The sequence below is a fragment of the bacterium genome, assembly GCA_023150945.1.
Classification (GTDB): Bacteria; Zhuqueibacterota; Zhuqueibacteria; order Zhuqueibacterales; family Zhuqueibacteraceae; genus Coneutiohabitans.
Genome location: JAKLJX010000024.1, coordinates 1 through 100,015, shown reverse-complemented (window position 1 = coordinate 100,015; position 100,015 = coordinate 1). Strand labels below are relative to the sequence as shown.

Sequence of the window (100,015 nt, the reverse complement as noted above, 5' to 3'; positions counted from 1 at the left end):
AGCTCCATAAGGTCTCATGCCTCTTAATATAATCAAAAAACTGTCAATTTCCTATTACTTATGCAAAACTCAATAATCTCAACTACCCATCGATTGTCCGTGCGCTTTTCCCACAATTTTGTGCCCCGGACATCAAATAGGAATAAGCGGTTATCACGATACATGCCAGTCATTGTTGCCGAGACAAGGAAAAACTGTCCATCAGCCGACCATTCTCCATTGAGAGTGCGAGACATTCCGCCCGTGATAGGGTGTGCGGCCGCGATGTTACCGTTGTGATCATGAAAAATGATTTTCCCCTCCTCCTTGAGCACATTACAAACGATACCCTGTGATGAGATTGTGTACCGTCGGCCAGGGCCGTCCTCGCTGTCTCCGTAAGGCGCATCGCGCCATAGCAATTCTCCGTCGTCTCGATAAATTTGGAACCCATCTTTATAGAAACCGATATACTTGCCACTTCCTGCGATCGTGGCAAACCGTCCGTTAGGTGTAATGACACGGTTTTTGAGCGACCCCTCGCGCGAGACAAAATCGACACTTTCTTCTCTGATAACGATCTTGGGCCGCAATTCTTGTGTTAGTGAATCGGTATAAAAAACCGCGTCGATGTATTCCCCTTCGATGGGAATATCGACCTTTCGAAACGTGAGTTGTTGAACAGATTGCGACAGGCCTTGCGCGGCAAGCTCGATTGCCAAGCTGCACCACAACAGAGTGCAACTGGCATAAGCTGCAAAAAGATGAGTTTTGATCATTTTTGTTCTCCAATATTGATCAGATTCGAACTGAAACTCAACGATGCGGAAGCCAGGAAGTAGGGAGTAGGGAGACAAATCAGATCGCCAGTCCCCTGCTCGCGTGATTCGAATTTCATCTCCAAGTGCGGATAATGTAGCCGCAACTTCTTGCCCTATCAAAGTGTGTTACAGAAATTTCAAAAGGCAGCAGCAAATTTTCAGAATGAAGAATTTTTGTCCAACTCCGGAGGTTGCTTCAAAGCCCGGGCCAGGAGTTTTTTGTTGGGGCCTTGCCCCCCACTTCTTCAGCAGTCGTGTCATTCCTCCAGGGTCTTTTGGGGCAAGCTGTGAGTCGCAAAGTCCACCATGATCGTGCCGGACGCTCAAAAAGATGCGTCCCGCATGACACACCAGACGGTGTGATGCTTCGCCAGACCTCGTCGAGGCATTTGCGGAGATTGTCATGCCGAGGTTGGGCTTCGCCCTGTCACCCCGGGTGCTGGCCGTGCGGAATTTCAATTTGCATTTCCTGGCTTTTCTGATTATTTTGGCCGCGTCAGAATCGTGAGAATATTTCATGCTTATTTGCCGCGTTGTCGGAGACGTGGTCTCCACCATCAAAAACGAACATCTGCGCGGCCACAAGCTGCTGCTGGTGCAGCCGGTTGAACTTGACGGCAAAACCGAAAAGGGTGAAACTTTGATTGCCGTCGATAAAGTCGATGCCGGGCCACATGATTTGGTGCTGGTGAATCGCGAGGGCGGCGGCGCGCGCATGCTGCTCAACAATCCCAAGATTCCCGTGCAAGCGGTGATCGTGGGGGTCATTGATGCCATCGATGTTCCGAATCGTTGACCATGCGAACTGAGTTCCGCTAGTGCAAGGCGGGAATGACTTCTTCAGGGAGTGACACTCAGGAGTTGAAAGCGCATAATGTCGTGGTCACTGAAGATTCATTGACGGTGGACTTGACAGATGGCCGCACCATTTCCGTTCCATTGGCATGGTATCCTCGGCTTCTACACGGCAAGCCTGAAGAACGCAGCAATTGGCGTTTAATCGGCAAAGGGGAGGGCATTCACTGGCCTGACCTGGATGAAGATTTGAGCATCGAGGGCCTCATTCTTGGGAGGCCATCGGGTGAAAGCTCGCGTTCGTTTCAGCGCTGGCTCGATGAACGCACAAAATAAATTCATTGGAGCAATAACCTGCAAGACGGAGCAATTGAATTCTCCGGCAGCCCGCCTCCCAAGACCTTAATTCATCATCAATCTTGATTTCTTATGAACCTCAACGCCCGCATCGACCGCCTCATCGCTGAAGAGCTGGCTCGGCATCAGCACACGCCGCATTGCAACTGGTGCTGGGTGTGCCCGGATTGCAAGAGTGAGCTGGTCACGCAAATGGTGAATCACGGCGCGTGCCGCGTCGGCGCGGAGCCCGGCATTGCGCCGGTGAAGGAACTCGCAGCGCGCTACATCGATCACACCCTGCTCAAGCCGGAAGCAACGCGGCAGCAAATCGAAAAGCTCTGCCAGGAAGCCGCGGCGTTCGAGTTTGCCAGCGTGTGTGTGAATCCCACCTGGGTATCTTATTGCAGCCATCTCTTGCGCGGCAGCAAAGTGCTGGTGTGCACTGTGGCCGGCTTTCCGCTCGGCGCGAACACCACCGAAGTCAAAGCTTATGAAACGAAGCAATGCGTCGAGCAGGGCGCTTGTGAAATCGATATGGTGATCAACGTTGGCCGCCTGAAATCCGGGGAATATGATTTTATCGCGCATGACATTCACGCCGTTGTCGAAGCCGCGCATCCTGCTCATGTCAAAGTGATTCTGGAGAACTGTTATCTCAGCGACGAAGAAAAGATCAAGGCCTGCCTGCTCTCGCGCGAAGCGGGCGCACATTTTGTGAAAACCTCCACTGGCTTCGGCCCGAGCGGCGCCAAGATCGAAGATGTTGCGCTGATGCGGCGTGTGGTGGGTGAGCAGCTCGGCGTGAAGGCTGCGGGCGGCATTCGGGAATATGACACGGCCAGCAAAATGATCGCGGCCGGTGCTTCGCGTCTGGGCGCCTCGGCCAGCATTGCCATTCTCGAACACCGAAAGGCCGCCTGAGATGAATGCAGCCGAGATCATTGCCAGGAAGCGCGACGGACTGGCCCTCACCGACGAGGAGATTGAATTCGCCCTCGCGGCTTATCTCGAGGACAGAATTCCCGACTATCAAATGTCCGCGCTGCTGATGGCGATCTATTTTCGCGGCATGGATGATCGCGAGACGGTGGCGCTGACGCGGCTGATGCGCGACTCCGGCGTGGTGCTGCGGCATTCCGGCATTGCCCTCCCCAAAGTCGACAAGCACAGCACCGGTGGCGTGGGCGACAAGGTTTCCCTCATTCTCGCGCCGCTGATGGCCGCTGCCGGCATCGCGGTGCCGATGATCTCCGGCCGCAGCCTGGCGCACACCGGCGGCACGCTCGACAAACTCGAGGCCATCCCCGGCTTTCAAACGCAACTTTCCCTGGCAGAATTTCAACGGCTGACGGCGAGCGTGGGCGCGTGTTTGATCGGACAAACCGAGAACATCTGCCCGGCCGATCGGCGTCTGTATGCCTTGCGCGACGTCACCGGCACCGTGCCCTCGATGCCGCTGATCTGCGCCAGCATCTTGAGCAAAAAACTCGCGGAGGGCATCGACGCGCTGGTGTTGGATGTGAAAACCGGCAGCGGCGCGATTTTTTCGGAGGCTTCGGCTGCCGAAGAATTGGCGGCGCGCTTGATTCGCATCGCCCGGCATTTCGATCTGCCCACCATCGCGCTGCTCACCGACATGTCGCAGCCGCTGGGCAACACCATCGGCAATTGGGTGGAGGTGGGTGAGGCGATCGCGGTGTTACAGGGCCGCGGTCCGCGCGATACGCGCCGCGTGACGCTGGCGCTGGGCGCCGCGATGCTGAAAGCGGCAGGGCAAACCCTTGATCTGCGCGCCGGCGCCCGGCAACTCGCAAGCGTGCTGGACAGCGGTGCGGCGTGGCGGAAATTTGTGGAAATCGTCGAAGCCCAGCATGGGCAGGTGGAATACGTGGAGGAGCCCGGCCGCTATCCCAAGCCCCGGCATACCCTGGCAGTGACAGCGAACGCCGCGGGCTATGTTGCGCAGATCGATGCCCGCGCTCTTGGCCAACTCGCAATGGCGCTGGGCGCCGGCCGCGTGAGCGTCAATCAAAAGGTCGATCCGCTGGCCGGCATCACGCTGCACAAGAAAGTCGGCGAGGCCGTGCGCGCCGGCGAAACCCTGGCACTCCTGCAAAGCTCGACCGTCGCAATCGCAGCGGGGATGGCAGCCGGCGCGCAACGCAGTTTTGTCATTGCGGATCACGCTGTGACGCCGCCTCCTCTGCTGATTGCCCGCTTGGATGGCGACGGCCGCCACGCCATTGCGGAGATGTGAGTCCGGCCGCCGGTCTGAAGAATTCCGCGTGGAGCTTTTACCTCTGTTTTTGAGCTGCTGCATGCCCGAGCATTCCTCACAATCCTCCTCTGCTGGCGCTTCGGCCAACGGCCACAGCCATTCCGCCCCTTTTGAGGTCGACTTTTTCACCGCCCTGGCGATCGTTCTGTCACAGCGCCGCATGCTCCTGCGCAATGTCGTGCTGGCTGCGTTTTTTTTCCTCCTGCTCGGATTGATCTGGCCGCCCACCTACAGCGCGCGTGCCACGCTGCTGCCGCCGGACAAGCAGGACCAGCAAGACTGGCTGAGCCTGCTCAACAATTCGCCATTGGTGCGTTTCGCCATGCCGCAAGCGCGTTCGACCTCGGAATTGTTCGTGGAAGTGTTGAGCAGCCGGAGCGTCGGGTCGGGCGTGCTGCATCACCCGATCGTGATTGATTCAACCCGGAAGACATTGGCAGACCTCTGGGAGATCGAAAGTGAAGAGAAGGCACTGCGCAGGCTTTATCGCCGCACGACATTGTCCACCACCGAGCAGGGCATTATCGAAATCATCGTTGAGATGGAATCTCCGGAGCTGGCCGCGGCGATTGCCAACGCCTTTGTGGCGGAGTTGGACCGGGTCAATCAAGAGAAAAGCGTGTCAGCGGCGCGCAACTCCCGCCGCTATATCGAGGCGCAGTTGGAAAACACCTCGCGGCAAATGGCGGTGCTGGCCGACAGTCTGACACGGTTTCAAACGCGCTATGGCGCCATCGGTTTGGATGAGCAAATGCGCGCAGTGATGGAACAGGCCGGCGCGCTCAAGGGCAATGTGATCGCCAAGCAGGTGCAGCTCGATCTCATGCGGCGCAGCATGACGCCGGACAATCCCGCGCTGGCTGCACTGCAAGCCGAAGTGGCCGCACTGGAGAAGCAGTATCAGCGTCTGCAGGCCGGCAAGCCCGCCCCCGCAGCAGCGCAACCGGAATACTTGATTCCGTTTGCAGAAATGCCGGCATTGGGCCGGCGGCTGGCGGAATTGACCCGTGAGTTGAAAGTGCAGGAAACGGTTTGGCAATTGCTTACGCAACAATATCACCAAGCAAAGATTCAAGAAGCGCGAGATACGCCCACGGTGCAAGTGTTGGATCGCGCCGTGCCGCCGGAGTTTCGCACGCAGCCCAAGCGCCTGCTGCTGTTGTTGATCGGCACAGGCGTGGTTTTCATCCTGAGCGTGATGGCGGCATTCCTCGGGCATTATGTTCGCAACCTGCATTGGCACGAAGCAGAGGTGCAGAAATGGCGGAGCCTGTGGCGCTCCGGCAAGCCGCAGGCCTCGCCCGAGGTGACGACGTGATGCCATGCACCGGCCGGCCCCGGCCCAGCCGTGGTTTGATCTCATGATCGAACAACTCTGGCGATGGCTCAAGCCTCGCGCCGGTGGCGACAGCGCGCAGCATTGCGGCGGCCGGCAACTGTGGCTGCTGGTGCTGTTTTGTTTGAGTGCCATGCCGGCGCTGCAGGCGCAGACTATCGAGGTGGCATTGACGCACTGGTCGTATCGCCTGCTGGACCGGTTGCGCACGCGCGGCTTCGCTCAGGTTGGTTTGACCGGCAGCCGGCCGCTGACCCGCGAGGCGATGACGCGCGCATTGCTCACTGCCTACCTGGCGCACGGTGATCGCCTCGATCGCAGTGAACGCGAGGCGCTGGAATTTGCGTTCTTTGAATTCTCCGAAGAAGTTGCGCGTCTCGGCCGCATGGATTCCGTGCGCGCCGGTGTTGACCGGCAACGTGCACTGCAGGAGAAGTGGGTCGATTGGCTGCCCGGCCCGCTGTATGCCAATCGCCGCAATTTGCTCAGCCTGGAAAGCGGCGCATTGCGGTTTTTCTTTGACCCGATTTTCTATCGTGACGGCCGGTTCAACGATACAGATACGCTGGCGCGCTCGGAACGCGTATTCCAAAACACCGGAGGGTTCGTGTTTTGGGGAACGCTCGGCCGGCATCTGGGCTTTTATCTCAACAGCCGCGACACCAAAGAGCACGGCACGCGCACCTATCCCACCTCGTCCCGGCTGGCCTGGCCGCGTTATGGTTTCGCGCGCGGCCACGGCACGCATGTTTATCATGATGAAACGGTGGCGTATCTTTATCTCTCACTGCCGCATTTCAGCGTGATGTTCGGCAAGAACTTCAACCGCTGGGGGCCGGGCTACACCGGCGCGCTGGCGTTGAGTGATTACGCGACTTCCTATGATCAATTCAAACTCAGCGTGCAGGTCTGGCGGGCGCAATTCACTTATGTGCATGCGGCGCTGCGCCAGCATCCGCCGGTGATCGTTTCCTCTTATCTCGCGAACGGGGTGCAGCGGCAGATCTTCGCGCAAAAGTATCTCGCCGGCCATCGCCTGGAAATCGCGCCGGCAGCGTGGTTGAAACTGGGCGTGCATGAGACTGTGATCTACGGCGAGCGCGGCCTGGAACCGGCGTATTTGAATCCCATCATGTTTTACCGCAGCGCCGAGCATTATCTCGGCGATCGCGACAATGCCACGCTGGGCCTCGATTTTGAAATGCGTCCGCGCAACGGCGTGCGGCTTTACGGCGAATGGTTTGTCGACGATTTCTCGGTGGCGCGCGTGGGTGAAAATTGGTATGGCAACAAAGTCGCGTGGCTGGCCGGCGTGCATGCGGCGAATCCGCTGGGTTTGCCGCGCAGCGACTGGCGCGTGGAATACGTTCGCCTCGAGCCGTATGTCTATTCGCACACGTTTCCGATCAACGTTTATAAAAACTATGACACGATTCTGGGCCATTCCGCGGGCCCGAATGCGGATCTGCTGCACGCCGAATGGCTCTTTTGGGGCAACCGGCGGTGGCAGGTGCAGTTGTCGGCCGAGCGGTATCGGCATGGCGCCAATCCGGCCGAGCGCAACGTTGGCGGAGATGTTGATCGGCCGTTTCATGTGAACGACCGGCAGATGGTTTTTTTTCTCGACGGCATCGTGGAACGGCGCACCGCCTTCCGTTTGCAGGCGAGCTATGAGTTGTGGCGCAATCTACGACTGCAAGCGGCGCTGGAGACGATCCGCCACAAGAATGCGCCGGCAACCGGCGGGCGGCGGGAAGTGCAGACGCATTCGCTCTTTTTGGCATTGGGATGGAACGCGGACGAATAAGCCTGCGCTTTCGCAGAAATTGAAGATTATGGGGATTGTCTTGCGACCCGCATATCATATGAATCAGCGTAACCGTGCACCAGATACAGACCGCTGCGCGCATCATCGCATCATCAAATGAGGAGATTCAGCCATGGATGAAGATTTTTTGAACGAATTTCGCCAAACCATCGAGTCAGCGGAAAAGAAGCTGCTGGCCATTTCAGAAGCGCAGAGTGAGATTCGCCTGGCGCCGGAGAAGTGGTCGGCGCGCGAGCTGCTGGGCCATTTGATCGATTCCGCCGGCAACAATCACCATCGTTTCGTGCTGGCCCAGCTTTCGGAAGATCTGGTGTTCCCGAGCTATGATCAGGACAAGTGGGTGGAGGTGCAAAAGTATCAGCAGGCTTCCTGGCCGCTGCTGGTGCAGCTTTGGAAGGCCTACAACCTGCACTTGCTGCATGTGATGACGGTGACGCCCGATGAAACGCTGCGCAAAAGAAGAAGCAAGCACAACTTGTATGAGATTGCCTGGCGGCCGGTGGAAAAGCGCGTGCCCATCAGTTTGAAATACCTCATGCGCGACTATTTGTATCACTTGCAGCATCACCTCAATCAGATCTTCGCGCTCAGCGCCGCGCATTCCTGAGCATGGTGCGTTTGGCGCAAATCGGCGCAGGCTACTGGGGTCGCCATCTGCTGCGCAACTTTTTGGAGGCGGAAGGCGCGCAGGTGACCATGGTGTGCGATCACAACCCGGCATCTCTGGCCGCGCTCGCCAAAAGACATCCCGGGCTGATTTGCTGCCGCGAGGCCCGCGAGGTGTTTGCGGCCGCGGAACTCGAGGCCGTGGCAATTGCCACCCCGCCCGATTCGCATTTTGCGCTCGCCCAGCAGGCGCTGGCGGCCGGATTGCATGTGTTCGTGGAAAAGCCGCTGGCGCCTTCCGTGCGCGAGTGCGAGACCCTCGTGGAACTGGCGCAGTCCCGGCAGCGCGTGTTGATGGTGGGGCATACTTTTCTCTATGATGCGGCGGTGCAGCGCATCAAGGCTTATTTGCAGGAGGGACTGGCCGGCGAGATTTATTACATCACCTCGCGGCGCTTGAACCTCGGCATTGTGCGTCGCGAAGTCGATGCCATGTGGAATCTCGCCCCGCATGACTTGTCGATCATCCTGCACTGGCTGGGAGAATCGCCGGTGGCGATCGCGGTGCACGGCAACGCCTACCTGCAGCCCGGCATCGCCGATGTGGCTTTCCTGCATCTGCGCTTCGCCAGCGGCGTTGCGGCTCACATTCAAGTGAGCTGGCTGGATCCCAACAAAGTCCGGCAGATGACCATTGTCGGCGCGCAGAAGATGATCGTCTATGATGACGTGCATCCCGATCACAAGATTCAACTCTTCGACAAAGGCATCACCCGCCACAATCTCGCCGCGCACTTGGGGGAGTTTGACACCTTCGGCGCCTTTCAGCTCATTCGCCGCGCCGGCGATTTGTTGATTCCCAAAGTCGACCTGCTCGAGCCGCTCAAGGCGCAGTGCCAGCATTTCATCGATTGCATTCGCGCCAACCAACGGCCGCTGAGCGACGGCGAGAACGGCCTGGCCGTGGTCAGAATTCTCGCAGCAGGCAGCCGCTCGTTGCAGCGCGGCGGTGAGTGCGTGCAAATTTGACAGTTTTGTCGCAACGCTTTTTTCCAATCTTGCCTTTCTGCTGCGCCCGGCTTATCTTGCCGCCGGCAATGACGCCAAAGGCAGCGAGGTGAAAGTGGCCACGGAGAGGCAGAGGTTTTTTGCCGCTGACAATTACACCATTCTTCCCCATGTGCAACTGGGCGACGGCACCGTGGTGCAGCCGTACTGCCTCATCGGCCTGCCGCCGGCAGCGGCCGGCGAAGAGGCGGGGGCGACCCTCATCGGCGCCAACAGCCTGCTGCGTTCCCACACGGTGATCTACGCCGGCAACACGATCGGCGCAAATTTCCAAACCGGCCATCACGTGATGATTCGCGAATACAACACCATCGGCGACCAAGTGAGCGTCGGCACCGGCACGGTCATCGAACATCACGTGCGGATCGGCAACCGGGTGCGCATTCACTCCCAGGCTTTTGTGCCGGAATACTCCGTTCTCGAAGACGATTGCTGGATCGGACCGAACGTGGTGTTGACCAACGCCTTGCACCCGCTGTGCCCCGAAGTCAAGCAATGCCTGAAAGGCCCGACCATTGGCCGCGGCGCCAAGATCGGCGCGAATGCCGTGCTGCTGCCGGATATTGTGATCGGCGCCGGCGCGTTGATCGGCGCGGGCAGCGTGGTGGTGGAGAATGTGCCGGACCATGCCGTGGTGGCAGGCAATCCCGGCCGCGTGATCAAGACGATTGCGGACCTGACCTGCCCTTATGATTTGATCGCCAGACCTTATTGAATTCAGCCGCCCGGGATTTGATATGCGATAAAGCCCGGACGGAGACGCAGCCCGCGAAATGAAAGGCCATGTCATTCTGGTTTTGCGGGATTCACACTCAAGCGATGCAGGAGGCATTCATGCAAGCGAGTCAACCGGACGCCGTGCCGGCGGCCGTACCGTTTCTTGATCTGAAGGCACAGTACCGCAGCATCAAAGACGAAATTGCCGCGGCGATCCAGCCGGTTTTGGAAAATTGTGATTTTGTCGGGGGCGCCGCGGTGGAGGCGTTCGAGCGGAACTTCGCGATGTTCTGCCAAACCGCGCACGCGGTCGGCGTCTCCAACGGCGCGGATGCGCTTTATCTCGCGCTGCGCGCTTTGGAGATTGGCCCGGGCGATGAAGTGATCACCGTGCCCAACACTTTCATCGCCACGGCCTCGGCCATCACCCGCACCGGCGCCACGGTTCGCTTTGTCGAGGTCGATCCGGCAACGCTCGAGATGGATGCCGGCAAACTCGAGGCCGCGATCACGCACCGCACGCGCGCGCTCATGCCCGTTCATCTCTACGGCCAAATGCCGGATATGGACGCGATTCTGGCGATGGCGGCACAGCATCAAATTCCGGTGATTGAAGATGCCGCGCAGGCGCATGGCGCCACCTTCCGCGGCCGCGTTGCCGGCAGCATGGGAGTTACCGCCTGCTTCAGTTTCTATCCCGGCAAGAATCTCGGCGCTTATGGCGATGGCGGCGCGGTGGTTACCAACGATGCGGAATTGGCGAATCGCCTGCGCCGGTTGCGCGATCAGGGCCGCGAGACGAAGCATGAGCATTTGATGATCGGCTACAATCATCGTTTGGATACGCTGCAAGCTGCGGTGCTCGAGGTCAAACTGCGCCACTTGCCGCAGTGGAATGCGCGCCGTCGTGAAATTGCCGCGCTCTACCGCCAGTTCTTGCAGGATTGTCCGGCGGTGCGGCCGCTGGCCGTGGCGCCCGGCCAGGAGGCGGTTTATCATCTTTTCATTGTGCAGGTCGAGCAGCGCGAGCGCCTGCAGGAAAAGTTGAAGCAACAGGGCATTGCCACCGGCATTCATTATCCGATTCCCCTGCATTTGCAGCCCGCCTACGCCCATTTGGGATTGCGGCGCGGCACTTTTCCGGTTTCTGAAGCGGCGGCTGAACGCGTGTTGAGCCTGCCGATGTACGCGGAGATGAGTAATGCCATGGTCGAGCACGTTGCCGTTGCCTTGCGCACGGCAGCACTTGCGTGAACGGCACAGCCGCCAGCCAGCTTGCCGGCCTAACCGCGTCTTGGCGCGCCTGGACGCCATGCCCGCCATTTGCGCATGAATGGCGCCGGCCTGCGCGTCTTGATCGTGTCGGAATTCTATCCCCATCCGGCGCAACCGCACGAGGGTGTCTTCGTTCGCGAACAACTTGCGCATTTGCTCGGCTGTCAGACTGCGGGAGTGATCGCGCCCGCGGTCTGGTATCCACCGCTGCCGCGCTATCGGAACCTGCGCAGAGTACAGCCTGCCGGCGGCAGACACGACGAAGCCGGCCGGCTGGTTTTGCGTTTGCGCGTGCCTTATGTGCCGCTGGTCGCGGAGCGCTGCGCCCCGGCAGAATTCCAGCGGCGCGCCGCGGCGGCAATCCGGCAGCATCATCTGCAATTCGATTTGATTCACGCGCACTGGGCCTATCGCAGCGGCTGGGTGGCAAGCAGACTGGCGCGGGAATTCGGCCGGCCGTTGGTGTTGACCACGCAAGGCTCGGACCTCAATGTCTGGCGTCACGCGCCCCGCAAGCGGCCGCAGATTCTCGCCGCGCTGCATGCCGCTGACGCCATCATTGCGCTGAATGATCACATGCGCGCAGACATTCTGGCAGAAGGCCTCGCGCCCGCGAAAGTGTTTGTCATCCCGCAGGGCGTTGATTGCCACGCCTTCCAGCCAACTCCCGATGCGTCGCGCACGCTGCGACCGCCGCAGTTCGCCTCCGCGTTCGTGCTGCTCTGCGTTGCCAACCATCATCACGTGAAAGGCATTGATGTGCTGTTGCGCGCGCTGGCGCAAACGAGCGGAGACCTGATGCTTGTGTTGGTGGGCGCCGGTCCCGAAACCCGAGCCTTGCGATCGCTGGCACACGCGCTGGGTTTGCGTGCGCGGATTTTCTTTGCGGGCGCGCAACCTCCGGAGACGATCCCGCATTGGATCAACGCCGCCGAGGCCGTGGTGATTCCCAGCCGCAGCGAAGGTGGGCCGGCGGTCTTGCTGCAGGCACTGGCGTGCGGCAAGCCGGTGGTGGCAACGGCGACCGGCATGGCGCCTGCTGTCCTCACCGATGAACGAAGCGGTTTGCTGACGCCGGTTGAAGATGAGAAATCTCTGGCGCGGGCATTGGAACGTGCCCGCGAGCAGCAATGGGACTCCGGCCATCTCCGGCAGCAAGCTTTGCCGTACCGTTGGGAGGAAATCGGGCGGCGCATCGTTGCAGTCTACCGTCACGTTTTGCGGAGGGAATAAATGCAGTCCCACGTCACCAATCTGGAGTTGCCGGCGGAGGTGATGCAGGCGATGGGCGAGGCCTGTGTGCGGACCGTGGTGCAACACATTGTTGATCTGCCTCACTCACCGCGCGCCAATCTCGCCAATGCCGCGGCAATCGCGCACTCTCTGCGTGAGCCGCCGCCTGAAACCGGCACGGCTTTCGCGGAGTTGTTACCCTTCTTGATGGAAAAAATCATTCCGGTCTCCATCAATGCGGCGCATCCCACCTACATGGGCTACATTCCCGGCGGCGGCCTTTATCCCTCAGCGTTGGCGGATCTACTGTCAGCGGCCACCAATCGCTTTGTCGGCGCCTGGTTCGGCGCGCCCGCGGCCGCCCGGCTCGAGACCAATGTGCTGGAGTGGTTCGCGCAGTGGATGGGTTATCCTGCCACCGCCCGCGGCATTCTCACCAGCGGCGGTTCGCTGGCAGGCTTCAGCGCCATCGTCACCGCGCGCCATCATTTGCTCGGCGACGAGATCGGTGACGGTGTCATCTATGCTTCGACCCAAACGCATCATTCGCTCGTGAAAAGCGCGATGCTGGCGGGCCTGCGCGAGCGCAATCTGCGGCTGCTCGAGGCGGACCGGCGGTTTCGCGCCGTGCCCGAGCGTTTTGAAGATGCCATCAAAGCCGATCGCGCCGCCGGGCTGAAGCCGTTTCTGCTCATTGGCAACGCCGGCACGACCAACACCGGCGCGGTCGATCCGCTCGCAGATCTCGCCCAACTCTGCCGCAAACACTCCCTGTGGTATCACATCGATGGCGCGTACGGCGGCTTTTTCAATTTGTGTGAAGAGGGCCGGCGCAAGCTTCGGGGCCTCGAGCAGTCGGATTCGCTCGTACTCGATCCGCACAAAGGCCTGTTTGTGCCCTACGGCTGCGGCAGCTTGCTGGTGAAGGAAGGCGAATTGCTGCGGCGCGCTCACATGCTCACCGCGGAATACATGCAGGATCAATTCACGCCGCCGGGAGAAGTCAATTTCACCGATCATTCGCCGGAGCTGTCGCGTTCGTTTCGCGGCTTGAAGGTGTGGCTGCCGCTGAAGCTGTTTGGCGTGCAAGCGTTCCGTGAAAACCTCGCGGAAAAGCTGCGCCTGGCACGCTGGCTCTATCAACGCTTTTTGGAAGCGCCCGGCTTCGAATGCCTAGCCGAGCCTGATCTCTCGGTGGTGGCGTTCCGCTATCGCCCACGGCGCGGTCAGGTCGATGACTTCAACCGCCGGCTGCTGCAATATATCAACAACAGCGGCAGGCTTTTTCTCTCCAGCACGCTGCTCAACGGCGAGTTCGTGATTCGCGCCTGTGTGCTCAGCTTTCGCACGCATCAGGTCGAGGTGGAGGAGGCGTTCGAGGTGATTGCCACGGCGGCAAAGGAATTGGAAAGTGAAACCTCCAGCTAGGAAGACGGGATGATTTCTGCACAACGACGCCAAGTCGCACACCTGTTCCTTTTCATGTCACTCTGCAAGGGTTTTCCCAATACCGGGGCCGTGCCCAGCGCTGGGAAGATTCTTGCGATCATGACATCAAGTGCAGCCGCGCTGTCGCATTTGGCATCCACCCACGTGTCCGCCATGCGGCAAGCCTCTGCGGCCAGCTTGCAGCGCAGGGGGGGCAGTTTTGTGAAGGGTTGAGGCGGTGAAGAATAGAGGAGGTTGGGAGAAGATGGGCTTGGCTGCGAGTGCTGCACAAGACTCAACCAGATGAAACATAACTTGCAGGGCCTTTTATGAATCCTTTCATTGCCAGCCGCGCGCAATTTCCCGCGCTGCAATTGCGGGACGCCGCCGGCCGGCCCGCGATTTACTTCGACGGCCCGGGCGGCACCCAGGTACCGCAGTCCGTCATCACTGCGATGGCCGGGCACATCATTCACAATTACTCCAATACCCACGGCGCGTTCGCCACCAGCCGCGGCACGGACGAGACGATTCACGCGGCGCGCACCGCGCTGGCTGATTTTCTCAACGCGCGCTCGCCCGACAACATTGCCTTCGGCGCGAACATGACTTCGCTCACCTTTCACCTCAGCCGCAGCCTGGGCCGCGCGCTCCAGCCCGGCGACGAAGTCATTCTTACCCGCCTGGATCATGATGCCAACGTTGCGCCCTGGCTGGCGCTGGCAGAACAAGGCGTGACGATCAAGTTTCTCGATTTCCATCCCGAAGACTGCACGCTCGCCGAGGAGCAGCTCGAAGCGCTGCTTTCACCGCGCACCAAACTGGTCGCCGTGGGCTATGCCTCGAACGCAGTGGGCACCATCAATGATGTCGCCCGCATCATCTCCCGGGCGCATGCCGCCGGCGCACTGGTTTATGTCGATGCCGTGCACTTTGCGCCACACGGCCCGATTGACGTGCAGGCTCTTGACTGCGATTTCCTCGTGTGCTCAGCCTACAAATTTTTCGGGCCGCATGTCGGCGTGCTCTATGGGAAACATGAGGTGATGGACCGGCTGCCGGCCTACAAAGTCCGCCCGCAGGAACCAACTCCGCCATACAAATTCGAAACCGGGACACTGAATCACGAAGGCTTGGCGGGAACCGTGGCGGCAATCGACTATCTGGCGCAACTCGGGCGGCAGACCGGCGCCTCAGCGGAGGAGACACGCTGGCAGGGTAGAAGGCGTGATTTGAAAGCGGCGATGAGGGCGGTGCAGGCATACGAACACCGCCTCGCGCAGAAGCTCATTGCCGGCTTGCAGACGATTCCCGGCGTGCGTGTGTTCGGGATCACCGATCCCGGCCGTTATTCCCAACGCACGCCCACGGTCGCACTGCGCATGGAGAAACACACACCGCGAGAAGTTGCCGAACGCCTGGGCGAAGAGAACATCTATGTGTGGGACGGCGATTTCTATGCGGTCGAAGTGATCAAGCGCTTGGGCTATGCAGACAAAGGCGGCGTCGTGCGCATCGGTCTGGTGCACTACAACACCGAAGAGGAGATTGATCGCCTGTTGGCCGTCCTGCAAACGTTGGTGTGAAAAAGATGCTGGTTGCCGGCTTTCTCGCTCCTCTAATTGAGCGCCGGCAACCAGTTTTCAGTGATCAGTAATCAATATCCAGCATCCAGCACCCAGTATCCAGCATCCGTATCCGGCATCAAGCATCCAGTATCAAGCATCCAGCATCCAGCATCCAACATCAAGCATCCAGCTTCCTGTATCCAGCTTCCTGTATCCAGCTTCCTGTATCCAGCATCCAGCATCCAGCATCAGATATCGACCAGCGTGTGTTCCCGGCCGGCATTTTCCTTTTTCAAATAATCCAGCAAGGGCGCAAAGTAACGCAACATGGCTTTCGCGCTCAAGTCCTCGCCGGTCTTTTCCTTCAGCACTTCCCGCCAATCACGGCTGGCGCCGGGCTGCATGATGTCTGCCAGGAATTTGCCCACCTCTTGATTGCCGTAGTAGTTTGTCGCGTGCGGATCCTGCTGCAGAATCTTGGTGGCGATGTGATCGTGCAGTTGATAAAGCAGAATGAAGGACAACGCATAGTCATAGTACTGCGCGGCGTCATCGTTGATATGCGTCTTGGAAGCGGCGTCACAATATTCCTCTCCGCGCGGGCCGGGCGGCACAACGCCCTGGTATTTTTCCGCCAATTCCCACCAGCGCTGGTTGTATTGCTCCTGCGGCAGGTTCTTCGCATACAGCTCATGCTCGAAGCGCGACATGGTGCCCGCCGAGAACGGGATGAAGACGATGTAATTCAGCGCCTCCTTGAGCAGCGTCTGCATTTCATCGCTCTGCGCCTGCGCCGGCAGCAAACCGCGGCTTTGCAGGAAGGGCTTTTGCATCGAGGCCAGTCCCAGCATGCTGCCGATGGCCTCATGATAAGCGCGATTGGCGCCCTCACGCAGCAGCGGCGGCACCTGGTCGTTGGTGTAGCTCATGTAATAGTAAATGTGGCCCAGCTCATGGTGCGTGGTTTCGTACCACTCCGCGTTGGGTTCGATGCTCATCAGCGAGCGAATGTCCTGCTCCAGATCGAGATGCCACGCCGAAGCATGATTGTTCTTCTTGTAGGGCGCGTCCGCCGGCAGGGGATAGAGGGACGACTTCTCCCAAAAGCTCGCGGGCATTCTAGCGAAGCCCAGGCTGACGTAGAACTCTTCCGCCTGCTGCACAATCCATTCGGCGGACTTGTCCTTGAGCGCCGCATCGAGATCGAAGCCGGCGACGTTGATCATCGGACTCCAATCTTGCGCCCAACGGTTGGGCAGCCAGTGGGCGGGCAGCAACGCGGGCACGGGCACGCCATATTTTTTCGCCAGCTCATAGCGCGCATAGGTGTGCAGCTCGCGATAGAGCGGCCGCAGCTCACGCACGAGATCGTCCATCAGCGCCATCATCTCGTCGACCGTCATGCCGTAATCCGACACCTGATAGCTGAAATAATCCGCATAGCCCAAAGCCTGCACTGTTTGGTTGCGCAAGCGCTGCAGGTTTGCCAGGCCGTCCTTGAGCTGTTTGCCGACTTCCTTGGAAGCCTCCCAAGCTTGCAGCCGTTGGTTCAAATCCGTCGAGGTTTTCAGCAGATTGTCGATCTCATTCGTGGTCACCGGTTTGCCGGCAATCTGAAACGTGAAGCCGAAGAGTTGCTCGGTTTGCGCGGCCTCCGCGGCAATGCGCGCCTTCACGACCTCGGCCACGGTCTGCGGCTTGTCGGCCGCTTTGTAGAGAATCATCTGCAGTTGCTTGACCTGCAGCGGCGTCAGCTTGTCGCGCTCTTTCAAAAAGTGACGCGCCTTTTCGATGTTTGCCACGCTGCCGGTGAAGGCGGCCAGGGCTTCGTTGGCCACGCGCGTGTTGTGCGCATTGGTGGTGTCACCTTCGACGATTTTGGTATTCGAAGCCCACTCCGCCTGCGCGGAGGCATATGACAGTTCTTTGAATCTTGCCGTGTAGTCGTCAAGAAATTCCTGCGCCTGCGATTGCAGGGCTTGCGGCGAGGGCGCGCACGCCGCCAGCAGCATCATTCCGGCCAGCAAGAGAAAAGTCTTCATCATCGTTTCCCTTCGATTAGTCACTAAAGAGTAAACTCGTTGCAAAAAGCAAAGATCTGTTCGGTGGTTGCTTTCTCGACCTGTATTGATGCGGGTTTTGTGTCAATTCTGAAAATCTCGGACTTTTTCCACTTTGAGCGAAAGAATTCACGCCGAGAAGCAAAGCCGCAAAGATTTCCCAATCATTTTCTACCGGCGGTTCTGAAAGACAAAACTCGAGTCTTTTCTATGCGTGGCTTTGCGGTCGCTTCTGCCTTCTTTGGCTCCGGTTCGTTCGGGCTGGGTGAATACTTCTCATGAACTCGGTGCAAGATTGGGAATCGCTGCTCAAATGTCAAGGACAACGGCCTGAGCCGCGGTGCCGCGCGCGCCTCAACAATTCCCTTGCTTTTGAAAGCTTCCGTGTTAGCTTGCTTGTCGATCTTGATATCAAATCCAGCGTGAGGAAGGGAACCGGGATGACTATCCAACCACGAACCTGGCGGTTGCAGTTCTCATTTCTTACCCTCGTTTGGCTTTTCTGCTTTGCCTCTGCCGCAGCCTCCGGCAGGCTTGCCCCTCGTCCTGATTATCTCAGCATTGCCACTGAACTCGAGCGCGTCATCCAGCACGAAATGGACGGCAAAAACCTGCCCGCGCTCGCGATTGCCCTGGTCGATGACCAGGCGATCGTGTGGGCGCGCGGCTTCGGCTGGGCCGATCCCGACCGCAAGATTCCGGCGAGTACCGAGACGGTTTTTCGCGTCGGTTCGGTGTCGAAATTGTTCACCGACATTGCGATCATGCAACTGGTCGAAGCCGGTCGCCTTGATCTCGATGCCCCGGTGACCGCCTACCTGCCGGAGTTTCAGCCCCGCAACCCATTCAAACAACCCATCACTTTGCGGCAACTCATGTCACACCGCGCGGGATTGGTGCGCGAGCCGCCGGTGGGCAGTTACTTCGATCCCTCCGAGCCTGCGCTGGCGGCCACCGTGCAGAGTCTGCATGCCACTACGCTGGTTTATGAGCCGGGAACGCGCACCAAGTATTCGAATGCCGGCATCTCGCTTGTTGGTTATGTGCTCGAGCGCGTGCAGGGCGAACCGTTTGCGGCCTACATGCAGCGGGCGGTGTTGCAGCCGATGGGATTGCAGCACAGCTCCTTTGCGCCCGATGCCAGCGTGATCAAGTCACTCGCGCGAGCCTACATGTGGGGTTATGACGAGCGCGAATTTCCCGCGCCGACGTTTGAGTTGGGCCTGGTTCCGGCTGCCAATCTGTATGCCAGCGTTGCTGATCTCGCGCAATTTCTGCAAGTGTTGTTCAATGGCGGCCGCGCCGGCAAGGTGCAGATTCTCAAGCCCGAAACCCTCGAGCTGATGTACACGCCGCAGTTCGTGCCCGCCGGTCGCACGTATGGCTTTGGTCTCGGTTTTTTTGTGAGCGACTTCGCCGGCCATCGCCGCCTCGGCCATGACGGCGTGCTCTACGGCTTCGCGACGCAATTGAGCGCCCTGCCCGACGACAAACTCGGTGTCATTGCGGTGACCACCAGAGATTGCGCGAATACCGTCATTGACCGCATCGTCAGTCACGCCCATCGCCTCATGCTGGCGCAACGCGCCCACCAGCCGCTACCGTCATTTGTCTTCACGCAGCCGGTGGACTCGCTGCGCGGGCAGCAGCTTGCCGGCAGTTATGCCACCGGTGATGAACGCATCGAGTTGCTGGCGCGCAGTGGCAAATTGCTGATGTGGCGCGGCACGGTGTGCGCGCCGTTGCGCGCCCTGGGCGACACGCTGATCACCGACGGCAGCCTGGCTTTCGGCACGCGCCTGCTGGCCGTGGGCCACGACTCTCTGCTCATGGACGGCAAGGTGTTCCGCCGTGTGCCGGATCTTGCGCCGCCACCCGCGTCGGAGAAATGGCAGGGTCTGATCGGCGAATACGGCTGGGATCACAACACCCTCTACATTCTCGAACGAAACGGCCGCTTGCATGCACTGATCGAGTGGTTCTTCTCCTACCCGCTCACGGAAATTTCGGCCGAGGTGTTTGCCTTTCCCGATTACGGCCTGTATCACGGCGAGCAGCTCATTTTTGCGCGCGACGGTGAGGGGCTGGCCACCGAGGTGGAAGCCGCCGGCATTGTGTTCAAACGCCGCAAGCTCGGCGTGGAGCGAGGTGAGACCTTTCGCCTGACCCCGCTCAAACCGGCGGCAGAATTGCGCGCCGCGGCGTTGGCTGCGCAGCCGCCCGCCGAAGCCGGCAATGATTTTCTCACGCCTGATCTGGTTGATCTCGCCGGCCTCGATTCCACCCTCCAGTTCGACATTCGTTATGCTTCCACCAACAATTTCATGGGCGCGGTTTTTTACGATCACGCCAAAGCGTTGCTGCAGCGGCCGGCAGCGCAGGCGTTGCTGGCCGCGCATCGCAGCTTGAAAGCCAAGGGCTACGGTCTGTTGATTCACGACGCCTACCGTCCCTGGTTTGTCACCAAAATGTTTTGGGAAGCCACGCCCGCGGACAAGAAGATCTATGTCGCGGATCCTTCCCGCGGCTCGCGTCACAATCGCGGCTGCGCGGTTGATCTCACGCTGTATGAGCTGGCCACCGGCAAACCGGTGCCAATGGTGAGCGGCTATGATGAATTCTCGGTGCGCGCCCATCCTGATTATCCCGGCGGCACCAGTGCGCAGCGCTGGCACCGGGAATTGCTGCGCCGGACGATGGAGGCGCACGGCTTCACCGTTTATGAATTCGAATGGTGGCATTTCGATTACAAAGACTGGCGCAGATATCCGATCCAAAACACGCCGTTGGTCGTAGCGCCTGCAGGCGGAATCAAAGCCGAAATGATGCCACAATAACAATGTGAAGGAGGTTCGCCATGCTGAAAACGATACTGTCGTATCTCGGCGCTGCGATTATCGGGGCGGCGCTGGCGATTTGGCTGTGGCCGCGCGACAAAGTCACTGTCACCCTGCCGCCGGCGGAATCGTATGTAGACTCGCTTGCCACCGCGAAGTTCGAGACACGGCTGGCGGGCCTCACGCGCGTCTTTGCCGACGCGGGAGAGTATCAAGCCTTCATTGACTCGCTGAAAGCGAGCAATCGCGTGTATGTGCGCGTGCCCGTGCGCGTGCCGGGTGAATCTCGTATCGACACTGTCCAAGTCGCGGTGGATTGCCCGTGCGTGCCGGAAGCGCCCGGGCAGGAATTCAGCGCCCATCTCAAGCATACGTTCGCATATCCGGCCGGCGATACTTCGCTGGTGCGCGTGTCGGCGCGTTATGCCCAATTTGACTGGCCGCTCCATCCCTCGGGCGCGTTCAAGGATGTCAGCGTCTACATTCCCCCGGTTACCCGAACCGTCGAAGTCCCCAAGCCGCCTTCGGCATTTTTCCCGCGCTTCCTGGGAAAGGTGGTGTATTTCGGTCTGGGCGCGGGCGCCGGCTATCTAGTCTGCAAACTCTAAACCCTCGTTCTTGGGAACGAGACAACCCTGAGGAATTGAAATCATATGCAACCCATTTCCGCGGAAATAGTCGAAGCCACCTGGCAGAAAATGGCGACCATTCCTCCCAGCCAGGCACAAAAGCTGATTGAGCAAATGAGCCGGCAACAGCCGCTCATTCTTGCCTACTTGATGGCCACCGGCGAAGATCTGCTCAACCATGCCGAACGCGAGCTGCTGCTTTACATGGGTGTGGTCATTTGGCAAATGATGCAGCAAGGCGACAAGCGTCCGGCTTCGGTCACGGAAGCCATGCTGGAGGAAGTCGACCGGCGCAATCTCAGCATGCTCGAATACCTCGAAGGCGATTCCGAAGAAGAATTCCTCGGCACGGTGCAGGCGCTGATGGATTCTTACAACCAGCGGGAAGTGTTGCGCTATGCCGTCGAGACGCTCATGGAAGGTGATGAAGAAGACTTCGATGAAGAGTTCGAACTCGAGCAAGAAGATGAGCTCGAAGAGGAACATGAGCACGAACATGACGACGATATGGATGAGATTGAAGAAGATGAAGACGAAGACGATGAAGACGATGAACTTGACGACCAGCCTGACGGCATCGTGCGTGACGAGATGAAGGGGATGATGATGCTGTATCTGAAGACTGTGATCGATTGCCTGGATCAATAGGAGCGAGTGATGATCGCTTTCTTCAAAGCCCTGTGTTTGATTTGGAAGAATCGCCACCAGTTGGCCCGCCTGCTCGAGTTGTTGCCGCCCGCGCTGGCGGCGGCGGGAGAAAGCATGCAGCAGGCCGGGCAGGGCGCGATCAGCGCCGGCAACTTCATCAAGGGCGGGGACGGCGCGCCGGTGAATGCTCGCCAGGTGGTCGAGCAGGCCGCGGAAGCCCTCGCAGCCGGCAAGCAAAAAGTGGATGACACCGCCGATTTTCTCGAAGATGCCGGCAGCGAGATCGGCAAAGTGAAGGTCCCCACCGTGTCCTTTACCACCACTTCCATTCCCGTCGGTATCGGCTCGGTAGAAGTCGTGAACGGGATTACCCTGGCGCAAGCGAGCCTGTTCGGACCGGTGAACGATGCTCTTACCGACAGCGCTGAAAAGCTGCGCGCGGTGAGCACGCACCTGCAGGCCACGGCAGCCAACCTGCACAGCGCTGCCGCGGCGCTCAACGACGCCGGCAATGGTTTCAAGAGCGTGGGCAATTTTCTGATCAGCAGTGGCGGCGCTTTGAAACAAATAACGGAATGAGGCGGCGCGGCAGGCAAAGCATTGTCGGAATTTCTGAACGTGCGGTGTTCTGCGCAGCTTGTTTCCAGCGTGCTGCTGGCGGGTAATGCCGGACAGCGCCGGGGGAACGGTCGCAGACCTGGAGGACAGATGAAAACGCGTTTCTGGTGGTTTTTTGTCTTTGGGAGTTGTTGCATGCTGGCCTGCCAATCTCCGCAAAAAAAAGCCGAAGTCATCTATACCAACGCTTCCATCTGGACCGGCGTGCCGAATGCGCCGCGCGCACAGGCGATGGCGATCGGCAACGGAGAGATTCTGGCGGTGGGTTCTGCCGAGGAAATCACGGCGTGGCGCGGCGCGACCACCCGTGTTGTCGATCTCGCTGGCAAATTCGTGGTGCCCGGTTTCGTTGACAATCACACTCATTTCATGAGCGGCGGTTTTCAGCTTGCCAGCGTGGATTTGCGCGGCGCCCAGTCCCCGGAGGAATTCGCGCAGCGCCTGGCCGCGTTTGCGCAGAAGCTGCCCGCCGGCCGCTGGATCACCGGCGGCGATTGGGATCACGAAACCTGGGGCGGTGAGTTGCCGCGGCGTGACTGGATCGACAAGTTTACGCCGGATCATCCTGTGTTCGTCAATCGTCTCGACGGCCACATGGCGCTCGCCAATTCCAAGGCCCTGGCCCTGGCCGGCATCGATCGTCACACGCCTGATCCGGAGGGCGGCACGATCGTGCGCGAGGCCAAGACCGGCGAGCCAACCGGCATTCTCAAAGACGAGGCCATGTCACCGGTGTACCGCGTCATTCCCGCGCCCACGGCCGCAGAGCATGATGAAGCACTGGCGCGCGCCATGGCGCATGCGGCTGCGCTGGGTGTCACGCAAGTGCATGACATGGGCAGTTACGGCTGGACGGATCTCGAAACCTACCGTCGCGCACACGCCAACGGCGCGCTCTCGCTGCGCATCTACTCCTTCGTGCCGCTCGCCACCTGGCCGCGCCTGGCGGAGTTTGTGCAAGCGAATGGCCGCGGTGAGGCCTGGTTGCGTTGGGGGGGACTCAAGGGTTTTGTCGATGGTTCGTTAGGCTCGACCACGGCCTGGTTCTACCAACCCTATAACGACGCGCCCGCAACTTCCGGATTGTTGACCACCGACACGACGGCGCTGCGGCGCTGGATTCTCGCGGCTGATTCCGCCGGCCTACAGGTGGCCGTGCATGCCATCGGCGATCAGGCGAATGATTGGCTGCTCGATGTCTATGCGCAAGCCCTGGCGCAAAACGGCAGCCGCGACCGGCGCTTTCGCATCGAGCATGCGCAACATTTGACGCGCGCCGCGATTCCCCGCTTTGCCGAGTTGGGCGTCATCCCCTCGATGCAACCCTATCACGCGATTGATGACGGCCGCTGGGCGGAAAAACGTATCGGCCCGGAGCGCATCAAAACGACTTATGCGTTTCGTTCTCTACTCGATTCGAATGCGCCGCTTACCTTTGGATCGGACTGGACGGTCGCGCCGATTTCGCCGTTGTGGGGCATCTATGCCGCGGTGACGCGCCGCACGCTCGACGGCGCGCATCCCGACGGCTGGGTGCCCGAGGAAGAAATTTCAGTGGAAGAGGCGCTGCGCTGCTACACCGCTGGAAATGCCTATGCCGGCTTTCAAGAGAATGCCGCGGGTATTCTGGCGGCCAAGCGCCTGGCGGATTTTGTCGTGCTCTCCGAAGACCTGCTGGCCCTCGATCCGGTGCGCATTCCCGAAGTGGAAGTCTTGCGCACGGTCGTGGGCGGCCGCGAGAGTTTTGTGAAGCAGTGAGCGCGGCCACGGCTGCGATTGCGAATGCGAATGCTCAAATGAATGCCATGACGCTCATTCTGGGAATAGCTCTCCTTGGCGTGGCCGGTATCTTCGCGCTGCGCGTTGCGTGGTTGAAACGCAAGTTCGGTTTGATCCGCCGCACCGAGACGTCCGCCATTGCCGAGCTGCAATCCTGGGCTGAGGCCGGGCTGGCCGGCCGCAAGCTCGTCGAGGTGAAGGGCACGGTGGTGTGTGACCGGCCGCTGTTGGCGCTGCTCTCGGAAACACCCTGCGTCTTTTATGACCAACTGGTGGAATGGGAATTCGAAGAAGTGTTCTACGCGGATGATGAAAGGCAGAAGGTGAGCCACACCCGCATTGATTCTGAAGTGTTGGCGCAGCAACAGGAGCGTATTCCGTTTGAGGTGGACGATCATACCGGCCGCGTGCTGGTCGATCCCGAAGGCGCCGAAATCATCGCCGAGCAAACCGTTTCTGAAGTTGACTCAGACGCAGGCCTGCCGGATTCGGTCATCTCGCGTGGGGCGTTTTCTCTGGAGGCGCCGTGGCTCACGAGCTTGGAAGAACGGCAGCCGCGTGAATATCGTTTTCAAGAGCGCGCCCTGCCGGTGGGCGCGGCCGTGTACGTGCTGGCCGAGGCCGTTTTGCGCGACGGCGAACTGTGGCTGCAGAAACCCTCCGCGGGCGGCCGGTTTGTGATCAGCATCAAGTCCGAAGAAGAGCTGTTGGCAAGCGGCCAGCGCGGCATTATACTGGCGCGGGTGGCGGCGTGGTTGTGCGGCCTGCTGGGGTTGGCGGCCGTCATTTACAGTCTGGGCTGAGGCGCGAGCTTCGCTTTGCATCTCCGGCCGTGGGTGCGCAGCATGAATACACTCGAAAGCATGATACTTTAGGGGAGTGAGGAGCTTCAGCCACGGATCGACACGGATTCTCACGGATGAAGCCCAAACACGAAATCCGTGAGAATCCGTGTTCATCCGTGGCCCAGTCCTTCGGTTATTGTGGGGCCGTTTGCTGTGCTGGTCGCAATACTCGAGGGCCGCGCGTTGGAGGTTTTGCGGTTGCTTGCTCGGGGAGAAAACTCCAGAACCATCGCCCCGCGCCGCAACATCATGCGGCAAGCTCAAGCTCTATGGCGTGGCAGAGTTGGCGAAGTATCGTAATTCTCCGGAGAAGCGATCATGACCGCAAAGAGGTTTTAGCACACATTTCCAGCATGCCTTCGTTTGCCGGCTGGAAGCCTGCGTCATGTTCATGGGCAAGGAGCCGGTTTTGACTTTCTACAATGTGATCTACGGCTGGCGCCGCGTCGGCATGACTGCCATGGTCAAACGCTTCTTGCAGTGGAAGCGCCCTCACTATTTCCTCGCAGACAATTTTTCCTTTCATGCCAAAGAAAGGCAGTTCAAATAGGACCAGAACCACGCTCGAACCATCACCTCACCAGCTCGCTTTTCCCTTGTCGAGGGCGCGTGACTTTCGCCCGGAAGTCGCACCTCAAATCCACCTCACCAACAACCCACGGCCAAAAGGCTCAACAAGAAGTGACCGCACCAACGTGGACGGCTATGATTGGAACACTCTCTCTGGTTGGTCAGCTTCCAGTTCCCCCGCGCGCTGGGTGTCGGGGATCTTTGCTGCTGTGGCCCGGAGTGGGTTTACAAGAATTCATTGCCAAACGGCACCGAAACAATCGAGGAGGAAGGCCATGATCCTGCGTTGCCTGCTTTGTTGCCTGCTGCTGCTCATGGCGTTCTCGCCGCCGACCAAGTATGATGTCGTCATCCGCAACGGCATGATTTACGATGGCAGCGGCGCAGAGCCGTATGCCGGTGACGTGGCCATCAATGCCGATACCATTGCCGTACTCGGCCGGATCGAGAACGCGGCCGCCGCGCGGGAAATCGACGCCCGCGGCCTGGCGGTGGCGCCCGGCTTCATCAACATGTTGAGTTGGGCCACGGTCAGCCTGCTCGAAGACGGCCGCTCGCAGAGCGACCTCCGCCAGGGCGTGACGCTGGAGATTTTCGGCGAAGGATGGTCGGAAGGTCCGCTCAACGAGAAGATGAAGCAGGAGGTACTCGAACAACAGGGCGACATTCGCTATGAGGTAAGCTGGACTACACTCGGCGAATACTTGAACTACCTCGAGCAACGCGGCATTTCCACGAATGTGGCCTCTTTCGTGGGCGCCACCACGGTACGCATCCACGAACTCGGCTATGAGAACCGGCCGCCTACCGCGGCTGAGCTCGAGCGCATGAAGGCGCTCGTGCGGCAGGCGATGGCGGAGGGCGCATTGGGCGTGTCCTCTTCGTTGATCTACGCGCCCGCATTCTACGCGCAGACCGAGGAGTTGATCGAGTTGTGCAAAGTCGCATCGGAATATGACGGTCTCTACATCTCGCACTTGCGCAGCGAAGGCAACCGCTTGCTCGAGGCGGTGGAGGAGTTGCTGCACATCGCACGCAGCGCCGGTTTGCCTGCGGAGATTTATCATTTGAAAGCCGCCGGCCAGAGCAACTGGCACAAGCTCGATGAAGTAATCGCCAAGATTGAAGCTGCCCGCGCCCAGGGTTTGCGCATTACAGCGGACATGTACAACTACACCGCCGGCGCCACCGGCCTGGATGCCGCGATGCCGCCGTGGGTGCAGGAGGGCGGCTACCACGCCTGGGCGCAACGCTTGCGAGATCCTGCGCTGCGCCGTCGCGTGTTGGCAGAGATGACCACGCCCAGCGATGAATGGGAAAATCTCATGCTGCATGCCGGCCCGGAGAATGTTCTGCTGGTGGGATTCAAGGCGGATTCGTTGAAATATCTCACTGGGCAATCGCTGGCAGAAGTAGCGCAGCGACGCGGCAAAGCGCCGGCGGAAACCGCCATGGACCTTGTTATCCAAGATGGCAGCCGCGTCGAGGCGGTCTATTTTCTCATGTCCGAGGAGAATCTCAAGAAGCAGATGCGGCTGCCGTGGATGAGCTTTTGCTCGGATGCCGCCTCGCAGGCGCCGGAGGGGAATTTCCTGAAATCGAGTGTGCATCCACGCGCGTACGGCAGCTTCGCGCGGTTGCTGGGGAAGTATGTGCGGCAGGAGGGCGTGATCACTTTGCCGGAGGCGATCCGGCGGTTGACCGCGCTGCCGGCGGCCAATCTCGGATTGCCGCGCCGGGGCCTGCTGGCGCGCGGCAATTTTGCCGACGTGGTGATATTCGATCCGGCAGTCATTCAAGATCATGCCACCTACGCTCAGCCGCAGCAATACGCCACCGGCGTGGTGCATGTTTTCGTCAACGGCACGCAGGTGTTGCGTGATGGCGAGCACACCGGCGCGCGACCGGGGCGTGTGGTGCGCGGGCGGGGCGCGCAGGGAAGGTGAAGCAAGGGCGTTGTTTTTGGTGTTGAGTTTTTCTATATAGCGCAAGACGGAAAGACTCAATTCAACAGGTGGTGATCATGGTGCGGCCATATTTGAAACGAATCCAGATCCGCAATTACAAGAACATTGCGGCAACCGTCGTCGATCTTCAACCCGGGTTGACTGTTTTGGTTGGGCCGAATGGCGCTGGCAAAAGCAACTTTGTTGACGCGCTGTCGTTTGTGGCCGACTGCCTCAACTACTCCATTCATTTGGCTTTCAGAAACCGCGGCGGAGCTGCAGCCGTGCGGCGCAAGTCCGAACGGCGGCCGGGCAACCTCGGCTTGCGCTTCATCATCGTTCTTGGCGATGACGGTTGGGCAGACTATGCTTTTGAGGTCACATTTCGCACTGGAGGCGCGTTCGAGGTGGCAACCGAGCGCTGCGTCGTCGTGCCTGTGTTCGGACAGCGCCACGAATTCGAAGCAAAGAATGGCGTGTTTACCAAGCAGGTGCCTGATATTCGACCGCGCCTCGAACCGGACCGCCTGGCGTTGACCATCCTCTCAGCCACAGAAGAATTCCGGCCGGTATTCGATTTTCTGAGCAGTATTCGCCGTTATAATTTGCGCCCCGAAAGCATTCGGGAATTGCAGGATCCCGATCAGGGCGAAGGGACGAATCTGCTGCCTGATGGAAGAAACGCTGCCGCCGTCTTGCGGCGGATCATGGAGAGCGGCGGCAAGAACGGCCAGAACTATGAACGCATCTGTCATCTCCTGAGCAGGGTTGTACCCGGCGTTGTGAAAGTTGAGCCACAACCGCTCGGCCAGAAAGAGACGCTGCGATTCGCCCAGCAAGCGACAGAAAACAGGAAGTGGGATTTTGAAGCCTTGAACATGTCAGATGGAACGCTGCGGGCCTTGGGAATTCTGCTCGCCGTTTATCAGCCGCAAGCAGCGGCCCTTCTTGCCATTGAAGAACCGGAGTCCACGATTCATCCCGGTGCTGCCGAAATTCTGACGGATATTCTCCTGGATGGCACAAATCGTTCCCAAGTCGTCATAACGACGCACAGTCCCGAGGTCTTGGACAACAAGAAGATCACAGAAGACCAGGTTCTTGTCGCGGAGGCAGCGGAGGGAATCGCACAAATTACTCCTCTGCCCTTCGGTGCAAAAGAGGCGATCCGGCAAAAGCTGTACTCTGTCGGAGAATTGCTGCGCAGTGGAGAAGTGCGGGTGGATCGTGACCTTGCCAAACAACGCGCCCAACAGGTCGATCTGTTCGCTGAATTGGAGGGAATCTGAACGTGCCCACGATTGTCCCCATTGTCGAGGGGCATTCTGAAGTGGAATCCGTCCCAGTGCTGTTACGCAGGCTCCTGGCGGAACTGCGCCGCCTCGATGTCACCATCGCGCATCCCGTTCGAATTGGACGCCTCAAGATTTTGCGTCCCGGCGAGCTCGAACGCGCTCTACGCTATGCGCGCTTTCGTACAGAAGGATGCGACGCGATCCTGGTTGTGCTCGACGCCGATGATGATGCTCCCTGCAAGTTGGGGCCACAGTTGGTGACGCTTGCCGGCCAAACATTGGCAGAACTGCCGTGCAAAGTTGTTTTGGCGAAAAGAGAGCTTGAAAGCTGGTTTCTTGGCAGCATCGAATCGTTGCGCGGCAAACGCGGCATTGCCGACGATGCTGAGCCTGTCGAAGACCCCGAGGCGCCGCGCGACGCCAAGGGCCGCTTGGTGCAACTCATGACGGTCGGCCGAACCTATGTCGAAGTGGACGACCAACCCGCCCTCGCCGCAATCTTTGATATGCAAATGGCTCGGCGAAGATGCCCTTCCTTCGACAAGTTGGTGCGGGACGTGCAGGCTTTGCTCGAGCAACTTCAGCGCTTGGACTTTGTTTGACACCTGAGGGATTCGCAAGGGATTGGGTGAAGCAGCAAAAACGGCAATTTGCGCAGCACTCTATGTTCCTCACTCCATCACCCTCTCACGGCTGTTTGCCGTCCGCTTCCACGACAACTTCTGCGGCCGCTGTAAGCGTCACCGCCGCACTCCGGTAAGTCGCGGTCACGCGATAAGAGCCCGGAGCCGCGGCGACCATCATGCCGCCGGCTGAAATCGTGCTGCCTTCAGGTTGCAGTTCCCAACGCAGCCGCTGGCCCGCCAGCGGCAGGCGCCTGCCGCTGGTGGTTCTGATGTGGGCCAGGAGCAGTCGCGCCTGCCCCGGCTTCAAGCTGGCCTGGGTTGGATCAAGCTCAAGCTCAAGCCCTGCCGGCTGATGCACCACGACCCACGCTGAGTCGCTGATCACGCCATTCTTCACCACCACAAAGCCGGAGTCCACTTTTGTTCCCGCCCAAAATTGCCCCGGCGCATTGCTTTTTTCCAGCGCGGCCGGCACGCGCCAGATGATTTCATTCGGCGCAATTGCAATCGGATTGAAGAAGCTGTCCGTCAGTGAGATTTTGAAGCGCACGGAATCGCTGGTCAACGCTTCGACGCGCGGCGGCGATATTCTCAGATAAGCTGGTGAGCTGCCAACCGCAGAACAAAGCAGCAGCAGCGCATTGGCCACCGGCCGCTCACCGGCGAGATCACTGGGACGGTTGACCACTTCACCGCGCACCACCAGCGTGCTCGAACCGCCACCATCGAGATTGATGGCCTGGGTGCAGCCCAGCTCGCGGAGAAAGGCCGCCAATTCCGGCAGCGTCATCCCGATGCTGTAGCCCGGTTGCCGGCCATCCACCACGACAAAATACATGCGCTGGTTTGCTTCATCGAAGCCCACCGCCGTGCGGGGATGACGTTCGCTGGCAAACCCCTCGCGGTTGAATTCCCTCTCGTTTTCGATCGAGATAGCGCCATCGCGGATCAACCGCGGAGTGCCGCCGATCGCGGCAGCCGGTGGAAAAGGCAGATTCGAAGCCTGCCAGATGAGCCTCACCGTGTCGCCGGCGGCCAGCGCGCGCGCCATCCATGCCGCTGCCGTGCCGTGCGCCGAGAGAACATACAGGCTGTCGCTGATTATGCTGTTGCCCTGCGGCGTGGGCAACGAAGCCACCACGGCCGGCACTGTGTCATTGAGCGCGAATGTCACGAGCAGGCGCAAGGTCAACTCCTGGCCGTGCCGATTGGTGTTGGTCCGGTTTCCGAAGAACCGGTTATACATGATCAATTCATTTGCGCGGCGTTCGCGATTGACACCGGCCAGGCGATGGCTGCCGTTGCGCCGCGTCACCACCTGCCCACTGAGCTCCGTCACCGTGATCACCGGCTCCTGCGCCCGGCTGACCGCCAACACCGAGCGCGGATACGCGCCGTGCACGATCTCGCCGTTGCGAATCTGCAAATTGAGAGGGCGACCTTGCGCGGTGAAGAAGTCACCGTTGAGGGCCGCCACCACGCGGCTGCCGCTGCGGTCTTCGCGGCTCGCCATGCGGCTGGTCAATTCCAAGCCTTGGTCTGCCGCGCGAACGGTTTCGAGCCGGAGCGCGGGATGGCGATAATTGAAGTCCACCACTGCGATGGCCCAGGGCCCGGCCTCACGATAGATGCGGTAATGTTTCACGCCGGGGCCCACCTCGCGCGAGGACATCAGGCCTTCTGGAGGTTGTGCCAGCAGGGAGGGGGGAAGGAGGAGGAAAAGCCAGTGAGCAGGTCTGATGGAAAGCATGTCGGTGATCGTCCTCATCAGTGATACTTGTCCTCATCGGAACGCACCGGAAAATAGGCAAGCAGCAGCGGAAAGTCAATTCCAAAGTCACAAGCCGGCAGAAATTGGGCTTGACAGAGAGGCAGATTTTCATAGATTACGGCAGGTTTGCAGCCGCACCCAAAACCTCACGGCGTGACCTCTCACGCCGTTTCTGTTCGCGCGAATGCGCCTCCGACCATCCGATACCTTGGAAAGGAACCTCATGCTAGCCGAGTTTCGCATCGTTCCCCTGGGCAGCGGGGAAGAGACTAAAGAGTTGATTGCCAAGACCCTGGCCATTGTCGAGAAGAGTGAATTGGATTATCAATTGACGGCCATGGGCACGCTGCTCGAGGGTGAGTGGGATGAGATTCTGTTTGTCATCCAGAAGTGCCATGAAGAGATCAAGAAGTCGGCCCAACGGGTTGTCACGGAAATCACCATTGATGATCGCAAAGACCTGACCGGCCGGTTGAAAGGCAATGTATTGGAGGTGGAATACGTGCTGGGCAAGTCGCTGCAAACCGGCGGATTGACCTGAGCCGATTCTTCGGGCGGCACGTCCGCAGTTGCCGTGCGCCCGCGACGCCGAAGCTGCCGCGGCTGCAAGCCACCCTCTCCGCCAAATGCCTTCACCATGCCCGGCGATGACACCCTATCGATTCAGACAGGAGTTGCACGATGATTTTCGACTTCGACATGATTCAGCGCGTGTACACGGCACTGCCGGCAAAAGTGGAAGCCGGCCGCAAGTTGTTTGGCCGGCCTCTGACCTTGACCGAAAAGATTCTGTGCGGCCATTTTGCCGAACTGCCCACGGAAGCGCCCGTCCGCAAAAAATCCTACGTCAATCTCTCCCCTGATCGCGTCGCCATGCAGGACGCCACTGCGCAAATGGCGCTGCTGCAATTCATGAGCGCCGGTTTGCCCAAGACCGTAGTGCCCAGCACCGTGCATTGCGACCATCTCATTCAAGCCCGGCTGGGCGCGCGCGCGGATTTGGCACGGGCACAGGACGAGAACCGCGAGGTGTATGATTTTCTGGCGAGCGTTTCCAACAAGTATGGTATCGGCTTTTGGAAGCCGGGCGCCGGCATCATTCACCAAGTCGTGCTGGAGAATTACGCCTTTCCCGGCGGCATGATGATCGGCACGGATTCGCACACACCCAACGCCGGCGGCCTGGGCATGATCGCCATTGGCGTGGGCGGCGCGGATGCCGTGGACGTGATGGCCGGCATTCCGTGGGAATTGAAATGGCCCGGCATCATCGGCGTGCATCTCAAAGGCAAAATGAACGGTTGGACGGCCGCCAAGGATGTCATCCTGCGCGTGGCCGGCATTCTCACCGTGAAAGGCGGCACCAATCACATCATCGAATATTTCGGCGAAGGCGCCCGCGCCATCAGCGCCACCGGCAAGGCGACCATCACCAACATGGGCGCGGAGATCGGCGCCACCACTTCGCTATTTCCCTGCGATGATCGCATGGCCACGTACTTGCGCGCCACCAGTCGCGCCGAAGTGGCGGAAGCGGCGCTGCGCGTCGCCGAACACCTCATGCCTGATCCCGAAGTGCTGCAGGCGCCGGAGAAGTACTACGATCGCGTCATCGAGATCGATCTTGCCACGCTCGAGCCGCATGTGAACGGCCCGCTCACGCCGGATTTGGCGCGGCCGGTTTCGCAGATGGCTGCGGCCGTCAAGGAAAACGGCTACCCGGATGAGATCAAAGTGGCGTTGATCGGCAGTTGCACGAATTCTTCGTATGAAGACATCGAGCGCGCCGCCAGCGTGGCTCGCCAAGCCCTGGACAAGGGCCTCAAGGTCAAATCCAAGTTCACCATCACGCCCGGCTCCGAGCAGATTCGCGCCACCATTGCGCGCGACGGGCAGTTGCAGTTGCTCACGGCGATCGGTGGCAAGGTGCTGGCCAACGCCTGCGGCCCCTGCATCGGCATGTGGAGCCGTGATGACATCACGCCCGGCGAACGTAACACCATCATCAACTCCTACAACCGCAATTTCGCCAAGCGCAATGACGACAATCCCAACACGCTGGCGTTCGTCGCCAGCCCGGAGATTGTGACCGCCTATGCCTTGGCCGGCCGGCTTAGCTTCAATCCGCTCACCGAGGCGCTGGTGAATGAGCGGGGCGAAGAAGTAAAACTCGAACCGCCCACCGGCGTGGAGCTGCCCGCCAAGGGCTTTGATCCGGGGGACTCCGGCTACGTTGCGCCCGCGGCTGATGGCGCGCAGGTGCAAGTGATCATTGCGCCCAACAGTGACCGCTTGCAGGCGCTCGCGCCCTTTCCGGCATGGGAAGGCACGGATCTGCTGGAGATGCCGGTGCTGGTGAAGGCAAAAGGCAAATGCACCACCGATCACATCTCGCCCGCCGGCAAATGGCTGAAGTATCGCGGCCATCTCGACAATATTTCGAACAATCTCTTCAGCGGCGCGATCAACGCGTTTTCCGGCGAGCCGGGCAGGGGCCGCAATGTTTTCAGCGGCGAGGTGAAAACCTTTGCCGAGATTGCGCGTGAATACAAGGAAATGATGGCCAAAGGGAAGATTGCCGGCTGGGTCGCCATCGGCGATGAGAATTACGGCGAAGGCTCGTCGCGCGAGCATGCCGCCATGGAACCACGCTGGCTCGGCGGCCGCGCGGTGATCACGCGCAGCTTCGCGCGCATTCATGAAACCAATCTCAAGAAGCAGGGCCTCCTGGCGCTCACCTTCAGCAACCCGGCGGATTATGATTTGATTCGCGAAGACGACCGCCTCGCGATCGTGGGACTGAAGGCATTCGCGCCCGGCAAACCGCTCAAGCTGATCATTCATCATGCAGACGGCACCCGGCAGGAATGTGAGCTGCAGCACTCCTACAATGAGACGGCCATTGGTTGGTTCCGTGCCGGCGGCGCATTGAATCTGATCGGCAAAGCCGCGGCGTGACCGGCAGCCGTGCCGACGCCCGGGATATTGTCCGTCCGAAGATGCTGCAACATCGGCTGAGTCGAGGTTGCCAAAGCATCGAGCAAGGTGGAATCGCCGACGTTATTGAGGCCGCGGCCAGGCCGCTGCAGAAAAACTTCCATTGCACGGCTGCGATTCCGTTCGGAGGCAGGTACACTGTCACCTCGAGAAGTCTATCCACCTCGCTTGACATTGCGAGAGACGGCTGCTGCGAATTGAGGCAACAGACCAACATCTGCACGGTCAGTTCGTGGCGCAGTCTGCCAGACTGTAAACGAACCAGGAACCAAGCTGGAAAAAACTTCGCGGTCTCGCTGGTTTTTCCAGAGTGACACAATAGGAGAACTCGCGCGAGGATGATTCCGAAGAAGAGGCTGGTGATGCAAATGGCAATGATGGCGCGTCTGCTGGGCACGTGAAAGTTCTGCATGCGATCCTCGCAGGAGGTTCCAACACATCCGGGCAATCCATTTTCAAATCGAGGAGACATTGCTTATGGACACGGTTGGCAATCTCGTGGCAGGCCGTGAGGTGTACACCGTGCAGGTCGGGCAAAGCGTTTACGAAGTCGTCCGCTACATGGTGGAGAAAAACATCGGAGCGGTGGCGGTGCTGGAGGGCGATCGCGTGGCGGGCATTTTTTCCGAGCGGGATTTGATGACGCGCGTGATCAGCCCGGAGCTGAACCCGCGCCAGGTGACGGTGAAAGAGGTGATGACCCGCAATCTCATCACGGCCGCGCCGCAGGAAAGCTATGAAACCTGTTTGGCGCGCATGCAAAAGCACGGCATTCGCCACCTGGTGGTCGCTGACGGCGATCGCGTCGTCGGCGTCATTTCGCTGCGCGACCTGATGTCAATCGACATCCAGCAGAAGTCCGCTGAGATTCAAATGATGCATGCCTATTTGCATTACGTGCCGCCGGCGGCGGCTTGAATTCCTGTACCAAACTGAAACCCCTGGCGCTCGCAAGGATTGCCAGGGGTTTTTATTTTGTGAATATCGAGAATCCGGTTACGCCCCACTCAGAAAAACAGCGCCTTCTTTGGAAACAGCGCGAAGATGCCGCCGGTGTGCCAGAACAGGATTTTTTCGTCCGGCTTGAAACGTCCCTGCCGAATCTGATCCACCAACCCAAACATCGCCTTGCCGGTGTAGACCGGATCGAGAATCACGCCTTCGCGCTGCGCCACGTGTTTCATCAATTCGATTTCCTCCTGGCGATTGAGGCCGTAACCCTTCCCCACGTAGCCGTCGATGATGCTGATGTCATGGCTTTGCAGGTTCAGCTCGAAGCCGAACTTGCGGCGCGCGCTGCGCAGAATGCTCGACACCCGGTTTTGAAAGTGGGGCGCATCATCGCACACGTTGACGCCGTGAATCTGTGCGGTGAGGCCGCACAGGCTCTCGCCGAGCAGCATGCCCGCCAGCGTGCCGCCGGAACCCACCGGACAGATGAGGTGATCGAACTGCAGGCTCTGCGCCGCGGCCTGCTCCGCCAGCTCCTGCATGGCGACGACATACCCGAGCGTGCCCAGCGCGTTGGAGCCACCCTCTGGAATGACATAGGGCTTGCTGCCTTGCGTAACGTATTGCTCCGCCAGCTTCCCCATGATGTCATCGACTTGTTCGTATTCCTGCGGCGTGATGAACTTGATCTCTGCGCCCACCAACCGGTCGATCAGGAGATTGCCGTCGAATTCGCTGCCGGTGGAATTGCGCAAGACGAGATGGCACTTCAGGCCGCTGCGCGCGGCGGCCACGGCGGTGGCGCGGGCATGATTCGATTGCGCGCCGCCGCAGGTTATCAGCACCTGGCAGCCCTGCTGTTGCGCCTCGGCGAGCAAGAACTCCAATTTCCGGATCTTGTTGCCGGTCTCGACCATGCCGGTGAGATCATCGCGTTTGATGTGGATTTCCGGACCGCCCAGCTCCTCACTCAAGCGCGGCAGCTTTTCCAGCGGCGTCGGCAGGTGCGCCAGACGGATTCGCTCAGGAAGACGAGTCTGCACCTCAACCTCCTATGATTGGTTACAGCCAACGAAAACTGGCAATGATCTTTTCGAAGTCATCGCGATAGCGGGGATAGGCCGCCTCGCTGGTTTGGCAGGTCAGGGCGCAGGCGACGCGATCCTTGACCAGATACGCCACGACCCAAACGTCCAGCGGCGAGTTCAGCGCGGCCCGCGGCAGCCGTGCGACATAGAAGGCGCCCTGCATCACTCCGGATGCGATGGTGCTCACCGGCGCGATGAGGCGCACGCTGTCGCTCGCTGTGCGATAGGCAGCGAGAAATTCCCGCCAGCTTTCCTGCGCCACGGCTTCTGCGGAGTATCCTTCTTTGAGATTGAACACGCCGACCTCGCAGCGCGCCACGGTTGTGGCCTCGTGCTGTTGGGTGAGCTCTACCACCGCGGTGGTGCTGGCAATAATGTTGTGAACCAAGCCGGGCGCGGGCAGGCTGTCGGGCAGCGCGAGCTCGGCAATCTTCCACGCGGTACTCGGCGCTTGAATCGAAAATCCCATTTGTGGATTGTGATAGGTCAATCCTGCAAGGCGCGCCGGTTCCCGGCTGGCGGGCCGCGTGGCGCGCTCAGCGCCCATGTGCTGCAGTTGCACCATCAGCACGAGGGTGAGCAGCAACAAGCCGGACATCAACAGCAGTCGGCCGCGGCCCGCCGGCGGCGCTGAGCGCGGCGAGTAGCGCTTCGACGAATCAATGTTCATGTTGACCTCATCTCCGGGCGGGGCGAGCCGTTTTGCGTTGCCGCTGGATGATACGCAATCTCTTCACCGGCCAGCAGCGGGTTGGCGCCGGGTTTGGTGCACGCGGCCGCGGCTACGCGATTGGCGTAGCTGCCCAGCTCGAACAGGCTGGCGCCGCGTAGATAACGATGCATCAAGGCGGCGGCGAAAGCGTCACCGGCGCCGGTGGTATCCACTGCCGGCACGGGCAGGCCGGCAAAGCTGCGCTGCTCATCCCCGCTGAAAAGTTCACAGCCGCGCGCGCCCCGCGTAACCGCCACCAAGGCAATGCCATATTCCTGCATCAACCGGCGCAGGAAGCGCTCGGCAGATTCACCGGGCTGGCCGAGCGCTTGGCGCATGCGGCCCAACTCCTGTTCATTCAGCTTGAGAATGTCCGCGAGTCGCAGCGAAGGCGGCAATAAGTTGCGCAGTTCCGCCGCGCCGGCGCGCGAGTTGGGATCAAGGACTTTGACGGCATGGCGGGCAGCGCCCACGAAGCTGAGAATTGCTTCAGCCGCGGCCGGCGACCGCTGGCCCAGTAAGCTGAACAGAACTGCATCGCAAGCTCCGGCCAATTCGGCAAGCGCCGGCGTGAAGCGCAAACCATCGAAAGCGACATCGCGTGAACAGCGGAAAGAGGGACGGCCCTGCTGGTCGAGCGTCACCGCCACCGTTCCGGTTGGCTTGTGGGCATCGATTTGAATGAAATCGCTGTTGAGGCCGCGCTGCCGCAGCGCCGCGATCAGTTCGCGGCCCAGCACATCATTGCCGACGCATGACACCAGAACGCTCTCATCGCCAAGCTGGCGGGCATGAATCGCGAAATTCGCCGGCGTGCCGCCGAGGCTGCGCCGGCCGGGATAAAGATCCCACAACACCTCGCCGATGCCGGCGACGAGGAACGTTTGGTTTGGCGGAGAGGGAGGGCGCCTGTCGCTCATTGGAATTGAAAGGGAACCGGCGTAAACGAGAAGGCAAAAATCAAAAAGGTCATGCACGCCAGGGCTTGCCGCTTGCGATCCAGCGGCTGGCCGTCATACTCCGTGGGCGGATGGCGATAACCAAACCACAGCAGCAAGATGATCATCAAGATCCAAAACGGATAGATCACGATGCAGATCAACGCGAACAGGGCCATGGTCACCGGGAAGATCTGCTGGCTGCGGTCGCCCAGCAGCGCATAGAGAATGTGGCCGCCGTCGAGCTGCCCGATGGGCAGCAGGTTGAGCGCGGTGACAAACAATCCGGCCCAGCCGGCATAAGCCAGCGGATGCAAAAGGACGTCCTCGCCCGGTTGCAACGGGCCTTTCACCCAGGCCACCAGCCATTTGAAGATCAGGGGATCGACGGACTTGATCGCATTCTCCAATTCGCTGACGTTTTTCACTTCGGACATCGCCAGCCCGAAATAGATCGCCGGCAGTGTTACCAGCAAACCGGCGAGCGGGCCGGCCACGCCAATGTCGAAGAGCACACGGCGGTTCGGCATGCGCGCATCCATACGAATCACGGCGCCCAGCGTGCCGAAGGGAAAAGAGGGGAAGGGAATGAAGAAGGGCAGGGTGGCGCGAATGCCGTAGCGCAGACACATGAGATAGTGCCCCATCTCATGGCAGAACAGAATCGACATGATGCCCGCACTATACCACAAGCCGTCGGCGAGGCTGCGTTCCGGCCAGTAATGAATGAAGAAAGTGGAGCAGCACGTCAACACAAAGAGAACGATGTTCAACCCCGGCCGGTCTCTGCGCAACACACCGGCAAGCCAAGCCGCTCGCGGCCTGGCCGGCTCCGCCGCATACTGACCCTGGAATTGGTTGGTAGGCATAACTTGCTTTCTCAATCTCCTCTGACAATGATGACGGGCGTTCCTCTTGCCGCCGGTATCTGTTTCATCGCATTCCCCTGGTTGATGCCGATTTCCAGCAAAGCGAAGCTGTTGATCAACGCCACCGGCGCGCCGGCTTCGACCTCGGCATAAGACCGCTGCAAAGAGCGAAATGTTCTATTCCCCAATTGAATGCTGATCGCGCTGTTGCCGGCGAACGCCGCCAGCTCAGCCCGGCTGATATTGGTGATCAGATTGCCGAAGTGATCACAATAGATGACTTCGCCCAACAACCGGTCTTGTGCAATTCTACCCGCAGGCTGGTCGCGTTGCGGCACCAGGCGAACCGGGTCGCCGAGCTGTTCCAGCGCAACGCCGGCCGCGAGATGCGCCGCCACCGGCGCAAAGACATCGCGGCCATGAAACGTGTTCGAAATCTCACTGCGCCAGAATGCACGGTTGGTCAGCCGCACCGCCACGCATGCCGGATCGCGGCTGCAAAAATCCAACAAACCGTTGTCCGGCGCCACGAAGTAGTGATCGCGATGGAAACAGGCGACTGCCGGCCGCGCCGTGCCCACCCCCGGGTCAACCACGGCGAGATGCACGGTTCCCGCCGGAAAGTAGTGAAAATGAGCGGACAGAACAAAAGCGCCGATTTCCACCTGCTGCGGCGGCACCTCGTGCGTCAAGTCGATCAACGTCGCCTGCCGGACGAGACTGAGAATGACGCCCTTCATCGCGGCCACGTAGCCGTCCGCGGTGCCGAAATCGGTCAGCAGCGTGACGATGCCCGAGGGCGCTGGTGCGTCAGAGCGTGCCCTATTCACAAACTGCGCTGACTCATCGTGGTTGTCACCAATTTGCGTGGTACCGCCATTTCATTGGCTCTGGTCGAGTTTGACCGCGATGCAACTGATTTCGACGCGGGCGTCGCGCGGCAGCCGCGCCACCTGCACGGTTTCACGCGCCGGCTTGCTGGCCGAGAAGTACTCTGCATAGACTTCGTTGACCAGCTTGTAGTCGTCCATGCTGGTGAGAAAGATCGTGGTCTTCACCACCTCGCCGTGACTCATGCCGGCGGCGCGCAGCACCGCGCCGAGGTTTTCCAGCACCTGCTTGGTTTCATCTTTGACGTCGCCAATGATGAGATCACCCGTGGTTGGCGACAATCCGATTTGCCCACTGCAATAAAGCGCGTTGCCGATTTTGATGGCCTGGCTGTACGGCCCAATCGGAGCCGGCGCATCAGGCGCGGTGACGACTTCGCGCCGGGCCGGTTCCGGCAGAGGCTGCAACAGCGTGCATCCCGACAGTAAGATCATGCACAACCCTGCGAACACGTATCTCATGCTGGCCTCCGTTTGCAAGCAGGTGAAAGATGGCATGGATTACAGAGATTCTCAAATGGTTAACCCCGCCTGCGGTCACAGTACCCGTTCGCCCTCCTGCAAGGCGCGGCGCAAGCGCGAGAGCAGATCGCCGGCTGATTCCAGCGGCCTGCCGGTTTGGCGCAAATGCGCGTTGAGCCGTTTGGCCAGGTGCGCAATGCGATCGTAGATGGCGTAGCTTGCTGCCTGCGCGCGGACCGGCAGAATCGAATTGTTGGTGAGCAGAGGATCGGCATGCGCGGGCAAATCGCCGCGCGCCACCGCGCGCGCAAAATCCACCGTACCGGGAATCGGCGAGAAGGCGGCCAAGCGAATGCCCACGCCGCTGCCGTGCACCACCGCCATGCTGGCCAGCACTTCTTCCAGCTCCTGGCCGGGCAGCGCCATCAGAACATAGGCGTCCAGCTCGGCGGGGCCGAATCCCGCGGCCTGCAAATGTGTGACCGCCCGCTGAAAGGATTCATTGCTCACCTTCAGGCTCATGTCGCGCTGGCGCTCGGTGCTGCCGCTTTCGTAAGCCAGGCGGATGGTCTTGAAGCCTGCGCGCCACAGCAATCGCGCCGTGGCGGCATCGAGGTGCTTCACCTGCAGGCCATTGGGCGTGTGAAACGTCGCCGCCATGTTCCGCGCGATGATTTGCTCACAGAGCGGCAGGAAATGGCGATCACGGTTGGTGAGCAGGGCATCGTCGTAAAAGGCAAACTCGGCCACGCCCAAACCGCGCTGCAGCCAGTCCAACTCCGCCAACACCGCTGCCAGGGCACGCCAGCGATATTGCCCCGCCACGATGCGCGAGGCGCAAAACGTGCATTGCAGCGGGCAGCCGCGCGAAGTGAGAAGCGTGGCGTAGTCGAGACGCGGATAGAGATCGAAGGCCGGCCAGGGCAGTTCATCGAGGTGGCTGGTTGGCTCGCCCGCGACGATCCGCGGGTGTTCTCCGGCTGCGCCGAGCGCCACTTTCTCCAGCAGATCGCCAATGACGCTTTCTGCTTCGCCGGTGACAATCAAATCGGCGCCGGAGGTTTGCTGCGCATGCTCAGGGCAGAGCGTCGCATAAATGCCGCCCAGAACAATCGGCGCTTGCGGGAACAGTCTGCGCAAGGCGGCAATTGTTTGCTGCAAACCGGGGTACCAATACGTCATGCCGCTGGTGAGCAAGATCAGGTCCGGTTGCGGGCCGGACCGGCAAAGCTGGTCGAAGAGTTCGGGCGGCAGGCCATAGCGCGCATACAAGCGCGGCACGCCGGCATAGAGCGCGGGTTTGGCAACGGGCTGGCGCACGAATTTTCCGGTGTGCCAGCGTTGCTGCTGCGGTTGCGCCCGGCCCTGCCAGCGCAGCAGCGCCGGATGGCTGCGATCCATGCAATCCACCAGGCGAACGGATTCGCCCTGCTGCCGCAGCTTGGCGGCGAGATAAAGCAGACCCAGCGGCTTCATCCAGAAATCATATGCCGCGAAGTCGGTGATCCACGGATTCACCAGCAAAATGTGGCGCCGGCTCGCGCGGCTCATCAAGCACCTCCCCCTGCGAATTGCCGATCGTCAGGGAGGAATTCCGGCAGCCTGTTTTGCAAACGGGCAACGTGCCGATGGCATTGTGAATACGGGCGTGGTTGTATCATGCTCGCGTTGCGCGCTTCAGCTTTCGAATTTCTCGCCGGTCAATCGCGCCAGTGCTTCCAGATATTTTGCACTGGTGGTGCGCACGACCTCTTCGGGCAGGTTGGGTGCTGGTGGCTGGCGATTCCATTTGATGGCAATCAGAAAATCCCGCACGAATTGCTTGTCGAAACTCGGCTGGCTGCCGCCGGGCTGGTAGCCGTCACGCGGCCAGAAGCGGGAGGAATCAGGCGTGAGCAACTCGTCGATCAGCATCAAGCTGCCGTGGCGCAGGCCGAATTCCATTTTGGTGTCGGCGATGATGATGCCCTTGGTTTCCGCAAGGCGGCAGGCGCGGCGATAGATCGCCAGGCTGAAATCGCGCAAGCGCTCCGCCTGTTCCGGGCCCATAATTTTGGCCACGCTTTCAAAGGGGATGTTTTCATCATGGCGGCCCATTTCCGCCTTGGTGGCGGGCGTGAAGATCGGCTCTGCCAGCGCCGACGCTTCCACCAAATTGGCGGGCAGCGCCAGACCGCAAATCATGCCGGTGCGCTGATACTCAGTCCACGCTGATCCGGCAAGATAGCCGCGCACGACGCATTCGATGGGCAGGGCCTGCGTCTTGTGCACCAGCATGCTGCGGCCTTGCAGTTGCTCGCGATACTGGCGGCAGGTTGCCGGAAAATCAGCGCTCTCGGTTGAGATGAGATGATTCGGGAGGAGGTCCGCCATCTGCCGAAACCAGAACGCGGAAATCTGCGTGAGCACGCGGCCTTTGTGAGGAATGCCCTGCGGCAGAATCACATCAAAGGCGGAAATGCGATCGGTGGCCACAATGAGCAGATGTTCATCAAGGTCATAAATGTCGCGGACTTTGCCGCGGCCGAGCAGCTTGAGCGCCGGGCAGTCCGTTTGCAGGACGAGGGCAGCGGAGTTCGACATGGCAGGAAGACGAGCAGTGAAAATCGGCTGTGAAAACTCGGACAACCGCGCGGCAGGTTTGGCCGCGCGCAGGAGGTCAAAATCGCACGTGCCGGTGCCTGCTATTTGATCGACGCCACTAGCAGGTAAACATCGTCGCGCCGGGGGCCGCCCGACCATTTTTCCAAGCCCGCAATGATGTCGTCGGCCATTTCATTGGCGGAGGCGGCAGAGGTGGGCTGGCAAAGGCCGAGCATGCCGCGCAGACCCAGTGCTTCGTTTTTGGCGTTTTCGGCCTCGATGATGCCGTCGGTGTACATCAGCAACTTGTCGCCGGCAGCAATGCTGGTCACTTGTTGGCGAAAGCGCTCTTCTGGCGCTTGATCAAAACCCACGATCGGGTTTTGCGAATCGAGTTTCTCGAATTTGTTCTGGCGATGGCGCCAAATGACGGCGGCAGGGTGGGCGCTGCCGGCATAAGTCAGCGTCTGCGTGGTCAGATCGAGTTTGCAGATGAACATCGTCAGGAACATGCCGGTGCCGGCGAACGATTCACAGATGAAGTCATTGAAGTGATGCAGCATGATGCGCGGCTCCAGCTTTTCGCGCACCAGCCGGCGGATTTCACTGGCCATGCGGTTGACCAGCAGCGCCGCGGTGATGCCGTGGCCGGTAACATCGACCAGCGTGAGGGTGACTTGCCGGGGATTTTCAGCATAGACATCGGCAAAATCCCCGCCCACGCCGATCATCGGCAGATAGCGCACCGCCACTTCCAGAAACTCGTTGGAGAGATTGCGCGGCACCAGGCTTTGCTGCACCTGCTCGGCCAGCCGTAGGTCCCGCGCGATCATTTCTTGATGGCGCTGAATTTCGCGGCGCTGCGCTTCGATTTGCAGCCGCATGGCGCGGCGCTCCAATGCCTGGCGCGCCTTCATGCGAAACTCCCGCATGTCGATGGGCTTGGTCAAATACTCGTACGCGCCCAGGCGCATGGCTTCGACCGCAGAGGAGACCGTGCCGTGGCCGGTGAGAATGAGAACTTCGGTGTAGGGATTTTTGCTCTTGCTGGAGCGCAGAACGGAAATGCCATCGACATCCTGCATGTGCAGGTCGGTGACGACCAGGTCGAAGTCGTCGCTCACCAACTTTTCCAGCGCCACGTCGCCATCAGCGGCGGTCTCGACGCGGTGCCCGTCTTTGGCCAGCACCTCGCTGAGCAACTGTCGAATGGCTTTTTCGTCGTCGACGATGAGTATGTCAGACATAACGGAATGAAGTCCGGCAAGGATGAAGTGTCTGTGCGTGCGCGATTACGGCTCTGTTGTCTTGCGCCCGGCTGGGCGAAGCCCGGCTCAGGCCGCGTTGGTCTGGCGGTAATGCAGCGACAGCAGCGTGATGTCATCACTCTGGGGTTCGCCCGCGGTGAATCGTCTCACTTCGCTGGTGATGGCATCGATCATGGTGGTGGCGGAGTTGTCCTTGGCGGCCAGCCGTTCCCGGATCACCGCCTCGATGCGGCGCTCGGAGAAATCTTCATCGCCGGCATTTTTGGCTTCGCTCACGCCGTCGGTGTACATCAGCACCCAGTCGCCGCTCTGCAATTCGATGGTCTCGGATTGATAGCGTGCGCCGGGAAACATGCCGAGCAGCAGGCCGCCCTTGTCCAGCAAGCGGAAGCCGCCGTTGGCAGCACCGTTCTCGTTGAAGAAGTAGGGCGGATTGTGGCCGGCATTCACGTAGGTCAGGGTGTTGCGCGCGGCATCCAGCACCGCGATGAAACAGGTGATGAATTTGTCCGCGGTGGTGTTGGCATACACGAAATTGTTGATGCGTGCCACGATTTGATCGATCGGCACTTCGGCGGTCATTAGCGCGTGCAGGGTGGCCTGCAGGTTGGACATGATGATGGCCGCGGGGATGCCTTTGCCGGAAACATCGGCGATGGTGAGCAGATAGCGGTTGCTGTCGATCGGGAAATAGTCAAAATAATCGCCGCCCACCTGATGGGTGGGAATGTTGATGGCGGCAATCTCATAGCCGGTGAGCTTGGGCGCGGCTTTGGGCAGCAAGCGCTGCTGAATCTCACGGGCGATGGCGAGTTCCTCTTCCAGGCGCTGCTTCTCGATGGTCTCGCGGAATAGCCGCGCGTTTTCGAGCGAAATCATCGCGGTGTTGGCCAGCGTCGAGGCGAACTCGATTTCCTCCTGGCCAAACTCGCCTTTGGTGATTTTTTCGCCGAGCAGCAAGACGCCGCGCACCACCTCCTGGCTGGTGATCGGAATGAGTACCACGCCGCCAGCAGCGGCAAGCTGCTCCGACCATTCCGGTTCGCGGGGGGAAAGCTCGAGCTTGGATTTCTTGAAAAAGTACGGCTCTTTGAGCTTGCGCAGCCACTGCAGAAACTCGGCATCAGCGAACAGCGGGCTGGGCGCCAGACCCTTATTGACCTGCAGCAACAAGCGGTCGTTTTCCTCGACGAATACGCCGCAGCGCTGCACCATCAGCTCGCCCATCAGCGCATAGGCCAGCACGCTGGCAATCTTGTCGCTGTCGAAGGTGGAATTGAGTTCCTTGCCGATGTCGAACAGCGTGTTGAGCTCCTGAATCTTCTTGTCGAGTCTGCGATTGACTTCGCGCAGTTCCTGAAACACCATGCCGTTTTCCACGGCGGTGGCGGCCAGGTTGGCGAGCGAGTTCAAATACTCCAGCTCGCCCGGGGTGAAATCCTGTCCGCTCTGTTTGCGGCCGAAGGCCATCAAGCCCAGGCACTTGTTGTTGGCGATGATGGGCACGATGAGCTGCAAGCCGAGCTTGTAGAGATAGGCACTCCAGGCGCCGCCGCCTTCCTCATTGTTGAGAACGAGAATGCTCGGCTCATGCAAGTCGATCATGATTTCCCGGCCGATGTGCGTCTGCTGCAGGCCTTTGACGGTCTCGATGACGAAGCGTTTTTCTCCGCGCGCCAGCAGCACCAGTCCCTTGCCCACCATCATCTTGCCCATCGGCGTGAGCAGGAGGGTGTCGAGAATGCTCTTCAGGTGGAGCGAGGAGTTCAGGGTTTTGGAGACATCGAACAGGGCCTGCAGCTCGACCAGGCGCTCATCAAGCTCGCGCGAGAGCTGGCGGTTGGTGCTGGGGCGATTGCTGCTGCGCTTGTGCGGGTAAACGTTGGCGGGGCGTGAGGGCCGGGCGGGGCGGTTGTGATTGGTGGTCCGCTGAGCATAGGGCCGCTGGCGGATTTCCATGGGCGCATCACCGCGCGTCAAACCCGTGGAGATCGGGGCACGCGGCGGATTCGTGGGTTTTTTGCTGGGCATGATTGATCAATCAGTCAAGAGTTACTCGATTTTGCCAAGTCTCGCGTCACTCCGCGCAAGCGCCGGCGCGAGCCCCTCCCACCCCCAGGCGTGTCGTTCTGGCAGGGCAGGCGCAACGGAAATGAGGGGGTCTGCGGTGACCGAGTGGCGGTGGAAAGGATCTATTTCTGTTTTTGATTGTTCATCAGGTATTTGACCAACTTCACCTGGTTTTTGGGGCCGGGTTTGACTTCGAAGTTGATCTCGTCCATCAGCGATTGCATGAGGTACACCCCCAATCCCCCGACGCGCATTTCCTGCAAATATTTTTTCATATCGGGGGCGCGCAGCTTGCTGGGGTCGAAGCCGCGGCCCTGATCGGTGATGATGATGCTCATCTTCTGCCCGGGATAGTCGACCTGGATGGCAATATCGATCATCTTCTTGCCATCCCCGCCATAGGCATGCTCGATAACGTTGGTGCAGGCCTCGTCCACTGCCAGCTCGATCTTGCTGGCGTCGTCCTCCTTGAAGCCGACTTTGCGGGCGACGCGGGACACGAACTCGCGAATGATTTCGAGGTATTCGGTCTGACTGGGAATACGAAGGTGGAAATTTTTCTTCGTGCGCTGGTTCTTCACGGCGAGCTTCACTTTTGATTGTTGAAACTTTGGAGCGCTTGCTGCTCGTCGTCGCGGATTTCATAGAGGGTGGGAAAACCGAGCAGATCGAACACGCGGAAAATTTTGGGCGTCATGTTGGTGAGCTTGATGTCGCCTTTGTTCCCTCGCACCTCTTCGATGAACCCCATGAACACACCTAGGCCGGCGCTGCTGATGTAGGTCAAATCACGAAAGTTCACCACGATCTTGAAGCGCTTTTGATCGAGCAATCGTTGTATCTCGCGCTCCAGATCGGAAGCGGTATGCGCGTCGAGAAATCCCTTGATGCGAAGCACGCTGACTTCGCCGTTGTCCACGCGCATTACCTCGAAGCCATTCATGCGGAAACCTCCTTCAGGATGAGCGAATTATGTATGATGTTCCTCGGTATGCCAGCATAGGGTGTTGCACGCCTTCCCTGCTCTCATTCGCTGCATGCAGGTACACAACAGGGAAAGTCTCAGACTTTTCGCAAAGACCTGCCAAGGTTGGCGTTGGCAATGGGTAGGCGTTCTCGCTGTGGGTTGAGGCGCAATATAACCAATTTTCCCGAAAAACAAAGCAAAATCTTGGGATTGGCGCCCGCGCCAGCCATCGTGCCCTTCGCCACCCGGCCGGATCTGCGCGAGCACTCGCCGCGGCATGGCAAGCGTCGCGACTCACTTCGAAAAGTCGACCACTTCCACATCATAAGGAGAATACAAATCGAAAAAGGCCGGCTGCACGGCGCCGGAGGCGGAGATGATGACGAGGCGGCCGCGCAGGGTGTCGGCAACGTAGCAGGAGGAATCGAACGGATTGACCGCCAGCGCTTGCGGCCATTCAAAACCGTTCACTTCAAATTGCCGCTCGCCCGCCGCATTCAACTTCACCACCCGACTGTCCCGATAATAATCGCGTGAATCGTCGATCACCCAGCACTCGCCGGTGAGCTGAGCCACCGCCACCTGCGAGGCATAACGAAAAGTCACGTTGGCTTTGCGGCGCTGGCTGCCGTCAACATTTTGCCACATCACGCTGTCGCCGAGCGCAACCCAGATTGCTCCGGTGCGTTGCTGCACCTCGAGCGCGAGCGGCCGTCCCGCGAACAGTGGCTGGGATTCGATTCTCAGACTGTCCACCACCGGTTGGCTATTGATCCGCAGCAGGCGGCCGTCGCGCGCGGTGGCGGCCCACAATTCCCGCGTGAAGCTGTTGAAGGCAACGGCCGCGATCTTCGGCACATTCTTGCGCTGCGCCAGCAAACGGCCTTCGGCGTCGAAACGCAGCACGCCTTCGCCCAGACTGTCCGCCACCCAAATGTGGCCGGTGCCGGGATCGAGTGCAAAGCCAACCATTCCCACAAAACGGCCATAACTTCCCACCAATCGGCCATTGAAATTGAGTCGCGCCAACTGGCCACTGGTGCGCGAAGACCGGTCGCTTACCAGCGCCCACACTGACCCGCGCTGCCGGTCGACCGCCAGCCGAAAGGGCGCCAGCGGCATGAAGTTGCGCAGGATTTCGTGCCGGCCGTCATGCGAGAGTTTCACCACGCTGCGATCTTCGTAATCGGCGATCCACGAGAGCGTGGGGCCGGGCGTGGTCGCCGCCGCAGCGGAGCGCGGAGATTCGAATCCATCTACCAGCGCGGTGACTTGATAGCTGTGTTGCACGCCGTAGGGCACAGCCAAGTCGAGATAGCGAGTCTGCCGCGGATTCAATTGCGCCAGCAGCGTCGGCTCGCTCTCGCCGGAACGTTGGCGATAAAGGTTGTAGCCGGTTAAATCGCGGAGACGAACGGCCTGCCAGCGCACTTCGATGGTATCCAGGACGGAGACGGCCGTCACGCCAGTGGGGCGGCCACCGGTTTCCGGATTGGCGGGATCCAGAGGATTGGTGCGTGGTCGATCGGTGCATCCCGCGGCCAGCCCGCCAATCATGATCAGCGCGGCCAGGAGTAACCTGCCGATGGCCGCGTGTCCGCAGGTGCGCAACCCAGGCCGCGACGCACGGGTGCCAAGCGCGGAAAGCTTTGCGGAAAGGTTCCGCTTGGACTTGCGGATATTCAATTCTTCTTGAGTGGGCAAGAAAGAAGCTGGTCCCGAAGTCAATCCGGGATCGTCAAGAGTGGGAAAACCAAGCTTTCGGAGCCTAGTCTACCATCATCTGGTGAATTTTGCGGCAAGACCGGCACACACAGCGCGGCACAATGATCCGAATCGCGCTGAAAATAAAGAATTCAGCCTGGCAAGTCAAGAAATTTGTTGAATGTTTGGCAGTGCCTTTCTATCTTGCCTGCCGTTTTTGCCGTCCCTCTGCCGTTTATTGATCGCCGACCGCTCACTGACTCCGGATGACAGAGTTGCAAACGCATGCTCGACCTCACTGCTCTCAATCCACCGCAACGACAAGCTGTATCGCACACCGAAGGGCCGCTGCTCATTCTGGCGGGCGCCGGCTCCGGCAAGACCCGCGTCATCACCTATCGTTTGGCCCATCTGCTCTTGAATAAAAAAGTGCCGGCGCAACATCTGCTCGCCGTCACGTTCACCAACAAAGCCGCCCAGGAAATGCAGGAGCGCCTGAAACACCTGGCAGGCCCGGCGGCGCAGAAGGCGACCATTTCCACTTTCCATTCGCTCGGAGTGCGCATTCTGCGGCAGCAGGCCGCGGCTGCCGGCTACCGCCGTAACTTCGTGATCTACGACCAGCATGATCAGCTCACGCTGGTGCGGGAGATCGTGAAGGATCGGGCATTGGATTTCGCCGGGCACACTGCTTTCGAATTGCTCGGCCGCATTTCCTCCGCGAAAAATCAAGGCGAATCGCCGGAGACATTTGCGAACAAGCCGAATGCCGAAGAGATGCTGTTCGGCGATCTCTACGCGCATTACCTCGAGCGCACACGCAATTGCAATGCCATCGATTTCGACGACATTTTGCTGTTGGTGACCAATCTGCTGGAGCAGCATCCCGAGGTGCGCCGGCATTATCAGGAACGGTATCGCTACCTGATGGTGGATGAATATCAGGACACCAATTCTCTGCAATATCGCTTCATCACGCTGTTGCTGGGCGAGCATCGCAATCTCTGCGTGGTGGGAGATGATGACCAGGCAATCTATTCCTGGCGCGGCGCCAATCCCGAAATCCTGTTGCGGTTTGAAGAACACTTTCCCGGCGCCCGCCTGGTCAAACTCGAGCAGAATTATCGCTCGACCCAGGTGATCTTACACGCTGCCAACGCTGTGATCAAGAACAACCGCCGGCGCAAGGCCAAGGAATTGTGGTCCGCGCTCAGCGGCGGTGCCCGGCTTCGCATTCTGACCGCTGAGAACGAGAATGAAGAAGCCGAGAAGGTTGCCGGCACGATCACCATGCGCAAGCTGCTGGACCCCAAAGTGCGATTCAGCGATTTTGCCGTGCTGGTGCGCACCAACTTTCAACTACGGCCGCTGGAAGAAGCGGCGCGCAACGCGAATTTGCCCTATCAGCTCATCGGCGGCACTTCTTTTTATGAGCGCCCGGAGATTCGCACACTAATCGCCTATCTCAAGGTGATGCGCAACCCCGATGACGAGCTGAGCCTGAAACGCGCGCTTGATTTTCCCAAGCGCGGCATTGGCGCCACCACGCTGCTGCGGTTGCATCAGTATTGCCAGCAACACAACTACAACCTCTATCGCGCCTTTCAGGAAGCCCAGCAGGTGGGGGAGGTCCGTTCGGCGGCGCTGCATGCCATTCAGACTTTCGTCCATCTCATCGAAGATTTTCGCCGGCGTTTTCGGCACGAAAAGTTGAGCCAAGCCACGCAGGAATTGGTCGCGCAAACCGCCTATCTCAAAGCGCTGGAAGAGGCCACTGCCGATGCCAAATCCCGCGAAGTGAAGGTGAGCAACGTGCGCGAATTTCTCGGCAGCCTGCAGCGTTTCGAGCAAACCAGCGAAGATCCCACGCTGGCCGGCTTTCTCGACCGCGTCAGTCTGATTTCCGACAGCGACTACCTCAACGAAAAAGTGGATCGCGCCATCTTCCTCACCATGCACGCCGCCAAGGGACTGGAGTTTCCCTACGTTTTTCTGTTCGGCATGAATGACGGCCAGTTTCCCAGCAGCCGCGCGCTGGAAAGCGGCGCGATCGAAGAGGAGCGCCGGCTGTGCTACGTCGCGATCACGCGGGCGCAGCGCGAATTGACCCTGAGTTACTCCACTAGAAAAACGCGCTACAAAGAAGTGCTGGAGTTGCAGCCCTCGCGCTTCATTCAAGAAATCCCTGCCGCGGTGCTGGAAAACGGCGGCACGGAATCGCCCGAGCAGGCGGCACAGCGGGCCGCCGAGGAACAGGAGGATCTGGTCACCATGCTGCGGCGCTTGCGCGAGAACAATTTCAAAGTCTGAAATCGCCGCCTCTCAACAATTGTGCTGCTGCAACGATTTGGCCGATGCATTCAGAACCTCGGAGTTCCCGCGATGCTCGAAGCCTTGGCGACATGGGCCGGGCGGAGGCGGAACGTTTTCAGACGGACGCTAACAACGCTAAGTCGATCCCAACTGTCACATTCTTCGTGTCATGCTGCAAAGCATCCTTGCAAGACATGCCTTTGTCAGCAGGACCATGATGCTTGTGCTTGAAAAGACTCTGCCAGAGTGACAAAACCTGGGTTGGCTTCTGAGGCTTAACGGTTCACGTCACATTTCAGACAAGCTGAACTCTGAAGCTCTGCGGCGACAACGAACCCGTCAGATTTGGGACACCACAAAGAAGGCCAGCAAGGCTCGCTGACATGACTTCTATTCTTTCGTGCCTTGGTGTCGTGGCGGTTATTCCGCTTATCGTTTGCGTGAAGAGTTGTTGTGTTCTGTGTCGTGCGGTAAGCGTTTTCCCCGGTACTCGAGAAGTATAGCGCAGAAAACACCACCACCCGGGTGCTTCGTCATGAGCAAGAGCGAGTTTCATTCGGCTTGTGCACGCTTCGGGGCCAAGCGCCTGGCCGGTTTCTTTCTTTCTGAACAGGCACGGCTCGAGCCAGCGGTCCTGGTCAATGTTCATGCGATTTTGAACTGATGCCCTCTATGCAAGAAATGAGAATCAGATTGTTGCTTTGCCGCCGGCCTTGTGCAATCCTGCTTTTGATCGCGTGGCCCGTGGCCGCGGGTTTCGCACAGTCCCCGGCTGCGCTCAGCGGTTTCGTCAAGGACGCGGCCAGTCATGAAGCACTGATTGGAGCCAACGTGCTGCTGGCCGGCACCGCGCAAGGCGCCGCCACCAGTGTGGACGGCTACTTCGTCATCAACGGCATTACGCCGGGCCGGCACGAGATCATTGTCAACAGCATCGGCTATGACAAGCAAGTGCATGCCATGACTTTTGCGCCCGGCGAGAAAGTGGTCAGAGACTTTTTGCTGGAGGTGAAGCCCATTGCACTCGGCAGTGTAACGGTGACTGCCGAAAAAGAAGCCGCAAAGCGCGATCTTGCCATTGCGCAGCTCAATTTGAGCGGCCGCACGCTGACGACCCTGCCGCGGGTGGTGGAGGCCGACGTCTTTCGCGCGCTGCAATTCCTGCCCGGCGTGACGGGCACCTCGGACTACAGCACGGCACTGGCGGTGCGCGGCGGCAACACGGATCAAAATCTCATCACGCTGGATGGCATCACCGTCTACAATCCTTCGCATCTCGGCGGTTTGTTCTCCAATTTCATCACCGATGCGCTCAAAGATGCGAACTTGATCAAGGGCGGTTTTCCGGCGGAATATGGCGGACGCTTGTCCTCGGTGCTGCGCCTGACCAGCCGCGAGGGCAACAGCCGGAGCTTTTCCGGCGCAGCGGCGATCAGCCTGCTCAGCTCGCAAACCACGCTCGAAGGGCCGCTGCACAAAGGCGCGTGGCTGCTGGCGCTGCGCCGTACCTACATCGATCAACTGCTCAACGCGGCGCGGCGGGCCGGCCTCACGGATTTCGAGCTGCCCTACTATTTCTATGATGCGCAGGCGCACGTCTTTCAGGATGTTTCGCCGGCCGACCGCATTTCGTTCAGCACCTATCTCGGCCGCGATGTGCTGAATTGGGAGGATCTCACGCTCGATCTGAATTGGGGCAACCGCACTTTTGCGCTGAATTGGCGCCATCTGTTCAATCATCAACTGCTGTCGAATTTCATGGTGGCGGGCAGCCACTTCGACACCAAAGTCGGCATCGGCGGCCGCGGCGGCGCATTCGGCCTCAACGAGATTTTCGATCAAACCTTCAAGGCTGATCTCACCTATTTCCGCAATGCGCAGCAGGAGATCAAACTCGGCCTGGAGGCGAAGAATCTGAGTTTCGAGTACCGCAATGTTTTCGATGATCGTGACCTGGGCAGCATCAAGCAGGAGCCGTTTTATCTCGCCGGCTATGTCCAGCATTTGTGGCGGCCGTCGCTGCGCTTTACGCTGCACCCCGGCCTGCGCCTGAGCTATTACAGTGTCGCGACGCAGAGGCTGCGGCCGGAACCGCGCTTGTCGGCGCGCCTGTTGCTGGGCGAACACTCGGCGCTCTCCGCGGCCTGGGGCGTCTACAATCAGTACATTGCCACAGTGCAGGATGAGTTGAATCCCTCGTTCATCGACTTTTGGTTTTCATTCGACCGCACGCTGGACCCCGGCCATTCCGTCCATTACCTCGCCGGCTACGAAACCGAATTCCCCGCAGCGGGCTTGAAACTGACCGTGGAGGGTTATTACAAGACCTTGCGCAATCTGCTGGCCTTTCGCGAGACGCGCTCTTCGTTCACGCAGGAGGTCGATTTCACGATTTTGAATGTGTTTCGCAAGGCGGAGGGCGAGGCCTACGGCGTGGAGGTGTTGCTGCAGAAGCCCACCGGCCGCCTCAACGGCTGGTTGTCTTACGCGCTCGCGTATGTCTACAAAGAAGGCCAGACGATCAACGATCAAATCACGCGCTATCCACCCAATTGGGACCGGCGCCATTCCGCCAACGTGGTGATGAACTACAATTTCAACCGCAAATGGGAATTGGGCGTGTTGTTCAAGCTCGGCACCGGTTTTCCCTACACCAAGGCCAGCGGCAGTTTTGAGTATGACGTGTTGGGGGTGCCGCGCGACCGGCGCGTCATCTTTGATACCGTCAATGGCGCGCGCTATCCCGATTATCACCGCCTCGATCTCGGCCTGACGCGGCACTACTTCTTCAAGGCGTGGCAGATGGATTTATCGTTGAATCTGATCAACGTGTACAATCGCAAGAATGTGTTTTATTATGTGTGGGATTTTGACAAGAATCCGGCGGAACGTGAAACCGTGCCGCTGTTTCCATTCTTGCCGAGTGTGGGCGTGAGCGCGAAGTTCTGAGCAGGGCGGGAGGGAAGGTTGGCATTGGCATGACGGCTGCGCATGCGCGGGGCAACACCGGCGAGAGGGAGGTGACCCCCTCTCGCGGCGGCAGCTAAAGGGCATATTTGATCACAATGAATCCCAAAATCAGCAGCACGGTGAAGCCCAGCGCGAACCAATCGAAGTAGCGGTCGATCTTCTCCTTGATTGCTGCGCCGAAAACGCGGATCAGTCCGGCCACCAGAAAGAAGCGCATGGACCGGCCGACCATCGACGCCGCCAGGAATTCGATGAAGTTGATCTGAAAGACGCCGCCGGCGATGGTGAAGACCTTATAGGGAATGGGCGTGAACGCGGCAGTAAATACTGCGAGGAAGGCGTTGTCGTTGTATTTTTGTGCGACCAGATTAAAGACTTCATGAGTGAAGCCCGGCACGTGGGTGAAGAAGAAATCGCTCACCAGATGCCACAACTGCCAGCCGATAAGGTAACCGAGCATGCCGCCCACCACCGAGCAAGCCGAGCACACCAGCGCATACCACATGCTGCGCTCCGGCCGTGACATGGCCAGGGCCATCAGCAGGGGATCCGGAGGAATCGGGAAGAAAGAAGATTCGGCCATTGCCAACGTGGCCAGCGCCGGCGTGCCGTAGGGCGTGTGCGCCCAGTGCAAAACCCAATCATAGAGCCGGCGAATGAGATGCGGTTTTTTCACTCGCGGATTGGAGCTTTGTTCGGTTGCGAGATCGGGGAGACTCATGCGGGAGGCTGTCCTGATGTTTTGGTCTTGGATGATCGAACAAAATTGACTTTGAAATGTACAGAAAATGCACTAGTTTTGCAAACACGGTACTGAACATTTTTTCTACTGAAGGGAGGCGTTCATATGAAAGCCGGACGCAATGATCCCTGCCCATGCGGCAGCGGCAAAAAGTACAAGAAATGTTGCATGGAGAAGGATGAGGCTGCGGCGCGCCAAGCCTACGCCGAGATGTTGAAGGCGCAGGCGGCAACTGAAACCCAGGCGCCTGCGGCGGCGGAAGCCGCCGAAGAAAAAGCCGGCGAGCCGCATCCCGAGGGCGGACATAACGCCGAGGCACATCCCACGCCGCCGCGGTTGCGCCCTGCCGCGCGGCTCGAGGCCAAAGGCGGGCAAAGCCGCGCGGCGCGCATCCGCGCGAAGGATTTCGCCAAACGCTGGGGCACGCGCAAACGCGCCGAAGGGTGAACCACGCAACGGAGTTGCCTCAACCTTGTTCTTCACCAGGCTGGCGCTCTGTTGCTTTGAAAAGTCAATCCACGATCAATGTCATCCTGGCAAGGATCTTGTGAAGACTCGAGCAGAGTGCCGAATTCTTCACAATGTCCCTGTGAGATGACAAGCAAAACGAGCCACCCAAACAAACTGGAATCTTATCCGTCCGCAAACCAGAAGTCTGGCGAGCTTGATCTTGGTGCAGAAGAATCCCGCAGAGGAGCGCAGACCGCCCGCGCCTTCTGCGGGATTGTGCTTTTGTGGGTGGAGGGCTTCAAAAATTTTGTCTCGTATTCGCTGCAGCGAGGCACTCATAGCTGCGCCACCGTGAAGACTTGATTCACTTCGGCAATTTCTGCAGCCAGGCGTTCGGCGGTCCAGCCCAGTTCGCGGCCCATGAGTTCGGCGCACTGCTGCAGCGCCTCGGCGCCGGGGTGGCCGGCGGTGCCGAGTTCGGTGCGTCGCATGATCACATCAACCAGCTTTTGCGCCATCTCTTCGCGCACGCCGTGAATGACTTCGGCGGCAATGGTGGTGGTTTGCGGATGCACCCGGCTCGCCCACGCCGGGTTTTCCTGAAGATGCGGGAACAAGTCCGCATAGGCTGAACCGTAGTTCTCGATCAGGTGCCTGACGATTTCTGCCGGCAGCCGGTGTGGCTGCTTGCGGCTTTCCGCTGCCACAAAGGCATCGAAGCGGTCAATCTCGCCGCCGTGGATCCGTTGTTCTTGCGAGGGCGATTTGACCACGGGTCGCTGCAACTTGCGCAGCGCCAGGTCGATGGATTTCTGCGCCACGTCACGCGCCGTCGTGTACTTCACGCCCACCACCGTCAGCAAGCCCTCGAGGCCCTCTTCGGCGGCATGATCCTTGAGCAGATATTGCTTCAGCAGTTTCACGTCGCCGGTGCGTGGATTGACGCCTTCCATGGGCAGGAGTCCGCCGTAGTAATAGGAGACGTCGTCGCGGGTCAGGCCGGCGGCGGGATAAGCCGCGCGGAATTCATTCACGAAATCCTGAATGTCCTGCTCGGCAATCTTGAAATTCTCCGGGTCGCCGCGGTAAGCGACGTGGGTGGTACCGATAAGCGAGACGTGGCGCCAGGGTCGCAGGAAGAGCAGGCGCGAGCCTTTGTTGAGAATGGCGTCTGCGTCTTTGAATTCGAATTTGCTCGGCACGCCGACGGCGTAGTTGGGAACCAGTTGCCGGCGGATGACCAGGTTCATAGCTTTGGAGAGCAGCACGGGCGGTTGGGGCGGCCGGCCGTTTTTCAGGCTGAGCACTTGATTCACCCAGGGCCCGCTGTTGTTGATGGTCAGGTGCGCGCGCACCGCGAAGCGCTGGCCGGTGAAGGCATCCTCGACTTCGACGCCGGTGATCCGGTTGCCTTCCTGCAAGAAGCCGCGCACCGGAAGATAATTCGCCGCCTGCGCGCCTTTTTTCACTGCGGCGTGCAGGAAGGAAAGCAGCAGGCGCTCGGAGTTGTAGACGTGGCAGTCATACCACAGCGCGCCGCCGGTGAGGCCGTTTTCGTCAACACCGGGAATCAGGCGCCGGCATTCTTCCCTCGAGATCACCCGCCCGGCGGGTAGGCGTTTCTGGGGATCGTCCAGGCGGTTGCGGTCGAAGCCGACCAGATCATTGAGGAACATGGCCACCGCCATCACCTCTTTTCCTTTCAGGGCGTGGCCGTAGGTCGGCATGACGCAGGGCAGAGGGTGAACCAGGTGCGGCGCGATGCGCATCAACACCATGCGCTCGTGAATCGACTCGCGCATGCGCTTGAAATCGGCATGCTGCAAGTAGCGCAGGCCGCCGTGAATGATCTTCAAGCTGTTCGCGGAAGTGGCGCCGCCGAAATCATCTTTTTCCACCAGGGCGACTGACAAGCCGCGCAGCGCCGCTTCCCAGGCGGCGCAGGCGCCGTAAATGCCGCCGCCGATGATCACCACATCAAAGACATTGTTTGCCAGTGCGTTCAAGTCACGTTGCATACCGGAAATCCATCACTTGCGAATGGGTTCAGAACGGGCTGCCCGCGGAAAACGGGCTTGATATTCAAAGAATGATTTATAACTTCTTCCCACCTGCGAGGGGTGAGGGCAAGATACGCAAATCCGTCCGCCTCTCTCAATGAAATTATCGCCGCCTCCCGCCCGATGCGGCAGGCGCCAGGGCGCCAGAGGCAGTGCCAGCCGGGCGGCAAGACAACAGACTGGATCGCAAGCATGCTTTCCCTCGCTGGGCAACTGCTCACGCTGTTTGGCATCGGCATTTTCGTTGGATTCATCAACATTCTCGCGGGCGGCGGTTCGCTGTTGTCGTTGCCGCTGTTGATTTTCCTTGGTCTGCCGAGCGCAACCGCCAACGGCACCAACCGCATCGGCATTCTCATGCAAAACGTGGTGGCGATCGCCGGCTTCCACCAGCAAAACGTCATGCCGTGGCGCATCAGCCTGCTGGCCGCGGTGCCGGCGGTCGCGGGCGCCATTGCCGGCGCGCAGTTGGCGATCGATCTGCCGGATGACCAATTCAAACGCGCGCTGGCGCTCACCATGATCGGTGTGCTGATCCTGATCGTGGCGGATCCCAGCAAGCGCCTGCGCGAGAATCCCCGGCCGCTCACCGGCTGGCGCCTGCTGGCCTTCGTGATCGGCTTCTTCGGCGTGGGCGTGTTCGGCGGGTTCATTCAGGCGGGCGTCGGCTTTCTGATTATTCTGGTCATGGCGTTGACCGGTTTTGATCTCGTGGCCACCAACGCCGTGAAAGTCATCGTCGTTTTCATTTTCACCATCGCGGCCTTGGCCGTCTTTATCATGAATAGCCACGTCGATTATCTGCTGGGCGCCGCACTCGGTTTCGGCAATGCGCTGGGCGGCTATATTGGCACGCGCTACGCCGTGCGCAAGGGCCATGCCTGGATTCGCGGCTTCGTGATCATCGTCGTCATCGCCTTTTCCCTTTACTTGTTGTGGGATTCGCTCTCGTGACCGCTGCCCATGTCCAAATATGCCTTGATCCTTTTCGCCTGTCTCACTCTCGGGCTGGCGCCCTATGTCCCCGAGCCGCATCTGTTCGGCAAAATCCGCTGGATCCTCGGCGGTGCGCACGGCATGGCTCTCATTGACTGGTGGGACACCTTGCAGCACGGCGCGCCCTGGCTGGTCTTGCTTTATTTCGCCGCTGTTGACCTCTACAAGAAAATCACAAGGAGAAAAAATGTTGCGCCCTAAGCAATCACTCTTGCCGCTCGTCCTCCTGGCAGCCTGGATGGGATGCCAATCCAACGAAAAGAAAGCCGACGAATCGCCAGTTCAACAGGGAAACTCCCATCCCGCCATCACCGGCGAGGTGAGCTACACCGCTCCCGCCGGTTGGATTGCAGAGCCGCCTGCCAGCAACATGCGCAAAGCGCAGTTTCGCTGGCCCGGTGTGGAGGGCGCGGCCGACGGCGAGCTGGTGGTCTTTCATTTTCCCGGCACCGGCGGTTCAGTGCAGGCCAATCTCGACCGCTGGTATGGCCAGTTCAAACAACCCGACGGCAGTGAAACGCGTGACCACGTGCAACCCAAGCACCTGCGCGCCAACGGCCTGGACGTGACCATCGTTTCGGTGACCGGCACCTATCTCAAATCGCAATCGCCGATGATGATGAGCGGCCCCTTCGATGAACTGCCGGACTATGCCATGCTGGCGGCCATCGTTGAAATGCCCAACGGCAATTGGTTCTTCAAAGCCGTTGGTCCGCAAAAGACAGTCGAGCACTGGCGCGCCAGCTTCGACGACTTTGTGCAGACGTTGCGGGCGAATTAGCGAAACCGGCGGCCTCGCCTTTCGCAATTTTCTGCACACGTGCTACGGCCGGCTGCTGGTGCCGCAATCGAACCAGGAGGATACCAACAGCCGGCCATTCCTGCGAATGAAATATCTGGCTTGTCTCGGCTTGCAATCGTTGACCGGCTGACGGCATTCCTTGCCGGTATCCAGCCGGACACTGCAGACTCTCAGTGAATTCTTTCTGCCATGATCAAACTGACATGTGTTGCAAGCTTGGGGTTGCTGCTGCTGACCTGCAGCCAGAAACCCGCCACTCTGCCCTCAACCTCCGCCGCCTCGAAAATGCCACAGATTGAACCAATGGCCTCGCTGATTCTTCTTCCGGAGTTGCAGTCGCTCGGGCCTGACTTCGTCATGGCCGTGCCCAGTCTCGATTCAACCACACTGCAAGCATTCGCAGCGGCCTGGCAGCGCGAAGCAGCCGGCATTTGCCGCCGCATTACCGCGGACACTCTCGCCAGCCTTTCGCGCTGGGCGGCGGCAGAAACGAAAGCCGTGCAGTTGCCCGCGCGCTGGTGGGAAGAGATTCCCATGCGTCCGGTGGGGATCTCGCGTGACCAACAGGTTGCGTTGTTCGGCCAGTTCAAAGAAGAAGGTCTGCCGTTACCCTCGCACAATCCGCTGGTCTTTCGGCGGCTCATCCTTTTTGCCGGCTATCACCTACACCGTCAAGGCCTCGCCAGCGTTATTGTCTCCATCAGCGGTTGGGTGGAGGAGTGATTCTGTTTTGCTGCGATAACCTGCCTCATATTTGCGATCGGTTTTCGGCACGCATGCATTCCGCAAAAGCTCTAGCCTAACGACTCTCTCCGAATTCCACCGTCCGAATTGTTCCACTTCGATTTTCCGCGCTGACCTCACCACTGACGACAGGTGTCAGGATTGACTCCTTGTGAAACAGGCATGTCTCATGAATTAGGTGTCTGAAAAGACACTGTTCGACTCTTCCAACCTGTTTTTCTTCACCTGAAAGGGCTTAAGCGTACAAAAATCTTTGACACACGTCAAAAGTTCATTATATTTTTGCCGTTTTTGAGAAGCTGCAATTTGTGTGCTCGGTCTTCCAGGTGAAAATCCGTTCGTCTGCGTCGAATAAGAGGGCCTTATAATCCTGCAAATGCCCGTTTTCGCCGGTAATTTCTTTGACAATTGGCTGGATTGTTTGACAACGGCAGACTTCAATTGGGATTTCGCAACTCGGATTCAGACAGCATTGCAGTTTGCCCGCGCATGGCAGCCCTCAAACCCGACGTTCAGCTCGTCCTCATCGCAATCGCTTGGCGGCGGCGCGTTTGCTGCGCCATCGGCGTGATCAAGTTGAAAGCATGATGAGCGCAGAGCAGCACGGATTGGCAGCAGGCCTGCGCTGTGCAACTGCCAGGAGGCAAACATGTTCAGGAGATTGCTCGACGCGGCACAGGGAGTGACAAGTCGAAGGCAAAGGCGGTTTTGGAGTGATGGAAAGAAGCAAGTCGCGGCGCTGTGCCGCGCTGGCGGAGTAGCCGCCGGCCTGATGCCGCCGCATGGCGGCTGGCGTCAGCGCTTGAGTTGGTACATGTTCTTTGTCATTGCTTCGCTCGTTGCCGCCGCGCCGGGATTGCAGGCGCAGGAGATCCGCGAGTGGCTTGTGCTCGGCTCCTTCTCCACTGAAAAAGGCAAAGGGCTTGAAACTGATTATGCCGGCAATGAGGCGATCGTGCGGCCGCATGGCGGGCTGACTACCGCCGGCCTAAGCTGGCGGCATTATCAAACGCCTGAGGCGCATCTCGACTTTCTGGATTTGATGCTGGATTTTTTTCCAGTGGAGAACGTCGTTGCCTATGCGCACTGTTACGTGCACAGCCCGGCGCGCGACAGCGCCGTCGCGTTGATCGTCAGCTACGATGACTTCGCTGCCTTGCGCGTCAACGGCCAGCCGGTGTGGATGCAAAAAGATCGGCGGGCAAATCGCCTGGAGCAGGACACGGTCACGATCACGCTGCAAAAGGGCTGGAATGCGCTGCTGTTCAAAGTGATGAACGGCGTCGGTGAATGGTCGCTCGCCGCGCGTTTTGTCGACACGCCGGGCCTGACGGTGCAGGCGGAAATTCCCGAGCGCCTGACCACGATTCCGCGTGCCGATCCGGAATTGATTCGCATTCGTAAGATCGAGCCGGCGGAAAAAGCCATCTTCACGGTGGACAATCGCCCGGCGCTGCAATTCCGCACGGTGATTTTCAATCCGCAGCAGCAACCGCTCGGCGGCTGCCGCGCCCGGCTGCTGGCACGCAACGGCAAGGCGGTGGGCGGCGAAGCGGCGTTTGAGTTGCATGCCGGTGAGATTCGCGCGGTTTACTTCACGGTGCCGGTGAGCGCCATTCTCAACAGCTTTCAAGCTTCGGGCGCCTGGCAAATGCGGCTGCAGTTCGACAATCATGAAGTGAAGCGCGTGGTGCCGCTGCAATACGATGCGCGGCTGCTGGACAAGATTCTCGGCAGCTTCGAAGTCGAAGGCGTCGAGCCGCTCGCCAGCAACGGCAGCAGTGGATTTCGCCGCGTGCTGTTCGTGCCGTGGGAATGGGCAGGCATGCCGCTTTATGTCTCGGCGGATTTGGGCACCGCAGTCGGCACGGTGCTGATCAACGGCGAGCAGCGCCTGTTCAATCATCAAGGCTATACCGGTGATCTGTTTCTCACCGACAGCGCCGAGGTCGCGGCGCGCTACGAAATCGTGGTGCATGCCAGCGCCGGCCGCGCCAGCCGCTATGAGGCCGACGCCGTGACCGCCACTGACGCTGAGATTCCGGCGCCGCGGCTCACCATCGCCGTCGAAAATCTTGCCTTGCGGCGTTATCTCTCGGCGGCCGCGTTGCTGCAGCAATACCGCGGTGATGAAATCGCGGAGCAGAAGACGCTCGATGAGAAGATGTTCGCGGCGCTCAAAGCGCGCAACGTCGCCACGCTCAACCAGCTCATTGACGAAGCGCACGCCAAGCTGCCCCAAGTGCCAGAAGCCGAGCTGAAAGTTCCCGACGTGAGCTTGGTCGGCAATGCCCATGTCGATCTCGGCAAGTACGCCGACATCGGGGCCGGCATGCAGCACTATCGCGCCACTTTCACGCAGGTGATCAAGAACTTCGCGAAATATCCCGGCTTTCACTTTTCCCAGGCGCATGCCTCGACCTACTGGTGGGTCGAACAAAACGATCCGCAGCTCTTCAATGCCATCACCGAGGCGGTGCAACAGAAGCGTTGGGAGATTGTAGGCGGCAGTTGGGCGGAGAGCGACATGAATCTGCCGGCCGGCGAAAGCTTGGCCCGCCAGTTTCTCTACGGCAAACGTTATCTCAAGTCCAAGTTCGGGGTGGATTCGAAAGTCGCGTGGATGCTGGACAGTTTTGGCCACGCGGTGAGCGTGCCGCAGATTCTCAAGAAGAGTGATATGCGCAGTTACGTGTTTTACCGGCCGTGGGAATCGATGCGGCTGTTCGAGTGGGAGGGCCTCGATGGCAGCCGGGTGCTGGGCTATCGGCCGCCGGAGCAATTCGATCTGCCGCTCAGCCGTGATGAAGGCCGGCACGCCCTGGCCGCGAACCAGCGCTTTGGCTGGCCCAAAGCCGTGCGGTTGTACGGCGTCGGCAGCGGCCCTGCCAGCCGTGATATCCGTCTCGCGGACGACCTGGCCTATCTTACCGCGGGGCGCGCGAATCATCCGGCAGTACCGGCGGTGCGCATGACCGGCGCGCGCGGCTTCTTCGAGGAATTGGAGACGGCCAACCGCAAGCTCAGCGTGCATCGCGACGAGATCAACTTTGCCATGCGTGGCGCGTGGGCCAACAATGCGCGGTTGAAACGCAGCCACCGCCGCAGCGAAATGGCCCTGCCCGCGGCCGAAGCCTTTGCCTTGATCGCGCGGCAGTACGGCTTCGTTTATCCGCAAGCCGAATTGACCCAGCAATGGCGCAGCGTTCTTTTCAATCAATCGCAGAGCATTTTTGCCGGCGCCACCACCAGCGGCGTGAGTGAAGACGCACTGCGCACCTATCGCGAAGCCACGGAAACCGCCAAGGCCGCGCTGGACAAGGCCATGACGCGAATCGAGACCGCCATCAACACCAAGTCGGCAAACAGCTCGGAGAAAGCCCTGGTGGTCTACAACTCGCTCAACTGGCCGCGCACCGACGTGGTGGAGGTGGAAGTGACCGTGCCGCCGCCACCGCCCGCAAAACCGGTGGCAACGAAACCCAAACGCGGCAAAAATGCAGTCACGGTGGATACCACGCAAGGGTTGATACCGCTGCCGTACTTCCGCGAGGCTTCCGGCGCGCGCTTGCCGGCACAAATTCTGTTGCGCGACTCGACTGCCGAAGGCATTCACTACAAGCTGCTCTTCTTCCCGGAAAATGTGCCGGCGCTCGGCTACAAAGTGTATTGGCTGGAATGGCTCAAGCAGGAGGCCGAAGTTCCCGGCCGTGCGCGCATCGATCTCCCCGCCCTGGCTATGAACAACGGGTTCTTCACCGTGCGCCTGGATTCCGCTTCCGGCGGGCTGTTGCGGCTGGTGGACAGCCGCCAAAACCGCGAATGGATGGCGGCGGCCGGCGGCCTCGAAATGCTGGGCGAGCGCAACACCCCGCAAACCGCGCTGGAATTCGATTATGACGGCCGCCGCGAAATCGTGCGCATGTCGGCGCGGCCGGAAATCATCGAAGCCGGGCCGCTGCGCGCGCGCCTGCGCACCTATTTGACCGACGGCAACACCACCCTGCGCCAGGAGTATGTGATCTACGCCAATCTGCCGCGCCTGGAATTGCAATACACCGGCCGCTGGCAGGAGCAGGATAGAGTCTTGAAAATCGGCTTTCCGTTCTACGTGCCGGACAGCCGCGCGCAATTCGAAATTCCCTTTGGCGCCATGGCCCGCCCGATGAATGGTGAAGAAGTGCCCATGCAGAAATGGCTCGACCTTTCCAATGAGCAATTCGGCGTGACCGTGGTGAATGACGGCAAATACAGCGCGGATGTGAAAGACGGCTTCGTGCGGATTACCGCGCTGCGCAGCGCCACCTCGCTGGATCAGGGCGAGCAGCAATTCAATCTCGCCATCGTCCCGCATGAGGGCGATTGGAAGCAGGCCATTCAAGCCGGCTATGGCTTCAATCAGCCTTTGATTGCGCGCTTCGTTGAGCAGCACGCGGGCGCGCTGCCGGCGACCCACAGCTTCGTGAGCGTCGAGCCGCGCAACGTGGTGCTGTCGGCGCTGAAGAAAGCCGAAGATGACGACAGTTGGATCGTGCGCCTGTTCGAAAGCACCGGCACGGCGGTGAACGCCAGCATCACCCTGCCCTTCTCCGCCACCGCGGTGAGTGAAGTCAATCTCATCGAATGGGAGGACAAGCCGCTGCCGCTTTCCGGACAGCGCATGACCGTAACGCTCGCGCCTTGGGAAGTCAAAACTCTCAAGGTGAAAGGACAGCCCGTTTTCAAGGAGTAATAGTAATGCCGGCTCCTGCTCCGTGCGCTGTTGCTGATGGTGTCGCGGTCGTAGCAATCGCGTGGCGGAGCAAGAGCCGGAGATGAGGTCGCAACCTGTTGGGGTACTTGGCCCCCAAAAGAGTTTTGCACACAGCAGGAGGGAGCATGGCCGAAACCGGATTTCGGTCTTGGCAGTCAGCGCCATTGACGGCCGCCTTGAACCAGCCTACCTCGCCCGGCGGCAGCGGAGCAGCGCCGGCACGGCGAGAAACGATGCTTTTTGCCGGCTCGCTCCGGTCCGCACCCTCCCGCATATTCCCGCCAGCGACCGCCGCGCTTCCTGATCGCAATCCCGTTGTTGTTTGTCTTCCAGCCGTTTCCCCATCATTTACGCTCGGATAGTCAAATGATCTACACCAGCCCTTACACGCATAAAGTCCGGAAAGGCAGCGTCATTGCCGCGAAGAAAGTCCGGTTCAAATTTCACGTGGTCTCGCACACCCACTGGGATCGCGAGTGGTACAGCACCTTTCAGCAATATCGCATGCGCCTGGTGCGCATGACCGACCGCCTGCTGGACTTGCTCGAACGCACGCCCGAGTTTCGCTACTTCGTGTTTGACGGGCAAACCATCGTGCTGGAGGATTATCTGGAAATCCGCCCGGAAAACCGCGAACGCCTGCGCAACCTCATTCAAGCCGGCCGGCTGGAGATCGGGCCGTGGTATGTGCTGCCCGACGAATTCCTGGTCAGCGGTGAAGCGTTGATTCGCAATTTGATGGCCGGACAGCGCGTCGGCTTGCCTTTCGGCGGCGTGATGAAAGTCGGCTACAGCCCGGACTCCTTCGGCCACGTCGCGCAACTGCCGCAGATTCTGCGCGGCTTTCAAATCGACAATTTCATATTCACGCGCGGCATGGGCGATGAGCAGGATGAACTGGGCACCGAGTTTCTCTGGGTGGCGCCCGACGGCAGCCGCGTGCTGGCCGTCAATCAATTCAAGACCTATTGCAACGGCAACCAAATCGGCTTTGAATCCGGCCAGGAGAGCGCCGCGGAAACGCCGCGTTTCGATCTGGTGGTCGATTTCTTCAAGCAGGAAACCCAGGCGCTCGGCGCCGTGGCCAAGCCGGGCACCGACGACACCCGCCATTTGCTGATCAACAACGGCTGCGATCATCAAGAGCCGCAGGCCGATCTGCCGCGCATCCTCGCCTATGCCAACAGCGTGCTGGCGGACAGTCAGGTGGAGCACACCACCTTCTCGCGCTTTGTGCACACGCTGCGCCGCGCCGGCTTGTCGCTGGCAGATTGGTCGGGTGAAATTCATGCCGGCAAGCGCCACGACGTGCTCGCCGGCGTGCTGTCCGCGCGCGTTTATCTCAAGCAGCAAAACGATGCCTGCGAGAACCTGCTCAGCAGGCAAGCCGAGCCGCTGGGCGTGCTTGCCGGCCAGCTCGCGGGCGCCGAAAGTCTCGCCGGCTTCCTGCAACAAGCCTGGAAGTCGCTGCTCAAGAATCATCCGCACGATTCCATTTGCGGCTGCAGCATCGATCAAGTGCATCGTGACATGCTGCCGCGTTTCGAAGAAGCGCGGCAAATCGGCCGCCTGGCGCTGGCCTCCAGCCTCGATGTGCTGGCCGGCCGCGTCAAGCATGAATCGGCGCCGACCGTGATCGCGGTGAATACGCTGGCCTTTGCGCGTTCCGCCGTGGTGCGCTCGATCGTGCTGGTGCCACCGCACCGGCCGGCAAAGGAGATGACGCTGGTCGATGCCGCCGGCGAAGTGGTGCCCACACACGTAATCAAGGTGCGCACGCTGCGTTCCCATCCCGGCTATGCGCTGCCCGAAGCTTTTCTCTCCGTGTGCACGAATGCCGGCTCCGACGTTCGCCCGCTGGACTACGCGGCCAAACGCGCGCAACTCGATAGCGACATCGCCAACTTCAACCTCACCGCCTTGACCGAAGAAAAACCCTGGCGCGCCATCGAACTGGAATATCTGGTCGAGCAGGCGCCCGCGGTGGGCTATCGCGCGTTGACGCTGCGACCGCAGGCCACCGCCAAGCCGCAAGACGGCGTGACCGTGCGCGGCAACGTGGTGGAGAACAAGTTCATTCGCGTGAAATTCGCCGGCGACGGCAGTTTCGATCTCTATCACAAAGCCACCAAGAAAGAGTATCGCCGCCTCAATGTCCTGGAAGATACCGCTGATCTCGGCGATGAATACGACTATTCGCCCGCGCCCAAAGACAAAGGCATCTGGAGCCGCAACCAGCGCGGCAAACTCAAGATCACGCATCGCTCGCCGCTGGCCGTGGAAGTCGAGGTCGAAGGCGCGCTGCGGCTGCCGGTGAGTTATGATCGCAACCGCAAGCGCCGTCACGCCCACACCGTCACCTGTCCGGTGCGCTGGAAATTCACCGTCACCGCGGCCTCGCCCTGGGTTGCAGTCGAACTCAAAGTCACCAACCTGGCGCGCGACCATCGTTTGCGCGTGCGCGTGCCGGCTGCCCTCTCGGCGCAGCACACGCTCACAGGACAAGCCTTTTGCATGGTGCAGCGTCCGCTCAAACGGCCGGCCGGCAAAAACTGGCGCCAAACGCCCGCGCCCACTGCGCCGCTGCAGGGATTCTGCGCGGTCGAAGAGCAGCGCCGCGGCCTGGCGGTTCTGGTGCATGGACTGTATGAGTATGAAGCCATCAAAGTGAAGGGCGGCGTGGAGCTGGCGGTGACCTTGCTGCGCGCCGTGGGCTGGCTGTCGCGCGGTGATTTGGCGACGCGGCGCGATCATGCCGGGCCGTTCTATGCCACTCCCGAAGCGCAATGCCTGGGGCCGCAGACTTTTCGCTATGCGATTTTCCCCTATGCCGGCGCGGCGGAAAAGTTGAATCTTGCCGCGGTGGCGGAATCCTATCGCGTGCCCCTGTTCGAAGAACAATGCGCCGGCGCGGGCGGCAACCTGCCGGCGCAATTCTCTCTGCTGCAGTGCGAGCCGGCCTGTTTGACCATCACCGCGATCAAACGCTGCGAGCAGCGCAACACTACCATCGTGCGGTTGTATAATGCTTCGACTGAGCGCGTGCGCGGCCATCTCGCCTGGGGCTTGCCCATCTCACATGCCTGGCGCGTCAATCTCGCGGAAGAACGCTTGGAGGAGATTACGGTGTATTCGAAATCGCGGCTGGAGCTGGACATTCCCGCCTGGCGCATTGTGACCCTCGAGCTGGAAGCAGGCAGGAAGTTCGCCGGGTAACGCGCGCAGCGCTCTATCCGCTCAGCACCCGCACGTTTCTCCTGCCACACGGCTGATCCGCCTCCGCCTGTGGTGTTGCGCAGAGGTGTTTTCAGCAATCAGTTTTGCCGGGCCGGTGCTGCGCACGTTCGCAGCGCCGGCACGGCAGTTCTGCAACTGCCTGGTTCTGAAGATCTGGTGTCTGTCCGAAAGTGTTCCAACCTCGGCTGAGCCGAGGCTTCGAAGCTCTCGAGTATCGCGGAATCTTCAAAGAGTCTCATGCAACGGCTAAGCCGTCGCGGGAACATTTTCTTGAAAGTTCGCGATTTTGGACAGGTGCCACCAGGGTGCCCGCCTCGGTTGCTTCACAGCAATCTGTCTTCAAGGCAATCAAACTGGGAGATTCAGCCATGAGAAAGCATTTGGTTGTGATCTGTCTGTGGGCGGCACTCGCTCTGCAAGGTCAGGCACTGGCGCAACCTGGTTTCCCAAAGTCCGATTATCCGAGTCTGAGCCTGACCGACCTGGCGCAGATTCTGCGGCCCAATGACGCGCAAGGCATGGCCCTGGGCCTGACCGGCGCCGCGTATCGCGAAGGGCTGTTTGCGACCTACACCAATCCCGCCGGGTTGCGGCTGGATGATCTCACCGTCGCCTATTCGCACATTCCGGCCGCCGGCAGCTTCAGCGGCATGCTCTTCAATCAGGAGGCGTTTGCCCTTGGCTTGCCGGTCAGTGAGAGCATCACGTTGGGCGCGCATTTCTTCAATCTGAATCTGGGTACGATCGAGCTCACCGACAGGTTCGGCAATGCCGTTGGGGAAGAAAGAATCGGCGTGCGGGAAGCGCAACTCTCCGGCGCCGCCAGACTCGGTTTCAAGCAAAGCATGATTGCCCTTGGCTTGAACACGAAATACCTGGAAATCTACCTACCCGGCTTGAATGCGCACAGCTTTCTGGTGGATGCCGGTATGAGATATCGCCTCGACACAGAAAAAGCCCGGTATGCCCTGGCGGTCTCGGTCAGCAACTTGGGAGAGGAGCTGAAGCATGGAATGTATTCGCTGGGTGCGCCCATCAGGTTGCTGCGTTCCGGCCTCTCGGCCGGCACCGTGCCGCGGCCGGAAGCTAATGTCGGCGTGATGGCCACACTCGAGTACCAGAGAAGTCTGCGCGACGAAGAGAGGTACAGCCGTTGGAATCATTTGGGCCTCGGCGTTGAGCTGCAGTTCTTGAATCACCTTTATAGTCGCCTGGGCTACAACTTCGATTTCGCTGACGTCAGTGAGCGCGCCAAGATCGACGGGTTCACCTATGGCTTGGGATTCCACACACCCCGCAAGATTAAAGTCGGAGTGCCAATCGACCTGTCCTTGCACTACGGCAAAGGCCTTACTGACTACCGCCAGCTCGATACGAACGTCATCACCATCGCATTGGGGCTGGAGCTTTAGAGTCCGTCCGAAATCGCGAATCTCAGAAAAGAGGTTCCTGCAACGGCTTGGCCGTTGCATCAAAATCCTGGAAGCTTGCCCGCCCCTTGAGCTTTTTGAAACCTCTGCTCAGCCGCGGTTGGAGTACTTTGGGATTGACACCACTTTAGGGCGGATAAACCGCAACTCAAAAGAAATCGCCAACAGTTGGAAATGCACCGAGCAGATGAAGAAGCTTTTTATCAGTTGGGTTGTTTCTATCTGCTGGAGGGAAACATTGCATTCAAAGCAACGAGTTCACTCCAAAGAGACTAAAAAAAACTGCGCGCAAGCGTAAAGCGTGTTCAAATCAAGCAATAGCCATGATCACCACCTTCTCCTTTCCCACCAAAATCATCTTCGGGCCGGGCGCGATCGGCCAGTTCGAAGCGGCGCTCACCGAGCTGGGCGGCGTACGGCCGCTGATCGTGACGGACAAGGGTCTGGTCGCGAGCGGCATCATCAAACAAGTCACGGTACCGCTCAAAAAAGCCGGGCTGGAGTTCAGCGTGTTCGATGAAGTCGTCTCGAATCCGATAGAGGACAACCTCTGGGCCGGGGTCGCGCGTTTTCAGCAGGAGAAATGCGACATGATCATCGGCTTGGGTGGCGGCTCGCCGCTGGATGCCGCCAAAGCCATTGGCCTGCTCGCCACGCATCCGCCGCCGTTGGCGCAATACGACGAAAAGCTCGAAGGCTGGCGGCACGTGCGGCCATCGTTGCCGCCCCTGCTCGCCATTCCCACCACCGCCGGCAGCGGCAGTGAGGCCGGCCGCAGCGCGGTGATCACGCTCAACGCCACGCAGCGCAAGACGGTGATATTCTCGCCGCATCTCATGCCGCGCCTGGCGATCTGCGACCCGGAGCTGACGCTCCGGCTGCCGCCGCACATCTCCGCCGCCACCGGCATGGACGCGCTCACGCACTGCCTCGAGGCCTTTGTTGCCCGCGGTTATCATCCCCTGTGCGACGGCATTGCGTTGCAGGGCATACGCTTGATTGCCGGCAGCCTGTTGCGCGCGGTGCACTACGGCGACGACGTGCGGGCGCGCACCGACATGATGATGGCAGCCCTGATGGGCGCGGTGGCGTTGCAGAAGGGCTTGGGCGTGTGCCACGCGCTGGCGCATCCGCTTTCCGCCCTCGCGGGCCTGCCTCACGGACTGGCGAACGCGATCATGCTGCCGCACGTGCTGGAGTTCAATCAGAACGCGGCGCCGGAGCGGCTTGCCGAGATTGCCGTTGCCCTGGAGGCCAGGAGAGACGAGACGGCCGCCCTTACCATCAGACGCCTCAACAAATTCGCCGGCATTCCGGAAAAGCTCTCAGCCGTGGGAGTGAAAGCCGAGCAGATTCCCGCGCTGGTCGAGCAAGCCTTCGAGGATGCCTCGCATCGTCTCAATCCGCGGCCGGTAACCAGGGAGAATTTGCGCGCCTTGTATGAGGCCGCGCTTTAGTGGATGAATTCTCGCAAAACTGAAGTCAGAGCCACGGCTGCGGATTCGCGCCCAAGCGCTTCATGCGTACGGTACAAAGAACTACTGCCGGGTTGAGCGGATTCGCTACCGCAAGTGCCGATGGGCGTGTAATGGCGCATAGTTATCATCTTCTCTGGCGGCGTTGGTATTTTGTCAGATTTCCAACCGGCGAGGCTGGCGAGACGCAGGTTGAATTTCTTCCCAATGCGACCTTCCTCGCTTGGCCCCTCAGGTGCATGGTCCTGTGTTCAACAGGGTACACCTGGCAGGAAAGCACGCCGGGTCTGAATCCTCTTCACCCGTTATCTCTTTGCAAATCAATGCGCTTGATCAGCCAATTTCAACTCACTCCAAAGCGGCACAGCCATTGCACGCAGAGCGGTTGGTAAACTGGCTCTCAAGGTCTGCCCATGTCCCGATTCTCAAGAAAACATTGGTTGATTTCACTGCTGCTCATCGCTTCCTTGGCGGGGGCGGCTTTGGCGCAAAGCGAATTGGGGTTGCGCGGTGAGTTGGAAAGGCTCAAGGCCCTGCTTGAAACCGCGGCCGAGGTGGTGCAGACTTTTGGCGGTGAAGAGGCCCGTAAGCTGCTTGCTGAGGCCGAGACGCAACGCCAGAGAGCCGAACAAGCTTTTGGTGAGCGCCGGTGGCGAGAAGCCAATTCACGCATGATCGAAGCGCGCCGCCTAGCCGAGGCAGCGATGGAGCTGGCCTTGCGCGTGCCGATCCAGCGATTGCGCACACAACTCGATGAGCTTATGCGGCGGGCTGAGAGTGAGGTGATCGGCAGCGGCAATCGCGAGGCCGAGCGCTTGGTGCAGGAGGCGCGCAAGAACCAGCAGCTCGGCGAACGGGCCCTGCTGGATCGCAGCGTTCGCGGGGTGGAACAATACCGCCTCGCCATTGCCTTGCTCGAGCGCGCTTTGCGGTTGGTGCAAGGCTCGACCGTCGCGAGTCCACCCGGCGAGCGCGCCGAACGCGCGCGCCAATATCTCGCGGAGCTGGCACAGCGGGCGCAGGAAGGATTGCAGCAGTGCCGGCGGCCCATGGCGCGGCAGGTCTATGAGCAAGGCCTCAAGCAAAGTCGTCTGGCGGAGGAGGCTTTTCGCCGCGGCGAGTATCTGCGCGCGGAGAAATTTTTCAACGGCGCCACGCGCTTGTTCCTGCGCGTCATTGATTTGTGCCCAGCCGTGGCCGCAGCAGCCGATGGTGACCGGCTGCGCAGTGAACTGAACAAGCTGCGTGATGCGCTGGCCAGCGCAGAAGGCGGCATCGTGACAGCGAGTTCCAGGCCCGGTGCGGCAGTGCTGCTCGACCAGGCGCGCAAACTCAGCCGCGAGGCCGAAGAGGCCCTTGATCAACAGCGTTTTCATCAAGCCGGCCGTTTTATCGAAAGCGGCCGCAATTTGGTGGCCTTGGCAACGCGCAGCGGCAACGTCCCGGCCACGGACTTTGTGAAACAGTGCGAAGCTGAAGTGGCGCAGTTGCAGGACGATTTGGAAACCGTCGCCACAGAAATCGAGGCTTCTTCGAATGACGAGGCGCGTTCCATGCTGGAGCTTGCCCGCCGCGCGACGGCAACGGCGGAAAGAATCTGCCAGCGGCCGCAGCACACCTTGCGCTCGGTGGCCGCATTCCGACTGATGGTGCGCGTCGCGGAGAAGTTCCTGCTGCAAGCAGAGACACTGCTGCAAAACACGACTGCCGCGGCGCCGAATCAAGAGGCCTTGCGCCAGCGTCTACAGGAGCTGGAGGCCACGTTGAACGAAGTGAGCCGCAACCTGCAAGGTGATGAATCCGGCTTTGCGCGGATTCTGGTGGATCAAGGCACGGAGCTGCGGCGGCGCGCCCAGACGGCTTATGATGCCGGCCAGCTTCATGTCGCAGGAGAAACTGCGGCGCTGGCTTTCGAATTGTTGCGGGAAGCGCTGAAGCTCGCCGAGTAGGGCAAAGGCCCAACTCTTCACGCCCATGCTTTTGTTTTGCTTTTTGGGATCACTCTCTGGCAGTGACATTCATATGATTTCTCCAGCGAATTCAAGGGGAGCTGGTGAAGTACTCAACCGCATATCCGCAACTTGACCAATGCCCTCTGCAGGGCAAGCCTGCAGAGACAAATCCATCAAGGTCTGGCCGAACCTAATGCAGAATTCAATTCCCAGGAAAACGGACGAAACAAGGAGGTGAATGCAATTTAGGGAGAATGTGTGGGTGGTGGAAAAACGTGGCGCGGCACGAAGCTCGAGCCGCTGCCGCACGGTGGAGTGACCAACATTCAACCCTATTTCTGTATTCCTTACAAGGAGTTCATCATGAGAGCATTACGCCACGCTGTATTGCTTTTGCTTGTGGGGATGGTGACCTGCGCCCTGGCGCAGCGAGAACCCACCCTCATCGTTACCCCTCCCGAAGTAAGCTTGCAATCCGGCCAAGGCCAGCGCTTCGAAGCCGCGTTGTTTGATGCCTCCGGCCAGCACATTCGCATTGCCAGTTTGCGCTGGCGCGTCGAACCGGATTCCCTGGGCAAGATCACCGAAGATGGATTTTTCATGGCCGGCCGCAATGCCGGTGTGGGCGTCGTGATCGCCGAAGCGAAAGCCGAAGGTTGGAACATGTTGTTCATGGGCCGGGCACAGGTCAAGATCGGCCGGCAGGAGCCGCCGCCGCGGTTGCGCGTCGTGATTCGCCCGGAGAGTGCGGTGGTGCCGCCCGGCGAGCAGCAGAAGTTCGCAGCTATTGCGCTCGGACCCAACGGCGAGCCGATTGCGATCAACCGGATTCGCTGGGAAGTTCGGCCGCCGGAGTTGGGCAAGATCGACGAAAATGGCATCTTCACGGCCGGCCGCGAGTTCCGGCGTGGCGAGGTTTTGGCCTTGGTTGAGACCAGCGCGGGTGTGTTGCAAGGCGCTGCCAAAGTGATTGTGGCGGCGCGGCCAACTTCGGCAATCACCGGCAAAGTCGAGGCGGAGGACGGCACGGCCCCGCTTTTCGGCGTGGTGTGGGCGGAGCGTGTGGCAGATTCACCCTGGCGGGGCGAGGCGCCCATTGCCGAGGATGGCAGTTATTTCATCGGCGATCTCATGCCGGGGATTTATGTGGTGAAAGCCCAAGCGCGCGGTTTTCTGCCGGAGTTCTATGACAACGCCGATCAGTTTGTGGAAGCCAAGCCGGTGCAGCTCGCAGCGCACGACACGGCCAGTGGAATTGATTTCAGTCTGAGCCGCGGCGCCGCCATTGCCGGTCTCATTACCGCAGACGAAGGTGGCACACCGCTCGCCGGCGCGCATGTCTTCGCTACGCGCGTGGTGCGACCCGACCTCAGGCATCATGCCGTGACGAATGAACAAGGCGGCTACCTGATCGAGAACCTGCCGCCGGGTTCCTACGCCGTCTTCGCCGAGGCCGCCGGTTACCGCGGCGAATTCTACGACAACGCCGGCAGTTTGCTCGAAGCCAAGCTGGTAGCAGTCACACCGCCGGCAACGATTTCTGGAATTGATCTGGCTTTGGCCACAGCCAGCGCGATTCGCGGCCAGGTATTGGACGCGGTCAGCAGCGCGCCGCTGGCGAAAGCCCTGGTCACGATTCATGCCAGCCGCGGCCCGCGGCCCGAGCTTGTCGTCCGCACGGCAATCACCGACGACAACGGCAACTATCTCGTCGGCGTGCCGCCCGGCTCTTATCTTGTCATGGCGGAAGCGCGCGGCTATTATCTCGAGTTTTATGACGGCGTGCGTGAGCGCAGCCAGGCCACGCCCGTGGCCGTCGAAGAGGGCAAGCACACCGCGGGCATCAATTTCGAGCTCGATCCGTTCAGCCGCATAACCGGCAGGGTTACGGATCAGCTCACGGGTGATCCGCTGGTCGGCGCGGTGGTGTTGGCGTTCCGTGAGCGCTTTGCCCCGCACCCGTCAACCGATCCCGGGCATCTGAACGGGCCGCACGCTGCGCGCACGGACTCGAACGGTGTGTATCGCCTCGAAGGATTGCCGGGCGGAAAGTATTTTGTGATGGCAGAAGCGCGCGGCTACCTTAATGAGTTCTGGCAGGAAGCCCCCTCGCTCGAGAAGGCGACTGCTCTCGAGATTCCCGAAAGCGGCGAAGTCGCCGGCATTGATTTCACCCTGGAACAAGGCGGTGCGATCACGGGACGGGTGGTGGCCAGCGCCGATGGAACCACGATTCCCGGCGCGGCCGTGCACGTTTGGATGCTGGGCAGCGATTGGGCCGCGAGTGGTCAAACCGATCGCCAGGGCAGCTATCGCGTGCCGGGCTTGCGCACGGCTGAGTATGTGGTCTATGTGGAAGCCAAAGGCTTCAAACCGATGTTCTATGACGGCGCCGCCTCGCGCGAAAATGCCACGCCGGTTTCTGTGACCGCGCCCAATGAAACCAGCGGCATTGATTTCAAATTGGAAAAACTCGGCAGCCGTCGCGGCGCCTTGAGCGGCACTGTGACGGCCGAGGCAGAAGGCAGCCCGCTTGCGCATGCCGCGGTCCTGGCCATCCCCACCACTCCGGGAGCCGCTGTGTTCGCATTGACTGATGCCCTGGGCGAATACACTCTGCCTGGGCTGCCGCCGGGCAAGTACATCGTGCTGGCGTGGGCACGCCACTTTGTGCTGGAGTTCTATGACAACGCGCGCCAGTGGCGGGAGGCCACGCCGGTTGTGGTTGAAGAAGGAGCGGAAACCGGCGGCATCAATTTCAGCCTGGCAGCCGGACAACGCGGACCGTACCGCATTGCCGGCCGGGTGACGCGCGGCAATTCCGGCCTCGGTGAAGGCCACGCCGCGGTCTATGCCCTGGCCAACGGCGTCACGATTGCTTCCGCGGTTGCCGATGCCAACGGCGCGTTTGCCCTGGAGGAAGTGCCGGCCGGTGAATACAAGTTGCTGAGTTCCGGCCCCGGCGGCACGGCCTATTTTGGCGGCACGGATGAACACAATGCTGTCAGCCTCACGTTGGGCAATGGTGCCAGTGTCAGCAATGTGAACATCAATCTGCCGGCCACGCCCACTCAGGTCGATGAAGCCGCAGCCTTGCCGGTGACGTTTGCCTTGCAGCAGAACTATCCCAATCCCTTCAATCCGGAAACGATGATTCAGTATCAACTTCCCGTTCGGGTGGCTGTCACGCTGAAAGTCTTCAACGCCTTGGGCCAGGAAGTCCGCACGCTGGTGCAGAAAGTGCAAGAGCCTGGCGTCTACCGGATAACTTGGGATGGCCAGGACAGCCGCGGCAAAACGTTGAGCGCCGGCGTCTATCTCTTCCAGTTGCAAGCCGGCGACTTCAACATGACGCGCAAGATGGCTTTGGTGAAATAAGGTCATTTGGCCTGAATGAAAGCAAAGGGGACGCACTCCAGGCACCGCGAAAATTGCCGCCGGCGCCGGCACTGCGGGTGCATTCCTGAGTGTTGGCAGAACTGGATAATGGTGGCGGTAAAGGGTGGGGAAGTCAACTCCGCTCACCGTTGCACCGGCAGGACGAAAACAGAAACGGCCCCGTGACTCCCGTGTTTGGAGGGAGTCGCGAGGGCCGTTTCTGTTGGGGGAGATCAGGGCCGGCTATTCCTGAATCGGCGGCGTGGCAGCAGGATTGATGCTCACCACTGCCGGAATTTTCAGCTCATCGTTCAGATTCAGGCTGTAGAGATCGAGATCGGGATTGTACATCGCCACCAGCCACACCGGCACCTGGTAGATTTCATTGCAGATCTTCCAGATGGTTTCGCCGCGTTTCAGCCGGTGCGTCAGCAGGCTGTCAACCTTGTAGGTCGAAAAGAAATCTTCCTCGATGCTGCGGTGATACTCGTTGCGCCGGCGCTCGAACTCGGTTGCCGACACCCGGGCATAGGACAGGCGAATGCGCTGGCCGATGCGAATGTCTTCACTGTAGCGCAGGCCATTGAGCGCGCGCAGCCTTTGCGTCGGAATCTCCAGCCAGGTGGCGTAATGGCCGAGTGTTTCTTCCGGCTCGACTTTGATCCACAAGGAATCTCTGGAAGTGCGCAAGCGCGCTGGGATTGGTTTGGGCATGGCCTCGGTTCGCACGGGCGCGGGCATGGCGGCTGCCGCCACTTCCACGGGTTTTGCCGCGGCCGGCTCGAGCTCGTAGGTCACGATGGACTCGCGTTCGGCGCGGCTCAAATCTCCGGTCTGCACCGCGTACGACTGGCGAATGGCCTCCGGCGTCAGTTCGATTCTTGTATCGATCACATTCCTCAGCAGAGCCTCATCCGGCATGTCGGTACTCTCGCCCGCAGCCAGCATCGGCTCCTCGGCGGTGACCGTCGCAGCCGGCACTTCGCCGGAAGTCGTCTGGGCGGCAACTTCGGCTGTTGCAGGAGGTGGAAGCGGCGCGATGGTGGCCGGCAATTTGCTTTCAACGCTCGCCACGACTGCCGGCTCAGCCGCAGGAGGGGCAACCGCAACAGCGGCAGGCGGTGTGGCGGCGCGGGCCTTGCCTTCCGGAATGCGCAGCACCAGTCCAACGGCAAGTTTGCTGCGCAAACTCAGATTGTTGTTCTCCGCCAGCAGTTGCGGTGTGGTGTTGAATTTCCGTGCGATGGCGTAGAGATTGTCACCCTTCTGCACGCGATACCATTCGGATTCCACCTGCGAGTCAAAAGTGGCATTCGGATTGATTTTGGCGGCAAGCGTGGCAGCGTCTGCGCCGAGGCGGTCGGGCAGCCGCAGCTTGTAGCCGCGGGGAATTCGGCGCTGCGAGTTCAACACCGGCGGCCGCAAGCCGGAGTTCAGCTCGGCAAACTCATCCACCGTCACGTTGTAGGTTTTGAGAATGTCCTTTACGGTGACGAAGTGGTCCAGTTCGACCTCCACAAATTCCGCGGGAACGTGAAAGTCGATCGGCCCAAAATAGGTCTCGGCATTCTTGACGACTTCCAGCGCCGCCAGGAATTCCGCATAGAAATTCCGCGAGGCAAAGCCAAAACTGCGGCTTTGGTAGCTGGAGTAGATCTTGCCGAAATCGGTGCCAAACTGGGCTTTGGCGCGCTTCATGCCGTTGAGGCCGTGATTATAGGCCGTGATGGCGAGCGGCCACGCACCCAGCTCACTGTAATTGAGTTTGAGCAGCTTGGCGGCTGCTTCGGTGGCGCGCAACGGATCGAGACGTTCATCAATATCGTAGTCGATCTTCATGAACAGCCGGCCGGTGTAGCGCGTGAATTGCCACAGGCCGGCAGCGCCGACTTTGGAGTAGGCTTTGTGATTGAAGGATGACTCGACGTGAGGCAACACCGCGAGCTCGGGCGGCAAACCGTGTTCGGCGAGAATCTTCTCGATAAATTCCAGATAGAGGCCGGAACGCTGCATGCCGAGGAGAAAGCGGTCTTTCAGGCCGAGCTGGCCACGAATGGAATTCGCTGCCGTGCGCAGCCGTTCAGGGTCGGCCGCTGCGCCGTAGATTTCCAACACCCGTTTCGCGCGGGTGCCGGGATTGGTGAGGTCGAGCCTGCGCTCGGCCAGCGCGTTCAGAATGCTCTGGTATTCGTCTTTGATTGCTTCGATCTTGCGCCATTGCTGGCGGTAGGAATATTCGCCCTGGCTGTTGTCGATATCCACGATCTCATAGATGATGGAAAGGTCGTTGATATCGTGCACCAGCACCTGGTTCGTGGGATAAACAGCGTAGATCTTTTTCCAGAATTCGACGTTGCTCCGGATCACCTCCGGCATCGGGAAATGGTGCGCGGTCGCGCCGGATTGCGCCCATGCGGCGTCCGGCCCAGCTCCCAACCACAGCAAAGCGATGGTCAATCCTGTTCTGAGCATGCAACCCCTCTGCAAGTTCATCACTTTACCGACTCTTTCCTCAGTCACAGCGTTTCTCAATGGCATGAACAACATCCACTTCAGTGAAGGCCGAAAATATCGAAACCACACTTGAATTCCAAATCATTCCTGCACTTTTGCCTATCTATATCACCCGACCGCACGGTTCGCAGAGCGCCGCGTTGCAGAAATTTCGCAACTGTTGCTGAAAGGTTGAAATCGGCGGGGACATCGTTGCCTTTTAACGCCACAGCGGCTGAGCCGGTTCAATTCGCGGAGGAGAAAGGAGGCACTGCGAAGGGAAGTCACACCGCCGAGCCGCCCCGGCCCAGTTCTCCTGGACCGAATGCTCACCGCCCGGCCTTGTGGGGAAAGGGAGAATTTGAAAACCGCATTGAACTGCTGAGGAAGATCTGATCGGGAATGGCTTCGGCTGCCATGATTTCGAGAATTTGCCGCGCTGATCGGGCGCCGAATCCGTAGCCCAGGTTGCCAGACTGCACACGAATCGAGCCGGACAATGCTTCGCGGTTGCGCTGGTCTTCCCAGGGTAGAACTGCAGGAGCAGACGGCGATCAGTGGCGTTCCAGGCCGTGGCCGCAGCCAAAGCGGCCGGGAATGGTCACCGGCAACTTGCCGGCTATTGCTGCCTCGCCCAGCAGGGCCCGCGCCATTGCGCCTTCCATCAATCTGCTGCCGCTGTAGGCACACAGGCTGGCAGCCATCGGCGGGAGGCGCTCGAACATGTAAGGATCACCCAAGGAGAGGGCAATGACCGGTTTCTGCCACTCACGCGCGGCCTGCAAAAACTGATGCGCCTGCGGCGGCACTTGCAGCTCACCCTTCCAGGCCCCCATGGTGAGGAATGCTGCAAAGAGCACGACATCTGCCTGCCGGCATCCGGCGAGTGCCTGCGCCAGCGTTGTTTCGTTCATTTCAGCGGACAGGCGAAAGGCCTCCACCGAGTGGCCGGCCGCTGCCAAGGTGCTGCTCAGATACTCGCCTTCAGTGGCAAGTGCTGAGTTGGACACCATACCCACCGCCAGCTTGAGTGCCGGGGAACTGCCCAGCGGCAAAAGCCGGCCGTCATCCTCCAGCAAAGTAATCGCGGCACTCGCTGCTTGCTCCGCGAGTTGCCGCGCGGCGCTGGTTTGTACGACTTCAGCCAGATTTTCGATGGCGACCGTGCGCTGCAGATGCAAACCCAAGCCGGCTTTGGCGGCAAGCACTCTGCGCGCTGCACTTTCGACCCGCGCCAGGGGCAATTCGCCCTGTTGCACGGCCTGCACCAGCCGGCGGTGGGCGGCGGCAATGTCCGCCGGAATCAGGAGCGCATCCACACCCGCCTGCGCGGCGAGCAGAGCTGCTTCCTCGGTGGAGTAGTAATCGGCGATGCCCTGCATGGTCAGCGCGTCGGTGACCACCAGTCCCTGAAATCCCAACTCTTCCCGGAGCAGGCCGGTCACAATTGGTTGCGAAAGCGTCGCGGGCCGGCAGGTGGCATCGATCTTGGGCAAGGCAATGTGTGCGGTCATGGCGGCTTTCACGCCGGCTTTGATCGCGGCTTTGAACGGCACCAATTCCACGGCATGCAGCCGCGCCGCGTCAAAGTCCAGCATCGGCAAGGCGACGTGCGTATCCGTGTCTGTATCACCCTGGCCGGGAAAATGCTTCATGGTGGCGATCAATCCCGCCGCCTGGCAGCCGGTGAGGTAGGCAGCGCCCAGCCGGGCGACGAGCGGCGGCTCTTCGCCGAACGAACGCACGTTGATGATCGGATTGCGTGGGTTGTTGCTGAGATCGAGCGCGGGCGAATTCGTCCAATGAATGCCCGCGGCGCGCGCTTCCAGTCCGGTGATCCGACCGATCTCGTAGGCCAGTTCCTCGCTGCGCGTTGCGCCGATTGCCATCATGCGCGGAAATTCCGTGCCCCCGCCGGAGAGGTAAGCCGGCAAATCCGGAGCGCGGCCGCGTGCCCGCCGCCAGGGTGCCGGAAACAGCGCACCCGTCTCCATGTCGGCATTCACCAGCAGCGGCAGCTTGGCCAGGCGTTGCAGTTCGTTGGTGATCAGCGCGACTTCCAGCAGCCCGCCGCCGGCCAGCACGATCCCGCCAAGATGTAGCTCGCGCAGCAGGCGGACGATGCGATGCCAATTCTCATGATCGTGGTTGGTGAACACTGCCGCAAAGTCGGCAATCAACATTTGGCCGACTTTTTCCTCCAGGCTCATTTGGGCGAGGGTGTGCTCGACCCACTCGTGATTGGTCTCCATCGAATGCATACCGTCTCTTTTTGATGAACGTGTGTGTGGCAGGGTGGGCGCAGCGGTCAGGCCTCGTCTTGCTCGAAATCGCGAATGCGCTTTTTGAGATCGTTCAACTGCTCGATGAGGCCGGCAATGTCCGGCGCGGGCGAGGGTTCATTCTGCCAGTAGGCCTTGCCCAATTCCTCCAGCAAGCGCGGCCGCAGGGCGTTGGCGGCGCGCGCCTCGTTCTTGAGCTGCTCGACCAGGAAAGGCACATCAACTTCCGGCCGCGCGGCGGATTCCAGTCCTTCCTTCTCCAAATCGTGCTCATATTGCCGCTTCTGCTGATGCAGATTTTCCAGCTCGACGCGGCGGCGCTCCAATTCGGCAATCACGCCGGTGATGCGCAGCTTGATGGGCTCGAGATCATCATGCTCATAACGTCCAGCGCAGGCTTTCCAGAATTCTTCGCCCACCGCCTCCGCCGCGGCCTGCAGCCGGCGGGCATCAGTGCTGTTTTGCGTGCGCAGTGCGAGGATTTCCATTTGCCGTTTGGACTTGTCCAGCACGCCGCCACTGGCCGCTTCCAGGCGGGCAATTTCGTTTTCGCGATCGGTGATGACGACCTGATACTGCAGGGCCTTCTCGAAGATCTGCTTCAAGGTGCCATCCGCCGCAAGGTGCGGTTGCAGGCACTTGAACGCAGTGCGGCCGATTTCACGATAATGCGCCTCCAGCGTATGCGTCGCGTGTTCGCGCTTCTGTTCCGCGGCGGCGATGCCGGCCACGGTTTTCTCCCATGCGATTTTGGCAAGATTCAACCGGCTGACCTTGCTTTCCAGTTCGGTGGCATCATGGCGGTTGCGATGCAATTTCAAAAAGGCGCGGCTGATGCTGTCCGCCTCGCTGGCCGGCGGCCGCGCGCTCATGGCATCATACACCAGATTGCCGATTTCGCGCAGCAGGCGGCGCTCTTCCTCTTTGCCCTCGGAGAATTGCTGAATCTCGCGATAACTCGGCAGCAGCTCGCGTTCGTATTTGCGATGCAGCTCGAGATCCGCGTACAGATCCGGAAAACGCTCCCGGCCGAATTCCACCAACTCGCTAAAACGCCTCACCAGCCCGGGCTGTGCCATGAGGATTTCGTTGCACCATTCGGCAAGGCCGTGGCGCTGGTCAGAAGCCTGATGCTCGATTTGGCTGGAATTGACGCGGCCGGCCAGCGCTGCTCCGGCGCAGAGCGTTTTCATTGCCTCCACCGCATCGATGAGCGAGAGCCCCAGCCCCAAACCGAGGCGGTCAGCGGTCAGGTGCGTGAGGCTGCGATAGTAATTCACCACCGGCCAGGCCAGCGGATTCCAGCGCGCCACGAGCAGTATCAGCCGGGTTAACGGCCAGCTCTGCCGGCGCACCCACTGCAATGCCAGCATCCGGCCAACGAGCCAGATCAATTGGCCGATCGGGGGCCGGTTGATCATCGCCGCCACCTGCGCCTGGCTCAGCACCAACACGCGCTGGCCACCGGTGGCCTGCCAGCGCGGCGGAGTCGCCTCCGCAGTAACGTAGATCGCAAAGGCCGGTGTGCCGGGCAGAACACGCGCCACCGCGTTTTTGATGTAGTGGATCTCAGGAAAATTTTCTTCGCTGGCGAGCACCGCGCCCGCTCGCAGCCGGGCATAGCGCACGCGCAGCCGCAGCCACACGATCGCGCCGATCACCAGCACGCCGGCGTAAACGGCCGCCAGCACGCGCGGGAAAGCGTAGGTGAGCGCGAGCAGGCCCGCAAAGGTGAGCACGCCGAGAACAACGCTGAGGCGATGAAACAGGTGCGCGCGGGGATGATGAAACGTCTGTGCTTCGATGCCGCGGTTGACGATGATCTTGGCGGGGGGAAACTTGCGTGACATTCTCGCTCCGGTTCGTCACAGCGGCCTTGCAATTGGGGAATTTTTTCGCAAGGTTGGGCGCCGCTTTGAACGAAATGATACGAAACAAGCTCTCAGTTGTCAAGCAGTTTGTCATGGCCTTGATCGGGCGTGGTCTTCACCTGCACGCGCGTCCGCGTTGGCGTGGCGTGCAACTTGGCTGTGCCGAACCAATGTCCGGAGGCGATGGATCATTTCGAAAACGTCCTGGAGGCAGGAGATGCGCGGTTTTGTCGCTTTCTTTTTGTCACTCTGCTCAATGACGAGCGCCCCGGCGCAGACGATCTCAAGTTTCCAGTCCCAGCTCAGCATTAGTTGGATCATGCAGGAAGCACACTGGCTGCAGGGCTGGCCGAAGCAGCCGTATTGGTCGGAGGACGGCCAAACGCTCTACTTCTGGTGGAATCCGCAGCGTACCGCGGCCGATTCGCTTTATCAAGTCAGCCGGCGCGGCGGAACTCCGACCAAAGTGCCGGCGGCAAACTACAAACTTCTATCGTCACCAACCGGGGTTTACAACCGGACCTATACCCGCAAGGTTTTCGAGCGCGAGGGCGACATTTTTCTCCACGATATCAAGGCCGGACGAATGCTGGCCGTGACCAACACCTCGGCAACGGAGAGCGCCCCACGTTTTTCCTTCAATGAAGATGCCGTGATCTATGTGGCCGATCGCAATCTCTTCACGTGGGAGATCGCCACCGGCCGGACCACGCAGCTCACCGATTTCCGTTCCGGCACCGCGCCGGAGGAAAAAGAGCGGAAGAGCGAGGCGCAAAAATATCTGGCCGCGCAAGAGCTGCGCTTGATGCAGACCCTGCGTGAGCGCAAAGACAAGGGCGAACAGGCCGAAGCGCAGAACAAATTGATCGACCTGGCGCGGCCCAAAACCATCTACCTCGGCGAGGCCGATGCGCAACAGCTTCAGCTTTCACCCGATGGCCGTTTCGTCACGTTGGTGTTGCAGCAGCCGGCAAAAAGTGAGGAAGCTGCGATCGTGCCGAACTACCTCACCGAAACCGGCTTCACCGAAGACATTCGCACGCGGGAAAAAGTCGGCGAGGCGCAGGCAATCTATCGCCTCGGCATCTGGGATATTTCCGCGGATACTCTGCGCATGGTTCAGCCTGACAGCCTGCCTGAGATTGCCGCCTCCCGTGATTTCACCACGGTCAAGAGCGCCGATTCCAGTTTGGCAACCAACCGCATGCCCCGGCCGGTGATGTGGCACGGCCCGTTTTGGAATGCCGCCGGTTCTGCCGCGTTCGTGGTGGTGACTTCGATGGACAACAAGGATCGCTGGATTGCCGAGTTCTCGCTGCCGGCCGGCAGCTTGCGGCCGCTTGATCATCAACATGATGCCGCATGGATTGGCGGGCCTGGCATTCATGGCCGCTGGTCGGCCGGCGCCGTGGGCTGGATGCCGGACCATGAACGCATCTGGTTCTGCTCCGAAGCAACCGGGTATTCCCAGCTCTACACAGTTCATCGCAAGACCGGCAGGCGGGAGGCGCTCACCCAGGGCGCTTTCGAAGTCTATTCGCCCTTCATCGCGCGCGATCGAAAACGCTGGTATTTCACCAGCAATGAAGTCCATCCCGGCGAGCGCCATTTCTACACCATGCCGATCAACGGCGGTCGCCGCACGCGCCTCACCGCGATGACGGGGCACAACGACGTTGCGCTCTCGCCGGATGGAACCATGCTGGCGCTGCGGCATTCGGCCGCCAACCAGCCGTGGGAGCTTTTTCTGCAACCTAATCAGCCCGGCGCCACTGCGCGGCGCCTGACTTTTTCCACGAGTGAAGAATTCAACCGGTATCGCTGGCGCGCACCGGAACTGGTCGTCTATTCCGCGCGTGACGGCCGCCAGGTTCGGGCGCGGTTATACCGGCCGCAACAAGCCAACGGCGCGGCAGTCATCTTTGTGCATGGCGCCGGTTATCTGCAAAATGCGCACAAAGGCTGGTCGAGTTATTTTCGCGAATATATGTTTCACAATCTGCTCGCGGATTTGGGCTATACCGTGCTCGATCCGGACTATCGCGCGAGTGCGGGCTACGGCCGCGACTGGCGCACGGCAATTTATCGTCACATGGGCGGCAAGGATCTTGACGATGTCGTTGACGGCGCAGCGTATCTCGTCGACGCGCTGGGGATTGATGCCGGGCGCATCGGCGTTTACGGCGGCAGCTACGGCGGGTTCATTACACTGATGGCAATGTTCACCGCGCCGAAGTCATTCGCCGCGGGCGCAGCGCTGCGGCCGGTGACGGATTGGGCGCATTACAACCACGGCTACACCGCCAACATTCTGAATATTCCAATCGCCGACTCCCTGGCCTATCAGCGCAGCTCACCGATCTACTTTGCCGCGGGTTTGCAGGGCGCGCTGTTGATCTGTCACGGCATGGTGGATGTCAACGTCCATTTTTAAGACACGGTGCGCCTGGCGCAGCGCTTGATCGAATTGGGCAAGGAGAATTGGGAAGTGGCGATCTATCCGATGGAGGATCACGCCTTCAAAGAGGTCAGTGCGTGGACGGATGAATACAAGCGGATTCTGAAGCTGTTCGAAGAAAACCTGGGCGGGAAGCAGGAGGGAGGAAAGTGAGCGGTGGCGGTGGGACTGCCGGATTTTGGCCTGAGCCATTATTCCGAAGCAGGCGCCACTTCCACGCCCGCGAAAATTTCCTGCACCGGCAGCTCAAAGCCGGGCAGCAGTTCCGGAGCGGTCAGCACGTCACGCACACTGTGTTTGCATGCGGGCTTGCAAGCCAGGACTTCGCGCGTGCTGCGAATGATCAACCAGACAATCTTCACACCTGCCTGGAGATGCTCTTCGACCTTTTCCATTACCTTGTCGAAGCTATCAACCGGGGAGAGGATTTCAATCGCCAAATCCGGCGCCATGGGCAAGTAGCGCCGCCGGCTCTGGGGAAGGCGATCATTAGTGACAAAGGAAATGTCCGGCGCACGGGAATCTCGTTTGAGTTCCTGATGAAGGCGATAATCGGCATTGCCGGAAAGCAGGCCAGCAGGATTATTCTCGAGATAGTTGCGAATCTTATATGCAACGTTTTCGTGGATGACGTCACGCTCAAAGTTCGACATTTTGTAAATAATCCTCCCATCATAAAGCTCGGCCGGATAGGGCAGTGACAGCCGCTCAAGCTCGTCGACGGTGACATCCGTTCGTCGCGCGATCGGGAGCTCAGTGCTGTCTGCCAATGCCTCGGCCGCTGCCGGTTTGCTCCTATTTACTGTCGAAATGGGATTCGCCATGGGTCTTCCGGAAGACAGGGTAGTGGAAGATGACTCGTAACGCACTCTGCTGGACTGCGGACGAACCAAGCCAAATAGAACCTCGCGGTCATACTGGTTTTTCAGAGCAGTGCTGATGAACAGCGCTCAATTGCAGAATCTCAAATCAAAAGATGCAAGCGCTCTTTTCCTCTAAAACACCAGTGCCAAACCGGCGGTTGGAATGTGCACGAACTCATACAGGTCGCTGAAGCGCATGTAAAGAACATCGTAATCGAACACCAGCGCCAGCCGGCTGCCCTGAATGAAAAGCTCGCCCTGCACTCCGCCGACGAAATTGACCTTCGTCTCATTGTGCTTTTGTTCGAGGCTGTTGCGTGCGCGCAGATGATACGCGCCCGCGCCCAAGCTGCCGTTGACAAAAAGCCGCTGCAGATGCAGGAGATTGTATTGCAGTTGCAGATTCACGTTGTAGACTTTGGAGCGCACCTCGTCGCGGCCCAGATCGAACTTGTCGCCGATATATAGCCCGGACAGCTTGAACTGCTGGCGCCGGCTCATTTGATGCGCATAGGTCAATTTGGCGGTGCGGCCGTATTGCAGCGCCAGCGCGTTCGAGCGAATGGTGTGAAAGTACTCGCTCTGCTGCGCGCGGGCCGCGGCGGGCAGGCACAGCAACAGGGCGGTCATCGCCGGCAGCAGACAACGCTGCACCGCACGCCGGGCCGTTCCCCGCGGGCAGGCCCGCTCCCGAGTGAAAGGCGACGTTCGCCTCGCCATTGCCCCTGTTTGATTCTTCATCTGCCTGCTGCCCTTATCGATTTCCCGGGTCATATTCTCCTCACGCATGATTCCAGCTTGCTCGCTTGCCCTCAATTGCAGGGGATTTTCACTTGCTTGACGATTTCTCCGGTCACGTTGCGGTTGCGCACGCGCAAGCGCACCGGATATTCGCCGCTGCGTTCATAGTTATGCCGAACGGTGGAAAGATTTGCCCCGCTCTGCATGTTGCCGTCGCCAAAATCCCATTCATAGTTGTCGATTTGATCGTTGGGGGGCGCGTTCGGATCGTAGCTGGTTGAGATGAAAGTCACATTACCGAGGTCACAGTCCTGCCAGATGAAATCGGCCACCGGCGGGGTGACCACGGTGACCTGCACCGATTCGGTGCTGGTGGCGCCGACGTTGTCGCGCACCGTGAGGCGCACGACATAGGGCGCATTGGGCGGGCTGTCGCGCAGATAGGTATAGGAGCCGCTGTCCGCTTGCGAGCTGGCGCCGTCACCAAAAGTGATGTCGTAGGAAACGATCTCGCCATCACGGTCGCGGCTGCCGCGGGCATTGTAGATGATCGCCAGCGGCGCGCTGCCGACGGTGGGCGTGACGCTCAACGCCGCCACCGGCGGTTGATTGAAAGTGGTCACGACTTGATCCAGGCTGTCGGCCGCGCCTTCATCGTCCTTGATGATCAAGCGCACGGTGTAGGAGCCTGATCGCAAATAGTCATGATGGATGGTGCTCGAGCGCGATGTCACCGGGCTGCTGTTGTCCCCGAACGACCAGACATAAGTGGCGATAGCGCCGTCCCGGTCGGTGCTGCTGCTGGCGTCGAAATCAACGCCGTAAGGCGGATTCTGTTCGCCGCCGACTTGCGCACGAAAGCGCACCAATGGTTTCAAGTTCTCAAAGAAGGTGGTGGAAGCCAGCTTGACCTCGGAGTCCTTCACGCCGTCGCTGATCTGCAGTTGCAGATCAACAATGCCGGATTTCGCCGGCACCAGAAAGATTTCATCATTGAGCTGGGGCGGGAGGTCGAACGCAAGCCCGTCCGCGCTCGGGTTGCTGAAGTGATTGCTCACCAGACGGCCGCTGCCGGCCACGAATTTGAAGGTTGCGCGCAGGGCGCGGCTCTTGTTGCGCAATTCCGCATCTTCGTATTGCAGCGCGATGGCATAGGCCTCGTCCGGCCGGTATTTCAAGGAATCGCCGCTGGCGCGCAGCCGCGGATCGGGCAGCGTCACATCGGGCTTGAAGGCAAAATTGCGAATCGCCGGGGCGGTGTTGTTGGCGGAAAACGGATCCTTGTGCGACTCGCACGACCACAAGGCAAACAGCGCCAGCCAGCTCGCGGCGACGATCGCCATCCCGTGACCCGCGAGCAGACGGCGGTTAGAAAATGTTGGTAAGCTGCGCATAGAACTCCAAACCCTCCTCCAAGGTGGTGACTTCCTGATTGAACGGTGTGACTTCCTGATCGGCAGCGTAGCGGCCGACAATCGGAATGCCGGAGGCTAGGCTGCGCAATTCATCCAAAACGACTTTGCGGGTCTTGTCATCGAGCGGCGTGTAGGGAATGCCGGGCAGCCGCTTGAGATCATACGCGCGGCCGGTGCAGGAACGTGTCACGCCGTTGATGCGAATTTCGCGAAACTGGATTTCGACGCGGCTGTTTTGCAGAGTCGCCACGCCCAGCAATTGCGCCCGCCGCGGAATTTCGACGCTGCCCCACTGGCCCTCGCTGATCACCCGCGCCAGCACCAGGCTGTTGTTCGTCACCGGCGTCTGATCCGGCAGCATCACTTTGAGCAGCACCGACTGCAGACCCAGCGCGCTGGTGGTCGAAAGCTGATTCGACTCCAGTGTGCTGTGTACGATCATGCTGCGGCCGCTGCTCCCCACGGTCAACGGTGCGCTGGGAAATTCTTGCGCGGCCGGTGCAGTTGACGGCGCCACCCGTTGCGCGGCCGGTGCCGCGGTTTGCGTTTGCTCGCGCTGCGGCGTCATCACCAGCGTGCGCTCTTCCGGCCGCGTCGCCGGAATTATCGGCGGCGGTTCGTTCGGCTTGTAGTAATCACCCAGCGAAATCGTATCGAGCTTGATAATGTCATAGCTGAGCTGCTGTTGCGGCAGGCTGGGCCGCGCGGCAAACGGCGTGGCCATGGGCTTCTTGGCGTTGGCATTGCTCTGATAAAGCACCAGCACAAACAGCACGAACACGATGAACCCTGCCACGCTCACCAGCATCACCATTTGCGGTTTCAGCCGGCGCTGGCCCTGGCGCGTCTCAAAGAAAATTCTCTCCAAATTCACGGTGTCTCTCCACTTGGTATCCTTCCGCCGCCTGCGGTTTACGTCGACGGCAGCGGCGGGTGCATGCTTTGACGGCGCGGGCGCCGGCTCACTCGACAAACGAGCCGGGCACTTTGAGCACCAAATCACGCCGGCCGCTTTCCTCGGTGCATTTGATCTCGACATCACTGCGATCGCTGAAACCGTGCTTGTCGAACACGAACAGCATGCGGGTGGTGCTGTTCGGCTCGACGCGCGGCGTGTAGGCCTCCTGCAGCGGCTCCAGCTCTTCTTCTTTCACCCGTTTCTTGAACAACAACAGCGAACGCGCATTTTCCACCAGACGAAAGCGCACGAAACCGATATCATACGGAATGCGCGAATTGTTCACCAGTGTGCCGATCACAAACAGTTTTTCTTCGATCATCGACATGTGATCAACCGCAAACACCACACCCGAGTTGACCACGCTGTAGGTGTAAGGCCGCGGCGTCTTGAGGTAGGAGGCCAGCATCGCTCTGCTCTTCTGCGAGAGGTCTTTCAAGTTCGGCGATTTCGCCGCCGCACTTTTCGCAGCCGGAGCTTCTGTCGTTTCGCCGGCGTGCGAAGTGCCGTTCCGGGCGCCGCTGGCCACACTCGCCGGCGGCGCGGTGGGCTGTAGCCGCACCTCCAAGTCCGGCCGGTCGGAAACCTGTAACAGCAAATTGTAGGAATCCGGTCCCGCCTTGATGAACATATTCGTGCTGCCCTGGCTGACCACCGGTTTCACCAAAATGTAATTGCCCGCGCTTTGCGTGGTGAATTGCTCGGGATTGCCCACCGTCACCAATTCCGGCGGCACCGGGCAGACAATCACCGTGGCAAAACCCGGCTTGACGCGCACTGCGCTCGGCGCTTGCGCGGGCGCGGTTTGCGCAAGCAGGAACAGGCTGGCGGCAAAGAGATTGAACGTTTTCATGTCTTTTCTTGCGTGTAATTGATGATGCGAAGGCCAAAAGGATTCGCTTCCGTTCGGTTGACGACATTGATGGTCAGGGTGAAACGCAGGGGAATCGGCGGCTGCCCGGGAAAAACCTGCTGGCCCGCGACATAAGCGCTGAACGGATCGCCCTGCGACACCCGAATCTCCTCAACATTAAACTTCACTGTGCCCGGAGTGTTCTGCACTATTTTGGGAATCTCCGAGGTTTTGATGGTGTTGTACATCAGCACTTCCAGTTCGGTCGAGCACATCTGCAAGGCGCTTTTGATGCGCTCGTTGAAATTCTCGCGGTTGAACTCCAGCAGATTCTTGGCAAAAGTCAGGGCGAACTGCCGCACCTCGTGCACCGAGCGCGCCTCGCCGTAGGGCGTGGTGGCATAGGCATAGCCCTCTTTCACCAAAAACGTCTCCACCGGCCGCGTGAAGCCCAGATACGCCATGAAGGCCAGCAGCAGATTCACGCCGATCAGCAGCAACACCAGCCGCTTGAGAAAGATGTTGCTCTTGATCAGCTCGCCGTAGAATTCGTAATACTCGGGAGTGGTTCGCATGGCGCATCTCAATGGTTGGGTGAATGAATTCGCCGGATTGTGATTGCGTCGGATCAACCTCGATCAGCCCGGCCATGATCAGCTCGGCCGCAGAACCGCCACCGTTTGCCTTGCGAAAGTGACGTGTTTGCGGCCTTCGATTCTCTGACTCCTATCCGCTGCTGCCTGCCGGTTGCCGCGCGCCGGCAAACGGCCAGGTGGCAACCGGTGATTCCGGTTGCACCATCGAGGCGGCTGCGGCTTGGGCCGCCTGCGCCGCCGGGCTGCTGGTCATGGTTTGCGCGCCGGTGATGATCGTATCGCCGGTGCGCGTCGCCACGTTGTGGCTGATGGTGCTCGAATAAGCCTTGACGTTCTTCCACACCGTCGAGATCACCAGGCCGGCAGTCAAGCCCGTGCCGTAGCTGCCGAGATCCGCGCTCGCCGACGCCAGCTTGAAAATGCCCGCCGAGAGTTTGGGAATCAGCACGATCGTGATCGCGATCAGCACGCCCAGAATGAAGGTGTCCCATAATACGCCCTTATCGCCCGCGGCCACCGCCTGTTGAAACGCGCCGGCACTGGTGATGGTTTTCACCAGGCGAAACAAAATCGCCACCAGCACCGACCAGAAGTTGACCGAGCAGAAATTCGAGAGCCAAACCTTGAACACGTCATGAAACTGCGGGAACAGCGAGAGCACGATCGCCACCGGCCCGAGCAGGTAGAAGAAGATCTGGACCAGCACTTGAATGATCACGAAAATCTCATACACGATCATCACCAGCAGGTACGACAAGGAAGACAACGACTCCAGGCTCAGGATGTTGAAAAGCGAGAGCTTCAGCCCGCCGCTGCCGTCGCCGAAAAACGCGCCGAGATATTCCGCCATGAGATTGTCCGACTCCAGGTCGAAAATCGCGCGCGCCAGCAGCACGAACAGCTTCCCCAGCCAGACCGCCCAGATTTTGTAGGTCGCCAGCCCGATGGCGCTGAAGGCGATGAACAGCAGGTGATAGAAGTGATCGCCGCCCTCCTGGCCGCTGCTCATCCGCATCACCACCGCCAGAAAGTAGAAGATCATGCCGACCGTGAAAATATAGGTCGAGATCGTGACGATGTAGTCCACTAGCTGGTGGACCGAATCAAAGAAAACCGGACTGAAGAAGATTTCGAGCATAGTCTGTCGTCGCCCCTTCCCGGGCGCTTTCATGTTGTTCTGCGCTCGCGCCTGAAGGCGCAACTACAAACTCACTGCGAGCGCGAACTGCCAATATCAAAAAAACCGTAGCGGATTTTCGAAGTCTTGTTCACCTGCGACTTGAGCGTCTGCCAATCGACTTTCTTGCTGAGGAAATCGAGTTTGCGGTCGAACATGCCCAGTTCGTTGGTGTGCGCTTCTTCCGAGTATTTCAGATATTTTTCATAATAGGAATTGGAGAACTCGCGCAGCTTCACCGCTTCCAGCAGGAGCTGGGTGCGCTCGGCCTCGGTGAATTTGTTTTTGTTGCTGATCACCTGGCGCTGCAACTCCACCGCCATCGAATCATAGGTCTTGGCCAGCACCTGGCTCTTCATGGCATATTCCAGCAGGGCCTTGGCAAACGCTTCCTGGCCCAGCAGCGCGTTGTGCCGCCGGGTTTCGAGATCGGTGGGAATCTCTTCTCTTTGCGTGGACAGCGCGAAGCTGTTGTAGGTGCGCTCCAGCTCGCGGGCATTGCCGATCAACGATTCCACGCCCAGCGCGGATTGGGAAACGTCGGTGGCCGTGCCCGGCAACCAATAGTTCACGCGATCGCCGTTGATGATGAAATTCGAAACCGCATAGGAATTGCTCAAATCCAGATTCTCGATGGCGCGCATGTCGTTGTACAGGCTTTGTGTGAATTCGATATCGTTGCGCAGCAGAGTGTAGGTGTCGTAGAATTGCTTGAGCTGCTGTACCATCTGCGCGGTTTGCCGGCGCTGCTCCTGCAAGCCGAGATTGTGCTTCACCGAAATTTCGCGCAGCGTGCTCAAAATCAAGCTGGTGTTGGGATCCCAAAACTGGGCATGTGCCAAGCTTGGAATCAAAGGCAAAAGAATGATCACGCAAAGCCGCAAAGGCGCAAAGTTTCCGCGAAGAAAACCTTTGCGTGTTCTCTGCGTCTCCGCGTCTCTGCGTGAGCGCTGTTCTGTCATTGATGATGTGATCATGTTGTTTGGCATAAGCAATCACAATAAATACGGTGACAATTCCTGATCCTTTTCGTACGCAATCTCTTTGATCGCCTTGATCAAGTTGCCCTGATGCTTCTTCAGCTTGCCTTCCAGCAAATTGTTCTCTTGCCGGTCAGTCGTGAAGAGATAATGATCATACGTACTCATGTCCGCGCGCAGAACCGTGATGCGGCCGTCGCGGTCCAGCAGAAACTCGCCGCGCTGCAGACTGGAAATCAACGCCAGTTCGCGTTCGCCATAGCCGAAGGCGCGTGCCAGCGTGTCCATCTGCTTCGGTTTGTGCGCCAGAATAAAGTGATTGAGCGCGTTGTCCTTGATCGGCGCGGAAAAGCTCACGGAATCGATGTCTTCGATTGATTGCGAAATCGCGAAAATGCCGGCGCCCATTTTGCGCGCGGTGCGGAACAGCTCGACCACGAGATGGCCGATGGTCGAATTGTCATCCAACACTTTCCACAACTCGTCCGCAAAAATGACTTTGTGATGCGCCAGGTTGCGTTCCATCAGATCCCACAACAAGCCGGTGATGATGATCGCGATGATGCCCTGCAAATCCGGATGGGTTTCGAGTCCCTTCAAGTCGAAGCAGACTAAGTCCTCGCGAATGTCGATCATATCATCGGCGCACAGGAAGCGGCTGTACTCGCCATGGGTGTAGATATACATCTTGCGGCTGAGCAGCTTGACATCGACGTAACCGTCGGGATCGACTTGCTGGCTGAAGAAATCGACGAAGGTTTTGAGATTGCGCACGCCGGTGAACTCGGTGAGATACTTTTCGATCGCCTTGCTGATGAACGCCTGCTCGACTTTCGAAATCGAAGTTTGCTCGCGTTCCAAAATCAGTTTCTCGATGAAGGCGCGCAGAAAGAGTTGCTTCTTCGTATCGACCACGCCCTCGTTTTTCACCAGCGCGAAGGGATTGAGCGGAATGGGATGATCGACGTTCAGCTCGACGTAGCGGCCGTTGAGCAGCTTGATCATTTTCTTGTAGCTGCCGCCCATGTCGCCCACGCCGCCGACATCCAACCCGAAGACTTTCACGCCCTGTTCGAGCAATTGCAGCAGCATGGCCTGCATCAAATAGCTCTTGCCGGTGCCGGTGGGGCCGACGATGATGCTGTTCCACGAATTCAAATTTTGATCGAAATAATCGAACAGCAGCGGTTCGTTGTTGCGATTCTTCATCAGCACGCCGCGATGATAGCCGCGGTTGAAGTTGGTGAGGTTGATGAACTGCGCCGCGTTCGAGGTTTTTACCACCAGCCGGTGGTAATTCTCCGCGCTGTTGCCCGGCAGGGTGCCGATAAAGATGGGCAGCGCGTCGATGGTCTCGAGCACGGCCTGCGCCTTGTCCACCGCCGCAAACGCGAGCTGGGTTTGATTGATCTTTTGCTTCAGGCGCTCGAGATCGTCGTCGTGCACCAGCACGTTCAGGCTGATGGTGGCCAGGCGCTTGTGTTGCGTGTAGATTTCATCCATCAGCTCGTTCAACTCGCGAAAGCGGATCTCGCTCTTGCGGCCTTCGCGCTGGCGCGAGAACGACATGATGAAACGCGAGAAATTGAGGCGGCGCTGCAGCCGCGCCGTTTCCTTCTCCATGTCGAGATTTTGCGTCGAAAACACCACCCGGTGTGGAAACGCCAGGTTGTGCAACAGCGGAAACAGATAGGGCAGGGGAATGCCGTTGAACGTGATATGATCGCGCGTCACCTCCGGCAGCAGGCTGAGCGACAGGCAGGCGAGGTATTGCGTGCCGAGGCGCAGCAGGCCCTTGTCCACCGCATAGTCCGTGGCGATCAGCTCGTTGTTGGTGGCTTTGCCGCGCACCGTGCCGCTGAATTCCTCCGCGGAGAGATTGATGGCGCGATAAAGCACGGTGGCGAGATCGTGGTTGCGCAAGCGCCGCAGCTTGATGCCCGTGCCTTCGCAGGCGGCCTGCAGCGTCTTCAAAGCATTGTTCTTCTCCGCCACCAGGCGTTCGTGCTCCGCGCGCAGCCGCGTTTTGATGCTCGCGCTCGCGGCGAAGATGTTGTAGGGCGTGCGCAGGTTCCGGCCCGCGTCGAAATCGACGAACAGATGCTGGTGGCACATCAAATACTTGAAATAGCCGTAGTATTTGTGGCGCTGCTGCTTGAAGAAATCGAGCGTGGGGTCCTCGGTGAAGACGAAATCGGCGCGATAGGGGAAATAGTCGAAGTTCGAGATGAATTGCAGATTGACGTCTTCATCGACGGCATTCAGCACGTTTTCGAGATTGGCGCAGAGCCTGGCATAGTCGCCGGCGGACAGGCTCATGTTGTCGAGGGCGAGAATCTCGAAGCCGGCGACCAGATTGCCGTTTTTCTTGACAATGAAGTCGTCCAAGATTTCGAGATAGGGCAGGTATTGCGCCAACGCTGGACGGTGATGCCAAGCCTGCCGCTCTGTGAGTTTGGTTGCTGCCATGCAGTCTTGATTCGCGTGATTCGGGTGCTCCAGCTTCATTTCCTACTCCTACTCCTACTCCTACTCCTACTCCTACTCCTACTCTTACTCTTACTCTTACTCTTACTCTTACTCGCTTTTCAAATTCCTCAAAGCGAGTAGGAGTAAGAGTAAGAGTAAGAGTAAGAGTAAGAGTGAGAGCATGGGCATGAGATTGAGCAGAAGCACCTTAGTTGTTCCGTTCCAAATTCTTCCGCAGATAATCGTGCTCCTCCAGCCGGAAGCCGGAAAGCTGCTTGGGCCAGATGAAGTGAAAGCTGATGAACGATACCAGGCCGTGATCGAAGCCCGACAGCCGGTTGCTGAAACGCAACAGGGCATAGACGAAAATGTCGATCACGAAGGCGAACAGCAGGTTGATTTCCATCAGCGTGAAAAACGGCGCGAGCACGATGGGCACGGCCAGCAGGATGATGGCCTCGATCGGGCTGACGCCCGCGAGCTGGCTGTGCGATTGGATTTCACGATAGCATTTTTCGGTCATGGCGAAGTCTGTTTTACCACCTTCCCGCACAAACGCAGCCCCTGCCCCTTGTGGGCGGCTGGTGGAACAATGAAATTTCGTGTTCCATCAATGCCCCACAAGGGGGCAGGACTACGACGAACTCGCGAAGTAATTTCTTGACGATCACTTAGCGCCTTCGTGGTTGGGTTCTTATTCTGTTCGAACTAAAACGACACATTGGCGCCAGGCACGAACGACACCAGAGCAGAGACGATGGCCTTGGAGCCGAAAATAACGATAGCTGCCAGCGCCACGCCAATGAGCTGTTTCTTGGCTTTCTCATGCCGGCCGCCGTCCGCGCTGGCCATGTTGAGGCCGGCGATGATCAACGCGATGACCATAACTGGCGAGGCCAGGATCAACAGCGCATTGGTCAGTTGATTGAGGGCTTGAATGATGGTTTGCATAGTTTCCTCCTTGAAAGGTGCCGAAGGTGGATGTGAAGAGTTGATGCTATTTGATCACCAATATTTTTCGTTGCTGTACCAATCGTTGGCTCGAACCGGCCGGCGCTACCTCCATTCGGCAAAGATAAATTCCGGCGGCGACCGAGTGTTGATTTAAATCCCGGCCGTTCCAGCTTGCTTGAAACACGCCTGCGGTTTTTGTTTCTGTAACGAGCACGGCTACCGCACGGCCCAGCACATCATAAACCGCCATGCTCACATAAGCGGGGCGCGACAATGTATAGGGTAATGTCGTTGTTTGGCCGCTGGCTCCTTCTACGCGAAAGGGATTGGGGTAATTTTGCCGTAAGTTGAATTCCAATGGCAAACTCTCTTGCTGTTCTTCGACGCCCACCAACTGCCCGGTGACCCGCTGCCAGGTTTGGCCGCCGTTTGAAGTTTTTAGGATTACTCCATGCTCACCGACTGCCCAGCCATTGTGATTGTCATTGAAATCGATGCCAAATAAATTGGTGTTCGCTATTCGTATTTGACGACGCCACGTATTTCCGCCATCTGTTGTTGCAATGATGCCAGCATCATCAAAACTGCCAGCGTCCGTGCCGGCAATCCAACCATGGGCTGAGTCAATAAAGAAAACGACACCGGCGCCAATCTCTCTTTGCGGTGTTGTGGCTCGGAGTCTCCAGGTTTGACCCCCATCTTGACTGAACAAAACGTCCGGAGAAAAACCAACGACCCATCCAACACTGGCGCTCGTGAAATGGATTGAAAGCAATTTACTTTGCCCTGACAACATCGTTTGCCAAGTAGCACCGCCATTGGTTGTCTTAAGGATCGTTGATAAGCGTCCGACAGCCCATCCGGTATCGGCATCAAAGAAGAATAAATTCTCAAGACTGTTGGTGGTTTGTGAATCTTGAATTTGCCATGCTTCGCCGCCGTCAGTGGTTTTGGCAATAAAGCCGTTTGCGCCTACGGCCCAGCCAATTTGAGGGTTTACAAAGAACACATCTTGCAATGTGGGCCCGTTAAGCGGAAGACGAAGCCATTTCCTGCCGCCATTCGTTGTCTTGCGGGTCACGCCATATTCCCCAACCACCCAACCGACGTTTTTGTCGATAAAATGAACAGCCGTGAACGTTCTTGCCGAATTGATTTGTTGTGTCCAGTTCTCTCCACCATCGATCGTGCGCAATATTGTTCCATTACCGCCAACAACGATGACTGTGGAAGTATCCAGCACCGCAACATCGTAAAGACCACTATTTGTCGGTTGTGCTGCAAGCACGTGCAAAAGCGCTGTTGGCAAAAGGCGCAATGCCATCCGCAAGGATAATGTCTTCATGGTAAACCTCCTGTTGTGAAGTAATCTCCTGAACAAGCTACTGTTGTGGCAAATTGCGAGTGCCGATCCAGATTCCGTTGCCCGTCGTTATCAAAAGAAGTTTGTTGTGTGTCGCTGCCCCGGCCGGCACAAATGCCATGGAAACGCCGTTGGCAAATTTGAGTTTATTGGCCTCTATTAGCGATTGGGCTTGTTTTGCCCACGTCGCGCCGCCATTCGTGCTTTTGTACAACCCCATCAGCTTGTAATTGTCAACTCCCTTGAGGCCGTGTCGATAAGTAACCGCCCAAAAATCATTGCCCGGATCTTCCGGGTCTTCGACGATGCCGCCAATGCTGATTAGTGAATCAGCCTGGCCGGTTGGCCCGCCAATCACCCAGTCCCATTCGCCCGGCGGATCACTCTTGCGCCAGCGTATCAAACCGCCGTAATAACCCAGTGAGAAATCGGATCCCATACTGACGCCGGCAAAAACATAATCTTCGGTGACAAGTAATGAATGAACCTCGGCAGTCACACTATCGTAACCGGTGCTGATTTGGGCGGTTTTGTTGAAACGAGAATCGATCACTTCGATTACGGTATCCACCGCAACAGTGTCGGCGGCGATACGATCGAGGATAATTTTGAATACCCCGCCTGCGGGCCAACTGCGGGCAGCATAAAGCGTATCATTGCCGCCGGGGTCGAACATCAGGCGCGAAAAATTATACACGCTGATTTTGCGGTTAGCGTTAGCGATGTTTTCTTCATCGATGACATCGCTCAAGTCCAATTCGACAAATTTTTCACTTGTATCACTGATGGCCTTTCCCCCAAAAATGCCCTCGCCCTGCACAGCGCAATAGACCCGCTCGGAATCTGAATTTGCTCCAATTTTGTCAAACACGAAAGCGGGGATCGCACCACTGGGTAAATTCCTGAAATTTTCTAGATTTTCCGCTTGGCCTCCCCCAATGATCTCCCAATCTGCTTCGCCGCCTTTGCCGCCATCCCATTTTGCCTTCAATAATTCACCAAAGCGTTCACTTACATTCGGGTTTCTCTTCACTGCTGCAGAGGCGAGAACCATCAAAGTATCGGCGAACTTGCGCACGGCGACGTGGTGAACTGTTTGCGTGCTGTTGCTATCGCCATAATCAACCGTCCATAAAGAATCATCTCGTAATCTCCGTTGCGACCAGGTTTGGCCGCCGTTCATGCTGCGCAACAAACCGTTATCCGTTGTGCCTACAAAAACGATATTGGAATTGTCCGGGTCAAAAGCGAACAAGCCAATGCTGAATACCTCGTCCATTCCAATGGTCTGGTAAGTGCTGTCGCCGTCGGCATCCAGTCCCTTGCTCTTGGTGAAAATCTGTGCATACTCGCGGGTATCATCCGGCTCGCTCTCTGCCGGCGCTTTGATCGGGCCATAGCCCCATGCGCCGTAAACATCGCCGTTATCCGCCACGGTGAAACTGCCGAAACGCAGGTCAACGTCACTCTCCCGATAGCCGTTGTGTACGTTGGAGTTTTTGTCGGCAATTTGAACCACCGAGCCATCGACGCTCACTCCCAGCCACGACATGTTTTTGCGTGAGATAAAGGTTTCATAATCGTTCATGGTGCTGCCGGGTTTTGCGCTGATATTCTCCAACCGGTTCAAATCCGAAGAAGTTTTCGTCCACGTGGTGCTGTGCAAAACATCGACATTGCGATACAGACCGCCGGGATGAGAACCACTGCCAGCCGGGTCATAGCGCGTCACGAAAGCCACAACGGAATCACTGGCAGTTGTCTCCGGCAGCAGAACCAGTCCGCGCAAACTATCCAAACTTGCACTGATCTTGGTGAACGTCACGGCCACAGGAGTTGCTGCCTCGAACATATTCTTACTGAGATAAATGCCGCGATTCGTGGTGACAAAGGTATACGTCGTATCATTATATTCGTAGAAATCGAGATCATAAACAATCTCTTTGCTCGAAGTTGTATTGTCTATCGGCACCAACTCGAAGCTGTCCGGTTCAACAGAAGTATTGGTGGAGCGCAGCACTGCGCTCATGCCGAAACGTCGATCACGCACGTCACCGATGCCGGCGAGAATCTCCAAGCCCGTCACGTCATAGGGGTTTTCACGAATCACGCCAATCCACGGATAAAGGCTATCTTCATCAGCAATGCTATCCGGCGATGCCGGCATGACGGCGCCTTTCCATGTGTTGTTGCTGTTTCTCCACAAATAGATGCCTTCAACCGTTCCTGCGATTATACGTCGCGTGCCGGTTGGGCGAAAAGCGAGGCTGGTGGTGTATCGCGCCAACGTGTTCTTTTCCAAGGAGGCTTCATAAAACAACATTTCCCAGCTCACGCCCTTGTCGGACGAACGATAAACGCCGGATACGTCGGTGGCAAGATAGAGCACGGGATTGCCGCCTTGAGCATAATTGTCGAACGGGTCAATGCGAATTTCCATGCAAAAACCGCCGCCGCCAATGGAGGAATTCTGCCATTGAAATTGATCAATAGGAGGAACGTATTGCTGTGCAAAACTCATGGCAACAAAGAAAAGATTTGACCAACCGAACGACTGATTGCTTAAAAGCTTTTTCATAATCCCTCCATTTTTTGTCAAGTACTCCACGGGCTAGAGTGTTTGCTCGTAAGACTTCTCAAATCACCCGCTGTTGAGTTGCAGTCAAAACAAAAAGCCCTTACTTCTATATCTCATATATCTCAGAGGTTGCGACCAGCTTCTCACTCTTTCTCCCCTCAAAACTCAACGGCCTGTCAAATTTGAAATACCCCGTCTTCAATATCGCCAGCACGCGCGGCTGGCGGATGAACGCCAGGCAGCGGCCAACTTCGAGGTGTTTGAGCAG

Annotated in this window: 76 protein-coding genes; 42 read left to right on the top strand and 34 right to left on the bottom strand. The window is 59.3% G+C overall.

The window, feature by feature from the left end:
- Positions 1-32: 32 nt before the first annotated feature.
- On the bottom strand, positions 33-758 hold the full coding sequence (locus L6R21_23520; protein MCK6562183.1) for a hypothetical protein: 726 nt from the start codon (positions 756-758) through the stop codon (positions 33-35).
- Positions 759-1,317: 559 nt separating this feature from the next.
- Between L6R21_23520 and L6R21_23515 the strand changes: the two genes are divergently transcribed.
- The 13 genes from L6R21_23515 to L6R21_23455 all read left to right on the top strand — a co-directional run bounded on the left by L6R21_23515 (position 1,318) and on the right by L6R21_23455 (position 15,289).
- The gene (locus tag L6R21_23515) at positions 1,318-1,596 is read left to right on the top strand and encodes a EutN/CcmL family microcompartment protein (protein MCK6562182.1); all 279 of its coding nucleotides are present in this window, start codon (positions 1,318-1,320) and stop codon (positions 1,594-1,596) included.
- A 35-nt stretch (positions 1,597-1,631) separates the two neighbouring features.
- Entirely contained in the window at positions 1,632-1,931 is a 300-nt protein-coding gene (locus L6R21_23510; protein MCK6562181.1) for a DUF2442 domain-containing protein, read from the top strand.
- A gap of 255 nt (positions 1,932-2,186) precedes the next feature.
- Positions 2,187-2,855 carry a deoxyribose-phosphate aldolase gene (deoC, locus tag L6R21_23505; protein MCK6562180.1) on the top strand — a complete coding sequence of 223 codons (669 nt, stop codon included), beginning with the start codon at positions 2,187-2,189 and terminating at the stop codon, positions 2,853-2,855.
- A 1-nt stretch (position 2,856) separates the two neighbouring features.
- Complete coding sequence (locus L6R21_23500; protein ID MCK6562179.1) at positions 2,857-4,191, top strand: thymidine phosphorylase; 1,335 nt, start codon at positions 2,857-2,859, stop codon at positions 4,189-4,191.
- 61 nt (positions 4,192-4,252) lie between these two features.
- Positions 4,253-5,530 carry a hypothetical protein gene (locus L6R21_23495; GenBank protein MCK6562178.1) on the top strand — a complete coding sequence of 426 codons (1,278 nt, stop codon included), beginning with the start codon at positions 4,253-4,255 and terminating at the stop codon, positions 5,528-5,530.
- Between the two features lie 4 nt (positions 5,531-5,534).
- Positions 5,535-7,355, top strand: coding sequence for a capsule assembly Wzi family protein (locus tag L6R21_23490; GenBank protein ID MCK6562177.1), 1,821 nt, complete (start codon positions 5,535-5,537; stop codon positions 7,353-7,355).
- 133 nt (positions 7,356-7,488) lie between these two features.
- Positions 7,489-7,983 carry a DinB family protein gene (locus L6R21_23485; GenBank protein MCK6562176.1) on the top strand — a complete coding sequence of 165 codons (495 nt, stop codon included), beginning with the start codon at positions 7,489-7,491 and terminating at the stop codon, positions 7,981-7,983.
- Between the two features lie 2 nt (positions 7,984-7,985).
- Positions 7,986-9,011, top strand: coding sequence for a Gfo/Idh/MocA family oxidoreductase (locus L6R21_23480; GenBank protein MCK6562175.1), 1,026 nt, complete (start codon positions 7,986-7,988; stop codon positions 9,009-9,011).
- Positions 8,992-9,765, top strand: coding sequence for a transferase (locus L6R21_23475; GenBank protein MCK6562174.1), 774 nt, complete (start codon positions 8,992-8,994; stop codon positions 9,763-9,765). The genes L6R21_23480 and L6R21_23475 overlap by 20 nt, the downstream gene beginning before the upstream one ends.
- 119 nt (positions 9,766-9,884) lie before the next feature.
- Positions 9,885-11,021, top strand: a complete 1,137-nt coding sequence (locus tag L6R21_23470) for a DegT/DnrJ/EryC1/StrS family aminotransferase (protein MCK6562173.1) — start codon at positions 9,885-9,887, stop codon at positions 11,019-11,021.
- A gap of 75 nt (positions 11,022-11,096) precedes the next feature.
- Complete coding sequence (locus L6R21_23465) at positions 11,097-12,275, top strand: glycosyltransferase (protein MCK6562172.1); 1,179 nt, start codon at positions 11,097-11,099, stop codon at positions 12,273-12,275.
- Positions 12,276-13,703 carry an aminotransferase class V-fold PLP-dependent enzyme gene (locus L6R21_23460; GenBank protein ID MCK6562171.1) on the top strand — a complete coding sequence of 476 codons (1,428 nt, stop codon included), beginning with the start codon at positions 12,276-12,278 and terminating at the stop codon, positions 13,701-13,703.
- Positions 13,704-14,032: 329 nt separating this feature from the next.
- The gene (locus tag L6R21_23455) at positions 14,033-15,289 is read left to right on the top strand and encodes a cysteine desulfurase-like protein (GenBank protein MCK6562170.1); all 1,257 of its coding nucleotides are present in this window, start codon (positions 14,033-14,035) and stop codon (positions 15,287-15,289) included.
- Between the two features lie 230 nt (positions 15,290-15,519).
- On the opposite strand, the gene L6R21_23450 is transcribed toward L6R21_23455, so the two are convergent.
- Positions 15,520-17,316, bottom strand: a complete 1,797-nt coding sequence (locus tag L6R21_23450) for a M2 family metallopeptidase (protein ID MCK6562169.1) — start codon at positions 17,314-17,316, stop codon at positions 15,520-15,522.
- 36 nt (positions 17,317-17,352) lie between these two features.
- On the opposite strand from L6R21_23450, the gene L6R21_23445 reads away from it, so the two are divergent.
- The 11 genes from L6R21_23445 to L6R21_23395 all read left to right on the top strand — a co-directional run bounded on the left by L6R21_23445 (position 17,353) and on the right by L6R21_23395 (position 29,100).
- Entirely contained in the window at positions 17,353-17,613 is a 261-nt protein-coding gene (locus L6R21_23445) for a hypothetical protein (protein MCK6562168.1), read from the top strand.
- Positions 17,614-17,771: 158 nt separating this feature from the next.
- Positions 17,772-20,168 (top strand): serine hydrolase, encoded by a 2,397-nt coding sequence (locus L6R21_23440; GenBank protein ID MCK6562167.1) that lies wholly within the window; start codon positions 17,772-17,774, stop codon positions 20,166-20,168.
- A 20-nt stretch (positions 20,169-20,188) separates the two neighbouring features.
- Entirely contained in the window at positions 20,189-20,776 is a 588-nt protein-coding gene (locus L6R21_23435; protein ID MCK6562166.1) for a hypothetical protein, read from the top strand.
- A 45-nt stretch (positions 20,777-20,821) separates the two neighbouring features.
- Positions 20,822-21,445, top strand: a complete 624-nt coding sequence (locus tag L6R21_23430) for a hypothetical protein (protein MCK6562165.1) — start codon at positions 20,822-20,824, stop codon at positions 21,443-21,445.
- 9 nt (positions 21,446-21,454) lie between these two features.
- Positions 21,455-22,024: a hypothetical protein gene (locus L6R21_23425; GenBank protein ID MCK6562164.1), complete on the top strand. Its 570-nt coding sequence runs from the start codon at positions 21,455-21,457 to the stop codon at positions 22,022-22,024.
- A 129-nt stretch (positions 22,025-22,153) separates the two neighbouring features.
- Positions 22,154-23,821 carry an amidohydrolase gene (locus L6R21_23420; GenBank protein MCK6562163.1) on the top strand — a complete coding sequence of 556 codons (1,668 nt, stop codon included), beginning with the start codon at positions 22,154-22,156 and terminating at the stop codon, positions 23,819-23,821.
- 38 nt (positions 23,822-23,859) lie between these two features.
- Entirely contained in the window at positions 23,860-24,645 is a 786-nt protein-coding gene (locus L6R21_23415) for an E3 ubiquitin ligase family protein (protein ID MCK6562162.1), read from the top strand.
- A gap of 427 nt (positions 24,646-25,072) precedes the next feature.
- Positions 25,073-25,237 (top strand): hypothetical protein, encoded by a 165-nt coding sequence (locus L6R21_23410; GenBank protein MCK6562161.1) that lies wholly within the window; start codon positions 25,073-25,075, stop codon positions 25,235-25,237.
- Positions 25,238-25,532: 295 nt separating this feature from the next.
- Entirely contained in the window at positions 25,533-27,203 is a 1,671-nt protein-coding gene (locus L6R21_23405) for a D-aminoacylase (protein MCK6562160.1), read from the top strand.
- A 77-nt stretch (positions 27,204-27,280) separates the two neighbouring features.
- Positions 27,281-28,492, top strand: a complete 1,212-nt coding sequence (locus L6R21_23400; GenBank protein ID MCK6562159.1) for an AAA family ATPase — start codon at positions 27,281-27,283, stop codon at positions 28,490-28,492.
- A 2-nt stretch (positions 28,493-28,494) separates the two neighbouring features.
- Entirely contained in the window at positions 28,495-29,100 is a 606-nt protein-coding gene (locus L6R21_23395; protein MCK6562158.1) for a DUF4276 family protein, read from the top strand.
- A gap of 85 nt (positions 29,101-29,185) precedes the next feature.
- Here L6R21_23395 and L6R21_23390 read toward each other — a convergent pair whose 3' ends face one another.
- Positions 29,186-30,796 carry a phosphodiester glycosidase family protein gene (locus tag L6R21_23390; GenBank protein ID MCK6562157.1) on the bottom strand — a complete coding sequence of 537 codons (1,611 nt, stop codon included), beginning with the start codon at positions 30,794-30,796 and terminating at the stop codon, positions 29,186-29,188.
- Between the two features lie 322 nt (positions 30,797-31,118).
- On the opposite strand from L6R21_23390, the gene L6R21_23385 reads away from it, so the two are divergent.
- The 3 genes from L6R21_23385 to L6R21_23375 all read left to right on the top strand — a co-directional run bounded on the left by L6R21_23385 (position 31,119) and on the right by L6R21_23375 (position 34,810).
- Positions 31,119-31,436, top strand: a complete 318-nt coding sequence (locus L6R21_23385; GenBank protein MCK6562156.1) for an MTH1187 family thiamine-binding protein — start codon at positions 31,119-31,121, stop codon at positions 31,434-31,436.
- A gap of 140 nt (positions 31,437-31,576) precedes the next feature.
- Positions 31,577-33,853, top strand: coding sequence for an aconitate hydratase (locus L6R21_23380; GenBank protein ID MCK6562155.1), 2,277 nt, complete (start codon positions 31,577-31,579; stop codon positions 33,851-33,853).
- 516 nt (positions 33,854-34,369) lie between these two features.
- Entirely contained in the window at positions 34,370-34,810 is a 441-nt protein-coding gene (locus L6R21_23375) for a CBS domain-containing protein (protein MCK6562154.1), read from the top strand.
- Positions 34,811-34,899: 89 nt separating this feature from the next.
- Here L6R21_23375 and L6R21_23370 read toward each other — a convergent pair whose 3' ends face one another.
- The 13 genes from L6R21_23370 to L6R21_23310 all read right to left on the bottom strand — a co-directional run bounded on the left by L6R21_23370 (position 34,900) and on the right by L6R21_23310 (position 48,301).
- Complete coding sequence (locus L6R21_23370) at positions 34,900-35,886, bottom strand: D-cysteine desulfhydrase family protein (protein ID MCK6562153.1); 987 nt, start codon at positions 35,884-35,886, stop codon at positions 34,900-34,902.
- Between the two features lie 19 nt (positions 35,887-35,905).
- Positions 35,906-36,601 (bottom strand): photosystem II reaction center PsbP family protein, encoded by a 696-nt coding sequence (locus tag L6R21_23365; protein MCK6562152.1) that lies wholly within the window; start codon positions 36,599-36,601, stop codon positions 35,906-35,908.
- Positions 36,598-37,563: a carbohydrate kinase gene (locus tag L6R21_23360; GenBank protein ID MCK6562151.1), complete on the bottom strand. Its 966-nt coding sequence runs from the start codon at positions 37,561-37,563 to the stop codon at positions 36,598-36,600. The genes L6R21_23365 and L6R21_23360 overlap by 4 nt, the downstream gene beginning before the upstream one ends.
- Positions 37,560-38,450 carry a site-2 protease family protein gene (locus tag L6R21_23355; protein ID MCK6562150.1) on the bottom strand — a complete coding sequence of 297 codons (891 nt, stop codon included), beginning with the start codon at positions 38,448-38,450 and terminating at the stop codon, positions 37,560-37,562. Before L6R21_23355 ends, L6R21_23360 begins: the two co-directional genes overlap by 4 nt.
- An 11-nt stretch (positions 38,451-38,461) precedes the next feature.
- Positions 38,462-39,280, bottom strand: a complete 819-nt coding sequence (locus L6R21_23350) for an SAM-dependent chlorinase/fluorinase (protein ID MCK6562149.1) — start codon at positions 39,278-39,280, stop codon at positions 38,462-38,464.
- A 51-nt stretch (positions 39,281-39,331) separates the two neighbouring features.
- On the bottom strand, positions 39,332-39,775 hold the full coding sequence (locus L6R21_23345) for a RidA family protein (protein ID MCK6562148.1): 444 nt from the start codon (positions 39,773-39,775) through the stop codon (positions 39,332-39,334).
- Between the two features lie 102 nt (positions 39,776-39,877).
- Positions 39,878-41,353 (bottom strand): B12-binding domain-containing radical SAM protein, encoded by a 1,476-nt coding sequence (locus tag L6R21_23340; GenBank protein ID MCK6562147.1) that lies wholly within the window; start codon positions 41,351-41,353, stop codon positions 39,878-39,880.
- A 126-nt stretch (positions 41,354-41,479) separates the two neighbouring features.
- Positions 41,480-42,385, bottom strand: coding sequence for a phosphoribosylaminoimidazolesuccinocarboxamide synthase (locus L6R21_23335; protein MCK6562146.1), 906 nt, complete (start codon positions 42,383-42,385; stop codon positions 41,480-41,482).
- Between the two features lie 101 nt (positions 42,386-42,486).
- The gene (locus tag L6R21_23330; protein ID MCK6562145.1) at positions 42,487-43,632 is read right to left on the bottom strand and encodes a SpoIIE family protein phosphatase; all 1,146 of its coding nucleotides are present in this window, start codon (positions 43,630-43,632) and stop codon (positions 42,487-42,489) included.
- An 87-nt stretch (positions 43,633-43,719) separates the two neighbouring features.
- Positions 43,720-45,684 (bottom strand): SpoIIE family protein phosphatase, encoded by a 1,965-nt coding sequence (locus L6R21_23325; GenBank protein ID MCK6562144.1) that lies wholly within the window; start codon positions 45,682-45,684, stop codon positions 43,720-43,722.
- Between the two features lie 161 nt (positions 45,685-45,845).
- Positions 45,846-46,304: an ATP-binding protein gene (locus L6R21_23320; GenBank protein MCK6562143.1), complete on the bottom strand. Its 459-nt coding sequence runs from the start codon at positions 46,302-46,304 to the stop codon at positions 45,846-45,848.
- Between the two features lie 8 nt (positions 46,305-46,312).
- Positions 46,313-46,666 (bottom strand): STAS domain-containing protein, encoded by a 354-nt coding sequence (locus L6R21_23315; protein ID MCK6562142.1) that lies wholly within the window; start codon positions 46,664-46,666, stop codon positions 46,313-46,315.
- A 318-nt stretch (positions 46,667-46,984) separates the two neighbouring features.
- Complete coding sequence (locus L6R21_23310) at positions 46,985-48,301, bottom strand: hypothetical protein (GenBank protein ID MCK6562141.1); 1,317 nt, start codon at positions 48,299-48,301, stop codon at positions 46,985-46,987.
- 378 nt (positions 48,302-48,679) lie between these two features.
- Between L6R21_23310 and L6R21_23305 the strand changes: the two genes are divergently transcribed.
- Both L6R21_23305 and L6R21_23300 read left to right on the top strand, forming a co-directional pair.
- Positions 48,680-50,704, top strand: coding sequence for a UvrD-helicase domain-containing protein (locus L6R21_23305; GenBank protein ID MCK6562140.1), 2,025 nt, complete (start codon positions 48,680-48,682; stop codon positions 50,702-50,704).
- Positions 50,705-51,436: 732 nt separating this feature from the next.
- A complete protein-coding gene (locus L6R21_23300; protein MCK6562139.1) occupies positions 51,437-53,656 on the top strand; it encodes a TonB-dependent receptor in 2,220 nt (739 codons plus the stop codon).
- Between the two features lie 94 nt (positions 53,657-53,750).
- Here the strand turns inward: L6R21_23300 and L6R21_23295 are convergent, their stop codons facing one another.
- Positions 53,751-54,398 carry a DedA family protein gene (locus tag L6R21_23295; GenBank protein ID MCK6562138.1) on the bottom strand — a complete coding sequence of 216 codons (648 nt, stop codon included), beginning with the start codon at positions 54,396-54,398 and terminating at the stop codon, positions 53,751-53,753.
- A gap of 126 nt (positions 54,399-54,524) precedes the next feature.
- On the opposite strand from L6R21_23295, the gene L6R21_23290 reads away from it, so the two are divergent.
- The gene (locus L6R21_23290; GenBank protein ID MCK6562137.1) at positions 54,525-54,866 is read left to right on the top strand and encodes an SEC-C domain-containing protein; all 342 of its coding nucleotides are present in this window, start codon (positions 54,525-54,527) and stop codon (positions 54,864-54,866) included.
- 338 nt (positions 54,867-55,204) lie between these two features.
- Here the strand turns inward: L6R21_23290 and L6R21_23285 are convergent, their stop codons facing one another.
- On the bottom strand, positions 55,205-56,887 hold the full coding sequence (locus L6R21_23285) for a glycerol-3-phosphate dehydrogenase/oxidase (protein MCK6562136.1): 1,683 nt from the start codon (positions 56,885-56,887) through the stop codon (positions 55,205-55,207).
- Between the two features lie 234 nt (positions 56,888-57,121).
- On the opposite strand from L6R21_23285, the gene L6R21_23280 reads away from it, so the two are divergent.
- The 10 genes from L6R21_23280 (at position 57,122) to L6R21_23235 (ending at position 75,696) form a co-directional block, all read left to right on the top strand.
- Positions 57,122-57,883, top strand: a complete 762-nt coding sequence (locus tag L6R21_23280) for a sulfite exporter TauE/SafE family protein (GenBank protein ID MCK6562135.1) — start codon at positions 57,122-57,124, stop codon at positions 57,881-57,883.
- A 9-nt stretch (positions 57,884-57,892) separates the two neighbouring features.
- Entirely contained in the window at positions 57,893-58,126 is a 234-nt protein-coding gene (locus tag L6R21_23275; GenBank protein ID MCK6562134.1) for a hypothetical protein, read from the top strand.
- Positions 58,127-58,136: 10 nt separating this feature from the next.
- Positions 58,137-58,706 (top strand): hypothetical protein, encoded by a 570-nt coding sequence (locus L6R21_23270; GenBank protein ID MCK6562133.1) that lies wholly within the window; start codon positions 58,137-58,139, stop codon positions 58,704-58,706.
- Between the two features lie 324 nt (positions 58,707-59,030).
- Positions 59,031-59,450, top strand: a complete 420-nt coding sequence (locus tag L6R21_23265) for a hypothetical protein (GenBank protein MCK6562132.1) — start codon at positions 59,031-59,033, stop codon at positions 59,448-59,450.
- A 670-nt stretch (positions 59,451-60,120) separates the two neighbouring features.
- Positions 60,121-64,203, top strand: a complete 4,083-nt coding sequence (locus L6R21_23260; protein MCK6562131.1) for a glycosyl hydrolase-related protein — start codon at positions 60,121-60,123, stop codon at positions 64,201-64,203.
- A 387-nt stretch (positions 64,204-64,590) separates the two neighbouring features.
- A complete protein-coding gene (locus L6R21_23255; protein ID MCK6562130.1) occupies positions 64,591-67,440 on the top strand; it encodes a glycosyl hydrolase-related protein in 2,850 nt (949 codons plus the stop codon).
- 389 nt (positions 67,441-67,829) lie between these two features.
- Positions 67,830-68,873, top strand: coding sequence for a hypothetical protein (locus tag L6R21_23250; GenBank protein ID MCK6562129.1), 1,044 nt, complete (start codon positions 67,830-67,832; stop codon positions 68,871-68,873).
- Positions 68,874-69,214: 341 nt separating this feature from the next.
- Positions 69,215-70,348, top strand: coding sequence for an iron-containing alcohol dehydrogenase (locus L6R21_23245; protein MCK6562128.1), 1,134 nt, complete (start codon positions 69,215-69,217; stop codon positions 70,346-70,348).
- 458 nt (positions 70,349-70,806) lie between these two features.
- Positions 70,807-72,315 (top strand): hypothetical protein, encoded by a 1,509-nt coding sequence (locus L6R21_23240; protein ID MCK6562127.1) that lies wholly within the window; start codon positions 70,807-70,809, stop codon positions 72,313-72,315.
- A gap of 366 nt (positions 72,316-72,681) precedes the next feature.
- Positions 72,682-75,696: a carboxypeptidase regulatory-like domain-containing protein gene (locus L6R21_23235; GenBank protein MCK6562126.1), complete on the top strand. Its 3,015-nt coding sequence runs from the start codon at positions 72,682-72,684 to the stop codon at positions 75,694-75,696.
- 243 nt (positions 75,697-75,939) lie between these two features.
- Here L6R21_23235 and L6R21_23230 read toward each other — a convergent pair whose 3' ends face one another.
- The 3 genes from L6R21_23230 to L6R21_23220 all read right to left on the bottom strand — a co-directional run bounded on the left by L6R21_23230 (position 75,940) and on the right by L6R21_23220 (position 82,321).
- Complete coding sequence (locus tag L6R21_23230; protein MCK6562125.1) at positions 75,940-78,168, bottom strand: LysM peptidoglycan-binding domain-containing protein; 2,229 nt, start codon at positions 78,166-78,168, stop codon at positions 75,940-75,942.
- A gap of 575 nt (positions 78,169-78,743) precedes the next feature.
- Complete coding sequence (locus L6R21_23225; protein ID MCK6562124.1) at positions 78,744-80,450, bottom strand: glycoside hydrolase family 3 protein; 1,707 nt, start codon at positions 80,448-80,450, stop codon at positions 78,744-78,746.
- Positions 80,451-80,497: 47 nt separating this feature from the next.
- Positions 80,498-82,321: a hypothetical protein gene (locus L6R21_23220; protein ID MCK6562123.1), complete on the bottom strand. Its 1,824-nt coding sequence runs from the start codon at positions 82,319-82,321 to the stop codon at positions 80,498-80,500.
- A 340-nt stretch (positions 82,322-82,661) separates the two neighbouring features.
- On the opposite strand from L6R21_23220, the gene L6R21_23215 reads away from it, so the two are divergent.
- Together L6R21_23215 and L6R21_23210 are read left to right on the top strand one after the other, a co-directional pair.
- Positions 82,662-84,776, top strand: coding sequence for a prolyl oligopeptidase family serine peptidase (locus L6R21_23215; protein MCK6562122.1), 2,115 nt, complete (start codon positions 82,662-82,664; stop codon positions 84,774-84,776).
- Positions 84,777-84,800: 24 nt separating this feature from the next.
- Positions 84,801-84,953: a hypothetical protein gene (locus L6R21_23210; protein MCK6562121.1), complete on the top strand. Its 153-nt coding sequence runs from the start codon at positions 84,801-84,803 to the stop codon at positions 84,951-84,953.
- Positions 84,954-84,991: 38 nt separating this feature from the next.
- On the opposite strand, the gene L6R21_23205 is transcribed toward L6R21_23210, so the two are convergent.
- The 13 genes from L6R21_23205 to L6R21_23145 form a co-directional block, all read right to left on the bottom strand.
- Positions 84,992-85,624 carry a Uma2 family endonuclease gene (locus tag L6R21_23205; protein ID MCK6562120.1) on the bottom strand — a complete coding sequence of 211 codons (633 nt, stop codon included), beginning with the start codon at positions 85,622-85,624 and terminating at the stop codon, positions 84,992-84,994.
- A 171-nt stretch (positions 85,625-85,795) separates the two neighbouring features.
- On the bottom strand, positions 85,796-86,383 hold the full coding sequence (locus L6R21_23200) for a hypothetical protein (protein ID MCK6562119.1): 588 nt from the start codon (positions 86,381-86,383) through the stop codon (positions 85,796-85,798).
- Between the two features lie 92 nt (positions 86,384-86,475).
- The gene (locus L6R21_23195; GenBank protein ID MCK6562118.1) at positions 86,476-87,798 is read right to left on the bottom strand and encodes a PKD domain-containing protein; all 1,323 of its coding nucleotides are present in this window, start codon (positions 87,796-87,798) and stop codon (positions 86,476-86,478) included.
- Positions 87,773-88,693 carry a hypothetical protein gene (locus L6R21_23190; protein ID MCK6562117.1) on the bottom strand — a complete coding sequence of 307 codons (921 nt, stop codon included), beginning with the start codon at positions 88,691-88,693 and terminating at the stop codon, positions 87,773-87,775. The genes L6R21_23195 and L6R21_23190 overlap by 26 nt, the downstream gene beginning before the upstream one ends.
- A gap of 88 nt (positions 88,694-88,781) precedes the next feature.
- Positions 88,782-89,630, bottom strand: coding sequence for a DUF4138 domain-containing protein (locus L6R21_23185; GenBank protein MCK6562116.1), 849 nt, complete (start codon positions 89,628-89,630; stop codon positions 88,782-88,784).
- Positions 89,627-90,205, bottom strand: a complete 579-nt coding sequence (locus L6R21_23180) for a hypothetical protein (protein MCK6562115.1) — start codon at positions 90,203-90,205, stop codon at positions 89,627-89,629. Before L6R21_23180 ends, L6R21_23185 begins: the two co-directional genes overlap by 4 nt.
- 151 nt (positions 90,206-90,356) lie before the next feature.
- Complete coding sequence (locus tag L6R21_23175; GenBank protein ID MCK6562114.1) at positions 90,357-91,397, bottom strand: hypothetical protein; 1,041 nt, start codon at positions 91,395-91,397, stop codon at positions 90,357-90,359.
- A gap of 38 nt (positions 91,398-91,435) precedes the next feature.
- Positions 91,436-92,245: a hypothetical protein gene (locus tag L6R21_23170; protein MCK6562113.1), complete on the bottom strand. Its 810-nt coding sequence runs from the start codon at positions 92,243-92,245 to the stop codon at positions 91,436-91,438.
- Between the two features lie 153 nt (positions 92,246-92,398).
- Entirely contained in the window at positions 92,399-94,891 is a 2,493-nt protein-coding gene (locus L6R21_23165; protein ID MCK6562112.1) for an ATP-binding protein, read from the bottom strand.
- Positions 94,892-95,060: 169 nt separating this feature from the next.
- Positions 95,061-95,375: a hypothetical protein gene (locus L6R21_23160; GenBank protein ID MCK6562111.1), complete on the bottom strand. Its 315-nt coding sequence runs from the start codon at positions 95,373-95,375 to the stop codon at positions 95,061-95,063.
- Positions 95,376-95,560: 185 nt separating this feature from the next.
- Positions 95,561-95,803, bottom strand: a complete 243-nt coding sequence (locus L6R21_23155; protein ID MCK6562110.1) for a TrbC/VirB2 family protein — start codon at positions 95,801-95,803, stop codon at positions 95,561-95,563.
- A 46-nt stretch (positions 95,804-95,849) separates the two neighbouring features.
- Positions 95,850-97,151, bottom strand: a complete 1,302-nt coding sequence (locus L6R21_23150) for a YCF48-related protein (GenBank protein ID MCK6562109.1) — start codon at positions 97,149-97,151, stop codon at positions 95,850-95,852.
- 37 nt (positions 97,152-97,188) lie between these two features.
- Entirely contained in the window at positions 97,189-99,747 is a 2,559-nt protein-coding gene (locus L6R21_23145) for a hypothetical protein (protein ID MCK6562108.1), read from the bottom strand.
- Positions 99,748-100,015: the final 268 nt, after the last annotated feature.

Bases quoted from the DNA above. Each gene is read 5' to 3' on its own strand.
- L6R21_23460 (MCK6562171.1), top strand. From the start codon at position 12,276: ATGCAGTCCCACGTCACCAATCTGGAGTTGCCGGCGGAGGTGATGCAG.
- L6R21_23490 (MCK6562177.1), top strand. From the start codon at position 5,535: ATGCACCGGCCGGCCCCGGCCCAGCCGTGGTTTGATCTCATGATCGAA.
- L6R21_23215 (MCK6562122.1), top strand. From the start codon at position 82,662: ATGCAGGAAGCACACTGGCTGCAGGGCTGGCCGAAGCAGCCGTATTGG.
- L6R21_23290 (MCK6562137.1), top strand. From the start codon at position 54,525: ATGAAAGCCGGACGCAATGATCCCTGCCCATGCGGCAGCGGCAAAAAG.
- L6R21_23250 (MCK6562129.1), top strand. From the start codon at position 67,830: ATGAGAAAGCATTTGGTTGTGATCTGTCTGTGGGCGGCACTCGCTCTG.
- L6R21_23380 (MCK6562155.1), top strand. From the start codon at position 31,577: ATGATTTTCGACTTCGACATGATTCAGCGCGTGTACACGGCACTGCCG.
- L6R21_23225 (MCK6562124.1), bottom strand. From the start codon at position 80,450: ATGCATTCGATGGAGACCAATCACGAGTGGGTCGAGCACACCCTCGCC.
- L6R21_23415 (MCK6562162.1), top strand. From the start codon at position 23,860: ATGAATGCCATGACGCTCATTCTGGGAATAGCTCTCCTTGGCGTGGCC.
- L6R21_23260 (MCK6562131.1), top strand. From the start codon at position 60,121: ATGTTCAGGAGATTGCTCGACGCGGCACAGGGAGTGACAAGTCGAAGG.
- L6R21_23385 (MCK6562156.1), top strand. From the start codon at position 31,119: ATGCTAGCCGAGTTTCGCATCGTTCCCCTGGGCAGCGGGGAAGAGACT.
- L6R21_23275 (MCK6562134.1), top strand. From the start codon at position 57,893: ATGTCCAAATATGCCTTGATCCTTTTCGCCTGTCTCACTCTCGGGCTG.
- L6R21_23510 (MCK6562181.1), top strand. From the start codon at position 1,632: ATGACTTCTTCAGGGAGTGACACTCAGGAGTTGAAAGCGCATAATGTC.
- L6R21_23485 (MCK6562176.1), top strand. From the start codon at position 7,489: ATGGATGAAGATTTTTTGAACGAATTTCGCCAAACCATCGAGTCAGCG.
- L6R21_23160 (MCK6562111.1), bottom strand. From the start codon at position 95,375: ATGACCGAAAAATGCTATCGTGAAATCCAATCGCACAGCCAGCTCGCG.
- L6R21_23430 (MCK6562165.1), top strand. From the start codon at position 20,822: ATGCAACCCATTTCCGCGGAAATAGTCGAAGCCACCTGGCAGAAAATG.
- L6R21_23175 (MCK6562114.1), bottom strand. From the start codon at position 91,397: ATGAAAGCGCCCGGGAAGGGGCGACGACAGACTATGCTCGAAATCTTC.
- L6R21_23375 (MCK6562154.1), top strand. From the start codon at position 34,370: ATGGACACGGTTGGCAATCTCGTGGCAGGCCGTGAGGTGTACACCGTG.
- L6R21_23200 (MCK6562119.1), bottom strand. From the start codon at position 86,383: ATGGCGAGGCGAACGTCGCCTTTCACTCGGGAGCGGGCCTGCCCGCGG.
- L6R21_23495 (MCK6562178.1), top strand. From the start codon at position 4,253: ATGCCCGAGCATTCCTCACAATCCTCCTCTGCTGGCGCTTCGGCCAAC.
- L6R21_23330 (MCK6562145.1), bottom strand. From the start codon at position 43,632: ATGTCTGACATACTCATCGTCGACGACGAAAAAGCCATTCGACAGTTG.
- L6R21_23435 (MCK6562166.1), top strand. From the start codon at position 20,189: ATGCTGAAAACGATACTGTCGTATCTCGGCGCTGCGATTATCGGGGCG.
- L6R21_23465 (MCK6562172.1), top strand. From the start codon at position 11,097: ATGAATGGCGCCGGCCTGCGCGTCTTGATCGTGTCGGAATTCTATCCC.
- L6R21_23365 (MCK6562152.1), bottom strand. From the start codon at position 36,601: ATGAACATTGATTCGTCGAAGCGCTACTCGCCGCGCTCAGCGCCGCCG.
- L6R21_23325 (MCK6562144.1), bottom strand. From the start codon at position 45,684: ATGCCCAGCAAAAAACCCACGAATCCGCCGCGTGCCCCGATCTCCACG.
- L6R21_23410 (MCK6562161.1), top strand. From the start codon at position 25,073: ATGTTCATGGGCAAGGAGCCGGTTTTGACTTTCTACAATGTGATCTAC.
- L6R21_23245 (MCK6562128.1), top strand. From the start codon at position 69,215: ATGATCACCACCTTCTCCTTTCCCACCAAAATCATCTTCGGGCCGGGC.
- L6R21_23405 (MCK6562160.1), top strand. From the start codon at position 25,533: ATGATCCTGCGTTGCCTGCTTTGTTGCCTGCTGCTGCTCATGGCGTTC.
- L6R21_23285 (MCK6562136.1), bottom strand. From the start codon at position 56,887: ATGCAACGTGACTTGAACGCACTGGCAAACAATGTCTTTGATGTGGTG.
- L6R21_23180 (MCK6562115.1), bottom strand. From the start codon at position 90,205: ATGCGAACCACTCCCGAGTATTACGAATTCTACGGCGAGCTGATCAAG.
- L6R21_23390 (MCK6562157.1), bottom strand. From the start codon at position 30,796: ATGTCCTCGCGCGAGGTGGGCCCCGGCGTGAAACATTACCGCATCTAT.
- L6R21_23345 (MCK6562148.1), bottom strand. From the start codon at position 39,775: ATGATCTTACTGTCGGGATGCACGCTGTTGCAGCCTCTGCCGGAACCG.
- L6R21_23425 (MCK6562164.1), top strand. From the start codon at position 21,455: ATGATCGCTTTCTTCAAAGCCCTGTGTTTGATTTGGAAGAATCGCCAC.
- L6R21_23355 (MCK6562150.1), bottom strand. From the start codon at position 38,450: ATGCCTACCAACCAATTCCAGGGTCAGTATGCGGCGGAGCCGGCCAGG.
- L6R21_23230 (MCK6562125.1), bottom strand. From the start codon at position 78,168: ATGCTCAGAACAGGATTGACCATCGCTTTGCTGTGGTTGGGAGCTGGG.
- L6R21_23400 (MCK6562159.1), top strand. From the start codon at position 27,281: ATGGTGCGGCCATATTTGAAACGAATCCAGATCCGCAATTACAAGAAC.
- L6R21_23295 (MCK6562138.1), bottom strand. From the start codon at position 54,398: ATGAGTCTCCCCGATCTCGCAACCGAACAAAGCTCCAATCCGCGAGTG.
- L6R21_23265 (MCK6562132.1), top strand. From the start codon at position 59,031: ATGGCCTCGCTGATTCTTCTTCCGGAGTTGCAGTCGCTCGGGCCTGAC.
- L6R21_23520 (MCK6562183.1), bottom strand. From the start codon at position 758: ATGATCAAAACTCATCTTTTTGCAGCTTATGCCAGTTGCACTCTGTTG.
- L6R21_23315 (MCK6562142.1), bottom strand. From the start codon at position 46,666: ATGAATGGCTTCGAGGTAATGCGCGTGGACAACGGCGAAGTCAGCGTG.
- L6R21_23165 (MCK6562112.1), bottom strand. From the start codon at position 94,891: ATGAAGCTGGAGCACCCGAATCACGCGAATCAAGACTGCATGGCAGCA.
- L6R21_23420 (MCK6562163.1), top strand. From the start codon at position 22,154: ATGAAAACGCGTTTCTGGTGGTTTTTTGTCTTTGGGAGTTGTTGCATG.
- L6R21_23205 (MCK6562120.1), bottom strand. From the start codon at position 85,624: ATGGCGAATCCCATTTCGACAGTAAATAGGAGCAAACCGGCAGCGGCC.
- L6R21_23155 (MCK6562110.1), bottom strand. From the start codon at position 95,803: ATGCAAACCATCATTCAAGCCCTCAATCAACTGACCAATGCGCTGTTG.
- L6R21_23185 (MCK6562116.1), bottom strand. From the start codon at position 89,630: ATGAAAACGTTCAATCTCTTTGCCGCCAGCCTGTTCCTGCTTGCGCAA.
- L6R21_23195 (MCK6562118.1), bottom strand. From the start codon at position 87,798: ATGCGCAGCTTACCAACATTTTCTAACCGCCGTCTGCTCGCGGGTCAC.
- L6R21_23340 (MCK6562147.1), bottom strand. From the start codon at position 41,353: ATGAGCCGCGCGAGCCGGCGCCACATTTTGCTGGTGAATCCGTGGATC.
- L6R21_23470 (MCK6562173.1), top strand. From the start codon at position 9,885: ATGCAAGCGAGTCAACCGGACGCCGTGCCGGCGGCCGTACCGTTTCTT.
- L6R21_23440 (MCK6562167.1), top strand. From the start codon at position 17,772: ATGACTATCCAACCACGAACCTGGCGGTTGCAGTTCTCATTTCTTACC.
- L6R21_23500 (MCK6562179.1), top strand. From the start codon at position 2,857: ATGAATGCAGCCGAGATCATTGCCAGGAAGCGCGACGGACTGGCCCTC.
- L6R21_23220 (MCK6562123.1), bottom strand. From the start codon at position 82,321: ATGTCACGCAAGTTTCCCCCCGCCAAGATCATCGTCAACCGCGGCATC.
- L6R21_23455 (MCK6562170.1), top strand. From the start codon at position 14,033: ATGAATCCTTTCATTGCCAGCCGCGCGCAATTTCCCGCGCTGCAATTG.
- L6R21_23515 (MCK6562182.1), top strand. From the start codon at position 1,318: ATGCTTATTTGCCGCGTTGTCGGAGACGTGGTCTCCACCATCAAAAAC.
- L6R21_23450 (MCK6562169.1), bottom strand. From the start codon at position 17,316: ATGATGAAGACTTTTCTCTTGCTGGCCGGAATGATGCTGCTGGCGGCG.
- L6R21_23255 (MCK6562130.1), top strand. From the start codon at position 64,591: ATGATCTACACCAGCCCTTACACGCATAAAGTCCGGAAAGGCAGCGTC.
- L6R21_23280 (MCK6562135.1), top strand. From the start codon at position 57,122: ATGCTTTCCCTCGCTGGGCAACTGCTCACGCTGTTTGGCATCGGCATT.
- L6R21_23335 (MCK6562146.1), bottom strand. From the start codon at position 42,385: ATGTCGAACTCCGCTGCCCTCGTCCTGCAAACGGACTGCCCGGCGCTC.
- L6R21_23150 (MCK6562109.1), bottom strand. From the start codon at position 97,151: ATGAAGACATTATCCTTGCGGATGGCATTGCGCCTTTTGCCAACAGCG.
- L6R21_23305 (MCK6562140.1), top strand. From the start codon at position 48,680: ATGCTCGACCTCACTGCTCTCAATCCACCGCAACGACAAGCTGTATCG.
- L6R21_23235 (MCK6562126.1), top strand. From the start codon at position 72,682: ATGAGAGCATTACGCCACGCTGTATTGCTTTTGCTTGTGGGGATGGTG.
- L6R21_23145 (MCK6562108.1), bottom strand. From the start codon at position 99,747: ATGAAAAAGCTTTTAAGCAATCAGTCGTTCGGTTGGTCAAATCTTTTC.
- L6R21_23360 (MCK6562151.1), bottom strand. From the start codon at position 37,563: ATGAGCGACAGGCGCCCTCCCTCTCCGCCAAACCAAACGTTCCTCGTC.
- L6R21_23480 (MCK6562175.1), top strand. From the start codon at position 7,986: ATGGTGCGTTTGGCGCAAATCGGCGCAGGCTACTGGGGTCGCCATCTG.